Below are 100,875 nucleotides of genomic sequence, written 5' to 3'. Positions count from 1 at the left end.
TGTCATTCTCTGAAATAGGTTGACCGTTTTAAAGCCAAGAAAGAAATGCTAAAAACGGGAAAAAGGATCAATTCACGTCGTGAATTTTCAGAAGGATTCAAACGTAAATTGGTTGATGATTTTGAAAAGGGTGTGATGTCGGTACTCCAGATGGAGCGGCAGTACGGAATTTCAAACAAATCTATTTACAAGTGGATCTATAAGTATTCTACCTACAACGAGAAAAACATCTGTATCGTGGAGATGAAAGACAGCCAAACCCATCGGGTAAAAGAACTGGAAGAAAAGGTCAAGGAGTTGGAACGGGCCGTTGGCCAGAAGCAGATAATGATTGATTATCTGGAGAAGATGATTGATCTGGCAAAGGACACTTATTCCATCGATGTCAAAAAAAACTCCAACACCCCACACTCTGGTGGTTCCAATCCAACAGACAAGTCATGAGCTATTCCCTTAATGAACTCTACCGAACTGTAGGAGTAAGCAAACAGTCGGTTCAGCAGGCTAAAAATCGGCAGGAATCCTTTGACCGGGAGTTGTCTGAACTGATTGTATTGGCCAACCAGCTCAAAGCAGAGCATCCCGGGTGTGGGGTTGAAAAGATGTACTATGCGCTAAGACCGCACTTCATGGGAAGGGACAAGTTCTGTGAGCTTTTTCTGGAGCTGGGCTATGGGGTCAATCGGGTGAAGAATTACCATCGGACCACCTTCAGTGGAGCGCTATACTATCCTAATCTAATTGAAGGGATGTGTGTCACCAGGCCTTTTCAGGTGATCCAGAGTGATATCACTTACTTTCAACTTAAAGGCGATCATTATTACTTGGTGTTTATCATAGATGTGTACACTAGATTGATCGTCGGGTACGCCGTGAGCGATCACCTGCGCACAGAAGCGAATATCAGGGCATTGAAGAAGGCTTTGGGGATCATGAACTGTACTCCTTGGGATACTATCCATCATTCAGACCGGGGATCGCAGTATGGGAGTCATGCCTATACCCAGTTGTTGTCCGGCCAAAAGATTCATATCAGTATGGGATTAGTCGCTTGGGAAAACCCCTATGCAGAACGGATCAATGGCATTATCAAGAATGAATACCTGAAACGATGGGCAATCCGTGACTTCAAAGAGCTAAAGAGAAAAGTGGCCAAGGCGGTCAGCCATTACAACGAAAAACGGCTCCATCGGGCGTTTAATATGAACTACACCCCCATGGAGTTTTACCAAAAACTGATAGATTTACCTACCCAAGAAAGACCGACGGTGAATATTTATACCGAAGGAAGACAAAACTTCTTAGGGACATCGAGCCCCTTCGAAGTTTACCCAAGAGAAGAACCTCTGGCTCATAATTGTCCGATGGAATTAAATAAATGTTGAACCAAACGGTCAACCATATTTAGGGAAGTACAGACATCGGTCATCCGCCATCCAACACCGGTCATCCAACAACAGCTTCAGCGGACAACCCGACAACGCGCAGCAGACGACTACCAACCTCCCATCTCCCTTTACGATGCTTCATAGATACCTGCACGATACTCCCTAGATACTTGCATGATACCCGCATGATACCCCGTACATACCTGCATGATACTTGTATGAAACCTGCACTTTCGTCCCACGGATTCCGCAATTCCAGTTATACAATCTATGACTTCCTGAAGACAAGATGATGCCTGCCCCAACCCAACAACAGCTTCAGCGGACAACCTGACAACTGCTCAGTAGACAGTCAGCATCGGTCATCCAGCATCTAACAGCCCCGCACCACCAAAGCACCACCAAAGCAACACCAAAGCAGCATCAAAGTAGCATCAAAGCTACATATAGGCTAGGTTTTGGATCACTCCGGCATTCATGTCAAGTCCACAGAATCCATAGATTCCACAGAGTCCATAGAATCCACAGATTCCTTGAAATCCTCCTGTTGTCCTGCTTCCCTCGGCTCCTCGCCGTTTGCAATGTAGAGGTCCTATCATCCGATTTGCAATCTGACTCCCCGTCAACCCGACAACAGCTTTAAGTCAGTTTGCCGTCAACTTATTAGAGGACTGGACATACCAATCAAAAAAGCCCCAGTCACACGACCGGGGCTTTTCACGTCTTTGTTAAACCAACTTAGGTTTACCTCGGGATCGTTTACTTTTCCCACCAAACTTTTGTATTGATATCATCTCCACCCATCCGGGCCACTGCCGCGCTGTAATTCTCCGGATTGTTGATCTGCACGGAGACGGGATACTGATACCTCACGGGCATGATCTGGTTGTTTAGCATGCCCGCATTTTTGGGCAGTACCGGCAGACCTGTCCTCCGGTATTCAAACCATTGCTGGGTGTCATTGAAGTACAGCGCCACATACTTTTGGAGCATGATCCGCTCCAGCGTACCGTCAAAGGATGCGGCCGGATTGTCAAAATAGCCTCCGGAGATTTCCACGCCCCACTGTTCCATGGCGGCTTTTACCGCTTTCTCGTAGTGCTGCTTTGCGTCAGTGGCGATCACACCTCGTTGCGCCAGCTCAGCCTTGATAAATTCTACCTCAGCGTAGGTCAGGATCAGGGAGATCATCGGAGCCTGTACCAAGGCAATGTTATGATTGCTTGGGATAAACTTGAACTGATTCTCGTTGCCGTCAAATCCACTCGGGATGCCTTTGTAGCCAATGGTCGTGGTCCCATCCATCTCCCGCGCCTGAGTCATAAACTTGGGTCTTCGCGGGTCGTTCAGGGCATTCAGTTGGTCGGCAAAAAACTCCGAGATAGACCTGAAAGTCGTAAAGTCAATGGCCCTGCCCCAGGGAGAAAGATTTGGCGTCACGCCGGTAATCTGTAGGATTCCGGATTCCGCCGTGGTCGTAAAGACCGGATAGGTCGCCGGATCATTGACCATCGTGGCAAGCTTTTCAAAGGCATTCATCTCCTCGCGTTTTGACACTCTCAGCAACAATCGCATGTGGAGCGAATTGGTGAATTTTCTCCATTTCTTCACGTCGTTGTGGAACAGGATATCGTCACCGTAGATCATTGCCTGCGTATCGTCGTAGAGCGTATTTGCCCGCTCCAGATCGCTGAATATCTGAGTATAGACTTCTTCCTGGGTGTTAAAAGTCGGTTGGAAGATCCCGTCTTCACCCCGGCTGGCCTCATCCATGGGGATGTCTCCGAAGCTATCCGTCAGCTGGCTCAGTGTCCAGGCCCGTAGCGTCAGCGCGATCGCCTCGTAGTTCACATCAGCGTTTGCAATAGCAGAGGCTTCCATCTCCTTGATATTTACCAACCATTTGTAATGGTTGTTCCAAGTTGAATTGCCCGCGGACTCGGTAATGTCGTACCGGTGAATGCCCCCATTGGTGCTCGGAAACGGCAAGGCCACTTGCATGATCTGGAAGGTGAAAGCATCCGCTCGATCGGTGTTGAAACTGGCCACACCGTAGATGATCGGGTTCAACAGGGTGCCTGGGCTGATTTGGTCGATTCGGTTGGGGTCTGTGTTGATTTCTTCGAAGTCCTCTGTGCAGGAGGTGGAAGCCCAAACCAGCGATCCAATCAAAAGTGTTGCGATATATTTGTTCATAGTACTATTCTGATTAAAACTTGAGGGTAAGATTCACGCCCATGGTTCTCGTAGAAGGCAGTTGGCCCATCTCCACGCCCGGCAGCAAAGTGCCTCCATTGAGCGCAGCGGTCTCCGGATCATACATTGGGAAGTCCGTCCACATCGCCAGATCCCGGCCGTAGACTGCTATGGATGCCTGACTGATGCTCGTTTTCTGCAAGAGCTTCGCCGGAATTGCATACTCGATCCTCGCTTCCCGAAGCTTGATGAATGACGCGTCGAAGGAGTTGGATTCCACATTGGCCCTTCGGTAGTAGTCCGCGTAGTAGTCAGCAAGGTTTACCTGCTTGGTGTTGGGAGAGAAGGATCCGTCGCCATTGGCGATCACCCCTTCGCCTACGATGTAGCCATCTTCCCGTCCCTTAAGCGTATGTTCCAGTTTTCCCTGCTCGGACATCTTGTGGTGAGTCTGGGAATAGACAGTCCCGCCGTACTGGCCGTCAAACAGGACGCTTACGCGGAGATTTTTGTAAACGAACTCGTTCCTGAAGCCAGCTTTCCACTTCGCATAGGCATTGCCGATGTATTGGATCTCAGCAGGTCTGGCAGGAAGGCCATTGGCTCCATACACGACCTGCCCGTCTGGAGATCTCACAAATCCAAATCCGTAGATATCGCCGGTAGTTCCCCCGACTTTGGCAATGATGGACGCGTTGCCGCCGGTACCGATCACCTGACTTCCATCGACCTCATCGGGAAGGGAAAGCACTTCGTTGTTGTTCTTTGCCCAGGTGATAAAGGAATTCCACTGGAAGTCTTTTGACTTGATCGGGCTGCCGCTTAACACCAGCTCCACGCCTTGATTTTTGACCGTTCCGGCATTTAAGATTGCACTGGAAAATCCGGTCGTAATGTCCACCGGCACCTCAAGAATTTGGTTTTTGGTTTCGGAGATGTAGTAGTTCAAGTCAATGCCCAGGCGTCTTTGGAAAAAGATCAACTCGATGCCGCTCTCAAAGCTGCTCGTAATCTCCGGTTTGAAGTCCGTATTGTAAAGTGTCGAAGGAACGGATGCCGAGCCTGGGAATTCGCTTTGACCGTAGTATTTGGAGGTCCGGTAGGGCTCAGTGTCATTGCCCACCTGCGCTCCGGATACTCTGAGCTTCGCAAAAGAGATCTGGGAAGGAAGCGTAAATATGTCGCTCAACACAAAGCTGGTGCTGACCGAAGGGTAGAAGAAGCTGTTGTTTTGAATAGGCAAGGTGCTCGACCAATCATTTCTTCCGGTAATATCCACAAAGACCTTTTCATCAAAATCCACCGTCATCAAGCCATAGAGCGAATTGATCACCCGGTTGGAATTGCTGGTGGAAAGCACGGGATTGTTTACACCGTTTGCCAGCTTATACACCCCCGGAATCACCAATCCATCCACGTAGGCACTCATCATCCGGTATTTTCTGCTCATGTGGTTTCCTCCGACACTGGCTCTCAGAGAGATCTTCTCTGCGAGATTTCCTTTGTAGGTGAATAGGAAATCGGAGTTCTGCTCGTAGTTGGAGATGTACTGTTCCCGATAGTAGCCGCGTTGGAAATTGGCGGTACTGTAAGGCCTTTGCTGCGCTCTTTCCTCTTGACTCATCGCCAAACCTGTACGCAGCATGAGTTCAAAATGCTCGTTGAAGGCGTAGTTAGCCGAGATGTTGCCGAAGACCGAATTGTTGTTGACCGAGTTGGTCATCTCATAGGCAATCAGGTAAGGATTGTCTATAAACGAGCTGAACGGGTGAATTTGGTCGACATTCTCCTGGCCTGATTTCCAAATCGGTCTGTACCAATCCAGATCCACATTTGGGTTTTGAAAGATCATGAAATAGGCGATCGACTGGTTGTTGTAACCTGTCGCCGGTAGATTGTCCGAGTTCTTGTTGGTATAGTTGGCCTTCACGTTCAAACTCAGTTTTTTGCTGACCTGCTGAGATCCTGAAATGGCCGCTACCAGCCGGTCAAACCCCGTGTTGGGCATGATCCACTCGTTTTTGGTCTGGGTGATGGAAGCGCGGAGAGAACCCGTTTCACTGCTTCCATCCAGCGCAATTGCGTTGATCATGTTAAATCCGGTTTCCCAGAAGCCGGTCACATTGTCCTCGTAGGGTCTCCAGAGTTCACGCTCAGCAGAGGGACCTTCCAGCGTTGGATCGTATTGGAAATACGATTGACCGTTAAATTTGGGCCCGAAAGCACTGCTTGTACCGCCAGTGCTCGCTCCATCTTCGGAGGCGCCGTAGCTGTAGTACAGCTCCCCGTCTGCATTGAAGGCTCTGCCGGTACCCTGTCCGTATTCATATTGAAAGTCAGGCCATCTCAACACATTCTGGAGACTGAAGTTGGAGTTGATCGTGACTCCCAGTCCTTTGGTCTTCTTTGCACCGCTTTTGGTGGTGACAATCAATGCCCCGTTTGCCGCCCGGCTCCCGTAGAGCGCGGTGGCACTTGCACCCTTGAGCACGGTGATGTTTTCGATGTCATCCGGATTGAGATCCGCGATTCCATTGCCGAAATCCACCGGCACATCGTTTCCTGACCCTGCACCATAGGCGTTGCTTACTCCAGACGAGGTCAATCCAGAGTTCATCGGAACGCCATCTACGACGATTAGCGCGAAGTTACCGTTTGGATTCAGGGAATTGTCTCCTCTGAGGCTGATTTGGGAAGAGTTCATCGGGCCCGAACCTGCGGAAAGTACGTTGAGACCAGCCACTTTTCCCCTGAGCGCATCTGACCAGTTGTTGGATCTGGCGTCCAGCAGTTCTTCCGAGTCCACCTTTTGGGTGGCGTATCCCAAGGCTTTTTCCTCCCGCTTGATGCCCAAGGCAGTGACTACGACCTCGCTGAGGGAATCACTTTCCAGCTGCATCCGAACCGTTAGTTCAGTTTGGTTTTCGATCAGGATCTCCTGTCTGTCAAATCCTACATAGGAGAATACCAAAGTTTCTCCCGAATCGACAGTCAGTGAAAACCGGCCATCCAAGTCAGTCGTGGTGCCCTTGGTGGTGCCTTTGATGATGATGTTGACACCAGGGAGAGTCTCACCCGTCTCGGCATCCGTCACCGTGCCGGAGATCGCAACGCTGTTTGCAGTGGCTGCTTGAACAGGCACTTTTTGCTGGGTGCTTACAGCAATGGTCGAGTTGATTTGCTTAAACTTTAGGGAGGACTGGGCTGAAATCAGCTCAAGGATCGTCTGAAGATCAGATCGCTTGGACGAAAAACTCACCTTTTTGCTCAGATCCAGACCACTCTCATAGGAGAACCGGAAGTCGGACTGGTTTTCGATCTGTCTGAAGGAAGCTGAAAGGGATAGCTCTTCCGAAGAAAAGGAAATCAGAGTTTCCTCTAATTTCTGCGCGGAAAGTCCGCTGGCAAACACCATGGAGTGGAGCCAGCAGCTGAGAAGGCAAGCCGTAAATAGTCTCATAGCCAAGGTTTTTAAGGCTGGTGGTAACTTTTTTTTCATAGATTTGAAAGGTTCAAGTGTAAGAATGTCGAAAGCGTTTTGCCCTGGACAGAATGGATTCGTTGGCGCGGATCCATTCGCTTTTTAGGGGCAGTTTTTGAAATGGAGTGTTACATTTTTTCCGTTGAGTTCATAAGTGAAAGGGATCGAATACTGGATCAGCTGGAGGAGATTTTCCAGGCTTTGGTTTTCGTAACTGCCGGAGATTTCGCAGGTGATCTTTTTGGTAAGATTGTGGGTGATCTTGACGCCGTACCAGTCTTCCAGGATTTGGATCATTTCGGACATACCCGTCTTTTGAAAAGCCAAGACGTCTTCGGTCCATGCGAAAATCGGATCGCTGGAAGGCATCTCACTGACCGCTCCTGACTGCTTTTCGTAGTCAAGTCTGAAGTTGGGATGAAGCATAAAGTTGGCTTCCAATGAATCGGACACCTTGACCAAGCCGGTCTTTACCGCGACCACTTCCGGTTGGCCGGGCAGCGTTTTGATCAAGAAGGAGGTGCCGAGAACCTCGGTGGTCAGATGGGCGGATTCGACCCGGAACGGATGCAGACTGTCCCGTTTCACTTCGAAAAAGGCCTCGCCCTCTAGCTTGAGAAACCGCTGTTCTGTAAAATTCTCCGCAACCTGAATCGTTGTGCGGTGAAACAGCTGGACAGTTGAGCCATCCGGCAAGCGGATCTTTTTGATCATTCCGGTTCCGTTTTTAAAGGTCAGGAATGAGATCTCCTCCTTGCTCGGAAGATCATCCTGAAACAGACGCTGCCCAAACAGCACAAGTCCAATCACCAAGATCACCGAAGCGGCAACTTTCCATATCACTGATCCACGGGCATTGGAGTCAGGACGATCCCCTGCTTTTTTGTCAGATCTATGGTTTTGGATCTTTGAAAGCAGCTGCTCTTCGATCTGGGATCGTGTCCGGCCCTTATGATCTCTGATTTCCAGTTGTTCGCTGCCAGCTTCATCATACCACCCGTTGAAGAGGTCGATCTCGGATGGCGTAGCTTTGCCCCGGAGTATCTTGCTGATGACCCGAGAGAGGGTAGGGTGGATTCTCATTGGATTTGGCATTCACCTTATCAGTGGAAAAAATGCCAGCCGACTACCGCCCGATTCGATTAAGTATTTGTGAATGTTGTCCGGTCAAAAATAACCTCCGGGTAACAAGGACTGCCTGAGATCAGCTAGGCAGTTAGAAGCAAGGCAAGCACTGGTACCAGATGCTTTAATTCACCCCGCATGATTTTGAGGGATTTTGAAAGCTGATTGTGGACGGTTTGAGGGGAGATCTTTAGCTTTTCTGCGACCTCATCGACGCTATAGCCTTCCAGTCGGTTCATCCGGAAGATGAGACCGGCTCGGGGAGGCAGGGAATCTACTGCCAGCTCGATTTGGCTGTACAGCTCCTCAAATGCGAAAACATCCTCCTCGTAGTAGCCCGGCAAGTCGTCTGTGTTGAGGGTTCGGATCTTTGCCTGCTCGTCAAAATACTTCATCACCTGATACTTCACGGCAGTGAGCAGGTAGGCCTTGATTCCGCTTTTTATTTCGAGGATATGGCGTCTATTCCAGATATCTATGAAGATCTCCTGGATCAGATCTTCTACGACGGCTTGGTCTCCGATCTTCCGATAGGCGCTTTGGTACATCAGCTCCCAATGTTCCTTGAAGACTTGATCGAAAAAAGCAGGATTGGAGAAGACTTGCATAGACCTTGGCGGAGGTAGATCCAAAAATAGCCGCGTGATCAGGAAATCAGGAATCCGGGAGGTTATGCTTTTATTAACAGATTTTCGGGAGAGGCAATTGTTGGTTTACTCATGGCTATATATAGAATGGCTCTGGAGGCTACTCCGCTGATCACATTTCCATCACTTTTTTATAATGCAACATTGTTTCATAAATGTAGGGCTTTTATGTTTGCAACATAATTGCATTTAGATACCTATGGGCAAATTTTTACTTCTAATCTCGGGACTGTTTTTTTCAGAAGGGTTTTCTGAATCATTTGCCAGACCCAATGTCCCCTTAATTTCCCTCCAACTGGACTCTGTAAGGACATCAGCGGCATCGGACACTGTTCCGAAAGTTCAGGATCTGGAAGAGGTGGTGGTGATGGATCAGAAAGAGATAATCCAAAGGCAGGAATCCAACAGCGTTGAACTGGTCAGGCAGGACTTTATCCGGGAGAATCGGGGAGGGAGTCTCATGCAGTCTTTGGAGCGTGTGCCGGGTATTACGTTGATCAGTATAGGATCCGGCGCCTCTAAGCCACTGATTCGTGGATTGGGATTCAACCAGGTGATGGTGGTGGAGAATGGAATCAAGCATGAGGGGCAGCAGTGGGGTGCTGACCATGGCCTGGAGGTGGATCAATACGCCGCTGATCAGATCATGATCATCAAAGGTCCGGCGTCCTTCAAATATGGCTCTGATGCTATTGGCGGTGTGATAGATATCCGGGAAAAGCTGCCGCCGGCAGAAAACGGCATCGGAGGCTCTGTAGAATTTGGGTACCGGTCAAACAATGCCTGGTTCGGCGGCTCTGCCAATCTGTTTGCCAGAAAAAACAAGTGGTTTGGAGAAGGCAGGATCACAATGGCTGACTATGCGGATTTCAAAGTCCCGACAGATTCTGTGTTTGTGTATGATTTTGGAGTGGCACTTCACGATGGCCAGGTCAGGAATTCAGCAGGCAAAGAGCTGGATTTTTCTGGAAGAGTAGGGTATCTCGGGGAACATTTCCGAAATATCTTTTCACTGAGCAGCGTCAGTACCAAAGCTGGGTTTTTTGCCAATGCCCACGGCTTGGAACCCCGACAGGTGGACACGGAGCTGCATGACCGATCGAGTCGGGATATCCTGCTGCCTTTTCAGGAAGTCAGGCACACGAAATTGATCAATAAGGCCAGCTATGCTGCGGGGAATAATTTCCTGCAGCTGGACCTGGGCTATCAGCGGAATGACCGTGAAGAGTGGAGCCGATATGTCAATCATGGCTATATGCCGGCAACCTATCCGACTGAAATGCCTTATCCTTCCGACCTGGAGCGGGCATTTGATAAAGAGGTATTTTCTGTAAACCTGAAAGATGAGTTGTTTTTGGATCGGCACGAACTGGCTTTCGGAGCCAGCGGGGAATATCAGCATAATGATATCGGCGGCTGGGGGTTTCTTATCCCTGCGTTTCAGCAATATAGTTATGGGTTCTATGCACTGGATAAATTCAAACTCAATCCCGCTTGGCAGCTGACAGCCGGGCTGCGCTATGACCATAGCCAGATTCGTGCGGAGGAATACCGGGATTGGTTTCCCAGTGTGGAAGATGCTTCTCAGGCGACTGAGTCGGATTACCTGTACCGGGCAGAGGAATTCCGACGGGAATTCAACAGCGTGGTGTGGTCTGCCGGATTTAACTTTAATACCGCGGACCTGAGTCTGAAGGGGAATCTGGGAACCAGCTTCCGTATGCCGATCGCCAAGGAGTTGGCAGCCAATGGAGTCAATTACCATTACTTCAGATACGAGCGGGGGAATGCAGACCTTGATCCTGAGCAGTCTTTACAGCTTGATCTCGGAGTAGATCTGAAAAAAGAAAAGTGGCTGTTTTCTTTCAGCCCGTTTGTCAACTATTTCTCAAACTACATCTATCTCAATCCGACCGCAGAGTTGGATATTCTATACGGAGCGGGAAATCAGGTATTCATTTATACGCAGGCTGAGGTGCTGCGGTACGGTTTTGAGCTGAGTGCGATGCATCGAGTGACCGAGAATCTGAGCTTTGAGTTGATCGGGGAGTACGTCTACAGCGAGCAGATGTCCGGGGCCAAGAGAGGTTACACCTTGCCTTTTTCCCCGCCACCATCCGCCATACTCAATGCCACTTATAAGCCGCTGGCGAAAAGTGTTTTTACCGATCCTTATTTCGCAGTGGACTTTCGCTTGACAGCTGAGCAAAGCAACATCGTGCCTCCGGAGAAAGTGACACCGGGCTATCAGCTGCTGAATCTGCGTGCAGGTTCGGTGTTTTCAGTATTCCAGCAGCAACTGCAGGCGGACGTCCAGGTTCAAAACCTGTTCAACACTTATTACCTCAATCACACGAGTTTCTACAGGCTGATCAATCTGCCGGAGGCAGGCAGGAATATTACCCTTTCCCTGAGCTATCAATTTTAAACAAACCAACTAATACAATGAAAAGAGGATACTACTATCTACTAATCGCTTTTACTACCGGTTTTGCCTTCAGCTCCTGTGAAGAGGACCCAGATCCGGTATTGCCTACACCCACCATCGAGAATGTGGAGATAGGATCCGGCAATAACCACATCGGAGTCATTGGAAGAGACTTTCACCTGAATGCCGACATCGTAGCAGGGGATAAGATCGATTTCGTGCAGGTGAAGATCGAGCCTATTGCCGGTGAGACGTACGCAAGTGACTGGAGCTTTGAGCTGACTTGGGAGCAGTTTAAAGGAGCAAAAAACGCCAATGTGCATCAGCATTTTGACATTCCGGAAGATGCCGTGGCCGGAAAGTATGAGTTTATCATCATCGTCAGCGATGAGAATGGAACCACTTTAGAGGAAAAGGCTGAGATACAGATTGTCGATCCTTCTGATTTGGCAGTGGACCCGATACTTTATATCTGGATGATTACGACAGACCAGGGGGATTTTCACTATGTAAATGAGACGCTCGTCAACCCTGAGAACGTCGGGTTTTCCAAGGATGAAATCCTTCAATCTGATGCGACCATCAAGAATGTAAAAGGAGACGGCAAGATGTACCTGTTGCTGATCAGAAAAGATCTTAACCATCGGCCAGAATCGATGGATGCCATCGATTTTTCGAAGGTGATCGTGTACGATTCTTTCTCTCATGAAGATGAACAGGATGTGGATTCTTTTGGCAATGTGATCTATGATGGCAACGGGGGCTTTCTTCGTCCCGCTCCGGAGTTTAAGATCGGCTCGCCGGTAGATAATAATTTTCCTGCCGAAGATCTCATAAGTGGAGAAAATGCCTGGAAGTCTGGAGAATACCTCTTCGGGGTCGTTTATACCAATTCTACCTATGACATCAGCCTGCACCATTATTTTGAGCTGGATGTGACAGGATTTTGAATCCGTTTTTCCCAGTTGCCAAGTCCTGAATAGGAATCACATTAAATCCCATATGAAAAATTATATTTTAGTTATAGGCACTCTCTTTTTGCTCACAGCCTGCGGTGAAGACGAGCAGCCGGCAATCGATCTGGAATATCCTGAGATAGTCGTCACTGAGAATTCTTTTCCAGTCCAGTGCAGTGTATTGGAAAGAGGTTCGAAGATCCAGTTTAGGGCGTTGTTCACGGACAATATTGAGTTGGGTGGCTATAGCCTGGACATCCACCACAACTTTGACCATCATACCCATAGTACAGAGGTGAATGACTGTGAGTCGGATCCGGTCAAAGCTGCTGTTGATCCATTGTTATTTATCCAGACTTACACGATTCCTAACGGTCTGAGCAAATACGACGCAGAAGCTGAGATCGACATTCCCTTGGACATTGACCCCGGAGATTATCATCTTATGATCAGGGTTACAGACCAGGAAGGCTGGCAGACCATTCAGGGGCTGAGCATTAAAATCCATTGATTCTTTGGGGTAGTTTCCGGCCATATAAGGAATCATGGCGCCTAAATAAATATGTGCAACAATATTGCATATACCAACCCTGTTTTTGCAACAATGTTGTATTTTTAATCTTCAGATCTGAGTAAACCAAGTCAACAACTTTTAATTACCAGTAAATCAATTATGAAAAAGCTTAACAGAAAAATCTTACTGCCAGCACTTGTTGCAGGCTCATTTTTGACCTTTTCCTGCTCCGACGATCCGGAGCCGATAGTGCTCGAGGGGATTGAGAAATCAAGTTTGATCTTTACAGAAATCTCCGGGGAAGGGGATTTTGGGGCCCACGGAGACCATTTCCATGGGATCGCGACCGCGACCGAGGGGGAATCTTCTACGATAGAGTTTGATTCCGAAGGCAATGCCGTGTCAGGCGGACATCTGCACCTGCATGCCGATGGGGTCTATAAAATAGAACTGCAAGCTTGGGATTATCAGGGCAACCGGGTAGAAGGAGACTACTTGAAGGACAAGGCTACTGCCGATCTCTACAAAGCATTCTTGATCGGCGGAGACTTGGTATTGAACCCCTCCACAGCCGATGAGTCCGGCGCGGTGTTCCAACCACGTGAGCAGACTTATGGGGACGGCACCGCTGTAAGCGGACAATACGAAACCACCGGAATCTTGGGGTACTTCACGTTGGGTGAATCAAACGAAGGAGAAACCCTCATGATTTCTTATGTCCTTAGAGAATTCACCAGCCCGGAGACAAAGACAACCATTACCAGAACGGACTGGAATGCGAATGATTACGCCACAAGATTCCCGGGGAAAGATGTCCTGACACTGGATTTTGAGATCCATGCAGGGGATGATCATTAAAACGGGGTAGGTTTGCCTTCTTCCAAAAGCTGTCTGAGGATCTCAGGCGGCTTTTTCTTTTTTAAGCTTTCTGATATATTGAAAATGGGGGGCGGGGTGTAACTGAATTCCGGGACAAGATATCCCTGCATCCTCTGTGGGGCAAAGAGCTTCCGGTATGATGCGCACGATCTGAACACTCTTTTTGTTGATTTGGTTACTTTCAGGGATTCGTATCGGTGCCGGAAAATTTACCAATCAACCACATTCTCCGTACCTCGGCATCAAGATCCCTGTGTCATCGAAATTTCTGCGCCGGGGTTGAAACATCTGGTCCATTTTTCCCTGGGGTTAAATCCGAACTCGCTTCCGGAGGGGGACGATTATTCAGGGCATTCTCCCGATGAAAAATTGGGACAGGCTATCTGACCAATAAAATCAAACCATAAACACATGAAATCATGGTAAAACAAAGTTCATATATCAAACTCGATTTTACTCTCGATGTCAATAATCCGAAAGAGCGCAAGCTGGTCTGTATGGACAACAATCCCTGGAAAATCCAGACCTATGGGGCGGTACTTTCCCTCTATGTCAATCGATTGGTAAAGCTGGTAAATCAAAAAGGGAAGCTAAAAAGCAGTCTGATCTTCGATGAGTTTCCTACCAGCTATCTCAATGGAACAGACAGTTTAATTGCAACGGCAAGAAATAACCGGGTGGCAACAAGCCTTGGAATTCAGGGCTTGAGTCGAATTACTCACTGGGATTACAAGCAATTGTGAAAATTTTACGGGTTCATCTAATAAAAAAGCCTGTAAAACGATTGTTTACAGGCTTTTCCTTTCCACTGTCGTTAATTGGTTGAAATCCTGTAATCCACAGAAAATCAGTTAATTAGCCTAATTAAAGGGCTAAAAAAAAGGAGCTACCGATTTTTCAATCTCGTAACCCCTTGTTTTTCAGTGTATTAATGGCAGAGGGTGGGGGATTCGAACCCCCGGTACAGTTTAACCCGTACGGCAGTTTAGCAAACTGCTGGTTTCAGCCACTCACCCAACCCTCTATTCCCGGTTAGCTACTTGGCTAAAGTGATGCAAATATAATCCTTTTGAAAAGACTTAAACAAGCCCGAAAGCCGATTCAAGCATTCTTTCCACGAAAGTGGATTAATCTGCTGGAAATCAACTTCAATATTTTTTGGAGCAATTTGGAAATCGTCTTAATTTCCCATCATAAATTTAAAAAATACCCAGTACTGGGTATTTTTAGACAGGATTCTTACCCTATTTTTATAAAAAATTTATTTTAATATGATCCTCCAGACTTCTAAATGTGACTTTTTGATCGAAGATTGTGGTAAAAACGATGGCAGCGTGTTTGTCTATTCAGAGCAGCTGGACGAACTTCAACGGCTTTTTGGCTCCTCCGAAACCGAATATTCACCAAGGCCTGACTGGAAATTTAGAGTGTCGACCTGCAAGCAGGACTTGGTTCACAAATTAATTCTGATCGTGAAGGAGGTCAACTACAGGGACTTTAACCGGGTTAGATACCTGTCTGCCTGATCTGGTTCATCCTGCTTTAATTTTAGGAAATTATTACAATGCTTTTCATTCCGTTTCTGGGGCGAAAGGCATTTTTTGTTTAAGCATCTTCTTTTTAGTGTTTGTTAAGGAATTTTATGCTGATTATCGGTAAACGATGATATAAAATTTCAATATTAGCTGATTTTGTATAGTTAAATTTTTTTAGAACTTTGAGAAGTTCATCCCCCGATCACCCCCGCAGTTTTGATTAGTACTGAAAGTCTTGAAAATCTGATTCCAGATTTCCTTATGGAATCCAGCGATTTCTATCTCGTCATCCTAGACGTGGAGGGAAAGGTGTTGAAATTCAACAGATGTTTTGAAAAGATAAATCCAGCAACAAGCGATGCCCGTTTTTGCGATAATCTCTCTCCAAAATCAGAAGCTGAATTCAATTATTCTTTGGAGTTGATGCTTGGTGCCCCAAAAATCCGCAGGCATGTGATGCTCGACCATCCGGATGCGGCGCAGCAAAGCGGCGCGAGGGTGTGGTGGGAGTTTTCGGTAGTGACGACGCCTGATATGGATCTGTCAGGGATCATCGGTATCGGCGTGGGGATGCAATTCCTCGAGCAGGAGATGCCGTGGAACAACCTGGTGGACGTCTTGGGTTTTGGGAGGATTACCTTGGACAGGGATTTCAGGATCCAGAGCTGGGATGACAACATCTCGCAGTGGTTTGACGCGGAGGGGGAAGATTGGAGCGGATTGGCTTTGACCGATGCTCCCGCCCTTCGTGGGGTAGCCGCGCTTGATCAGGCCTTGGACGGCGTTTCTGGCGAATGCAAGCCCAAATGTTTTTTGGTTGAACTTCAACATTCAACCTCGCCGGTATTTGCTGCCCTAATTACAGCGAGCTCTGAGGGCTACCATCTTTTCTTGGTGCCAAAAGAAAATCCACCCCTTCCACAGCTCGAAAGGCAATTGATCGCGCCATATGTTCTTTCGACCTTGCCAGGGGCAGTTTATGTATTGGATAGGGCGGGTAAACTGACGCAGCAGAACGAGGCGGCGAGAAACCTCGGCCGTATATGGAAAGGAAGAGCCTATTCTGAGGGATTTTCACTGACTTTCCCGACTCAGACAAATCGCTTCTCAAAACTCCTGCGAGCTATTGACGATGCGAAAAAAGGAGTAAGTACAGACTTGGAGTTGAAGATGCTGATGCCGAATCAGGAGTTTGCGTTTTGGAACGCGTCATTGAGATCTATCCAGCCTGAGCTCGGAAACCCGGAAGGAGTTCTGATCCAGGTTTTTGATTTGACGCCCCTCAAATCCCAGCTTGTACAAATCACCCGCGAAAACGAGCGCCTGAGGGACTTGGCCTTGAGCCCTTCCCACGTTTTAAGAGGCCCACTTTCTTCCATAATTGGTCTGCTGGAGCTGATCGACGTCAAGCAATTGGATATGGAAAATCAGAAGTTGTTTAACTATCTGAAGCCACTGACAAAAGAATTGGATCACACGATCCGACAGCATGCAAAAAAAATGAGCACCTTCCACTGAGGTGCTCATCATCATTTGAGGATCTTCAGACCCACTGCCTCCAGTCCCGGAAGGCTTTCCTGTCGCATGTATTGGATAAAATACAGTTCCCCGCTTTGGTCAGAGACCTCAAAGGGCAATGTGTCGTAGGCGGTGAAAGAATTACCAAAACCGCTGCCTATCGGTTTTCCGGATTTGGAATCAAAAAGCGGCACATTGATCAGCTTATTGTCTAAGATAAGCCCAGTCGTGTCTCTGGTGATCACACGGATGTAGCAGTTGGAAAACGGGTATTCTTCGTTGTACCTGATGCCGATCAGCTTGGGGCCACTTTTGTCCGCGAGAGCTTTCAGATCAAATCTTGCGCTGTCCCTTTCGTTCCAGGCATTCGATTCAAAGGAATAAAATTCCTCGTAGACCCGATCGCCCGAGCAAGAAGAAGCCAGACCCATAGCCAACATGCCAATCCAAAACCTCCACTTATTCATTGCCGCCATTGTTAGGTCCCTGATTTTTCCTTGGGGGAAAACGTCGCTTACCTTCCTGTTTATTCTCTGTTGGCTTGTTCGTTTGATTCTCAGGTTTAGGCCTTTGCGATTGGTTTTCCGGTCTCTGTTCGGGAGAAGGATTTTGAGATGGTTTTGGCCTGTTTCTGTTTTTATTCCTTCTTTTCTTGGCGTCGTTTCCTTCTTTCGATTCAGGTCTTCCCGGCAATTGTCCTTCCTGAGCTTTGGGCTGGGGAGGATTAACGGAAGGCTGATTTTGACGGTTTTGAGGTCTTTGCCCCTGCGGTTTAGGTGCTTGTGGTCTTGAAGCCGGAGGTCTGGATGGCTGCGCCGTTCTTGGAGCCGTATCCGCAATTGGAGCTTCTCCCTGTGGCCTTGGCTTCGACTTTTTCTTCTTTTTCTTTTTAGCAAATTTCTTATCCAAAAGCTCCAATTCACGGGTAGACTGCGCTGCCAGGTCTTCGATATCGGTTGACTTGTCCACTTGGAGATTGAATACCTTGATCCCTTGCTCATTTAGAGCCTGGATCTCCCGCACACGATCGCAGGTAATGCTGTGCCAGTCGTTGTCATGGTTATAGCTGAACCACATCAACTTCCGGAAGATGTCCGTCTTCTGAAGTTTTGCCGGACCGGATTCGGTTTGCAGTGGCTTTTCTACCTGTGGAATATCCTTGATGGCGTCCATGTAGGTGTCCAGCTCATAGTTGAGACAGCACTTCAACCGACCGCATTGTCCGCTGAGTTTGCCGGGATTCAGCGAGAGATTTTGATACCTCGCGGCGGAGGTGGTTACGTTCTTGAAATCGACCAGCCAGGTAGAGCAACAAAGCTCACGGCCACAAACTCCAATGCCACCAAGCCTTCCGGCTTCCTGACGAAGGGAGATCTGCTTCATCTCCACGCGGATCTTAAACTCTCCCGCGAGAGCTTTGATCAATTCCCGAAAATCAACACGGTCCTCGGCAGAGTAGTAGAATGTTGCCTTGGAGTTGTCTGCCTGATATTCGACGTCGGACATCTTCATCTGAAGTCGGTATTCATCTACGATCTGCTTGCAGCGGTAGAGGGTAGGGATCTCCCGGTGTCGGGCTTCTTCCCACTTCTCCATGTCTTTTTGCGTAGCCAACCGGTAGATTCGGGTGATGTTGTCATCGTTGCGAACCTTACGCTTTTGCATCTGCAGACGAACCAGTTCGCCCTGAAGCGAGACGTAGCCGATGTGGTGCCCACTTGAGACATCCACCACGACCGGATCACCGGTGTGCAGCGTGAGGTATTCTACATTTCGAAAGTATTCTTTTCGGCCTCCTTTGAATTTGACCTCGACGATGTCAAAGTTGTCAACCTGGGGGATTCCCATGTGAGAAAGCCAGTCAAAGGAGTTCATTTTATTGCAATCGCTCGTGCCGCAGCTGCCGTTGCTTTGGCAGCCTCCGGTACCTCCTGAAGAGGTGGAGCAGGTAGTACATCCAGCCATAATTTATATACAGGGCTCTCGCCTCGGTTAGTTCTTTGGGTTTAATTATTCAGTTTCAGGATATCCTGTCCGATATCTCTTCGATAATAAGCCTTCTCCCAGCTTATCTTTTCTACGGCCGCGAAGGCATTTGTGACCGCTTCTCCCAATTCCTTGCCAAAGCCCGTCACAGCGATCACCCGACCGCCTTGGTTGACAATGTCGCCAGCTGGATCTTTGGCAGTGCCGGCATGGAAGATCACGGCGTTTTCCACGGTTTCAGGAAGTGAAATCGGGAATCCCTTTTCATACGATCCAGGATAGCCACCGCTGACCATGACGACTGTCGTGGCATATTCAGGGGAAATCTTCAATTCGTATTCTGAAAGTGTTCCTGTGGCGATGCCCTTGAGCAGGCCGAGGAAGTCACTTTGGATCCGTGGCAAAACGGCCTCTGTCTCAGGGTCGCCCATGCGGACGTTATATTCTATCACCGAAGGCTCTCCGTCCTTGTTCATCAATCCGATGAAGAGGAAGCCTTTGTAGTCAATATTATCTATCTCCAGACCGGCAATGGTAGGCTTCACGATCCGGTCTTCCACTTTTTTGATGAATGCTTCGTCAGCGAAGATCACCGGGCTCACAGCGCCCATTCCGCCGGTGTTCAAGCCTGTGTCGCCTTCGCCGATGCGTTTGTAATCTTTCGCCTCCGGCAAAATCTTATAGCTTTTACCGTCCGTAGCCACAAAAACCGAAAGCTCAATGCCGGTCAGGAACTCCTCAACGACAACTTTGGAAGAGGCATCGCCAAACTTGGCGTCAAGCAGCATCTCCTTCAGAGACGTCTTTGCTTCGTCGAGAGTCTGGCAGATCAAGACGCCTTTACCCGCGGCAAGGCCATCGGCTTTCAGGACGATCGGCAGACTTTGCTTTTCCAAATAAGCCAATCCCGCCTCAATTTGGTCAGCCGTGAAGGTTTCATAAGCTGCCGTCGGCACTCCATGGCGCTGCATAAAGCGCTTTGAAAAATCCTTACTCCCCTCCAGCGTCGCTCCCAATTGGGAAGGGCCTACGATGGGAAGAGTGGCGGTATCAGGCTGGGCCTGAAGATAATCCACTAAACCCTTGACAAGTGGTTCTTCGGGACCGACGATTACTATATCGATGGCTTGATCTAACACAAACTGCTGGATGCCAGGGAAATCTGTGATTGAAAGGGGGACGTTTTGAGCGATTTCGGCGGTGCCGGCATTTCCGGGTGCGACGTAAAGCCGGGAACATTCCGGACTTTGTATGATCTTCCAAGCAAAGGCATGCTCTCTGCCTCCGCTACCCAATAAGAGTATATTCATTGACTCGTTTCGTTTTTAATTGGCATGTTCGGAGATGAACTTGATCCGGTACACCCGCAGTTCGTCTTCTGCAAAGTCCTCGTCACCGAGCTCTTCCAATGCCGATTTGATATGATCGCTTTCTGCATTCATGAAATAGTCATGGAGAGTGTCTTCCCGCTCTTCATCCATGATGTGTTGAATGTAGTAATCGATATTTAGTTTAGTTCCGCTATAGATGATCTGCTCAATTTCCTGAAGCAGCTCACCCATTGAAATATTGAGATTTTCAGCAATCTCATCCAGGTCGATCTTGCGGTCAATCTGCTGGATAATCGAAATCTTCACCTTGGATCGGGCTCCTGCGGTTTTTACAACTACCTCGGTTGCAGTTTCGATTTCATTTTCCTCCACATAGGCGGTGATCAGCTTTAGGAATGGTGCCCCAAATTTGACAACTTTTCCCATACCCACACCATTTACCTGTGCAAGTTCTTCTTTGGTGGTGGGGTAGACCGTCGCCATTTCCTCCAAAGAAGGATCTTGGAAGATGATGTAGGGCGGGAGGTTTTTTGTTTTGGCTACGCGCTTCCGCTCAGCCTTAAGCAATTCAAAGAGCCGTTCATCGTAAGCCGGACCCGTACTGATCTGCACGTCAACTGTTTCCGCTTCGCTGAGTTTTTCGAAGTCATGATCCTTGTACAAAGCTACGGAATAAGGCGCATCCATGAAATCTGTACCTTTCTGGGTAAGCTTGAGGATGCCATAGTTTTCGATGTCTTTCTCCAGCAGGGCAGTGATCATCGACTGGCGGATCACCGATGTCCAGTGCTTATCAGATTCACTCTTTCCTTTGCCAAAGACGGGCAGGAGATCGTGCTTGTAGCTCTGGACATAGTCGTCCATCTCGCCACGAATCACCTTGACCAGGTGCTCCAGACTGAATCGCTCGCCAGTCTGATTGACGGCCTCCAGCGATATCAGCAGGTCGTCCATTCCCTCGAAGGTCTCCCGTTCGCGCTTGCAGTTGTCACAAAACCCGCAGTCCTCATTCAGAGTTTCTCCAAAATAATTGAGGATAAACTTCCTTCTGCAGACACCTGTTTCGGAGAATGCAGCCATTTCCTGAAGGAGGATCTTTGAATTTTCCCGCTCGGTGACTGGCTTGTCTTTGTTGAATTTTTCGAGCTTGACGATGTCTTCGTAGCGGTAAAACATCAGGCAATGCCCTTCCAGTCCGTCACGTCCAGCCCGACCGGTTTCCTGATAGTACCCTTCCAGTGACTTGGGCACGTCGTAGTGAATCACGTAGCGCACGTCCGGCTTGTCGATACCCATCCCAAACGCGATGGTGGCCACGATGACGTCCAGTTCTTCATTCAGGAAGTCGTCCTGGGTCTTGATCCGGACAGCTGAGTCCAAGCCGGCGTGATAGGGAGCTGCGTTGACCTGATTGACTCTCAGGAGTTCGGCGATTTCCTCGACCTTCTTCCTGCTCAGGCAGTAGATGATCCCGGATTTCCCTTTGTGTTGCTTGATGAACTTGATGAGTGACTTCTTCGATTCATTCTTGATCTTCGGACGAACCTCATAAAAGAGGTTGGTTCGGTTGAAGGACGATTTGAACAGGTCAGCCTCTTCCATCTGCAGGTTTCGCTGGATGTCCTGCTGCACCTTTGGTGTGGCAGTGGCTGTCAGCGCGATGATGGGCAGATTGGGCGCTATCTGGCCAACGATGGTCTTGATCTTTCGATACTCTGGACGGAAATCATGTCCCCATTCGGAGATACAGTGTGCCTCATCGATTGCTACAAAACTCAGGTGAGCCGACTTCAGGAAGGCGATATTCTCCTCCTTGGTCAGCGATTCTGGCGCTACATACAGCAGCTTGGTTTTTTTCTTCAATACCTCATTTTTCACCCGCGTCGCTTCAGACTTGGTGAGCGTGGAGTTGAGGAAATGGGCATTGACTCCCACGGCATTCAGTTGATCGACCTGATTTTTCATCAGTGCGATCAAGGGAGAAATGACGATTGCCGTACCTTCTGTCACCACTGCCGGCAGTTGGTAGCAAAGTGATTTGCCAGCCCCAGTCGGCATGATTACGAAGGTGTTTCGATGGTTGAGCAGGTTGTCTACGATGAGCTCCTGATTCCCACGGAATTGGCTAAATCCGAAGATTCTCTTAAGATCTGCTTTTACTTTTTCATCCACGGGGAGAGGCGGCTTAGTAGGGGATAGATGCCTGTAAACAGGAATGAACGATTAGTTTTATACCTTTGACCAAAATTAGTGATTAACGCAGGTAAAATTGAATTTAGCTAAAAATATTAAAAATACAGCCACGCGGGTTTTGCAAAATGAAGCAAACGCGGTCTTAAATCTGATCGATTGCATAGACGGTGATTTTGAGGCTTGCGTGGAGAAAATCCTAGCCTCAAACGGGCGGGTAGTTATCACCGGAGTGGGCAAAAGTGCCATCGTCGCCAATAAGATTGTAGCGACCTTGAACTCCACCGGCACGCCGTCACTTTTCATGCATGCAGCCGACGCGATCCATGGCGATCTGGGAATGATCCAGGAGAATGACATCGTCATCTGTATCTCAAAATCGGGCAATACACCCGAAATCAAGGTGCTGGTCCCTTTGCTGAAAAAGCTGGGGTCGGTCTTGGTCGCCTTGGTTTCCAACACCACGTCCTACCTCGCTGAGGAATCGGATTTTGTGTTGAATGCGACGATAGGGGAAGAGGCATGTCCTCACAATCTGGCTCCGACTACGAGTACGACTGCGCACATGGCGCTGGGCGATGCACTTGCGGTTTGTCTGCTGGAAGCCCGAGGGTTCACGTCCGACGATTTTGCCAAGTACCATCCCGGTGGCTCACTGGGCAAGCAACTCTATCTGAAAGTCGGCGACGTCCTGTCAAAAGGTATTATACCGGTAGTCAGTGAAGATGCAGGTATCAGCGAGGTGATCATCGAGATTTCCGGCAAACGACTTGGCGCGACGGCGGTAAACGACGCCAGAGGCAATCTCACCGGAATCATCACGGATGGGGACCTGCGAAGGATGCTGGAGAAGACCCTGGAAATCCAGACCCTTCAGGCAAAAGACATTATGACCGTACACCCAAAGACTATCTCAAAGGACGAATTTGCCATTCGTGCCCTGAATCTGATGCGCAATCATAATATCACCCAATTAGTGGCTCTGGATGGAGAGAAAATCGCTGGTTTTGTCCATATTCATGATTTGATGAAAGAAGGCATAGTCTGAAAGAACAATGCAAAATAGACCCTATGTTGTGATTATGGCGGGTGGAATCGGTTCCCGATTTTGGCCATATAGCAGAAATAACCGACCCAAACAATTTTTGGATGTTTTGGGCACAGGCCGCAGCCTACTCCAGATCACTTACGACCGATTTTTGGAAGTCGCCGAGCCCGAGCGTTTCTATGTTGTGACCAATCAGATTTACTTGGATCTGGTAAAAGAACAGTTACCCAACCTGAGTGACGAACAGATATTGACTGAGCCGCTGAGAAGAAATACGGCGGCATGCGCTGCCTACGCAGCTTATAAGATCCACGCGATAGATCCGGAAGCAACCTTGATCGTCACTCCCTCCGACCAGCTGATCCTTCAGGAGAATCGCTTCATTGCGACCATCCGAAAAGCCGTCGATGCAGCTCAGGTAAAGGGCAGGTTGATTACATTGGGGATTAGACCCAACCGCGCTGATACCGGCTATGGCTACATCCAATATCTTGAAAGTGAAGACGGCGACTCGGCGATGAAGGTCAAGACTTTCACCGAAAAACCAAATCTAAAACTGGCCAAGACATTCCTGGAAAGCGGTGACTTCGTCTGGAACTCCGGGATGTTTGTCTGGAAAGTGGCCAGCCTGCTGGATGCTTTCAGTGAAAATATGCCGGACGTCGCGGAGACTTTTGAAGAAGGCAAAAGCCATTTTGGGAAATCCACAGAGCAGGAGTTTATCAACAGAGCCTATTCCCTGGTCAAAAATGTATCGCTCGATCTCGGCATCATGGAAAAGTCTGACAAAGTCTTCGTCATCTTGGGAGACTATGGTTGGTCGGATCTGGGATCTTGGCACAGCCTTCATGCCCTACGCGAAAAAGATGAACACAACAACGTTGTGGATGCCAATGCGCTCCTCTATGAAACTGAAAATTGCTACGTCAAAGTAGACAGCGGTAAGCTCGTCGTGATCGAGGGCCTAAACAACTACCTCGTCAACGAATCCGAAAATGTCCTACTGATCTGCAAACTCGACGGGGATAAAAAATTCCGCGACTTCATGGCCAGCGCAAAAAAGAAAGGGGAGGACTTCGTCTGAAATCGAGCAGATTTCAGACTACACACGAAGTTGTATCTATCGACCGAGCGAAATTCCATGTGGCAATTAAAAAACAATTACAATCACATGAAATCCTCCCCCAACTATTCTTGATTCTTTGCTTCGACTCCGCTCAGCATGACAGGGACTCTTGATTCTAGAATCTTGATACTAATGTCTAGCTACTTGATACTTACTTCTTCCGCTGTCTGATCGCTTCATAGATCGCCACGCCCGCCGAAACTGACACGTTTAAACTTTCGATATTTCCCGCCATTGGGATCTTGACCCGATCATCGACGATACCCATGATTTCTTGTGAAATCCCGTCTTCCTCGGATCCCATCACCAAGGCAACCGGCGAAGTAAAGTCGGCTTCATACATCACCTTCTCCGTTTTTTCAGTAATCGCCACCAGCGTCAATCCCATCTTTTGCATGTCACGACAGGCGTAAAATAGGTTCCTCACCCGGGCTACCGGCAAGAAGTTCAAGGCGCCAACAGACGTTTTGATCGCGTCAGAGTTAATCTGCGCGCTGCCTTTTTCGGGGATTACAATTGCATCTACACCGGCACATTCTGCTGTTCTCGCGATTGCTCCGAAGTTCCGCACATCAGTGATATGATCCAGCACCAAGATCAGAGGTGATTTCCCAATCGCAAAGCAATTGTCAATCACATTGTCCAGCGAAGCGTATTCAATGGAGGACATCTGGGCGATGACTCCTTGGTGATTTTTTCTGGTGATGCGGTTCAGCTTGCCATCCGGCACTCTGACCACGGGAATCTTCTCTTCCCTGCACAGCTGGAGCAATTCCTTGATCAGGTCGTTGTTCAGCTCTTTTTGAACGAGTACTTTGTCGATATCCTTGCCCGCATTAATGGACTCCATCACTGCGCGGGTACCAAATATAAAATCTTTGTCGGTGGCTGCTTTTTCGATCAGAAAGCCATCTTTCCGCTTCTCCATTGGGAAATGTTTTTGAACCAAACAGGCTGGTAAGCCCGGGACCGGTTCAGGGTGTAGAAATGTGGGCTGAGTATTGTTTTAGCCCGCGCAAAGGTAAACCTAATTTTCGAGCTATCGTCCATTCCTCCGTAAGCCCAGACTTCTCTGTCGAGGTAAAAATTCACTTCCTGAGGCGGTCCCATCACGATGTAGACCATGCCTTTGTCGGTCTTCCATCCCTCCTTGAAGTCTGTGAAGAGGATATTAGCAAATTCCACCATCCGGAAATAGTTACGGATAAGCTCCTTGGAGATGTCCGGATTGCGGGTGAGCGAGATCCAATACTCATCCAGCGCTTTCTTCTTGTCTTCCGCCAGGAGCAAGCTTTCATGTTCCTTTCGCGTCGAGATGTAGGTCACCATCTGAACCATCTCTTCCCAATCCTTGACCTTGGGGAATGATTCATGCGTGATTTTCAATAGGAGTCCAGTAGACGCCGTCGTGTCTGTCTGGAAGAAATTGTACCCTTCTTCATTGAGTTGTTTGGGGACATCCGCTAGAAAATCACCCATCTGGATCACATTCAGTTCCTTGGGAATATCCGCTGGGCGGGTTTCCATGGGAGGGAAGGGCACATCGAAGACCATCGGATAGTGGTAAGCCTGGATCGAAGGCGCGTTGACAGTCTTGAAAATCAGATATTCTTCCTTGTTGATATAGTTTTGATCGAAGGGAACGTCATTGGCATAGTAAGCTCCGAAATCCGGATGATCAAGCACATACGAACTCTTCAAATCGATATGATAGACGTATTCGTCCCCCTGGCGCGTGTCGGTGATGGAAAGGAAAGCGATTGCCGTTTCCTGACTTTCGGGGACTTCGACTGTCTTTTCAAAAAGCCAGTGTCGGTCCGTATCCTTTTTCAGATCGTCCTCGGTAAGTAGAGTAGCTTGGTCGGAGCGAATCTCCTGATCATAAGCCGAGAGAATGGAATAGCTGAAGCTAAAATTGGAAAATGCCGGACTTTCCTCAATCTTCTCGATTACAAACTGAAGCTTGAAACTAGACTCGCTGGTCTTGATAGGGATGATTTTCAGCCCCAAACGGGAATAAAGGGAATAGCGAAGCGCTTGATCCGTCGAAGAAAGGGTTTTTTGGGAAAAGGAACTGTTAGAAACGGTGAGAAAGCAAAGCAGCAAAAAGATGTAAAGGGTGTTGATTCGATTCATTGGGTCTTCATCTCGGGTTTTAAAAATTAGACTTACTTTTGCCAAAATACTAAAATTTCGAATGGCTACCTATACAACGGAAATCGCCTCTGACAAGTTGATCAGCGACAATCCTATCCATCAACGACTTCTCAAAGCATACATTGCAGCGAAGCCTTGGATCTCGGGAGATTTGCTCGAGGTGGGATGCGGAGAGGGCAGAGGAGTGGAAGAATTGTTGCCTTTGGCGAAGAGCTATGTTGGTTTGGACAAGATCGGCGAAGTGATTTCCATGTTACAGGCCAAGTTTCCGGGTGTAGATTTCAGGCAGGCTGTGATTCCTCCCTTTGTCGGATTCGGGGACAATTCGGTTGATACGATCGTCAGTTTTCAGGTGATCGAGCACATCGCCGACGACCGACTTTTTCTTCAGGAAATCTATCGGATGCTGAAGCCGGGCGGAAAGGCGATTATTTCCACGCCAAATATTACCCACACACTTTCACGCAATCCCTGGCATGAGCGGGAGTACACCCCGCAGCAATTGGTAGATCTTGCTGCGTCGATCTTTGACAAGGTGGAAGCAAAAGGAGTCGGGGGAAACGACAAGGTCTGGGCCTATCACGAAGCCAATCGCAAGTCGGTACAGAAGATCATGCGCTTCGACATCTTTGATCTACAGTACAAGCTGCCCGCTTCACTACTCCGGATGCCCTACGAGATCCTCAACCGTCTCAACAGAAATAAACTGCACCAACAGCAGGGGGATTCGGTGATCGAGATCACCCATGAAGACTTTCCGCTGGTTGAAAATCCGATGGAAGGGCTGGATTTGTTTTATGTGCTTTGGAAGAAGTAACAGGACGAATCATCGGTTAATCGCAGGAAAACTCTAACGATTTTCTCTCAGGAATTTGCTCTCACCAATTAACAGCTGGGACTTGGTAGCAGCGTGCTTTTCAGGTATCGCGGGATTAGACGTGGTGAGCGTGAGAACGGGTGAGCCATCTTCATCTTTCAACAGGATCTTGATGCTGCTGAGATACCAGGTCCAGTCCAAATCCGGACTCTTTCTCACTTGTTGGTAAAATGAGACTACTTCTTCGTCATTGTTCCTCGCCAACAATCCTAAAATTTTGGGAACATATTCCAAGGAATCTTCCGGGTTAAAAAACTTCGTATGGTATTCCTGTCCCATTACTATAAGTTCCGGCATCGTAATACCAAGGCCATCTAAAGCATGTTGGCTCATATAGCAAACGCTGGAATCCCGGATGTCATGGACCACCATCACTGTTGATTTGTCTTTTTCTGAGGCTTTGAGTTCAGCGATCTTCAAGTCTATCCTTTCCTGTAGATTCATAGTTGAAAAGTTTAAGTGTCTGAAAATTTAATACTTAAACCCTGAATAATAAGGATGGTTGAGAAACTCTCAAACAAGAAAGGCGAGAAAATAAATTCTCGCCTTTCTTGTTTGTGCTGTTTTTGGGACTATCGTCTCTCCAGTCTTCCAGGTTCAGCGCTGTCAGCACCGATCAAGCTTTCCAGTCTCAGCTTGAGAGTCTGAGCTTCCTCCTGATAGCCTCTTTCTTCCAAAAGAGGGATGAAATAATTCACCATTTCGATGGAGATCATCATTTCACGGTCGTATCCTCTGTTTTCACGGGTGTAAAACTCGATCATGTCCAGTGATTTCTTGGAGATCTTGTCGACGATATCCAGAGCTTTTTCATCTTCTCCTACTTCGAAGAAAAGCGGTACAGATTGGCCACTGCTCAGATCATAAGGTATCGCAGCATTTGGCATGGTCTGCAGACCGTAGTTTAGCAAGGTTGCCGCCTGTTCCATCTTATTTTCATCCAAAAGCGCCATTACGATCGTATTCAACGAGCTTCTGTGATTGGAGGCAAATCTTCGGTATTCCTCGTCCAAGTACGCATCCGGATTGTCCATGCCTCGGAAGGCAAACTTCTCCATGTAATTTTGATAAGCGATGTCCGTGTTGACCAGTTCGTCACGGACGAAATCCGGCTTGCGAATCGGGAGCAGGCGATAGGTCATCCCCTCCATTACCACATGGTCTTGCACGTTGATGCCGATCGTGGACAGCGAGGTGTTGTTGAAGTAGATCGGTCGCTCCCAGTTGTTGCTGACGATCAAATCAATCAGCATCAGGGTGCCTTTAGTGACGTAGTTGCCTGTAAGCTGCAGGTTCATCTGCGGTGCAAAGTATTCCTTGAACTGAGTCGGAACGATCTCATCATTTGCTACGAAACTGCTATCTACTTCCAGGATCAGGTTTCGGGACGGCACCATGTTGACGACGCTTTTTCCGCCCGTCTTCATCTTAAGCAAGTCAGATCCAGAGTTCAATAGTTTCAGGTACTCCGCAGCTGAGATGGCATTCAGATTTTCCTGCTCAGCGACGTAGAGCACATCGTTGGTTCCCTTTTGGTAGCGCTCCGGAGCCAAAGAGAAAGGTAGTGCCTCGGATTCGTTAACCGGACGCGTCATCTGATTGACGTACCAGTCCGTGTCGAAATAGCTCAATACAATCACTCGAACGTCAGTTCGGAAGTTTTCCACTTCCTGCACGTACCAAAGCGGGAAGGTATCGTTGTCACCGCCCGTGAAAAGAATGGCATTCGGCGCGCAGGAGGCCAGGAAATTTCTTGCCGAATCCACGGAGAAGAAACGTCCTTTTCTGTTGTGATCATTCCAGTTTTGGGTGCCCATGAGCCCGGCCACAGGTAGGGTGATCAAGGTCGCGATGATCGCGCCGGTGCTAAGGTTTTTGGTGACTTTGCCTAGACCATGGGCAATCGCCAAAACGCCCAAGCCGGCCCAAATAGCAAAGGCATAAAAGCTACCGACATAGATGTAATCACGCTCCCTTGGCTCCACCGGAGGGGAGTTGAGGTAGAGTACCAGTACCACGCCCATCATCAGGAAGAGCATGAGGTTGACGTAGAAGTATTTGGGGTCTTTTTTGGCTTGGAAGAAAATCCCAATCAAACCCAAGATCAAAGGCAGCATCAGGTAGTTGTTGTGGCCTTTGTTCTCTGTGATATAATCCGGGTATTTGTCGCCAAAGGCATCTGTCAGCCCTATCCAAGGCGCATCAGTGAAATCACTTTCTCTCCCGGAAAAATTCCACATAAAATACCGCCAGTACATGTGCCCAAGCTGATGGCTGAACATGAAGTAAAGGTTGTCACCGAAGGTCGGTTCCTGACCTTCTTTGAGCCCCAACTTGGAGCGGTAGATTCGCTTGTGATTTTCCTGGGTGGAATAGATTCGCGGAAGGATCGTCGTCTTCGTTGGATCGTAGGTGTTTTTCAGCTCATAGTCGACGATCTCGTACTTGTCTTTGCCTTTCATGTAGACCGGAGCGCCTTCTTCCTGCTCGACGAGTTGAGCAGTAAAGTATTGTCCGTGTAGGAGGGGACGATAGCCGTATTGTTCACGCTTCAAATAAGAAACGTAGCTGATGATATCCGAAGGACCGTTTTCGTTGATGATTGGATCTTGGTTGGATCGGACAATGACCAAGGCATAACTTGCATATCCGATCAAGATGAAAGACAGGGAAAGCAAGATGGTGTTGAGGATGGCGTGCTCTTTTTGGATCGAATACCTGATGCCATAGATCAAGGCGCCGAGGAAAAAAATGCTGAAAACGATGATTCCCGATCCGAAGGGAAGGCCAATGCTGTTGACCATGAAGATCTCCATGGATGCTGCAATGCTCGGCAATCCGGGAATGATCAGGTTGTTGATGATAATTAAAGCAACGCCTCCGAGGAACATGGCGAAGATTGCTCCCTTTAGACTTGGCTTGTGATACTTTTTGAAATAGTAGATCAGGGCCAAAGCCGGCAATGTCACCAAGTTGAGCAAGTGGACGCCGATCGAAAGACCCACTAGGTAAGCGATGAAGAGCATCCAGCGGTTTTCCATCTTGGGATCCTGGATCACTTCCCACTTCAAAAACGCCCAAATCACAATCGCAGTGAAGAAGGATGACATCGCGTACACTTCCGCTTCCACGGCTGAAAACCAGAAACTGTCTGAGAAGGTGTAGATCAGCGAACCGACAATTGCCGAACCCATCAAGGCGATAACCTGGCCCTTAGTTTCCTGTCCTTCTTCGATAGCGAAGATTCTTTTTCCAAAAAGTGTAATCGACCAAAACAGGAAAAGAATGGTGAATCCTGAGAAGAGCGCACTACCGATATTCATCCAATAAGCGACCTCAAGACCGTCTCCCATCGCCAAGAAACTAAAGAACCGATAGACCAACAGCATGAATGGAGCTCCCGGAGGGTGAGGCACTTGTAGTTTATAGGAGACCGCGATGAATTCTCCGGGGTCCCAGAAACTGGCGGTTTGTTCGACAGTCAGGATATAGACCAGTGTGGCAACTGCAAAAATGACCCAGCCGGTGACGTTATTGATCTGCTTATAATTGAGCATTAAGAGGGTAAATTAGTCGGGGCGAAAATATAAAAATTTACTCCAAGTCCGGTTTTTTTAGCACTTTTTAAAACTCCTTCACATTCGCCTGATCAAATCCAGTGTGACAAAAATTACTGTTATATCTCCCAAGTGAGCTTACTTTTGTAGGGTAGAATCTAATCAAAGTCCGATGAGCACACAGCCAAAGTCATTTCAGGAACTGATCAATGGGGAGACTCCCGTACTGGTGGATTTCTTTGCCACCTGGTGTGGGCCCTGCAAGACCATGCAGCCGATCTTGGAGGATACCTCCAAGCAGATGGGTGCCAAAGTGAAAATACTCAAGGTAGATATTGACAAAAATCCACTCGCCGCCAGCAAGTTTCAAGTGCGGGGCGTACCGACGCTGATACTTTTCCAGAAGGGCAAAATCCTCTGGAGACAGTCCGGAGTGGTGCCGGTGCATCAACTGGTCCAGATCGTCAATTCTACCCTCCAGGCCAACGCCTGAACTCTTGTGTGACAAAAGTCCTTTAGACAGTGTCGCCAAGCGGCTAATTTTATCCAAGTTTTCGAAGAAATAAAAAAAACCGATTCATGAAATGTCCACGAAAAAGTCTTCCCGTACAGCTGGATGATTATTTTGGGCATTCCATATAGCCTCTGAAAAAAAAAATAAAATCATATGAAAATTGAACAAATCTACACGGGATGTCTTGCACAGGGAGCCTACTACATTGAGTCTGATGGGGAGGCCGCTGTGATCGATCCGCTTCGGGAGGTGCAGCCTTATATCGAAAAGGCCGATCGCCGAAACGCCAAAATCAAGTATGTCTTTGAAACTCATTTTCATGCCGACTTTGTATCCGGACATCAGGATCTGGCGGCTAAGACAGGAGCCCAGATCGTCTACGGGCCAACCGAGATGCATATGGGATTTGACGCGACGATTGCCAGGGACAATCAGGAATTCTCACTTGGGAAAACCAAGATCCGTGTGCTGCATACTCCGGGTCATACCATGGAGTCTGTCTGCTACCTGCTGATCAATGAGGAGGGAAAGGAAGAGGCAATCTTCACAGGAGACACGCTGTTTATCGGAGATGTGGGCCGTCCTGATTTGGCGCAGAAGGTCGTGGCAGACCTGACGCAGGAGAAACTCGCTGGGCACCTCTATGATTCGTTGAGAAACAAACTCATGCCATTGCCGGACGACCTGATCGTCTACCCGGCACATGGAGCAGGTTCTGCCTGCGGCAAAAACATGAGCAAGGAGACATCGGATACGCTTGGAAATCAGAAGAAGACCAATTATGCGCTTCAGGATATGAGCAAAGAGCAGTTTGTCAAAGAAGTGCTGACTGGACTGACACCGCCTCCTGCCTATTTCCCCCAAAATGTGATGATGAATATCCAGGGATACGACAGCATCGATGCGGTGATGGAAAGAGGTGAGCGCCCCCTGAGCCCGGAGGAATTTGAGGCCGCCGCCAACGAAACTGGCGCCTTGATCCTTGATACACGAGCAGCTCAGGCATTTGCCAAAGGCTTCGTGCCCAACTCCATCAATATCGGAATAGACGGAAGCTTTGCAGTGTGGGTAGGAGCGATGATTCCGGATCTCAAGCAAGAGATCTTGCTGGTCGCCGAGGAAGGCAGAGAAGAAGAAGTGATCACCCGACTGGCGCGTGTGGGCTACGACTTTGCGATTGGCTATCTCAAGGGCGGTTTCCAGGCCTGGCTCGAAAGTGGAAAGGAAATCGACTCGATCCAATCCATCTCAGTGGATGAACTCGCTGATATCAAGTCGGACCACCCGGAGATTCAAATTCTGGATGTGAGGAAGAATTCCGAATTCGTCTCCGAACACGTCGTGGGAGCAGAGAATGCGCCGTTGGATTTCATCAACGAAAGCATGCTGGAAGTAGACAAGGACAAAACCTACTACGTCCACTGCGCCGGCGGCTATCGATCCATGGTGTTCAATTCCATCCTGAGGGCCAGAGGCTATCACAATCTGGTCGACGTCAAGGGGGGGTTCAAGGACCTGAAGGAATCCGGCAAGTTTGAGGTGACGGCCTACGTCTGCCCGACGACGCTGCTGTAATAGGCAAAGTGCAAAAATAGTATTTGGTACCATTACAAAGTACAAAGTGTCGAGACGCCAGGATGATGGTCAATCTGTTTGACTATTGTTATGATACTTCATTTAACCAGCTAATTGCCTGGAGTCAATGAATCTTGTCTTGCCTCTTGTTTCTAAAATTTCACTCAAATTATTCTTATGAACCAATTCGTTGACTGGATGAGTCAGCCCTGGCCTTGGTATGTGGCGGGGCCGATGATCGGCCTTACGGTTCCCGCACTGTTGCTGTTGGGGAACAAAAGCTTTGGTATTTCATCCTCTCTGAGACACATCTGCGCTGCGTGCGTACCAGCCGGCATTCCTTTTTTCTCCTATAATTGGAAGAAGGAAACCTGGAATCTTCTCTTTGTCCTGGGAGTAGGGATCGGAGGATTCATTGCCGCAAATTTTCTCGCAAATCCTTCCGCAATTGTTATTTCGGAGGCAACTCAGGCGGATTTGACAGCACTCGGAGTCTCTGATTTCAAAGCCTTGATGCCCTTGGATATATTCTCTTGGGAAAATGTGTTCAATGCCAAAGGCTTTTTATTCTTCGTTGTCGGAGGGTTTTTGGTCGGGTTTGGTACCCGCTACGCCGGAGGATGTACGTCCGGACATGCGATCATGGGCATCAGCAATCTCCAGTGGCCTTCGCTGGTCGCAACGGTTTTCTTCATGCTGGGAGGTTTCTTGATGACCAACGTCCTGCTGGAGCCTCTGATGAAATGGGTAGGATTTTAAGATAGAACGAAGAAATGAAAACGACCGAAAATATTGAGGAGTTTGAGGTGACTCAAAACTGCGAAGCACCAAATCTTCAGGAAAAGGAAGAGAAAGGATTGGGGATGCTGAAGTACCTGATCTTGGGAACACTCTTTGGGATTGTCTTTGTCAAAGCCGAGATCGTTTCTTGGTTTAGGATTCAGGAGATGTTCCGGCTTCAGTCCTTCCACATGTATGGCGTGATTGGTTCGGCGGTGATTGTAGGGATCATTTCAATACAGCTTATCAAGCGTTTGAAAATCAAGACAATTCAGGGAGAGCAAGTTCGTATTCCAGACAAGGAATTTAAAAAAGGCCAGATCATCGGTGGCTTTATGTTTGGACTTGGGTGGGCGATTACGGGCGCATGTCCCGGGCCGTTGTTTGCGCAGATTGGCGCCGGTTATACAGTCGTCTTGGTGACGCTGATTTCAGCTTTGGCCGGTACTTGGGTTTACGGCAAGTTTGCAGATAAACTGCCCAATTGATTTGATTGTTTATTTCAGGACCTTTGCTTCGGGATATCCGAGGCAAAGGTCCTGATTGAAGTCGATAGGATCGAAGTCTTTCCTACTTTCGGTTTCCCTTATTTCAACTCTTAGTCAAATACCTTCCTGATGATAAGCCGAATCAACAAGATCGCGGCTACCACTACGACACCTACAATTACAAATTCCATCTCAGTTATTTTTGACAAAACTACGGTCTCCCGACAATAGTTTGGCCCTTCGCCGATTCTTTCCCGATTTGCCGGGCATTTTGGCTACCTTTGGGCACCTATTAAACCAACCTATTACGTCATGAATTACCTTTCTAAACGCCGTGTGGCTGTAGGATCGATGTTTTTTTTCGTCGGTCTTTGCTTCGCCACTTGGGCTTCCCGTATTCCCGATATCCAAACCAAGTTCGGTCTCTCTGAGGGCGAACTGGGGACTTTGCTGCTTTTTTTGCCGATAGGCTCTGTGATTGGACTGCCGATCGCTGGCTGGGCGGTGCATCGTTTTGGGAGTAGGGGAGTCAGTTTGTTTGGTGGAGTAGCTTATGCGCTGACCTTGCCATTGATCGGGTTGAGCACTTCTACTTGGATGCTGCTTCCTGTGCTGGTTTGCTACGGGATGCTGGGCAATGTGATGAACATCTCGCTGAATACACAGGGACTGAATCTCGAAGATCAGATGGGAAAAAGCATCTTGGCCTCATTTCACGGCCTTTGGAGTCTTGCCGGATTTACCGGAGCAGGATTAGGAGCGGCCTTGATTCTCCTGGATCTGACTCCCGCCCAGCATTTTGGAGTGGTGTCGGTCATTTCGATTGCCATTATATTGTCTGCCAAGAGCCTGATCGTCAAAGAAGAAAAGTCCTCGGAGGGGAGTGGGTTGGTCCTGAAGAAGCCAGACGCTCTGCTGCTACGGGTTAGCATGATTGCGTTTTTGGGGATGATGAGCGAGGGATGTATGTTCGACTGGAGTGGGGTTTATTTCAAAAAAGTGGTGTTGGCAGATCCTGCTCTCGTGGCTCTGGGATATGTGGCTTTCATGGGAGCAATGGCTTCCGGGCGGTTTTTCACGGACAAGCTTGCCGCCCGCTATACCAAGGTAGCAGTGATCCAGGTGAGTGGTCTGTTGATATTCATTGGCTTGCTTTTGTCGGTGTTTTTGCCCGTGGTTTGGGCAGCGACCTTGGGTTTTCTACTCGTTGGATTGGGAGTCGCATCGATCATCCCGCTTTCCTATGGAATCGCCGGGAGGTCCAAGCTCTATACTCCGAGTGTGGCGCTGGCTCTGGTATCGACGATCTCGTTTTTTGGATTTTTGTTAGGACCGCCTTTGATCGGATTTGTCGCTGAATTATTTGACTTAAAAATTTCTTTTGCTCTGGTTGCCATGTGTGGTTTGGGGATTTTGTTACTTTCGAGCTTTCGAAAGCAGGTGTTTTTGATACCGCCAAAATTCCCCAAGAAGGCCACTGCATGACATTACCCGAGAGTTTTCAGTTTTCCAAAGTATTTGAAGTAGGATCTTTTCAGGTTAATCCTGACGGAAAAATCAGCCTGACGTCCCTGGCGGATTTGTTTCAGGAGATTGCCTGGGCACATGCCGATTCAGCTGATTTTGGAAGAAATCTCTCAGAGATGAATCTGATGTGGGCTTTGGCTCGATTGGAAATCAACCTGCTGAAATTCCCCAAATGGGGAGAAACGATTCACCTGTTTACAGGTTCCAAAGGCGCTGACAAGCTTTTCGCTTTTCGGGATTTTATGGTTTGGGACGAGAGTGAACGTGTGTTGGCTCGGGGGATGTCTTCCTGGCTTTTGCTCAATTCCGGCACGAAACGCATTCATAAACCAGAAGCGATCCTGCCGCCGGCGCTTTTTGACCCCAACATGAAGCCAGACCGACAGCCGCACAAGTTGGTGGCGGCGGGAGATCTCATCGCGACGGAGGAGCTTAAGGTGCGCTTTTCTGATCTGGATCTGAACTATCATGTGAACAACACCAGCTACATCCGATGGGTGGAAAACTTCCTCGCAGATCAGGGGATCTATCCAAGCAACCTTTCTATCAATTATCTGGCTGAATGCCATAAAGATGACTTGGTAAAGCTGAAGCTATTTGATAATCGGGAAGTTAAATTTATTGAGGGGAGAGTTGGCGAAAAATTGGTTTTTATTGTTCGCTTCCAGAGTTAATCTCACCCACAAAAAGATGAGAATAGACCTTCCGGGTGTGTTTTTCTCAGACAGTGCGGTTTTATTTGGAGAAGACACTCAGTTTTTTTGATTCGGAAACTCCCGAGTTTGTACATTTCAGGGAGTATTTAGCCAAATGAAGCGCGATTTTCTTTCCTCGATTTCTGACCTCATCGGATTGTTGGCACTCTTGACTTTATCCGTCGGAGTGATTGGATTTGCAATCTTCCTATTCGAGAGCGGTGTGCATTTTTCCGATGAAGTAGTGCCCATAGACTCAGTCAAGGTGGAAGATAAATCGATCCTCGCGCTGAACCCTCTGGCCGACGCCGGAAGCATGTGGCAAGCTCCTGATTGGAGTACCGTGGATGCAGAAGCCAATGCCGCTGAGATCAAATACGGGAAAGAACTGATCGCGAATACCGCTGAATTTTTTGGTCCCGAAGGAACAGTCAAAGTAATGTCCAACGGGATGAATTGCCAAAATTGCCATTTGAAGGCGGGAACAGCTCCTCTGGGCAACAATTATAGCGCTGTGTTTTCAACCTATCCAAAGATGCGGGCGCGATCAGGCACTGTCGAAGACATCCAAAAACGGATCAATGATTGCTTTCAAAGAAGCCTCAACGGACAGCCCCTGGTACCTGAGTCCAGGGAGATGAAGGCGATGGCGGCTTATATCAATTGGCTGGGGAAGGATGTGGAGAAGGGAAAAGCTCCGGCTGGCGGGGGAATCTACGAATTGCCGCTACTGGATCGTGCCGCTGATCCGGCAAAGGGGAAGATCGTATATCAAAATCACTGTCAAAAATGCCACTCAGACGATGGGCAGGGGGAGCCCATTCCTGACGAGTCCGGTAAGAAATATCCGCCTCTCTGGGGGAAACAAAGCTATACCAATGCGGCAGGCTTGTTTAGACTTTCCCGCTTTGCAGGCTTCGTGAAGGCAAATATGCCGTTTGGAACCACTTTTGAAAAGCCGGTTTTGACTGACGAAGAGGCCTGGGATGTAGCTGCTTATGTAAACAGTCTCGAAAGACCTGAGAAGTATTTTGCTCAGGACTGGCCGGATATTTCCAAAAAACCGATAGATCATCCTTTTGGACCCTTCGCGGATGAATTTGATGAAAGTCAACACAAGTTGGGGCCTTTTAAACCTATCCAAGCAGCTAGAGCCGAACCGAAAAAATGAAAGACAATGACATCCAGTCGACGGTATCGTCTAAGTCGAATAAAGCTACAGCTTTTGGGTATTCAGATTTTTAAAAACCATGTCATTTCGCGGTTTTCCTCAAAAATGATCCATAGAAGAGGTTTTATTCTCCGGGAGACGACCAAACCATTCGGGCTGATTTCCCAATTAATTAGGAAAAGCAAATAGTTTTCCCCACCTTTGTCGCGTCGAAGAAATGTTTTCGATACTTGATATCAAGTTAGCATCGGTGAAACACCTGCATTAAGTAGCAAATCAAGAGTTCTCCATTCAAAAGGTTTTAATTCTTCTTCTTCTACTTTTTTGATTCTATAAATGGCCCTTGTCATTTTGAATTAAAATCGGCAGTTTTAAAAATCCTTTACGAGCACCCAAGATTTCTCTTACTTAAATCGCCTTATTATTAAGACTATTCGTTTCTCCGAATCAGAACTTTCTGATTTCTCAATAACTCTCAAGAGCAGAGTTAACAATTATTTCAAAGCCACCCAGAAATCCAAGTATGCCAATAGAGAGATGGTCATCAAGACTGTCGTCATGGTATCGCTTTATTTCACCCCCATCATTCTTATCGCAACGGGAGTAGCGAATCAAACTTGGCAACTCTTCGCCTGCTACATTCTGAGCGGGTTTGGCATGGCTGGAATCGGGATGGGCGTCATGCACGACGCCATTCACGGATCTTTTTCCAAAAACGCTATGGTCAACAAACTGTTAGGCTATACGCTTAATATGGTTGGCGCCAACGCTCAAGTCTGGAAAATCCAACACAATGTACTTCATCATTCCTACACGAATATTTCTGAAGGGGACGATGATATCAATGCACCGTTTTTCCTTAGATTTTCTCCAAATGCTGAGAAAAATGCACTTCATCCGTATCAACATTGGTATACATGGTTTTTCTATGGTTTGTCTACCGTATCGTGGGTGACTTCTAAAGACTTTGTACGCTTGACCCGATACTATAAAATGGGGTTGATGAAAGGTAAAAATGTATACAGAAACTCAGTATTGAAGATTATTGCCTGGAAGCTTGTTTATTTTGCATTCATCTTAGGTTTGCCTATTGCTTTTTCTCCTTTTGGTATAGGAGAGATTTTACTTGCTTATTTAATACTCCATTTTATTACGGGATTGAGTATTTCTCTGGTTTTCCAAACGGCGCACATCATGCCAAATGTGGATTTTCCAGAGGCAGATGAGCATGGAATCGTAGAAGGTGAGCGTATGCTTCACCAGTTGGTTACTACTTCTAATTATTCCGAAGGAAGCCGGGTTTTTGCCTGGATGATCGGAGGATTAAATCATCAAGTAGAGCATCACTTGTTTCCCGATATCTGTCACGTACACTATCGGAAAATTGCCCCGATTGTAAAAGCCACCGCGGCCGAATACAATATCCCTTATCATACAAAAAAGACATTTTTTGATGCTTTGAAGTCCCACTTTGAAATGCTCCGATACTTGGGCAATTCTGAAATGGTCCCCGTCAAGGCCTGATTAAATCCAATCATGAACAATACAAGAAAAAATAATTCACCTGCCGGCTCTCCCCGAGGTGGGAATGCAGACCGTAGGCAAGTGAAAAAGAAAAAAGAGTCCACGCTGGATCCAAAGCTATTTGTGAAAAAGGCCAAGCCAAGCGGACAGGCCGGTTTCCGGACAGAAAAAACCTTCGTGGATCTGAATCTCAACGAAAGACTGCTGGCAAACATCCTGGCCAAAGGCTACCAAACACTGACTACCATTCAGGAGCAATCTATCCTGCCTCTGTTGGACGGTCGGGATATGATGGCCATCTCCAAGACAGGTTCCGGAAAGACCGCTGCCTTTTTGATTCCGATCATCGAGCATGCACTTAAGGATCCAAGGAACTACACCGCATTGGTGGTGACTCCAACCCGCGAACTTGCACTGCAAATCGAGGAAGAGTTTAAGACTCTCACGACCGGATTACATCTGTACTCGGCCTCTTTTATCGGAGGTACGAATATAAACTCGGACTACAAGCAACTGGAGCGAAAGCTGCAGGTGGTGGTAGGCACCCCGGGTCGATTGCTGGATCTTTCTGACCGAAAATTGCTTAAATTGAATCAGGTCAACACCCTGGTTTTGGACGAATTTGACAGAATGCTCGATATGGGCTTTGTCAATGATGTGAAAAAACTGGTGAACCTGATCGGAAAGCGCGATCAAACCCTGCTTTTCTCCGCCACATTAGAGCCTGGACAAAAGCAACTGATCTCAACGCTGCTTCACAATCCGATCGAAGTCATCGTGGAGAACGCCGGAGGCACCAACGAAAATATCGAGCAGCAGACAGTCAAAGTGCCGGAAGGTGCCGAAAAGGTCGACATGCTCATCAGTATGTTGAAGAGCCCCGACATGGAGAAAGTCATTCTCTTCACTGAAACCAAACGTCTCGCCGACAGGTTAGCAAAGAAACTGGCTCAGGCTGGAATCACGGCCGGGCAGATTCACGGAGATAAATCCCAGAACTTCAGGGTCAGGATGATCGATGAGTTCAAGAACGGGACTATACGCGTACTGGTGGCTACGGATGTCGCTGCCAGAGGTATCGATGTAGCTGATGTGTCACACGTGATCAACTATCAGCTACCGATGACAATGGATGCTTACATCCATCGTATCGGCAGGACTGGCCGGGCCGGCAAGATCGGCCACGCCATCACTTTTGTAAATTAAAATCTGACCTATGTCTAAAAATCAAAACACATTCATTAAAAAACAAAAGGCAGAACTGAAGAAGCGGAAGCAAAAGGAAAAGCTTGAAAAGAAGCTGGAGCGTAAAGCACAGCCTAAGGATGGCAGCCTCGACAATATGATCGCTTACGTCGATGAGTTTGGAAACTTCTCTGACACTCCTCCGGAACCGCCAATCGTCAAAAAAACAAATTCAACACAAACAAATCAAAACCGAGTAAAAACAAATCAAAATTTCAGAAATCATGAATGAAGGAACAGTAAAATTCTTTAACACTACCAAAGGCTTTGGATTCATTACTCCAGATGACAACAGTGAAGATGTATTCGTACACCACAGCGGTCTGGTACACGAAATCCGTGAAAACGACAAAGTAAAGTACGACTTGGTACAAGGAAAGAAAGGCATCAATGCCGTAAACGTAAAGGTGGTCCGTTAATCGGAAACTTTACTGACCTAAATCCCCGCAGGCTTACCGGCGGGGATTTTTGCGTTTAAGAGGCTTTCACTTCATTAGCCAGCTCTTCGCCCTTTTCAAAAGCCGTGATGTTCTCCAGCGTGGTTTTGGAGATTTGCTCCAGAGCCTCCTTGGTTAGGAAAGCCTGATGGCCGGTTACCAGCACGTTGGGAAAAGTCATCAGTCGCGCAATCTGCTCGTCCTGCATGATTTCTTCGGAAAGATTTTTAAAGAAAATATTCTCCTCCTGCTCGTATACGTCAATCCCGAGATACCCGATTTTCTTGTTTTTCAACGCCTTGATCACGGCCTTCGTTTCGATCAAGGCACCGCGGCTGGTATTGATCAACGCGACACCGTCCCGCATCAGAGCGATACTTTTGGCGTTGATGAGATGGTGTGTCTCCGGAGTAAGTGGGCAGTGGAGCGAGATGATATGGCTGCTGGCTAGCACTTCGGCCAAAGGGAGATAAGTCACCCCCATTTGCTTCATTTCCTCATTTTCGATGACATCGTAGGCCACGATCTTGCAGCCAAAGCCATTCGCAATCCGACAGAACGCACGCCCAATTGCACCGGTCCCGATCACGCCGATCGTCTTGCCATGGATGTTTACCCCCGTCAGACCCTCAAGGGAGAAGTTGTTTTCCCGGACACGGTTATAGGCTTTGTGGGTTTTCCTGGACAAGGTCAGAATCAGAGCAAATGCATGCTCGGCCACTGCTTCGGGACTATAAGCCGGGACGCGGACGACTTTGATTCCATGCGCTGCAGCAGCTTTTAGGTCGATTTGATTGTATCCGGCACATCGGAGGGCAATCAGCTTGATGCCAAGATTATCCAGTTTTTTCATGACTGCCTCGTCGATGTGATCGTTGACAAAAGAACAGATCGCTTGGTGACCTTCTGCAAGGGAAACGGTGTGCAAGTCCAGTTTGACTTCGAAGTAACCGAAACTGTGCCGAGAATCAGTTAGTGCGCGGTCAAAGCTCTGACGGTCATAGGATTTGGTGCTGAAGCAGGCGACTTTCATTTAATTTTTCAGTTAATATTCTTCATTAAAATTCTTCACTTAGACTCAATACTTGGCTGATTAACGTTGATTTCTTTTTAGTTTCAAGAAAAAAATCACACTATGAAAAAACTCCTTTATCTCATCCCTATTGTTCTTTTCTGGTCTTGCGCCGAACCTAAGACAGTGGAAACCACCGAAGAAACCCCAATCGAAACACCCTCAACCCCCACAGAAGTAGCCATGACAGATTCCGTCCTCCGTCACGTTGTTCTTTTTGGATTCAAAGAAACCGCCTCTCCCGAGGAGGTACAAAAGATCATCGATGCTTTCAAAGCCCTTCCTTCGCAGATCTCCGAAATCAAAGGATTTGAATGGGGAACCAACAACAGTCCGGAGGGCCTGAACCAAGGCTTAACCCATGCGTTTACGCTGACTTTCCATTCCGAAGCTGATCGGGACGCATATCTGCCACATCCTTCTCATAAGGCTTTTGGCGACGTCATCGGATCTAGTCTGGACAAGGTTACCGTGGTTGATTATTGGACTAAGCCCTGATCAACGGTCCACGGGTAAGGTGCCTCCGTCTGTCTTGACAGATTCAGCGGCATTGATTACCTCTGTCACTACAAACTCACTGGTGCCTCTCCAAGGCAATATGCCATTGTATTCCCTATAGCGCAGTTCGAGGTGTTTGCCCGAATTGCGCTCTAATACGCTGGCTACCTCGGGGTCGATCACGCTAAACCGGAATTCGTTGCTTTGCAATGCTCCGGAGGTGGGACTTTGAAACCCTTCCTGAACCATCCGCCCTTCCCAGGTCTTGAAGATCACTCCCTTTTTTACAAAATAGTTGAGGCTGCCGGCCTTGACGCCTTCACCGAAGACAAAATAGAACTTCCACCAAAAAAAGATTCCGAGTACCAAGACGAGAACCAGACCGGTGATCCAGGCGAATTTTTTCATATTTCAAGAAAATGTTTGATTAAATATACTCAGTGAACTGATTTAATTTATCACACTCAAAAAAGTTGATCCAAAAAAAGAAGCGCCCGAGGACGCTTCTTTTTAGCTATAGCCAGTTTTTTTGGATGTTAGGGAGTTAAAAATCTGAGGGCGAGATCAATCTACCAGCCATACGTAATCTCCATAGCCCTTTGCTTCCATTTCGCCTTTTGGGATGAATTTCATAGCGGCAGAGTTCATGCAGTATCTCAGATTTGTCGGTTCCGGGCCGTCATAGAAAGAGTGGCCTAGGTGGCTCTTGCCGTATTTGCTCCGAATCTCCACTCGGGTCATTCCGTCTGTCTTGTCGATGGGTTTATCCAGCGCTCTGGCGTCGATAGGCTTGGTGAAGCTCGGCCAGCCAGATCCTGATTCGTATTTGTCTTTGGAACTGAACAGTGGTGCGCCGGATACAATGCAGACGTAGATTCCGGATTCGTGATTGTCATTGTATTCGTTTTTGAAGGAAAATTCTGTCGCATTCTCCATCGTGACCTGATACTGGAGCGGGGTGAGGGACTTTTTCAAATCGGCCTTCGATGCAGCCGGATATACTCCCTCGCTGATAGCAGGCCAGTTGGTCAGGATGCATTCCTGTCTGCCGCTTCCGATTTTGTAGGCTTTGTATTCTTCGGGATTCTTATCCGAGTAGTCTTGATGATAGTCCTCGGCCGCGTAGAAATTTGTGTATTTGATAATCGGGGTTGCAATCGGTTTCTTGAACTTGCCAGATTGGTCCAGACGCGCCTTGCTCTCTTCCGCTACTTTCTTCTGGCTGTCGTTGTGGAAGAAGATGGCCGACTCATACTGAGAGCCTCTGTCAAAGAAAGATCCGCCGACATCAGTAGGATCGAAGGTTTGCCAAAAGATGTCCACCAGTTCGGAGTAGGAGATGACTTCCGGATCGAAAGTGATCTGAATTGACTCCCTGTGAGAAGTCTTGCCCGAGGATACTTCTGCGTATGTCGGATTCTTTTCTTTGCCGCCTGAGTAGCCCGATACGACAGATATTACGCCGTCCACGTCCTCGAATGGGGCTTCTACGCACCAAAAACATCCGCCTGCAAAAGTCGCCAGTTGAGTTTTGGAGGAAAATACCTCTTTGTTTTCTGAATCGGCATTGACTTCGGCAGCACCTGCCGTTTCGGAGGGTGTATTTCCGCAGGCCATCAATAGGCCTACTATCAAACTCATCATAAGTGTCGCTGAGGTTTTTGAGTTTTGCATGATTAAAGCAATGTGTTGAACTTGTCTTTTTTGTTCTGACTACGGGGGAAACGCTTTAGAAGGCGTTTCAGTTTCGGATATGCTGTTAAATGGTGTTAGTACCATTCGGGCTAAAGTACGCAGGAAGCCGGGAATCGGATTTATATCGGCGACAAAAGTCGGTGTGACGGTAAAAGTCGGTTAGCGTTTTTATCGAATGAAAAGCTGAAAATATAAGATGAAAGAGCAGCAACGCCCACCTTAGACAAGGTGCTTTGAAAAGAACTCCTTCAGTCGCTTGGCTTCGCTGTCGTCGACCTTCTTGTCCTCCAGTACTTTATCGACGATTTCAAACATTTCATCAAAGGGAGACTGCGATCTCAGATGGCTGTTTTTTTCGAGCCATTGGTTGAGTTTATATATTTCGTAGGTGTTGATATCGCCACTTGCCAGTACGCCATGGAAGAGGCCTTTGAGAAAATGTAGATTGGAACTTTGGTCAGCTTCGCACGCGATCTCTTCCAGAAATGCAATCAGGAGCCGCTTGATCTGCTCCATTTCCTCAGAGTTGACTTTGCCTCCATCGATGATCGGCCTGATGTCCTCATACAATCTCTGAAACGCCTTGATCTTGCAGAGCGGCTCATAATCCCTGCACCAGTTTTTCAATACCTGAAATTCGTTCCAGTTGACCACTCCGTCCAAGGTGATGCCATAGATCAATCCTGAGAGCTCAAATGCTGCGTTTTTCGCTTCGGTGTCAATTGAATTTTCCATCTGGAAGTTTTTCCAGAATTTACAATCAATCCCGCTAAGATGCTCGAATTGAGGAGGTTTTTTTCAAAACAGAATGAAAACCCCTCCTGAAATCCTATCTAAAATTCAGCGAAAATATAGTGCGCTCATTTGGCACGGAAGTCACCTGAAGACTTCCCCGGTGCAGGTTCATGATCTGTCTGGAGATTGCCAGCCCGATACCTGATCCGGTTTTTTTGGTGGTATAGAATGGGACAAAAATCCGCTCCAGCGCTTCAGGGATAATTCCGGTGCCGTTATCCTCAACCTGAATCGTCGTACCCAAATCCCCCTGGCCCAATGCCCGAAGAATGATCAGGCGGTCTGCCTGATTTTGAATGGACTCCAGCGCATTTTTGACCAAATTGATCAGAATCATTGTGATCTGATCCGAGTCACAAAGCACTTCCAATTCCACGGGAACGATCTCGATTTGGACGTCGATGTGTTTGGATTTTAGCTCTTCTTTCATCAATCCGATCACATGTTCGAACAGTGTTCTGACCGCCACCAATTCCTTTTTGGGTTCAGGAATATTGGTGTAATCCCGATAGGCGTTCACAAACGTGACCAACCCTTTGCTTCGGTTGGCTATGGTGTCCAACCCTTCTTGGATGTCCTGAAAACCGTCCCGCTTGATCAGCATGCCTTCTTGCTGCACATAGCTGTCCTCGTCCAGGATGGTTCGGAGTGACTCTACCAGACTCGAGATCGGTGTGATCGAATTCATGATCTCATGCCGAAGTACCTTGGTCAGATTTTGCCAAGCTTCCAGCTCGTTGGACTGGAGTTCGGCGTTGATGTTTTGCAGGGAAAGCAGAGACCAGCTTTGGCCGCTCATCTTGAGCGAAGCGGATTGGATGATCAAGTGAAGGCTGTTGTTCACCCGAAAGGAGATCCGCTGTCCCGGCTTCATGTCGGTGACTTCTTTGAGAAGTTTGGGTGACAGCCTGCCCAGATCGGTGATGTCTCTGAACTGTGGGATCTGGAGCAGATGCTTTGCGGCGTTGTTGATCACGCCGATTTTTCCCTCTGCATTAAAGGAAATAATGCCCGTATTGATGTGTTGAATGATGATCTGGAGAAAGAGCATCTGCTCTTCCTTCTCAGCACGGGTCTGCTTGAAGACATCCATGACTTCATTGAAAGCCTTGTTCACCTCCCGAAATGAACCGCCCATCTTGCTGTCGGAGGTAAACGACGATGAAAAGTCTGTGAATCGGATCGAGTCTAGGAAGCGCGCCAGTTTGTGGTTGATCGAGTTGACGTAATAGATCATCTCACCGGTCAGAAAGGCGACGATCAGTGCCAGGATAGCAGGGGCAAGCCACAAATCCTGGACATAGAAAAGCCAGATACCTAAAAACAAACAGATGGTAATCAGGATGATCCGGATGGTGATTCCGATCGAAAATCTTTTATAGACCATATTTCTCCAGTCTTCGGTAAAGCGAGGATCGCGTCAACCCAAGCTCATCCGCCGCCCTGGTAATGTGACCGTTGTGCTTCTGAAGCGCTTTTCTGATCAATATCCGCTCTACGTCTTCGATATTTAAATGCTCCAGACTGACAGATTCCTCCTTTTGATCGGGTTGGGCCATCTTTTGCAAAAACAAATCTTCTGGCTGAAGCACGTTGTGATTGCTCATGATGACGGCACGCTCGATGCTGTGCTGGAGTTCACGGATATTCCCCGGCCAGTGGTACTTCATCATCCGCTTCACCAGCGGTTCGGATGCCTTGCGGATGTCTTTGTTGTACTTTTTGGAGTAAAAAGAAATGAAATGATCCGCCAAAAGTGGAATATCGTCGACCCGTTCCCGCAAGGGCGGAAGTTGGATCTCGATTGTGTTGATCCGATAAAGCAAATCCTGCCGGAAGGTGTTTTCATAGACCATGTTGTGCACCGGCAGATTGGTGGCAGAGATCAGACGGATGTTGACATCCACCGGACGGTTAGCGCCCACGCGAGTGACCTGTCTGTTTTGTAGGACTGCCAAAAGCTTCGCTTGCAGCGGCAGCGGTAGGTTTCCGATTTCATCGAGAAAAAGCGTCCCTTTGTGGGCTTGCTCAAACCTGCCGGCACGATCCTCTTTGGCGTCGGTAAAGGACCCTTTTTTGTGACCAAAGAGTTCTGATTCGAAGAGCGTCGAGGTGATCGATCCCAGATCTACGCCCACGAAGGCTTCCCGGTTCCTGCGTGAATGACGGTGAATCGCCCGAGCTATGAGTTCTTTTCCAGTTCCGTTTTCACCCAAGATCAGCACATTGGCGTCCGTGGCAGCGACCCGTTCGATCGTTTCAAAGACTTTTTGCATGGTGGCACTTTGGCCTATGATGTCTTTGAACTTGTTGTCGATGTCCTGCTGGAGCGTGTCCTTCTGGTCTTTCAGCAGGTTGACCTCCATTTTCTTCTGGCGAAGTTTCAATGCCGAATTCAGCGTAGCCAGTAGGCGCTCATTTTCCCAAGGCTTGAGGACAAAGTCAGTAGCACCTTCTTTGATCGCCCGCACCGCCAGATTGACATCTCCGTACGCGGTGATCAGGACGACGACCGCCGAGGGGTCTAGTTCCAGTATCCTGTCCAGCCAATAGAAACCTTCCTGTCCTGAGCTCACATCTTTGGTGAAATTCATGTCCAGGAGGATCACATCGTAGGATTCGTTGTGCGTTAAGATAGGAAGCAGGTCGGGGTTGCTCTCGGTGTCGACCTGAGCAAAATGCCTCTTTAGAAAAATCTTCGCTGCCTTTAGGAGGTCCTCGTTGTCATCTACGATGAGAATTTTACCGAATCGTTGGTCATTCATGAATAAAGGCGGTTATGTTTTTTGCTGTTTGTTGAAAAGTTGAAAGACGGCAGATCGGAGAACGAGGTGGCAAAACCCTACTCGAAGCTAGATCATCTTCTGTCTCCCTTCTTTCCAAAAGTTTGCCGCTTTTTTGTACTTGTAGAATTCGACCAAAAAGTGCCATTTTCGGACGATTTGAGCAGTTTTTGGCTTCAACTTTTCCTTGAAGAAGGTAGGAAGAAAAAACCGTCTTTGATTCACTTTTGTTCGGTGGCGGACGAAAATGTTCGAGAGTCGAAAACTGCATTTTCTGCAAATGCTGTTTTGGAGTGCCCTGAGGCAATTTTTTGCATGGCACAACCTTTGGCACATGGAGGACGAGCCGAGAATGGCATTTTCACACAATGGATAGAAAAATAGAAAAGAAAACCTGGACTCTCCGAAGAATCGCTGCCGTAGCCGGTGGCGCCGTTTTATTGGGGGGAATTATTTACCAGATCGGATTTGCAGACCACAGATCCACGATGAATGTTGATCAGGAACGATTGAGCATCGCAACAGTTTCCAAAGGGGAGTTTACCGATTACATCCTCGTGTCTGGACAGATCGAGCCCTCCCGAACCGTCTATCTGGACGCGATCGAAGGGGGAGTGGTAGACCAGGTCGTGCGTGAATCAGGAGCTCTGCTGAAAAAAGGAGACACCATCCTAGTTCTCAACAACTCCAACCTTCAACTGGACGTGATGCAGCGCGAGACGATGCTCTACGAACAAATCAACAACCTCAGACAGACCCGCCTTTTCTTGGATCAAAATGACTTGGTGCAGTTGGGTCAGCTGGCAGAGATAGATTATCAAATTAGCTTGCTCGAGCCTCAGTATAAAAGATTCAAAGAGCTTCACTCGAAGAAGTTGGTCTCTGACCGGGAATTTGAAGAAGTGAAGGAGCAATACGAGTACAACCTGAAAAGAAAGGAGTTGACCTATAAGTCCTATAAGAGTGATTCGATGGCAAGGTCCTATCAGCTGACGCAACTTCGCCAGTCTGAAGGCAGGATGAATGCTTCGCTGAACGGAGTTGGAAATATCCTGAATAACCTGGTCATCACAGCACCGATTGCGGGTCAGCTAGCCACTCCGGATCAACTTGAGATAGGGCAGGCGATCAACCCAGGTCAGCGCTATGGACAGATAGATATCCTGGATGAGTTTAAAGTCAGGGTGCCAATCGATGAACTTTATCTTCCGAGGATCAGCGTCGGACTACGAGGCAAGTTTACACTGAGTGGTAAGGATCACGAGTTGGAGATCAGCAAAAGCTATCCTACTATTACCAACAGCCGCTTTGAGGTAGACATGGTGTTCACCGGAGAGAGTCCTGAGGGAATCCGCCGCGGGCAGAGTGTCAGAATCCGTCTGGAACTGGGTCAAAAAGAAACCAGCCTTCTCCTGCCAACCGGTGGATTCTTCAAAGATACCGGAGGAAACTGGGTCTTTGTAGTTAATCCAACGACGGGTGTAGCAGAAAAGCGCAACATCCGCTTGGGTAGAAAGAATCCGGAATTCTATGAAGTTCTTGAAGGTCTGACTGAGGGTGAAAAAGTCATTGTCAGCGGCTACGAGAACTTTGGTACCAACGAAATTCTAGAGCTAAAATGATGGGCGCCAGATGCCAGATGCTGGGTGCTGGATGTGGGCTGAGAAGCTAATGGCTCGCTTTGATATTACAAATAGCTGCTAGAGATATGGAGGGAAAATACGAGCCGGAGTTTAAATTTGAGAAACTTCAGATATGGCAAAAGGCCATGGACTTTGGTGAGGACATATTCAAGACGAGTTCTTCTTTTCCTAAGGAAGAGCTATACAACCTTGTTTCTCAAATCAGAAGAGCGACAGATTCCATTGCATTAAACATTTCTGAAGGTTCTATCGAACAGTCGTCCTTGGAGTTTAAAAGGTTTTTGAATTATGCGATAAGATCTTTAGCCGAAGTAGTTACCTGCCTTCACAAGGCTAAAAGAAGGTTCTACATTGACGAATTACAATTTGAAAAATTATATAAAGAGGCATTCCACTTAATGAATATGATGCTCGCCTTTAAATCAAAAATAAACTAACAACTAACACTAATCAGAATTTGGAATTCCGGTTTCGGACATCCAACACCCATCATCAAACATCTAACAACTTATGCAAAACGTAATCAAAACCGTCGCCCTCAGAAAGATGTATGCTACTGAGGAAGTAGAAACCACCGCTTTGGATGGAATCCAAATTGAAATCAAGAAAGGCGAATTTGTCGCCATCATGGGCCCTTCAGGCTGTGGTAAATCCACCCTGCTGAATATCATCGGGCTCTTGGACAATCCGGATGGTGGAGAATATTTTTTCCTGGATCAGGAAGTTGCCAAGTTTTCGGAGCGCCAAAGATCTGCTTTGAGAAAGGGCAACATTGGCTTTGTGTTCCAATCATTCAACCTGATCGATGAGCTGACTGTGTTTGAAAACGTGGAGCTCCCGCTTCTTTACCTCAAGGTTCCTTCAGATGAGCGGAAGAAAAAAGTGGAAGAAGTACTGACCCGCATGAACATCATGCACCGAAGAAACCACTTCCCTCAGCAGCTGTCAGGTGGTCAGCAGCAGCGTGTGGCGATCGCCCGAGCAATCGTCGCCAAGCCTTCCGTGATCCTCGCCGATGAACCTACCGGTAACTTGGATTCAACTAACGGTGAAGAAGTGATGCGTCTCTTGGAAGAACTCAACAACGAAGGGACTACCATCGTGATGGTAACGCACTCTCCGCATGATGCAAACTACGCCCACCGAATCATCAACGTGTTCGATGGCAAAGTAGTGACGGAGAATATCCGGGAGCAGTTTCACGTTTAATGCGGGATGCTTGATGACCGATGTTGGATGATTCGATTGATCATGCGGCATCGGCCATTTTTTGTTTTTTCCCTTCCTCAACAATCCTTACCATCGCAGCTGCCCACTGGCCACTGCAACTGCCTACTAAAAAAAAAACCGCCCGCCAGCGAACAAACAGTCCCTTGGCGGACAGAGCCAAAAAACGAAAAAGGCCTGGGAGCGACTCTCAGACCTTTTTTTGTGTGCTGGCACTTTCTATGCAACCATTTGACCACAACACGCATCTCTCTGTTGAAATCTAAACCAACCTCTTTTTCCATCCGATTTTTATCCTGCCGACTATGCTGAAAAACCACCTCCTCATTGCATTAAGGAATCTTAAAAAACACAAATTCTACTCGCTGATCAATATCCTTGGTCTGTCGGTCGGGGTGGCGGTCTGCATGATCATCTCCCTTTTTGTGGTCAATGAGATTTCCTACGACCGGCATTTTGCTAATGCCGAGCGAATCTATCGTGTGCACAGTGACATCATCTTTGGTGGCAACCATTGGGATATGGTGCTAGCTCCCGCGCCGATGGCTGAGGTCCTTCCGGAGGATTTTCCCGAAGTGGAAGCTGCCGTTCATTTCCGGTCCCGTGGATCTTATCTGGTAAGAAAGCAAAACGAAAGCGATAACATCAAGGAAGACGGGGTCATCTGGGCTGGCAAGGATTTCTTCAAAGTCTTTGATATCCCCGTCGTGCAGGGAAGTGCAGACGGAGCCCTGACGGAACCCAACACCATGGCAATCAGCCGAAAAGCTGCTGACAAGTACTTTCCAGGGCAGGAGGCTGTTGGCAAATCGCTGATCCTTGATCACGACCAGGAGTTTCGCATCACGGCTGTATATGAAGACATCCCCGTAAACACTCACTTTCATTTTGACTTTTTACTTGCTGCGGCGGGATTGGATGAAGCCAAGCGGATCGTCTGGCTGAGTAATAATTTCCAGACCTATCTGCTGCTCAGGGAGGGTTCCACTGCGGCAGATCGGGAAGCAAAGTTTGCCAGTCTCATCAAAAAGCACATCGAGCCGGAAATCGCCCAGGTATTTGGTGAAGGTGCCGGTTTGGAAACACTCGCAAGCAGTGGGGGCAAATTGGAGCTTAGCCTGCAGCCACTCTTGGATATTCACCTGAAGAGTGACTTGCTCGGAGAGTTTGAGCCCAACTTTAACATCACTTACGTTTATCTTTTCGTGGCCATTGCGCTGTTTATCCTGGTGATCGCCTGTATCAATTTCATGAACCTGTCTACTGCCCGCTCCGCCAACAGAGCCAAAGAAGTAGGTATCCGAAAGGTGATGGGTTCCTTCAAGTTTCATCTGATCCGCCAGTTTTTGCTGGAGTCAATGGTGATCAGCAGCGTCGCATTTCTTCTGGCTATCCCAGCGGTCGCATTGGCTCTGCCGGTGTTCAACGACTTGGCAGACCGAAGCCTGAGCATCCCGTTTTCCCAGTGGACATTTTACGGGATTCTCCTTTTGGGAGCTGGAGTCACGGGTATCTTGGCGGGTATTTACCCGGCATTCTACCTCTCCGGATTCAAGCCGATTGAGATCTTGAAGGGGAAAGTGTCACTGGGAATGCGGAGCGGCATGATCCGAAGCTCGCTGGTGGTGTTTCAGTTCTCCGTGTCCATCATCCTGATCATCGCGACGATGATGGTGTTCAAGCAGCTGGACTACATCCAAAACAAGAAGATTGGATTTAATAAGGAGCAGATCATTACCGTGGATGATGTCTATGCATTGCAGGATAATAAACAGGCTTTCAAAGACGAGGTACTGAAAAATACGATGATGGAAAGTGGTACACTGACCGGTTTCCTACCGGTCTCCGGCACCTGGAGAAGCGACTCACCGTGGTGGGCTGAGGGCAAAGATCCCAAGCAGACCGAAAATTTGGTCAGCATGCAAAACTGGGAAGTGGACTACGACTACATCAAAACCCTCGGAATGAATGTCATCGATGGCAGGGATTTTTCCTTGGATTTCCCTTCCGATTCCAGTGGCGTCATCCTCAATGAAACTGCGGTTCGAAATCTGAACTTTGAAGGAAACCCAATTGGGCAAAAGATCTATACGCTTTCGGATGGAGAGAAATTAAACATGGAATCCACTGACTACCGGACAGTCGTCGGCGTCGTGGAGAATTTTCATTTTGAATCGCTGAAAGAAAACATCGGAGCGATGATGATCTTCTTGAGCGAAGAGCCGACTGGGATTGCTTCCTTCCGGTTTAATTCGCAGGACACCGAAGCTGTGATCGCACATCTCGAAACTACCTGGAACCGCTTTGCGCCCGGACAGCCATTCACTTATTCATTCTTGGATGACCGGTTTGGGAATATGTATGCCTCGGAGGTAAGGTTGGGAAAAGTCTTCGGGATTTTTGCCGGCTTTGCGATTCTGATCGCCTGTTTGGGACTTTTCGCTTTGGCAGCTTTCACAGCGGAGCAAAGAACCAAGGAAATCGGCATCCGAAAAGTGTTGGGCTCCAGCGTCGGAAACATTGTAGTGTTGCTCTCCAAAGAGTTTACCAAACTGGTGCTGATCGCTTTTGTGATCGCCACTCCTTTGGCTTGGTGGGCGGTCAGTAGCTGGCTTCAAGAATATGAGTTCCGAACCGAAATCGGCTGGGCTGTATTCGTAGCGGCTGGGCTTTTTGCCTTCGTGATCGCGCTTGCCACGATCAGCTTCCAGTCTGTGAAAGCAGCGACTTCTAATCCGGTCAATTCGCTGAAAAGTGAGTGAAAGGAGTACAAAGTATCGAGTACAAAGTACAAAGTATCTGTAAACGAGAGCCTAGAATCGAGACCGGAGACTTAAGTGTTTCGTCATCGGTAGGCACGAAGCAATCCGTTTCTGAAAAGTCCTGAAAGCGCTTTCCCACTTTAAGACCACATAGACAATTTTCCAGTTTTCATCTCCTAAGCCATGCTCAAAAACTATCTGAAAATCGCGCTTCGAGGCTTTGCCAAGCACAAACTCACCTTTTTCATCAACCTCTTTGGATTGACCTTGGGGCTTTGGGCTGCGATTCTGATCGGGCTTTGGGTGGATTCTGAGTTTACAGTGAACCGGGAATTTACGGACCTGGACCGGATCTATCGGGTGATGGAGCACCAGTCTTATGGTGCAGATATTTTCACTACCAACTCAACTCCGGGAATCCTGGCGGAGAGCATGAAGGAGACCCTCTCCGAGGTAGAATATGCCTCGACCTATACCTGGAACCAAACCCAACTTTTTGTCCAGGGTGATAAGCGAATCAGACTCGACGGGATCTATGCGATGCCAGATTTGCTGAAAATCTACCAATACGAAGCGCTTCAGGGCGATCGGGACCGCATGCTGACAGAGAATAACCATGTGGTGCTGACCGAAAAAGGAGCCATTTCTCTCTTTGGAAGGACAGATGTCGTCGGTGAAGATGTGGAGATCCGTCAAGGGACGGGTTCCAAAAACTTCATCGTCCAGGGCGTATTGAAGGACTTGCCCAAAAGCTCCTCGCTGAAGTTTGAATATATCTTGCCCTATTCGGTTTTCTATGCCGAAAATGACTGGCTCAGCGAATGGGGAAACAACGGTCCAAGCACGATCGTGAAGTTGCGTGAAGGAACCGACGGGGAAGCTTTCTCAAAAAGTATCGCCAAGTACATCGCTGAGCGAAATGAAGACTCCAACGTCGAATTGTTTGCCTATCCACTCGGCGATCTTTATCTGTATGGTCAGTGGAAAGACGGGCAGCCGGTCGAGGGCAGGATTAAGAATGTGAAGCTGTTTGCCATGATCGGGATATTCGTTTTGATCATCGCCTGTATCAACTTCATGAATCTCAGTACAGCCAAGTCGCAAAAGCGTGCGAAGGAAGTTGGAGTCCGAAAAGTGGCCGGAGCGGATAAGCAGTCGTTGGTGCTCCAGTTTCTCAGCGAGTCGATCTTGATTAGTTTGTTTGCGGCTTTTCTGGCAGTGATTCTGGTGGCAGTGACCTTGCCGGTCTTCAATACCCTCACGGGAAAGGAGATGTCGGTGCCGTTTTTATCCGGGATATTCTGGCTACAGCTGATGATCGTACTCCTGATCACAGGACTGGTGGCAGGGAGCTATCCGGCATTTTACCTCTCGGCGACCAAAGTCGTTTCGGTATTCCGCTCCTTTACCAAAGCCGGAAAGGGAGTCGTCATCGCGCGGAAGGCGCTGGTACTTTTTCAGTTTATCCTGGCGACCATCCTGATCGTTTCCACGCTGGTGGTCTATCAGCAGATCAGCTTTGCGATGAATCAGGATTTGGGCTACGCCAAAGATCAGCTGATCCAGATCACGCTGGAGGGCGAACTGATGGATCGGTTTGACGTCTTCAAGACTGAGCTGGAGCAAAATGAAGATATTCTTGCGGTGAGCCGGTCCTCCTTCGGTTTTGAGGGAAGAAATTCGAACACCGGCGGCGTATCCTGGGAAGGAAAAGACCCGGAAAATTCAGCCCTCTTTGAGGTGATTCGAGTGGACTATGACTTTTTGGAAGCTTCTGGGATCAAGCTGATGAAGGGGAGGGATTTTGACCGGGCCAACGGAGCCGATTCGATCACCGGAGCGATATTAAATGAGACGGCCTACCAACTGATGCAGCAGGATCATGAGGGAAGCGAGTTTTTCAACATGTGGGATGTGGAGCGCTCGATCACCGGGGTGGTCAAGGACTTTCATTTCGAGAGTTTCCGTCAGAACGTAGCGCCGGCGATTTTCCTATTGGATCCGGACAATACATATCAAGGGTATGTAAAAGTAAATACCGGTAAGATCCGCGAGACGGTCGCTTTCCTTGAATCCACCGCCCAGCGGCTAAATCCCGAGTTTCCGTTTGATTACAGCTTTATGGACGAAAACTACGCGAGGATGTATCAGGAAGATGTGCGTCTGAGAGATCTGGCGCAGTACTTCAGCATCCTGACGATTCTGATTTCCTGTCTCGGACTATTGGGGCTGTCGGCACATATTGCAGAGCAAAAGACCAAAGAAATCGGCATCCGCAAAGTCCTTGGCGCTTCCACCTTGTCCATACTTCAGGTGATCAACCGCGAGTTTATCCTGATTGTACTTCTGTCGGTGGTGATTGGGTCTGGGATAGCTTTCTGGTTGATGCAGGATTGGCTTTCGGGCTATGAATACAAGATCGGGTTCGAATGGTGGTTTATCCCGCTGTCGGCTGGACTGATCTTGGGGATTGCGCTGCTGACGGTTTGTTTGCAGTCATTAGGTGCTGCACGATCCAACCCCGTGCAGGCGATCAAGTCGGAGTGATTTTGTGTCAGAAGCTAGGTGTCCGATGTTGGGTGCTGGATGACGGAAGACGGAAGAGGTTCTTGATACTTCGGCTCCCTCTTGCGTCTTTGATCTTGATACTTACGTCTTGCTGCTCGATACTATTTCTGATGCAACTTTTAGTGAAGAATCTGCATCCAAGGGACAGAGGTTTGCATGCTGAGACTGCCGACTGAACACTGTCTTCGTCCGCTTACGGTCAAAACTGACTTTTCTCGGACAAAATCTTCTTCACTAAACCGCTTGAGACAATGGAAAGGGGAGTTTTTACCTTGGCACAATCTCTGGCATTAATAAATCTGGAAACTAACACACACCAAAACCCCATGAAATCGAGCATGACCCAAAACGTCAAATGAGAGATTTTTATCTATCAAGCGAGATTCCATGTGACCAATTCAAAAAAAAATACACATGAAAACATTTAAGATTTCCGCACTGTCTTTTGCCCTTTCCCTGATGGGTTTTGTAGCAATGGCCCAAAGGTCTGAAATCCGAACTCCCGGTACTTTCACGCAGATAGAAAGCGGTGGCAACTGGGATGTAGAGATCACCAAAGGCTCCAAGGATGAAGTCAGACTCGAAGCCAACAGCTTTGACCTGAGCAAAGTAATCACGGATCTGGACGGAGAAAGACTCGAGATCAAGCTGGAAAAAGGGAACTGGAAAAACGTGGATCTGAAAGTCTACATCACCGTGAGAGAACTTGAATCTGTCGGAACGAGTGGCTCCGGTAACATGAGGTTGAAATCTGACTTTGGAGCTAAAAATTTCACCATCGGACTTTCGGGGTCTGGTAGTCTGTCAACCCGAAATATCAATGCCGAAAAACTGGACATCGGTATGAGTGGATCTGGAAAGATCACCATCGAAGGCGGTCAAGCCGAAAGTGCGAGCATCGGACAGTCGGGATCCGGCAACCTGGAAGCGATCGATTTTGTGGCGGAAGCTGTCAAGATCGGTAAGTCGGGTTCAGGTACTACTTCGATCGGAGTCACGGATGTCTTGACTGTCGGAGCCTCCGGATCTGGAAATGTCTATTACCGCGGCGATCCCGAGAAGAAGAGCATTGGTGTTTCCGGTTCCGCGAAGGTGATCAAGGAGTAGCCTTAAATGATTGGTTGTCAAGTACTAAGTGTCAAGGATTAAATATTAAGAGGGAAGAATCAAGTAGCTAGAGGTTGGTCTTTAGATAAGGTAGGTAAGAGACGCGGGCCAAAGCGAGGGCGGGCGAGGTAGATGATTGGCCACTGCGTGGCAGTAAATTTTCCAATATTTCAATATTCCAATTTTGCAATTCTAGGAAATGTTCAAAAACTACCTGAAAATCGCCTACAGAAATCTTGTCAAAAACAAGGTTTACACCGCCATCAACATCTTCGGGCTGACCTTGGGCTTTGTTTGTTGCATCTTGATCATGCTTTTTGTCAGGGATGAACTGTCCTACGACCGATTTATTCCCAATAAGGAAAACATCTATCGGGTGGCTTTGGAGCGGATTTACCCTGATCATCACAGCTTCTATGCGATCATTCCGGACAGCTATTCTGAAGTGATTGCCGATGAAGTCAAGGGAGTGGAGGAATCCACGCGCCTTTTCGATTTGGGTGATGGATTCGTGATAGAAGTGGAGGATGTGAAGTTTGAGGAAAGGTCCGGAGCTGCTGCAGACTCTAATTTTTTCCAAGTCTTTGATTTTGAGATCCTCCAGGGAGCAAGCCAAGATGAAGCTTTGGCCAAGCCTAATACGGCCGTATTGTCGAAAACAGCCGCCACGAGGCTTTTCAAAGCTGAAAATCCAGTCGGCAAATCCTTCAGGATTTTTGATTTGGATTTTGAGGTTTCTGCAGTCATGGCAGATCTGCCGGAGCATTCCCACATGCAGTTGGATTTTCTTTTTTCTTCCGTTTCTTTTCCGGGACTTGAGCAGGAGAACTTTACCGGGTTTTCGGCTTTCACGTATCTGAAACTAGCCCAAGGTACCGATCCGATGAGGGTTGAAAGCCAATTGCCTGGGCTGGTGTCCAAGTATGCCGCCGGACAGATTGAACGGGATTTGGGAGTCTCTTTTGCGGATTATACCGCAGCTGGAAACGGCTACCGCTATTTTCTCCAGCCTGTGACATCGATCCACCTCCATTCCAATCTGGAAGGGGAGATGCGGCCCAACGGCAACTCACTTTACGTCTACATTTTTATTTCCATCGCAATTTTCATCCTGGCTTTGGCCTGCATCAATTTCATCAACCTGGCTACAGCCCGCTCAGCAGATCGAGCCCGTGAAGTCGGTGTGAGAAAAGCCATGGGGTCGGACCGCCGTCAGATTATCACCCAGTTTTTACTTGAGGCTTTGGTTTTGACTTTTGTGTCGCTTTTGCTGGGGATAGTGCTGGTGAATCTTGTTTTGCCTTTTTTCAATGACTTGGCAGAAAAGTCGCTGAAAATCGATTTAAGCTCCGTTCTTTTTGCCTTGCCAATTCTGCTGGGTTTTGGGGTTTTGGTTGGTCTTTTGGCTGGATATTATCCGGCATTTCATATTTCCAAACTGAATACCATCAGCATTCTCAAAGGGAAGCTGGAAGTGACAGGCGGAGGCAATTGGCTGCGAAATGGCTTGGTGGTTTTCCAATTTGGAATCGCAATCATGCTGATCGCAGGAACTCTGATTATCAACCGGCAGATCAATTTTATCCAGTCCACCAGTTTGGGTTTTGAAAAGGAAAACGTATTGGTTCTGGATCGATATGGCAACCAGGAGAAGCGGGAAGTATTGAAGGAAGAGATGGAAAAAATGCCAGGAGTGCTCTCCGTGGGAGTATCCAGCAGCTTGCCTGGCAAAGGCAGCGCGGGGGTTCAATTCACCAAACCAGGTGGAGGGGATGTATTGACTGCGAAAAGTTTTGCAGGAGATGATCATTTTTTCCAAACCATGGGAATTGATCCTTTGGAAGGGCGGGTTTTTGAAGAAAATTTCAACGATTCACTTTCCTTGATTCTCAATAAAGAGGCAGTCAAGGTGTTTTTTGGTGAACAAAATCCCATTGGCCAAAAGCTGAAAACCAGGACGGACATCAATGGTCAAACCCAGGAAGTTGAGCTCACCGTGATTGGAGTCGTCGCTAATTTCAATTTCGAATCTCTTCATACCCAAGTAACTCCGTTGGTGATGTTTCATGTGGATAATCTCCGTGGCAATGAAAATTTCTTAGTCATCAAATTTGCCTCAGGCCAACAGGAAGCCGTCGTCAAAGGACTGGAATCCCACTGGGCTGAGCTATCTGACGGTACATCTTTGTCGTATTTCTTTCTGGACAATGACCTGGCCCAGCTCTATCGCAGCGAGCAGGTTTCCGGAAAGATCTTGGGCGTATTTTCCATTTTGGCGATTTTGATTGCCTGTATCGGTTTGTTTGGTTTGGCGGCTTACACGGCCTTTTTGAGAACAAAAGAAATTGGAGTTAGAAAAGTACTGGGAGCCTCGGTAGGAAGTATTGTTTTTCTGCTGACGCTCAACTTCGCCAAACTGGTGGGAATTGCCTTCCTATTTGCTATTCCGATCGCGTGGTTTGCGATGGATTCCTGGCTGGAATCTTTCGCTTTCCGCACGCCACTGGATCCTTTGGTTTTTCTCCTGGCAGGAGGAATTACCTTACTTATCGCATTGCTGACGGTCAGCTACCAAGCAATTAGTGCGGCTATCATCAACCCGGTCAAAAGTCTGAAAAGCGAATAAAGTATCAAGACATTAGACATCAGTATCAAGAACCAAGAGTCAAGAATCGAGAATCAAGAATCCAACTGAACCATGTTTAAAAACTATTTCAAGATTGTCTTTCGCAATGCCAGAAAACATCCGATGTATGTGCTGATCAATCTGATCGGTCTGGCAATCGGGATGGCGGTGAGTATTGTCATTTTGCTCTACGTGCAGTTTGAGGTGAGCTATGACAAATACCATCCGGACGCAGATCGCATCTTTCGCGTGTCGCGGGCTTGGAACAACGCCGACGGACAGACGAGCTTGCATCTGGGCCATACCGCTCCTCCGTTTGGGCCCTTGATCAAGTCTGACTTTCCGGAGGATGTAGAGGTCTCTGCCCGCCTCTTCAATTTCGACCCGCTCATCAAGTCAGGGGGCGACGCGTTCGAGGAAGAACGGTTTTTCTTTGCCGATCCGGAGGCTTTTGATTTGTTTTCCTGGGAGATCTTGGAGGGAGAAGGGAAATCCGCACTCAATGAAGCAGATGGAATTGTGCTCTCCGAAAGTACTGCGAAGCGTTATTTCGGAGATGAGAATGCGGTGGGCAAAGAACTTTTGGCAGTACTGAACGGACAGGAAACGACTTTCCAAGTTCGCGGAGTGATGAAAGACATGCCTGAAAATTCCCATTTCCACGTCGACTTTTTGGCGTCGATGGTTCCGGTGGTCCAGTTTTACGGCGGTTTGGAGCCTTTCATGTCCAACTTTGGGTCGAATAACTTCTCCACCTTTATCAAGCTGAGAGCCGGATTGGATTACAAAGAATTCGAAGCCAAACTACCCGCGCTGATCGACCGGCACATGGGTGAAAACCAAGCCGGAATTCCCGTGTCTAAGGGCACTCAGCTGATTCTCTGGCCGATCGGCGATGTGCATCTCCACTCGAATCTCGACTCCGAGATCGAGCCAAACGGCAATATCGATTACGTGTACATCTACTTGGCAGTGGCGTTTTTCATCCTGCTGATCGCCTGTATCAATTTCATGAACCTGTCCACAGCGCGGTCTTCTCTACGCTCAATGGAAGTGGGGTTGAGGAAGGTGATGGGTGCCGATCGTGGATTGTTGATCAAACAGTTTTTGGGAGAGTCATTTGTCATGACCTTTTTCTCCATGGTCTTAGCCTTGATGTTGGTCTATCTATTCCTGCCCACATTCTCGGACTTCACCGAGCGGCCACTGAGCTTGAATTTCATTCAAAATCCGCAATATCTGCTGCTCATTTTTGGGATTATAGCATTCGTGGGCTTCATTTCGGGTAGTTATCCCGCCTTGTTTTTGTCGGGATTTGTCCCTGCCAAAGTGCTCAAGGGAGCTTTTAAAGCAGGAAAAGTCCACGAGCGCTTCCGTAGTGTCTTGGTGATCGGACAGTTTGCCATTTCGGTAATCTTGATCGTAGCCGTCTTGGTGGTGGTGAACCAGCTGAACTTCATGCAGAGCAAGGACCTGGGATTCAAAAAGGACGATATCGTCGTCCTGCCTACCAGTGCGCGGATTACAGAGAACTTTCGGATTTTCAAGGATCGCTTGGAAAATCACCCGGGGATTCAGTCTGTGACAGTGTCCACAAGAGTTCCCTCTGGACGACTTTTGGACTCGCAGGGAAGTACAGCCGAGGTTAATGGTGAAATGAGCCAGCTGAACATCCGGATTGCGGATATTCAGGTCGGACACAACTTTTTGGAGACCTATGGTATTCCCTTGGTTGCCGGACGTGACTTTGATTTCACACTGGCGAGCGACTCTACCGAGGCTTTTGTCCTCAACGAAACCGCGGTGCAACAAGTGGGGTGGAGCAGTCCAGAGGAGGCTATCGGCAAGCAGTTTCTCTATGGAGGCAGACGTGGCTTTGTGACCGGAGTGATGAAGGACTTTCACTTCGAAAGTCTCCATCAGCCGATCGTTCCAATTGTATTTTACATCCCCCAGAATCGGATGAATCAGGTGAGTGTAAAGATGGACGCAGACCAAAGAGACCAGGTGTTGGCCTATTTAAAAGACGAGTGGGCGGAAGCCAGACCTGATTTTCCTTTCGAGCCAAACTTCGTGGATGAAGGATTCAATCGCCAGTATGAGGCGGAAAATCGGGTCAAGACAATCTTCACCTTTTTCTCCGCCTTGACGATCTTTATTTCTGTTTTGGGGCTGTTGGGCTTGGTGACCTTTGCCACGGAGCAGCGCACACGGGAGATTGGCATCCGCAAAGTGATGGGAGCCGAGACTGGCAATATCCTGATGCTTTTGGGCAAGGATTTCCTGAAACTCGTCGCGTTTGGCTTTTTGATCGCCATCCCGATCTCTTGGTTTGGGATGAACAACTGGCTTGATGATTTCGCTTACAAGATCGGAGTCAGTTGGACGGTGTTTTTGTGGGCGGGGCTGCTGGCTGGAACGATCGCAGCGATCACGGTTACCTCCCAGACGCTCAAAGCAGCTTGGGCCAATCCTGTGAAGAGCATCAAGAATGAGTGATTCTATAGTATCGAGTATCAAGACGGGAGAAGTTAGAATCAAGAACCAAGAGACGAGAATCAAGAGCCGAATACTAAACCAATTTTCAAATTTTAAAATTTTGCATCTTTCAATTATAAGTCATGAAATCGAGCATGTTGCCAGCAACACATACCGGAATGATTATTCACCATGCGAGATTCCATATGGCCTTTAAAAATCAAATTATAATCATATGAAAAACTACTTTAAAATCGCCGCATTTGCCCTTTCAGCTTTTGCTTTGGCATCATGCGTACAAGCCCAACAAACTGAAACCAGAACCCCGGGCTCATTTACCAAAGTCCACTCCGGCGGTAGCTGGGACGTGATCTTGGTGGAGGGAGACAAAGAAGAGATTAAGATTGAAGCCAAGGGTGTTTCGCTGGAGGAAGTGAGAACAGAAATCGAAGGGGATGTACTCCAACTTGGACTCGTCAAAGGCAACTACAACAATGTGAGCCTGAAATTCTATGTTACTTACAAGACGCTGGAGGGAGTAAAATGCTCGGGATCTGGCAAGATGACGGTGAAATCCGATGTCACCGCAGATGAGTTCTATATCGGTCTCTCGGGTTCGGGAGACATCATCATGCAAGGTCTGCGAGCCGATGACCTGGAAGCATCCATTTCAGGATCTGCAAAGGTGACGATTGATTCGGGTTCCGTGGGAGATGCAGAGATTAAGCAATCTGGCTCGGGGGACTTTGAAGCCGAAAATCTCTCCATCGAGGAGCTGAATGTGTCCAAATCGGGCTCCGGCGGGACGTATGTGGGTGATCTGGGAATGGTTTCGTTACATGCTTCCGGCTCGGGAGACGTGGTTTATTCTGGTTCGCCGAGAATGGGAGAGATCAAAGTGTCAGGTTCCAGCAGCATCAGGAAAAGATAAGAACCGGGGGTTATCTGTCTGCTCAGACATACACTGACTATGCCCCAAGAACGGATTTATGACTAATCCACATACTAACGAAGCCCACCGTTTAAAAGGTGGGCTTTGTTATTTGTGACCCACTGTAGTCAATGGGTTTTTCATCTGGGCGATTGTGTTTATTCCAATTACTGAGAAATGTTTTTTCATGAAACCACACGCGCTGCCGCCTTTCGCCCGAAACCGAACAAAAATGTCCGTGCCGGACGGGTGATTTTTTGAAAAATGGCGATTAGAGCTTGGTTTGCCTGATTTGGTAATGGCACAATAGTAGGAATGGAGGTGGGTACTTAAACTGTCCAAAAAACCAGTTCCCATGAAACCTCTGAAAACAACCTTCGCTTTTGCCCTCCTTGCTTTGCTTTCCCTGCAGCTCACAGCTTTTGCTTCTGAGTTTCGCGCGAATCCCTACCTCACCAAAAAGTTCACACTCAGCGGTGCAGGCAATCTCAATGTAGAGACCTCCGGCTCGTCAGTCGCCGTCACCGGCGCTAACGGCAATGAAGTCGTCGTCGACATGTATGTGAAGCTCGACGGCCGGGAAATCGAAATGGAAGATGCGGCTGTAGAGAAAGAACTGGAAAACTATAACCTCGACATCAGTCAGAGCGGAAACACCATTAATCTGCTTGTGCGGAGAAAGATGAACAGCGGACGCAGCAAGATGAATTTGTCCTTTAAGATCAAAGTGCCGAAGGAGATGTCCTCCAAGTTTCAGTCCAGTGGGGGTTCGATCGCAATCGACGGATTAAACGGAAAGCAGGAAGTTGAGACCAGCGGTGGGAGTATTCAAGTGCTGAATAGCAGCGGATCGGTCAGAACCCAGAGCTCCGGCGGTTCATTCCGCGTGGAGAACTTCAAAGGAAACGTAGATGTGGAGACCAGCGGCGGATCAATCAAGATCAGTCAACTCACCGGAGATGTGCAGGTCGGTTCCTCAGGTGGAAGTGTAACCTTGGAGGAAATCAGCGGAAGCATTGACGCAAACACCAGTGGCGGATCTATCAGAGCGCAGCTTTCCGAGGTGGAAAAATCCCTGACAATGAAATCAAGCGGCGGTAGCATTACTGCAGTGGTACCGAGCGGAATGGGTTTGAATCTGGATCTCAGCGGCGGACGGGTGAATTCCTCACTTTCCAATTTTGACGGAGAGATCAAGAAAGACCGAATCCTCGGCAAGATCAACGGGGGAGGTGTTCCCGTCACGATGCAGAGCTCCGGCGGTAGCATCAATCTGGAGTTTAATTAATTGGTACAAAGTACCATGTACCAAGTACAAAGTAGGACGTCATTGGTAGTGAGGCACGAGCGAAGCAATCATTATTTAAGTAACTGGTATTTAGTATCAAGTATCTAGAACCAAGAAGGATTTACGATTTACGAAATGTGATTTGCGGGGCTTTAGAAGTGGGTCGGAATTTTCTACTTCCAACTTCCGCACTTCCAACTTCCAACCTTAATTTTCCAATTTTAGAATCTTTCAATTTTCCAATCCGAAGCCATGTTCCGAAACTACTTTAAACTTGCCTGGAGAAATCTGCTGAAAGCCAGAGGATTTACCTTCATCAATCTGGCTGGACTGAGTACCGGGATCGCAGCCTGTATTCTCATTACTGTTTACATAATCCATGAGACAGGCTATGACAAGTTTGTGCCGAATTCCGAGAACATTTACCGTGTCGTAGGACGATTTGATTTTGGGGATCGGGTTGAGGGGAGCATCCACTTTTCGGCAAATCTGGCGAGGACGATAGACTCGGACTTTGACGAAATCGAGCAGGCGGGAAGGATCATGGACAATGACCTCTTCTATGGTGCAGGAACCAATGAAATCCAGATCGACGATCAAGAGATGCAGCATCACGAGGAGGGCTTTGCCTACGCGGATCAGGCTATCCTGGATATCTTCAGCGTGCCGATGGTATTTGGAGACGCAAAAACGGCCTTGGCAGAACCCAAGACAATCGTGATTTCCCAATCCGTTTCCCAGAAATACTTCAAGGACGAAAATCCCGTCGGTCGGGTGATTTATCTAAACGGTAACCGCGATGATCCGCGAAGGATCACCGGAGTCATGCGTGATTTTCCGACAAACTCTCATCTCGACCACCAGTACTTTTTGACACTAAAGGGAGTGGAATTTGGTGAAGGTGAGCAGGATCGCTGGATTCAGAGCAACTACAAAAACTATGTCACGCTCCGACCGGGAACGGACGTGGCGGCTTTTGACAAAGTACTTGGATCCACTGTGATCCTTAAATACATCAAACCGGCGCTGGTTGCGGCAGGGTATGCCATGGCTGAGGGACTCGAAAACAAGGCGACGCTCTACCTCCAGCCGATGACCGATATCCATCTCTACTCCTCCGATATTGGCAATGAATCTGCCTTCCGAAATGATATCAAGATCGTCTGGATCTTTGGAACTGCGGCTCTTTTCATCCTGGTGCTAGCCTCGATTAACTTTGTAAACCTGTCCACGGCAAAGTCTGCCAACAGGGCGAAAGAAGTGGGTTTGAGGAAAGTAGTCGGCTCAAGCCGGTCTAACCTGATCTTCCAGTTCCTGGCAGAATCCATGCTCCTTACCCTGATCGCCTTTGTGATCGGAGTCGTACTGGCCCAGTCGCTCATGCCGATTTTTCAAACCATGACGGGGATTGAGCTGGCGATGCCTTGGGGTAATAAGCTTTTCATCCCGGTCTTATTTCTTTCTGCTGTGCTGGTCGGTGGACTGGCGGGATTTTACCCGTCTATTTATTTGTCGGCATTTTCTCCGATCAACGTCCTAAAAGGAAAGCTGCGACTCGGCAGCAAGTCCAGCGGCTTTCAAAACAGCCTGGTCGTCTTTCAGTTTACGATCTCCATCATCCTGCTCATCGGCACATTTATCATCAACGAGCAGCTGTCATTTATCCTGAACTCCAAGATCGGTTTTGACAAAGATCAGGTGATTCAACTCTACGGCACCAACATGCTGGGAGACAAAGACGAGGTATTCAAAGAAGAACTGGCTCGGCTGTCCGGTGTAGAATCGGTCACAATCAGCGACTATCTGCCGCTGGAAAATACCAAGAGAAACGGCAACAGCTTTACCAATGAAGGGCGGGAAAACATTGATGTAACCGTCGGCGGTCAGGTTTGGCAGGTCGATGAAGACTACCTCCAAACCCTGGGGATCGAGCTGGTCGCGGGACGGAACTTCGACAAATCAATCGCTTCCGATCAGCAGGCGACCATTGTGAATGAGCAGATGGTCAAAGAACTCGGATTGAAAGACCCGATCGGGAAGAAAGTATCCAGATCCGGTGAGCTGAATGAGATAATTGGTGTCGTCAAAGACTTCCGATACGACAACATGAAGCAACGGGTAGAGCCTTTGACTTTGTTCCTTGGAAAAAGTAACACCATCATCTCTCTCAAGGCAAACACCGCAGATATGCCGGGCTTGCTGAAAAGCATTGAGGGCAAATGGAATGAATTTGCGCCGAATCTGGCATTTCGCTACGCTTTTATGGATGATTCCTTTGCGCAGATGTACGACAATGTCCGCCGCATCAAGATCATCTTTACCAGCTTTGCGGTATTGGCGATCATGGTTGCTTGCTTGGGACTGTTTGCCCTGTCGGCATTCTTGGTAGAGCAGCGGAGCAAGGAGATGAGTATCCGCAAAGTGCTTGGAGCTTCCCTTCACGGCATCTTCGGCATGCTGACGCAAAACTTCCTTCTCTTGATCCTGATTTCTCTGGTCTTGGCGACTCCGATCGCTTATTATGCGATGGAGACTTGGCTGAAAGACTACGAATACAAGATCGAGATCGACTGGCAGGTTTTTGTCCTGTCCGGAGCGGTGGCCACGGCGATGGCCTTGCTCACGGTGAGCTACCATGCGCTGAAAGCCACCCGGGTCAATCCGGCAAGTAATCTGAAAGGAGAGTAGCAAGCAGCTGGTATTAAGATGTTAGAGACAAGATGGATTTATGATTTACGAATTACGATTTACGAGGTCCGAGAAGTGTCGTGGCCTTTGACCCTAGGAAACTTTAAAACCTTACCACTTTCCAAATCCAATTTCCCAACCTGCTACGGCGGACGAGTAATTTCAATTTAGACACGATGCTCAAGAACTATATAAAAATTGCCTGGAGAAACTTCACCAACCTCAAGTCCTTTGGCATAATCAACCTGATTGGACTGACTGCCGGCACGGTCTGCAGCTTGGCTATTCTTCTCTATGTTCAGTCTCAGTTTGGGTATGAGACGCAGTTTGACAAGCACGAGCAAATCTACAAGGTCACTACTTTCATCAACAATCGGGGAGAATTCCCGGATTCTCGACTGATCTCGGCGAGTCCTGCGATCGGCCCGGGATTGGTGGAGGATTTTGATGAAGTGGTGGGGCAGGCAAGAGTCGTCAGCATGGGCGGCGAGTTTCTCTTTAAGCCAGAGGGCTCTACTCAGTCTTTTTTTGAGTCCAACAGCTATCTGGTGGATTCTACTTTCTTCGACTTGTTTGATTTTACTTTGGTTGAAGGTGATCTGAAGACTGCCCTGAGGGAGCCGAGAAGTTTGGTGATTTCCTCCAAACTGGCGGAGAAGCTTTTCGGAAAAGGCAATTCTGCCCTTGGAAAGCAGATACAGCTGACCAACAGCGACGATGATCTGTCGGTGAAAGTGACGGCGGTTTTTGATGAAAAGGCTGGTAATTCCCACTTGCAGCCCAATTTTTTGCTCAGCATGTCGAGCACAGGTATGGGAAACTTTGTGTTGACTAACGACGGCTGGGCCGGGAATAATTTTGTCCATACCTACGTTGAACTTCGCCCACAAACAGACCCGGAAGTCCTCGTCAAAAAGCTTCCAGACTTTCTGCAACGTCACGGATCGGAGCAGCTAAAAGCCGGTAATATGGATAAGACTTTGGGCTTGTTTCCCATCAAAGACGTGAATTTGAGATCAGCCGAGTACAGTTTTCCACTGGGCAAAATCTCCGACATCAAGTACTTGTACATCTTGATCGCCATCGGGCTTTTTATCCAATTGATGGCCTGTGTCAATTACATTAACCTCACAACAGCTCAGGGTCTACGCCGTGCCAAAGAAATAGGCGTCAGAAAGGTCAATGGTGCTTCCAGCAAATCGCTGATGCTTCAGTTTGTGATCGAGTCCATCTTTTTTTCTTTACTGGCGGTCGCAGTTGCGATTCCGATCCTGATTCTAGCGCTTCCGTATTTGAACCAATTATTTGACAGCTCGCTGGTCAGCCAGGATGTATTGTCGCTAAACATGCTGATCTCGATCCTCGTGGTGGGCTTTACGACCGGGATCATTTCGGGTGCTTATCCAGCTTTTTACCTGGGTATGATCAATGTAAACAAAGTATTCAAGGTCAAAAGCCAGGCATCGAGAACCTCTTTTTCGCTTCGGAATGGGCTGGTTGTTTTCCAGTTTGCAATGGTGTTTCTCCTGATCTATGCGGTATCCGTAGTGTCCCAGCAGCTGGCTCACTTAAACGAGAAAGACGCGGGTTTCTCCAAGAATCAAAAGTTGGTTATTCCTCTAAAAACCGCTACCACGTCAGCTAATTACGCTGCGCTCAAAGCTGAATTTGAATCCCTGTCGCAGGTAAACTCCGTGACAGCCTGTGAATTCTATCCGTCTCAAAATATCTGGTACGACAATAAGATCTTTAAAAAAGGCACGTCCGTCAGTGAAGGAAAGGTGGTTCAACTGAACATGGCAAGGGAAAACTTCTTTGAAACCATGGGCATTGCGCTCCTCGAAGGGAGGACCATTGCTGAGACTGACAGCAACCAAATGGTGGTGAATGAGACGTTCTTGAAAACCTTTGGAATCGCGCAGGAGGAAGCTGTAGGAACTTTCTTTGACCAGTGGGATTCAAACGGAGATGTCAGACCTGCGTGGGAGATCGTCGGCGTGATACAAGACTACAACTATCTCTCGCTCAAACGGGAGATTCTCCCAGTGGCCACTTTCTACAACAGCCAACTGTCCAATGCGGTAGTGGACTTCAATGCCATGAACTCTATCGAAGTGTTAGAAGCGATCGAATCAAGTTGGCAGGCGATCAATCCAGGTGTGCCTTTTGAATATTCATTCTTGGATGAGGAGATGGCCAAGGTGTACGAAGGGGAGGTCCGACTTAAAAAAGTCGCGTCCACCTTCACTGGCTTGGCGATTTTGATCAGTCTGTTGGGTATTTGGGGTTTGGTCTCCTATAGCTTGGATCAGCGGACCAAGGAGATCGGAGTTCGCAAAGTATTGGGTGCTTCAGTGCCTGAATTGAGCCGGATGCTATCCAAAGAGTTCATCATTCTGGTGGCGATCTCAGTGTTGATAGGAGCACCCTTGGCTTACCTCGCGATGGACTCCTGGCTTTCTGGATTTGCCTATAAGATTGAGAATACCAATATTCTCCTGATTCTCTCGGCGATACTGACCCTGTTTGTCAGCATGATCACCGTCATCTATAAGACCATCAATGCAGCTAATGCGAACCCGATAGATAGTATCATGAAGGAGTAGCTAGAGCCTAGAACCAAGAACCAAGATTTGAGTATCAAGTAGCTGGTATCTGTCATGCTGAGCGGAGTCGAAGCAAAGACGCTAGAATCTCTGTCATGCTGAGCGGAGTCGAAGCAAAGAGACAACAAGGATTTATGATTTACGAAATACGATTTACGTGGTCTCGAGTAGTGTCTTGGCCTTTGAAACTAGGAAAGGACCTTACGATTTTACGAAGTTCCAATCTCAACTTTCCAATCTTCCAACTTTAAAATTTTTCAATCCAAATGCTCAAGAACTATATAAAGATCGCCTGGAGAACTCTCAGGAAGAACCGACTCTACACGCTTCTCAATGTATTTGGGCTGACACTCGGTATCAGCGGATTTTTGATGATCATGCTCTTCATCCAGGACGAGGTGACCTATGACCGGCATTTTCCGGGCACGGAGTCCATCTTTCGGATCAGTTCGCACTGGGGCAATTTTGATGCGGCGGGATATGCCACCGCTCCGCCTTCTCTGGGGCCAAGGATCCAGGAAGATATTCCAGAGGTGGAAGCGGTCACCCGCCTGCTCAAATGGAACGACTTTACGGTGCAGCCCGGATCAGGGCCGAATCAAGATCAGGTATTTCGCGAAGCAAACGTATTCTACGCCGAGCCGAGTTTTTTCTCCGTCTTTGATCTGAATCTGAAAGCAGGAAGCAAGGAATTGGCGCTATCCGATCCCAATCGAGTGGCTATCACCGAAAGCATGGCCAAGAAGTATTTTGGTGATATCCCTGCTAGGGAAGTAATTGGGAAAGTAGTGCTGGTCGGAAGCAACAACCCCAATCCCAGAGAGATCGCCGCCGTGATCGAGGATTTACCCAGCCAATCCCACCTGCATTTTGATATGCTGGTGTATGAGCCGGGGATGCACCAGGAGATATTCCTGATGGACAGTTGGTCTTGGTCGATCCTGTACACCTATGCCAAATTTCCGTCTGAAAAAGTCACCGCAGTAGCCGGGAAGCTGGATCAGATCGTGCAGGACTACGCCATCCCGTCTTTTACGGGCGAGGAGGGCGGATCAGACTACAATTTCAAGCTGATGCCGATCCGGGATATTCACCTAAACTCCCACTTGCTCCGAGAGCTGGAGGCGAACAGCTACCAGAGCTATGTGTACATCTTTTCGCTTGTCGCCATCTTTGTGCTGCTGCTGGCGTGCATCAATTTTATGAATTTGGCCACGGCCAAAGCAGGACTGCGTTCGATGGAAGTGGGGGTGAGGAAAGTGTTGGGTTCAGGTAAATCCCAGTTGGTAGCCCAATTTCTCACGGAGGCGTTTCTGTTGGTTCTGATTAGCGTCCTGCTATCGGTGGTGGTAGTGGAACTTTGCAACGGCGTATTTAACCAGATCTCGGGTAAAAATCTAGACTTCAACCTGCTACAAAATCCCTTGATTTTGGCGACAGCTCCGGTGTTGTTAGTTCTTCTCACTTTGCTTTCCGGCTTTTACCCTGCATTTTACCTTTCCTCGTTCCGGCCGATTTTGGTCATCAAGAAGCAGCTGACGGTTGGAAAGAATTCTCATGCCTTTCGGAATGGACTGGTTGTATTTCAGTTTGCCACTTCCCTCACACTGATCATCTGCACGCTGTTGGTTCAGCGGCAGCTGAGCTTTATCCAAAATTCCAATCCAGGCTTCGAGCGGGATCAACTGGTGATCATCCACAACGACGGGGAGATTCAAAACCATCAGCGTGAAGACTTCAAGGCCCGGTTTGCTGGCAGCACCAAGGTCCAGTCTGCGAGCTTTTCCACGGGGATTCCCATGTCGGATCAATTTCAGATGCGGTCTTTCAACCTGCCCACGACCAACGGAGAGCAGGGCATGAACTGGTATGAAGCGGATGCCGACTACCTGAATACCTACCATCTCGAGTTACTGGAGGGCAGGAACTTCGGGACCGTAGCTGGTGCAGACAGTGCGAAGGTGATCATTAATCAGGAGGCCGCGCGTCAGCTTGGCATATTGGGAAATGCAGTAGGGCAACTGATCGTAAGAAACAAAGGAGCGAATGATGAAGCCACGCTGGAGGTGGTGGGTCTGGTAAAAGACTTCAACTTTGAAACCTTTCGCCACGAGATCAAGCCGCTGGTGATCGAGTACCTGCACGACTATTACCTCAGGGACTACATCAGTGTGAGCATCCAGGGTGGATCGATGGAGGCCGGAATCGCCGAACTGGAAAGTGCCTGGAAGGCATATGAGCCACGGGTTCCGATGAACTACACGTTTTTGGATGAGGACTTTGCACGGGTCTATCAGGCGGATCTGAAGATGGGCAGTCTGCTGAAGGTCCTGACTCTTATCTCCATTCTGATTGCCTGTCTGGGATTGTTTGGCTTGACCTCCTACACGACTCATCTACGCACCAAGGAGATCGGCATCAGAAAGGTCTTTGGGGCGACGATGGCCGAGATTTTCCTGATGCTTTCTTCGTCCTACCTGAAGTTGCTGGGGATCTCGACGCTGATCGCCATCCCGCTTGCCGTGTATTTTATGGATCAATGGTTGGAGGAATTTGCCTTCAAAACAGGGATAGAGTTCTGGGTGATCGGTGTCGCGGCACTGACGTGTTTTGTACTGGCTATGGGTACGGTTTTCTTCCAGTCTTACAAAAGCATCAAAGCCAGTCCGGTGGATAGCTTGAAGAGCGAGTAGAGAGTATCTAGTATCAAGACGCAAGTATCAAGTAGGTGCTGAGAGACGATAGAGAAGAAGCAAAGATTTGAGTATCAAGTAGCCGGTATCTGTCATGCTGAGCGGAGTCAAAGCACAGAAGCGAGAGACAAGACCAAAGAAGCGAGATTACAGTCAAGAAAACGGTCAACCTAGACTACCATGAATCACAAAAGCCATGTGGAAAAACTACCTCAAAATTTCGTTTAGGAACCTGATCCGAAACAAGACCTCGACCTTTATCCATGTCTTGGGGCTGAGCATTGGGCTGGTTTCGACCTTGATGATCTTGTTTTATGTCAATTTTGAACGGAGCTATGAGGATATGCATGCCAATGCGAAAGACATCTATCGCATCACGATGGATTTATACAAGGGTAATGAATTTCTGCTCAATGACTCCGAAGTCTATCAGCTATTGGGCCAGGAGTTGGCAGATCAGATGCCTGAGGTCTTGGGCTATGTGCGGATGTTTTCGCTGGAACCCTTGGAGTTTAAGGCGATTTCTACTGACATCAAAAGCTACGAGTCCAGGGTCTACCTGGTAGACAGTACTATCCTGGACATCTTTTCCATCGACTTGATAGATGATCGGGCCATTGCCAAATTTAACGAGCCCTACAAGGTGATTCTTTCCGAATCTCTAGCCCAAAAATACTTTGGAAAGTCTGATGCGGTGGGTGAGACCCTGAGTTTTTCTTACACACAGACGCCGCTTGAGGTCGTGGCGGTGATGCGGGATTTACCCCAAAACACGCACATCAAATTTGAGCTGCTGATCTCCCATGTCACGCTGCCGATCATACAGCCTTGGTACCCTGACAATCTCTGGAGCGCCAACAACGAGTACACGTATCTGCTTATGAAGGAAGGGGTGGAGCTGGCAGAGTTCAATGAAAAATTGCTGAAATTCTCCAAAAACCATGTTCAGTTGAGCAAAGAGATCGTGATAGCTGAGCCCATCCAAGACATCCATCTCTATTCCAACAAAACCTACGAACCGGAGGTAAACGGCAGTGCGCAGACGGTCAACTTCATGCTGCTGATCGGAATCTTGGTCATGGTGCTGGCTTGGATCAACTACATCAACCTGTCCACTGCCAAAGCGATGGATCGGGCCAAAGAAGTGGGAATCCGCAAGACCATCGGATCGAGCAAGCTACAGTTGATCATGCAGTTTTACAGCGAGGCATTTCTGATCAATTTGGTTGCAGGAGCAGTTTCCGTGCTTCTCTTTTTCATGCTTTTGCCCTTGTTCAAAGATTTCACCGGACTGGATCTTTCGGTCAGTCAATTTGGGGAGCTCAAACTGCTGCTTCTCGTGTTGGGAGTTGTGGTTTTTGGTTCGTTGATTTCAGGATTTTATCCCGCGCTGGTTCTGTCGGGCTTCAAGCCCATGCTGGTATTGAAAGGAAAATTCAGCAATACAGGCAATGGAGTGGCCTTGAGAAAGGGCTTGGTGTATGTACAGTTTATTGCGTCGGTGGTGTTGCTCTGCGTGTCCTTTGCCATCTTCCGGCAGATGCAATTCTTAAACTCACAGGATTTGGGAGTCGCCATCGACAACACTTTGGTGGTGAGAACTCCCCAAGACATTGCCTCTGATTCCCTGAAGAAAGGGCTGATTAAGACTTTTGAGAGTCTTGCGCAGCAAAACAGTTGGGTAGACGCTGTGACCCTGGCTGGCTCAGTGCCAGGCTCGGAAGTGAAAGACCTGAATTCAACGGGTGGGATCAGAAGAGTCGGAGCGGATGAGAAAGAAGAAAGCTACACCTACTATCACTACGGCGTAAATGACAACTATTCGAAAGTGATGGAAATAGAGTTTTTGGCAGGAGCATCTTTTGAACCCGAGACCGCCCAAGACCAAGTGATAATCAGTGAAACTGCCATGCATTCCATTGGATTCAGCAGCCCTGAAGAGGCGGTAGGACAACGGATCACCTTTAACCTGACCAACAAGCCTTCCCAGATTCATGGAGTTTTTAAGGATTTTCACCAGCGATCTCCTAAGGAGGCCTACATGCCGTTGATCTTGTGGAAAAGTGAAGCCGAACAAAACTTCATCATCAAGCTCAATACCCAGGATTCGCAAGAGGCGGTGGCTGGACTGGAAGCTATCTGGAATCAGGTCTATCCGGATTTTAGCTACGACTACTATTTCCTTAACGACCTGTACAACGCCCAGTACCAGCAAGAGCAGCAGTTTGGGAAGACCGTTTTGCTGTTTACATTTTTGTCGATTGTGATCGCGGCTTTGGGCTTGTTTGGTCTGACGGCATTCATGGTGCAGATGCGGATCAAGGAGATCGGAGTACGGACCGTGCTGGGCGCATCCAAGCCTTCATTAGTCTGGATCTTGTCAAAGGGCTTTCTGGCGATTGTGGGACTGTCCGGCCTGATCGCGATTCCCATTTCCTACTATATCATCCAGACTTGGCTCGGCAACTACGCCAACCGGGTTGATCTCGGGTTAGGGCTATTTGCACTTCCTTCCATCTTGATATTGCTAATTGCAATGCTGACGGTGGGTGGACAAACCCTGAAATCTGCCTATGCCAATCCAGTCAACAGCTTGAAGAGTGAGTAGGGAGAGGCAAGAGGCGAGAAGCAAGATTTAAGTATCTAGTATCAAGACGTCAGTATAAAGTAAGAGCTAAGAGACGAGAGACAAGAAGCAAGACTTGAGTAGCTGGTATCAAGTCGGAAGGAGTGAGTGATAAGGTCTGTAAGTGGTTGCTGCCGCAAACGCTCAACTGTTTTCCTTCTCCGGAAGCCGGATTTATTGATGCCGGTGTGAGATGATCGAAGTGAAAAAAGATGACAAATCCCGAAAATAGAAGAGTAGGATTGCATATACAATCCGATCGAGCGACTCTAGACCCGAGAAAGAACCGTTTGTTAGATAGAAATTTAAGATTCCGTCTGTACTCTCAGAGAGTGTTCAATTAAGTGTGTCTGCTAAATTCACACAAAATGAAGAAGAGACAGACAATTGAGGATTTGTTAAATGATCCCAACATGAATGATCGGTTATAGGAGCGACTCTACAGCAAGAAAGGATTGCTGGGGAAAGAGAGCCCTTTTAGATTAGAGTAGGACAGGACTTGATTGTATACTGAATTAACTGAAAGTAGTCCTTAAGGTTATCCGATTCGATCTTTGGTCCGAGGTGAGCCGAGAAAGGATCGCTCCCGACTGCTGTATGGGATCCCACCCAGTCAGACGTTTCTACACCCAGTTGCGGAAATATCTGGTAACTTTAGATAAGTTAAGAGTTATGCATTCCGATTTAACATACCTTATGAAGCCTGAAATTATTCGTTCCATTAAATTTGGATATGAGAAATTTTACATGCCTAATTCTTATTGCGGCATTGATTGGTTGCGCAAAAAATAAAAACATAGATCAATCCATTTCAACAAATTATAAATTTGAAATGACTGATTCAATCAGAGTCAATCACCTAAAAGAATTGACATTAATTGACAGTGAAGACGGAATCTTCTTGGCAAAAGAAGAGGGGCTTTCATCCTACATTATTTTTGACAAGACCGGTAAAATCACATCTCATATTGAGCTCAAATCAGACGGACCAAATGCCATAAACATGGCCTATTCAGCGGGGTTTTTTGATGGGAAATTTACAATTATGGAATTACATAGAGGATTGATACAGTTTTCAAATGAAGGAGAGATAATCAATAATATCCCTATACCTGAGAATTATACCTATATGCATCCTTACAATAGACCCGCCATTAAACTGGGAAATAAATTAGCATACTACCGCCCTGAAAGAGATCTAAAAGATTGGGAAGACCAAGAGAAATTCTATCGAAAATATTACAATGAACCAATATTGGAGGTAATAGATACTATTACAAAGGAAGTAGCGCTGAAAATGGAAATCCCTGAAACTTCAATCTACAAAGATGGCGATTTCCATTTCTTACATCATCCTAAGATCATAAAGAAAGGTGAATTTTGGTATTTATTCCTAATGGCTGAAATGAAGTTCTATGTCTATGAAGAAAAGGAAGAAGATCTGATTTTTAAAGAAAGTGTCAGTCTAAATGTGAAAGACCAAATCCCTTTTCCACAAGTCAGTTTACAAAACACAGATGAATTGTTTTCCAAACTAGAAATGGTAGTCCCATCCGTGATAGAGCAACTGTATGTGCTTGAAGACAAAATAGTTCTTATTTACAAAAAGGGAGCTGGGGAAAATATTGTAAAGAATTACGACAGGCAGAATCAAGTTGAGTGGATGGATTTCTTTGAATCCTTACCAAAATTTGCTGCAGTTTATGATTCAGATTATAAATTGCTCCAAGACGATATTGAATTGCCATCAGGAATAATTTCAACCCCTATTGTAAACAAAGATGGACAAATTTTTGTCCAAAAAAATCAAAGGATTCTTGGAGAAGAAGACTGGAATACATACTATCTGTTAAAGCTAAGGGAAGTACAGTAAAGCGGGTAAAGACTCCAGAAACATACAGGGAGCAGTGCCGCTATCCTGCTTCTCCAGAAGCTGGATTGATTGGATTCCGGCAGAAGATGATTGAGTGTAAAAGGGGATTACAAATCCCGAGATAATGCTTCGAGGTTGCAAACCCCGGAGAGCACCGGTTTTGGTTTCGGTCTGTGGGACACAGACCGAGGCGGAGTGGGATACAAATAGTGTTCAGCCGAATGTCCCACAGGGACAACTGCTCGGTAGCATATCGGAATTTTAAACCCGCCCCAAATACACCGAATCCGATAGGATATATTTCTTCTTCTTGAAATTGATCTGGCTGAACGCAAGGTAGACATGCCAAGATATAGTCGATTTGACCGTGTCCAATTCGATTGTTGCCTGACCAGAATTCCTTCGGAATTTGATTTCCGGCCAAATGTATTTGGCTTCTTCGGGGCAATAGCATAGAATAAAGGCTTCGTCGGTTGGCCGGGCTTTCCCCTCGGTGGAGTTGTCCGACCAGGTGATTCCAATCGAATTTCCGTTTCTATGGACCTTGGGATTCTCAGGCCCCAGCAGGCTGCCCTTGCTGATGCGCAGGAAGGCGGGATCAATTTTTGGGCTTTTAGTGTGGTTATATCCTTTGGTATTGATTTCCGAATAGGCCCAGTGCATTCCTTTTTTGCTATCGGTCAAAAACTCCTGATAGCCAAAGTTCAAAGCCTGCTTGATGGGTTTGAGAAAGGCATTGATGCCGATGAGTTGTTCCCGCTGGATAAGCTGCAGCGGGCTGGGATTGTACTTGTTTTTATGGTTTTGAGAAGGCTTGCTACGCACCACCGTCTTGCCGTCGAGCGTGTAGAAAACCAGGTTTCCGATCGTGCCCTTGGGCAGGATGATGTTGGAGTTGGGTAAAGTCGCCATCGTTTGAAAATTTGAAGGTTGAACAAATCAAGAATTAAACTAAGAAAAACTTTCATAAAAGCAAAATTCCAGAGAGCGTAAATATAAGAATTACAGATATTTAGTTTATACTATGTATAGGGTATTATGCTATCCTAATCTTATCAAAAAGCTAATCTAAGGCTATACAAACCCTAAATAAACCTTGCCCATTTTGGTTCACTTTTCGGGATTCTTGGGTGCGGGGATATGTTCGGAGATCCAGTTCCAAAGTAACTCGAAAAAGAAAAGTCGGACAGAAGGATCCTCACCTTCCCTATGCTCGCTTAAGTAGCAAACCCATCCCTTATGCATTTCCCAAAGGTACTTTTGGATCGTTTCGGGATCGTGCAGTTCGAAAAGTTCTTTTCCTGGAATATAGGTCAACCGATTCATAGCTATCGAGATTTAAGATTTTCTGCAACTGTGACTTCAAGTTTTTTGGATTCTTCAATCAGTCGTATGACATGATCAAGACACTGTTCCTCCGATTCCCATTCTTTGGATATTGCGGCGACGAGTTTTCTGTTCATTTCAAGAGCCTGAAGCAAAAGCTCGATATAACTCCCAGAATCAGTCCCGTAGGTGACACTTACGCTGCCTCCCGAAGAGATGACTGAGTTATTGACATTAGAGATGTGTAATAAATTCATGGTTTCCTTTGGTTTTGTTCCACGGAAATTTGGCTGAACCCAGATGTCTATCCTATGCTGGAACAGGATGAAATAGTAGCCGGTACGAATAAAATATCCCCACTCGCTGGTCGAATTCCTGTGCCGGGCGTACCTAAAAACGAACCGTGTCATTTCTTGTCCGAAAAAGCCGTTGAATTTCCAGTGTTCCTTGGCAGAGTCGGGGAATTGGAATAATTTAGTTTTACGGGCAAGGGAAAAAATCCGTAATTTTCAATACGCAATCCTTCAGAGACTATGAACGAAAAGATTCACCACGGCAGAAACATCAAGCGATTCCGGGAGATGATGGGCATCAAGCAGGAGGCACTGGCTTTCGAACTGGGTTCTGACTGGTCACAGAAGAAGATCAGCCTGCTGGAGCAAAAGGAAGAAGTGGAAGAGGAGCTATTGCGGCAGGTGGCGGAGATACTGAATGTTCCTGCGGAGGCGATAAAGAAATTTGATGAGGAAAGTGCTGTAAACATCATTTCCAATACATTCACAACTCACGATAGTGCAACGGGATTTGTTTACAATCAAAACCCCAACTTTAACCCAATTGATAAAGTTGTGCAGCTTTTTGAAGAAAAAGTTGCTTTGATGGAACGTCTCTTGGAATCCGAGCGTGAGAAGGTGGAGTTGCTGAAAAAGATGCTGGAGAAATAAGAAGCCACTAATCTTGTCGATAGAGACTTTCTTTAAAAGTGGGTGGCGTCATTCCTAGTGAGGTACGAGCGAAGCAATCTGCCCGCTGTCCTGCTTCTCCGGAAGCTGGTTTTGCTGGATTCCTTTAGGAACTGATCGAAGTGGGAAAGGGATTACAAATCCCAAAAAATAGGAGGGTGGAATTGCAAATCCCACCCATCGTCACTCTGAACTTCAAAACAGAAAAGGTGTAGACTACGCCGAGAAGGGGGTGCAAATTTATACAGTCGTTGTTTCTATCTCTGAAATTGATAATCTTCGTTTATAAGAATGCAATATTTCAAAAATTAAATACTCGAAATATGAATTTAGTTCATCTAGCAGAACTAAATACATGTTCACTCTATCTCCTTCTTGATGAATCACTCGATAATTATGGACTAAATTATTACGATGCTTGTAAATCAAAGACGATAATTTATTTGATACTGAATCGCCATCCGACTCCGGTAAATTGACCCTAATTTCACTAAAAAAATGGTTTATTTTTTCAATCATAACCGTATCGAAACCGATTGTATGCTTACAATATGAGTTAATAAGAAGTTTGATCCGATATCCTTCCGTCGCAAGCATTGAGAATGTCTCCTTTATTTTTTGTCCTGAGACTTCATTGTCTAAATTATTAAAGGTTAACATTATCTCGTTTTTCAGAACGTCTGAAATTAGCAATTCTATTACTTGATAGAGAATATGAAACTTTGAAAGAAAATAGTGTTTTTCCGAAATAAGCCTCTTGATGAGAACAGACGGATAAACTTCACTTCTCAAAGTTTTAGATGCGCCAATTATCTTCCAAGAATATCGGCCATTGTATAACGACTCTTTAATTGATTCAAAATTTTCTTTAACAAATGGAATTGGATTATAGTTCGTAGTTGTTAAGACGTCCTCTACATAAATAAACCCATGTGTATAGAAAAGATATAAATAATCATCAAAAGAAAAGTCTATAACATCAACAACCAATTGATCGCAAATGGCCGTAATTACCAAATCGTCATTGTAGAAATCACTGATTTTATAAATGTCAGATTGTGTTGTTGGAATAATTTCTTTGAAAGGATTTATTCCCGTGATGAGCTTCAGATACGTAAGGTAAACATAGGGTATCGTATGCTTATTGAAATTACTATTCTCCCTGTCTACTAACGCGCTTAATAAATATATGTATCCAATACGACCTGACTCAGCTACTTTCTCGTGCAGACGTAATTCAATTAAATCACTTTGAGAATAATAAATGTTTCTGAAAGCAAATAATGAGACCGTATAATCGAGGGGAATTTTATCAATTGAAAATGGAAATTCAATTCTAATTTGTTCTCCAGAACCATCATCATTATTAAGAACGAAATAATTGCTGCCATTTTGCTCAAAATGGGAAAATGAAAATTCGGAGAAATCCGAGCTTCCTTCAATAGGAACTTTTAGAGGCATTATTACTTATTTTGGAAGCTTTTCTGAACGCGTTTTATTAAAAGCGGACTCAACCGCCTGATCAAAAATCAGATGGCTTTCACTGTTCGGATCGAAAAGAAACTCAAATACATGTCTAAAAAAGAATCTTTGATCATTACCTATCTTTTTTGATTTGTCTCTTATAATATCCAAATATTTCAATATCAGCTTAAATCCGTAATCAAAATCTCCTCCTTTTTCATTAAGCGAGTCCATCATCTTATTAAAATCGTCAATAGTTAATTCTCGATTTACCTTTAAATACCCTACAGCCGCCCCAAACCCGGTTAGGGCTTGAGAACGTTTAAAAATTTCCACAATAGATTTCCCAAAGGGTAACGCTTTTATTGCCAGTTCAGAAATATTAAAATCTTCTGGATTATACTTCCAATCTTGTGAATATGTGACAAATGCATCGAGAAGCTTTTTATATGTAATCATAAACTCCTTAAACAAGTCCTTCTTATACTCCTCTTTTGCAAGTGTATTTAATGTTTTGATATTATCTAGTATTTCAGTCCTCTCAAAAAGATTCTCATCCTTTTCTAGATACGAATTAAACCCGTCCAACGCATCTTTAAAATTGAACTCATTTGTATTTGCTTGAATAACATCGCCCTGTTTATCTGTAACAAACTTTATGTCATCGATGCCAGTTTGCCGATAGTCAAAATACAATATCTCCATTAAATGTCTCGTTGACATCGTTGTTTGACCAGTATTTAAGGTAATCATTCTATATAGAATACCTAACCTGTCTAATCCAACGTAAATCTCTGCTCTAATTTTTTGCTCAAGAAATTTTTCAAAAACTTCAGATTTTTTCCCATGCAGCTTTTCCTCACGTTGTAATTCCTCTTCAATACCCAACATCACGTAGGTTCTTTGTAAGCCGTCTATAATCAATAAGGTTTTTTCTTCAAATGCTTTTAGAATATGATCTATGTCGGTTGCGCTAAATGTTTTGTAGTTGAAATCCTCTCCGAGACTGTCAGTTTTAATTGATAGAACAATTGGCGGAATAGAGCAGCCTTTTAACAAATCTTCTCTTAGAATTTCTTTAATTTTCGATTTAATAACCTTTCTTCTTTGGAATTCATTGTTATCTGTTATGTCGCTTGCGACTGCCAGGTATTCTTTAATCGTTAGATCCACGAGAACATTTGCTGCGCCAATTCTCTCATCCAATAGTATTGATTGTATTTTCATTGCTGCAATTTTAATTTATAAAAGACGTTTTTCAGTCTGTTCTGAAAGCGTAAAGTTAAATGTTTTCATAATCCAGTGACCATTTGAAGATAGATGCTCATTTGAGGGTTTCCAGTAACTCCTATATCTTCCCCATTTTCGGATTAGCGATTGGCTTGGCTAGATAACAGCCAAATCTTCGCCGTTTTCCTTCCCCTTAAAGATATAAGTTAGTTTCATATTCAAAAGCCTATTTGGATGTATAAACTGAAGTTTTTTCATTCCGGATCCGAGACCTTCGTGGGGTTCTGGTTTTCCTAAAATCAATTAATGTCGATCAGGTCGCCACGCTCCTGCGTCGTTACCAATGACGGCACAACCGCTTTGCCCACTGGCGGACAAAACTGTCCGATAGAATTTCTGTAAAAAGTGCTCTTTCTGTCACACTGAACTCATTTGCCGCGTTTGCGCTGGCATAATAGTGGAAATGAAACGGTTGACTACTTGCATTTCGGGACATTCGGTCGCAATGGCAATCTTTCAATTTTCCAATCAATTAAACCATGTGGAAAAACTACATCAAAATCGCCTGGCGGTCCCTGCTCAAAAACAAGGTTTTTTCTGTCATCAATATCCTTGGTCTAGCAATAGGCATGGCGGCCTGCCTGGTAATTTTTCAGTATGTCAGTTTTGAGAAAAGCCACGATCTGTTTCATGAGAATTCCGACAGGATTTTTAGAGTTGACCTGACCCAATACAAGAACGGAGAACTCGAAACGAGTCTCGCTACAACTTTCCCGGTAGTGGGTAGAACATTGAAAGAAAGCTTTCCTGAATCAGTCGAAACCTTTGCAAGGTTGATGCCCCAGCCCGGAGTTTTTTCTGTTCAGAGAGGAGAGGAGAAGCTGGTTTTTGAAGAGAAGAAAGTCTTCTACACAGACAATGCCTTCTTTGAAGTCTTTACGTTCCCTTTGGTTTTGGGAAATTCTTCAGATGCGCTTGTTGCTCCCAATTCAGCCGTGATTTCGGAAACAACCGCTGAAAAGTATTTCGGAGAAGAATGGAGATCTGTCAATCCGGTTGGAAAAACTATCCAGTGCAAAACCTACTTTGGTACCACAGATCTTCAGATTACAGGAGTGGCAGCTGATCCGCCCGAAAATTCCCATTTGAATTTTGATTTTTTGGTTTCTTACCCAACCATGTACAATTGGGACGACGGGCAAACTGACTACCGCGATGAAACAGAAAATGCGTGGTTCTGGGAAAACTTCTACACCTACATACTTCTAAAACCAGAAGTCGATGCCAGCCAACTTGCGGCTTCATTTCAACCCATTGTAGATCTCAATACTGCTGATCGAAGAGAGCAAGGCTTTGCTTATCAGATGAGCTTCCAGCCAGTACCTGACATTCATTTGAATTCGAATTTGAAAAATGAGTTGGAGGTGAATGGGAATGCGCAAACCGTTTACAGTCTTTCTATAGTAGCAATCTGCATCTTGGTATTGGCTTGGGTGAATTTTGTGAACCTGTCGACTGTCAGGTCTATGGAGCGAGCCAAAGAATCCGGACTGAGGAAAACCATCGGCGCCTCTCGGATTCAACTGATTTTACAACACATGATGGAGGCATTTCTATACAATGCCTTTGGATTGGGTTTGGCGATTTTTCTATTCTATCTGAGTATGCCCGTTTTTTCGACTTTGATTGATATTCCTTTTGAGAATTCAATCTTGGTCGAGCCAAAAGTGATCCTGGGGATTGTTTCGATTTTCATTGCAGGAACTCTTTTGAGCGGATTGTATCCCGCCGTTATCCTATCAGGGTACCAACCGATTGCTGTTTTGAAAGGTAATCTTTCCAGTTCAGAACAGGGACAATGGATGAAAAAAGGCCTTGTTGTATTTCAGTTTACGGTAGCAGCCATATTTATGATGGTGGTTTTCACGGTCAACAGGCAACTTTCCTTTATGAGAAACTATGACTTGGGAGTCGATATCGACCAGAAACTGGTGATCGAAGGAGCAAGATTTGCCAACAGTATCCCGGAGTTTCAGACGAAAATGACTGCATACAAAGCTTCCCTGAAAAGCTTCAATACGATTGAAAATGTCACCTTTTCGCGAAACGTACCTTCGACTGAGATTCGCGGGAATAATTTCGTAAGGAGACTCGATCAACCTGAAAATGCCAAGTTTTTTCATGTCATGGGAGTGGATTATGAGTACACTTCCACTTTTGGGATGGAACTGGCAGCAGGTAGATTTCTTGACGAAGACCAGCCGATAAGTGGAGGAGAAATCTTGAAATCAAATGAGACGGCTCCGGATTTCGGTACCAAAGATCATGCGATCTTAATCAACGAAACTGCCGCCAAACGCCTTGGTTATGAAAAACCCAGTGACGCGATTCACCAGCAGATCGCAGTATTTGGTGGAGTAAAAGAAATAGTGGGAGTGTTGAAGGATTATCATCATAAATCGTTGAAGAATGATTTTGAGCCTATAATATTCTATCTCCAACCCAACTACAGTGAATTCATTACCCTGAATCTTAGCAGGGCAGGAGAAGCTCCGAAGAATCTGGAAGCGGTCATTGATTTTGCTGAGTCTGAATGGAAAAAGATCTATCCGGAAGAACCTTTCAAGTACTTCTTCCTGGATGATTTCTTCAACAGGCAATACAAAGCTGACCAGCAGTTTTATATGATTTTCAACTTCTTCACCGGCTTGGCCATTTTCATAGCTTGTTTGGGATTGTTTGGTCTGTCTTCTTATGAATCCGTCAGAAGGACAAAGGAAATTGGCATCCGGAAAATCAACGGAGCTTCTGAACCGCAGATTTTAAATCTTCTTACAAAGGACTTCCTAAAACCTGTCTTGTTGGGTTTTCTGATCGCAGTTCCAATAGCCTGGTATTTCATGGAATTTTGGATTCGGGATTTTGCGTTTAGGATTTCATTGGAGTGGTGGATGTTTGCTGTGTCAGGCGGAGCAGGATTGCTGATCGCTCTGTTGACGGTCAGTTTTCAATCCATCAAAACTGCCCGATTGAACCCGGTAAAAAATCTGAGGAGCGAGTGAAGAGTTTGGTATCAAGTATAAAGACGCTAGTATCAAGATAGGAGAGTCAAGAGACGAGAAGCAAGAGACAAGAAGGTACGATGTACAATGTACCAAGTACAAAGTATGTTCATCTAACTTGGATGAGATAAAGGTTATAGCATATCGTTTTTCAGCACTTTACCCCCTTACAACCTCACAACGTTCTTACTTTACCACTTTCCAACATTGACTATAAATTCTATGAAAAGTTATTTTGGGACGCTGCTTATATTCTTGTTCCTGTCTACTTCCTGCGATGCTCAGGAGAAGACCGTTGGTAAACCCCCCGGCATCTTAGACGCTCCTGTTAATTGGGGAAAAGAAACAATCTCTCTGCCACCGACTTTTGCTTCTTCAATCAAATTCAACGGAGTCGAAGAGGTGCGATTTGCTCCCGGATGGGATGATATATCCAACGCTGAGTTCTGGACCTATTCTTTTGTCTGGTATTTTGACGGCCAAGCTGAAATGACAGAGAAGCGTCTTGAGGAGTTGATGACGGATTATTTCACAGGTTTAACAGCTGAAGTAGGGAAAAATAATGGAATCGCTCTCGAAAAGATCACAAAGTCTGTCGCATCATTTTCTTCAAAAAATAAGTCATCAAACCAGCGATTTTATGAGGGATCAATTGATCTTTTTGATGTCTTTTTCACCCAAAAGCAAATCCGGCTACATGTAAAAGTAAAAGAGTTCTATTGCCCTGATTTAGATAAGCACCTGATGGTCTTTTCATTTTCCCCCAAAAGTTTTAACGATAAAGTATGGAACATATTTCGGGATGTGTCGACTCCAGAAGATTGCAGCCAACTTGAAGAAACCTTCGAAAATTCATTTACATCCCACAAAACCGATGACTATGAATTGATCATCCCAAAAAGAAAATCAAATGGGGTTCTAGTTTTATTCCCAGGTTTCCCAGAAAATCCAGATATCATCAAAAGAGAATTTGAGATCTTGGAACCTGCTGTGGAGAATGGGATAACAGTAGCGTTGATGACCTTTAATCGGAGAATTTGGCTAGAGGATCACGAAAAAAAGAAGCTCTTTGGCGTGCTTGCTGGGATGTTCGCGAAATACAATCTTGAAACTGGCAATGTGTTTATCGGCGGATTTTCAAGTGGAGGAAACGTCAGTCTGTTGATGGGGAACTATTTAAAGCAGTCGCAAAGCCAAATCCAACCTATAGGCGTTTTCGCAATAGATTCCCCTGTTGACCTTCTGGGGCTTTATGAAAATGCAAAAAGAAATATTAACAGGAATTTTTCGGCTGCCTCTGTCCAGGAGAGTCAGATGCTCATCGACTTACTTGAATCTGGAATCGGCAAACCTGAAAGTGGCCTTGCCAACTTTGAGGAAAAATCAGTCTATACCAAGAGGACAAACAATGCACACAACCTGTCCGAGTTAGAAGACGTAAAAATCAGGCTTTATACAGAACCTGATACGGTGTGGTGGAAAGAAAACAGAATGAACGATTATGAAGATATGAACGCCTATTTTTTGAAAGACCTTTCCGAAGATCTCAGCAAGAAGTTTGGTAATAAGGTTGAATTTATCCCCACAGAAAATAAAGGTTATAGATCAAATGGACAAAGACATCCACACTCATGGTCGATTGTAGATGTTGATGATTTGATAAAGTGGATCGCAGATAAATAGATTGCAAGGGATTTGCCCGAGAGCGAACAAAAGCGTCCGAGCTTAAAAAATCCTATTATTCAAATTATGCCTTTTTGAGTACTTGAGCAAAGATTTTACAGTGGCATAAAAGTGGAATTACTTTATTGAGAATTTAAAGGTTGACTTGAAACCATAGATATCAGGCCGAGCCCATAATCTTTAAATTTTCCAATATTTCAATTTTCCAATCGAGACCATGATCAAAACCTACTTTAAAATCGCCTGGAGAAGCCTGAAGAAGAATAGGTTGGTGTCTTTCATCAACATTCTTGGACTTTCCCTAGGCATTGCCACCTGTCTCGTTATCAGTCTTTACGTGGCGGAGGAGTTAAGCTATGATCGGTTTTTTGCGAATTCTGATCGTATTTACAGAGTAACCTTGGATGCTAAAATAGGAGATCAGACACTCAGTGAGGCCAGTGTCATGGCTCCTGTCGCAGAGACGTTTAAGGAAGAAATTCCGGAAGTGGAAATAGGTACCAGAGTCCTGAATCTGCATTCCAATACCAAAGTGAGAATTGGGGAAAAGGTAACTCGAAAGGGAAATACAGCTTTGGTAGACTCTAATTTCTTTGAAGTTTTTGATCTTCCATTTATCAGCGGAAATCCCGCAACGGCACTTATAAATCCCAACTCAATCGTACTGACCGAGGATCAGGCGAATGCTCTTTTTGGGAAGGAAAATCCGATCAATCAGGTTATCGCACTGGAAGGACTAGGCTATTACTCCAGCCAATATTTCGATTTATCGGGGGACTACACAGTCACCGGTGTGATTGAAAACATCCCGGAGAATTCCCATTTCGATTTTGGCATGCTTGCATCTATGTTGGGTAATCCGGATGCCAAAAATCAAAGTTGGCTTTCCGGCAACTACGTGACCTATTTGCTGCTGAACAACGGCGCCACGGCTGAACAAGTGGAATCTAAAATTCCTGCACTTACCAGAAAGTACATGGAGGATCAAATGAAGCAAGGTTTGGGGATGGGTTTCGAAGAGTTTTTTGAAAAAGGAAACCACGTTTTTCTTAAACTTCAAGCTCTTACTGACATTCATCTCAACAATCAGTTTGCGGGTAAAGGTGATTTTGAGGCGGGAGGAGATATGCAAACCGTCCTGATTTATTGTGCTATAGCGGCTTTTATGTTGCTGATTGCATGCATCAATTTCATGAATCTCTCTACGGCTGGAGCTTCTCAGCGGGCCAAAGAAATTGCAGTGAGAAAAGTAATGGGCTCGGGAAAGCAAGATTTGGTATTTCAGTTTTTGTCAGAATCACTTATTGCGGTGTCAATTGCGATGGTTTTGGGGATTGTCGCGGCAAAGTTGGCACTTCCGTTTTTCAATGATTTCGCCGACAAATCCCTCTCACTCGGATTTTTGTTCCAGCCGTTGGTTGTCCTGGCTCTTTTAGCTCTTATTTTATTGGTCACACTGATGGCAGGCGGATATCCGGCATTTTTCCTTTCGGCATTTCAGCCGATTGAATCTTTGAAAAAGAAAATCACCAGAAGCAATAGAAGTGGGTTCAGAAGTAGCTTGGTGGTCTTCCAATTTGCGGTTTCGGTCGTCCTGATTATTGGTACCCTTGTGGTATCCCAGCAGATGAACTACATCCAAAATAAGGATCTGGGATATGACAAAGAGCAGCTGATTGTCTTACGTGACGCGGGACTCTTGGGCGAGCATCTGGATGTATTTAGAGACAGATTGAAATCAGATCCACGGGTTCAAAGCGTGACAAAATCAGCCTATATCCCATCTGGTCCAACCGATACAAACAGCCAAAATCTGGTATTGGATGAATCTACTTCCGGCTCGTTGAGGATGATTCAATACGGGATCGATGAAGAGTACATCCCAACATTGGGAATGGAAATAGTGGATGGGAGAAACTTTTCTCTGGATCTGGGTTCGGAAGAAAACAACATCATCATCAATCAGACTGCCGCCCGGGAGTTGGGAATCGCCGAGGATCCCATTGGGAAAGTCTTTGAAAAGAGGACTGACAATCAGGGTGGCAGGGAAGAAGTGAAAGTAGTGGGCGTAGTAAAAGATTTTGTAGCAAAATCGCTCAGGGAACCTATCAAGCCTTTGATGATGGTTTACAATCCTTACTACAGCCTGATTTTGAAAGTAGAAAAGTCGGAGCTTCAGCCTTTGCTCGCTGATATGGAGAAAACATGGAATGGATTCAACACAGGGGAGGCTTTTCAATACGCGTTTTTGGATGAGTTATACAACGAGACTTACATACAAGAAGCCAAGATGGGCTCTTTTTTAACGGTGCTTTCCTTGATGACCATCTTCGTGGCCTGCCTTGGTTTGTTTGGGTTGGTGACTTTTACAGCCGAGCAGCGGATCAAGGAGATCGGAATCCGAAAAGTGTTGGGTTCTACTGTGAACCAAATCGTAGGGATGCTTGCCAGAGACTTTATCAAGTTGATTGGAATTTCCCTGATCATAGCCTTTCCGGCGGGCTATTTCTTTATGGATATGTGGCTTGAGAATTTTGCCTATCACATCGACATTGCATGGTGGATCTATGGGATGGTTGCGGTAATTACACTTGTCATAGCATTTGGTACAATCTGCCTGAGAAGTATAAAAGCGGCATTGATGAATCCTGTGGATAGCTTGAAGAACGAGTAGGGAGTACGAAGTACCATGTACAAAGTACTAAGTAGGAGGCTAGATTTGGGTATCGAGTATCAAGACGCTAGTAACAAGAAGGGAGCGGTGGCCGACTCCCCCTTTATTTCTGGACAGCATTTTGGAATGCAAATCATAGACAAAGGGGGTAGGGGGATTTTAGAAGAAGCAGGAGCCGAAAAGCAAGAGACAAAGTCATAAGCTGCTTTCAATTACGGGGAGGCTGCTATCTGTCATGCCGAGCGTTGGTTGGTGAGAGGAGTCGAAACAAGTCGCGGCAAATAGCCTGCGCGAGGCAACCTTCAATGATTTTCAGTTTCAGGATCCAACGCCCGATTGCGAACGTTTTTGTTCGCATGCATTCAGCCAGTGCTTCAGAAACGCGGTTTTTCTTGGGGAAAAGTGACTTTTTGTTGGCATGGAAATCGATTTTCAAAGCCTGTGTGTAGCGCTGTCTTCTGGGCTTCGACCCCGCTTACTCAGCCTGACATTTGCCTACGCATACCCTGTGTTTTGACCACCGCCACGGCGGACAAGTAATTTTAATTTTCTATCCTCCTAAAAATGCTCAAAAACTACTTCAAAATCGCCTGGAGAAACATCATCAGAAGTAAAGGATACGCTTTTATCAACATTGGTGGGCTGGGTATAGGGATGGCTTCTGCTATCCTAATCCTGCTGTGGATCCAAAATGAAACGAGCATGGACCGGGATCATCCCAAGTCGGATCGGATCTACAGGATGTACAACCGAGATACCTTCAGTGGCGAATTTTGGGTGTGGGGGACGACTCCCAAGATCATGGCGCCTACTCTTGAAAAGGACTATCCAGAGGTAGAGCAGGCGGTCCGCGTGACCGATATGGGCTTCCTCCTCACGGTGGGAGACAAGAAAATGAACGAGTCGGGTGCTTTTGTCGATCCGGAGTTTTTTGACATGTTGGATTTTCCGATGCTGCAGGGCAACGGTACTACAGCATTGTCAGATCCATACAATATGGTGGTGACCGAGGACTTTGCCAAGAAGCTGTTTGGTACGGCGGATGCCTTGGGACAAAGCGTAAAGGTCGATAGCACGGACATATTTACCATCACCGCGGTATTGAAGAATCTGCCAAACAACACCCGCTTCCAGGCGGATTATTTTTTCTCCTGGGCTTACATGAAAAAGCTGGGCTGGGACGACGAGTATTGGGGTAACAACTCCATTGAGACGTATGTGTTGCTGGCGGAAAATGCCTCTCATGCCGGATTTAACGAGAAAGTCAAAAACATCACCAAGGATCATAGCAATGACGGAACTGTCACGGAAGTTTTCAGCTATCCGCTCTCGCAAGTGCATCTCTATGGGAAAAGTGAAAACGGCGAGCTCGTCGGAGGTAAAGTCGTTACGGTACGCATGTTTGCGTTCATCGCAGCGTTTATCTTGGTTATCGCCTGTATCAACTTCATGAATCTGAGTACCGCCCGAAGTGAGAAGAGAGCCAAAGAAGTCGGGTTGAGAAAAGTGGTGGGCGCCAGGAAAACCTCGCTTATCCTACAGTTCATCTCGGAGAGTACGCTGATCGCTATGGTCGCGGGTATTGTTGCGCTTTTGACGGTTCAGTTGGCACTCCCTTCCTTCAATACCCTGGTCGGGAAGCAACTCTTTTTACCCTACACAGACGTTCTTTTCTGGATACAGCTGATAGGATTTATCCTGTTTACGGGCCTGTTGGCAGGGAGCTATCCCGCATTCTTTCTGTCCTCATTCAGTCCGGTGAAGGTGTTGAAGGGCACCTTCCGTTCTGCGACCTCAGCGGTCAATCCCCGAAAGATATTGGTGGTGCTCCAGTTTAGCTTTGCGATAGTACTTATTGTCTCCACGATCATCATCCAGCGGCAGATCAGTCATGCACAAAACAGAGATCTCGGTTATAACAAGGAAAATCTCATCTACGTGTTTCTACAGGGAGATGTCGAAAAACATTACAATGCAATCAAACAGTCGCTTTTGGGCAGCGGATCAGTTCAGGCAATCACCAAATCCATGAGTCCGATTACCCAACGATACAGCGACGGCTGGGGCTATTCCTGGCCTGGAAGCACGCCGGAAGATGATAAGCTCGACTTCATCAGATTCAGTTCGGATGCGGATTTTATGAAAGTCATGGGGACAAAACTGGTAGAAGGCCGCGACATCGATGTGTATCAGTTTCCGACCGATTCAACAGCCATTCTTCTGAATGAGACTGCCGTGAGAAAGATGCGACTGGAGAATCCGCTTGGCCAGATCGTAACTGATGGAGAACAGAATTTCACCGTCGTGGGGATTATTGAGGATTTCATCTTTGAATCGCCCTACGATCCGGTCAATCCACTGATGGTATTTGGACCATCCTCCTGGTATAATGTGATGCACATGCGCCTCAATCCAGACCGTCCGATGGCCGAAAACATCGCAGCGATTCAGGGGATTTTTGAAGAATTCAACCCGAATTTCCCTTTCGAATACAATTTTGCGGATGAGCAATACGCCAAAAAATTTGATGATACCACACGCACCGCTAAGCTGTCCATCGTCTTTACGGTTCTGACCATTGTGATTTCCTGTCTGGGATTGTTTGGCCTTTCCACTTACATGGCTGCAAATCGTCTGAAGGAAATCGGAGTGAGAAAGGTCTTGGGAGCGAGCGTCGCCGGTATTTCAGTTCTGCTTTCCAAGGACTTTCTAAAGTTGGTCGGTATCGCCTTCCTCATTTCAATTCCCGTCGCTTGGTACATTATGGATGAATGGCTGAAGGATTATGACTACAGTGTCGGGATAGAATGGTGGGTGTTTGCGGCTACAGGTGCAGTCACAATGCTGATCGCGGTGTCGACGGTGGCTTTTCAATCCATCAAAGCTGCCCTGACCAATCCGGCAAGAACGCTGAAGAGCGAGTAAGATGTATCAAGTGACATGTACCAAGTACAAAGTAGTGAGACACTCGTATCCGTCATGCTGAGCGGAGTGGAAGCAAAGTCATAGCGAGATTTGAATATCAAGTATCAAGACATAAGAAGTCACGATAGGGAAGCGGGAAAGCAAGGGGCTTGGAAGTGGGGGGTCAAGAGCTAATTGACCTCCAACTTCCAGCTTTCAAACCCTCTACTTCCGGCCTATAATTCTACAATCCGCCACGGCGGACAAGTTCCTTCATTTTAAAATCATTCAGTCTAATGTGGATCAACTACTTTAAAATCGCCTACCGGAACCTGTTGAGAAACAAGATGTTTTCGCTTACCAATCTGGTCGGCCTTTCTCTGGGTTGTACCTGCACCATATTTATACTGCTGTGGGTGTACGATGAACTTACCTACGATAAGTTTCATCAGAACTATGAGGACATCTATCAGGTGATGGCCAATCGGGATTACAACGATCAGATTTTTACCGATAAAAACATGGTGTTTCCACTTTCTCAGGCTCTTGAACAGGAGCTTCCGGAGGTTGAAAAAGCAGTAATGACCACTTATGCTGAATCACATATTCTTGCTTTTGGAGATGTCAAGCTGCGCAAAGATGGGATGACCGTCAGCGAAAATTACTTTGACGTGTTTTCCTGGCAGTTTCTCCAGGGTAATGCCCAAACAGCACTTCCCGATCCCAGTTCCATTATTTTGACAGAATCAGCAGCCAAGTCATTTTTCGGAGATGCCGATCCTATGCACAAAACGCTGAAGATCGATAATGACAGGGAAGTAACCGTCACCGCGATTCTAAAGGATTCGCCGGGGAATTCTTCATTTAAGTTTGACTACGTTCATCTGTTCAATTACTCAGACGAGGGTTTGACGCGGGCGATGACCAACTGGACCAATTCGTCCTGGAATGTCTTCCTTCAGGTACAGCCCGGAACCAATCCGGATGAACTGTCCAAAAAAATCACCGACCTAAAAATCAAAAACAATCCACCTGACAAAGAGATCAGCACCTATTTTGCTTTCCCGATGAGCAAGTGGAGACTCTATAGCGAGTTTAAGGATGGAATCAATACGGGGGGCATGATTACTTATGTCCGGCTTTTTTCGATAGTCGCGGTGATCATCCTGCTGATTGCCTGTGTCAACTTTATGAACTTGTCTACCGCCCGCTCGGAGCGCAGGGCAAAGGAGGTTGGAATCCGCAAGACCTTGGGTTCAGGCAAAAAACAGTTGATGATTCAGTTCTTTTTTGAATCCATGACTCTGACATTATTGGCCTTTTTCATCTCGGTGGTTTCCGTTTTCCTGTTGATGCCGGCATTCAATCAATTGGCCGGAAAGACGCGGTCTTTGGATCTCAGCTCTCCGGTTTTTTGGATCATTTCATTGGCTGTGGTGACTTTCACCGGCTTGATCGCCGGAAGCTATCCAGCTATCTACCTTTCTTCTTTCAACCCGATCAAGATCCTGAAAGGCACTTTCCTTGCTGGCGAGAAGGCTGTGCTGCCAAGAAATATCCTGGTCGTTGGGCAGTTTGTCATCTCGATCCTGCTGATTTCGGGTACGCTGATCGTTTACCAGCAGATCCAGCACATCAAAAACCGGGATATCGGCTACAATCCAGATAACCTCATCATGATCTCCTCCACCGAGGACATTCAGCAAAACTTCGCCATAATCAAAGACGAATTGCTCAAAACCGGAATGGTCCATGCGGCCACCCGGACATTTTCCCCCATTACGAGTATTTGGTGGAGATCTCCTTCACCGAGCTGGGAAGGAAAGCCCACCGATATGAATCTGTTGATGTCAGGATTGTATTCAGATGTGGATTTCTCAGAGACCATGGGAGTCAAGATGTTGGAAGGAACAGATTTTACAGGAATGCCGAGCGATTCCTCAGCTTTGATCCTAAACCTAGCAGCGGTGGAGGCCATGGGTTTGGAGGAACCAGTTGGCATGCCAATGAGATATGGAAACACGGACTACACCGTAATCGGGGTGATGGATAACGTCATTATGGATTCCCCATTCAACCCGGTAGATCCGCTGATGATTTATTTTGACCCGACAAGGACCTACTCGATCAGTGTTCGGTTTACTGAAGGAACCCCTATACAGGCTGGACTGGATGCTGTAGAGGGTGTTTTCAGAAAGTACAATCCGGCAGTCCCTTTTGAATATCAGTTTGTAGATCAGGAGTTTGGGAGAAAGTTTTTGTCAGAAGAGCTAATCAGCAAAATCATCACGATTTTCTCGGCGATTGCGATCTTCATTTGCTGCATCGGATTGGCTGGATTGGCTTCTTTTACCATAGAAAAACGCTTCCGGGAGATCGGCATCCGAAAAGTGCTGGGCGCTTCCGTCCCTCAGGTTTTGTTGTTGATTTCCAAGGATTTTCTCAAGCTGGTGTTGATCGCGTTTTGTCTGGCGGTGCCTTTCGCCTATTGGAGAATGAATGCATGGCTAGAGACTTACACGTATCACATTGACATTAATTTCTGGCTATTTGTCGGAGTAGGAGTGGTGGTATTGGCGCTTTCTCTGGTGGTGGTCAGTATGAATACGCTGCGAGCTGCTTTGGCCAATCCGGTGGACAGCTTGAAAAGCGAGTGATTTTTGAGTATCAAGTATTTAGAATCAAGACATAAGACGCAAGAGTCAAGAACCAAGAGACAAGAAGTACCATGGACAAAGTACCAAGTCCAACCTACTACAACAATGACAACCATTAGAATCACGACAACCTATTACCCCCAAGATCGCTTCGTATCGTGCCTCCCTCGCGATGACGAAAACCAAACCCTTCTATCCCATTTCGACAAGCTCAATGACCGAGCTCAGGGTGACACCTTACAACTTTACCACCTCTTGTGCTGAGCCTATCCAAGGATATCACTTTCAAACCTTCGAACTCCTAATTTTCCAATTTTCCAATATTTCAATTTTCCAATCTAAAGACCATGTGGAAAAACTACCTGAAGATCGCCTGGAGAAACTTACTCAGAAGTAAGGCATTTTCTCTGATCAATATCGGTGGGCTTGCCTTGGGCTTGGCGTGCTGCATGCTGATCCTGCTATATCACCGACGAAGCGAGTTTCGACCGCTTTCAGCAGCGGGGAGCGGAGCTCTACCGGATCAAGGTGACGTTTTCATCCGATCAGGATACTTCGACGATAGCAAGTACCAATGCGATTCACGGACCGACCTTCAAGATGGAGATCCCTGAGATCAAAGAAGCGATCCGAACCCAATCCACTGCCACTGTCTTCCGGAAGGGAGACGAACTGCTCAATTCCCAAGTGTTGTTTGCAGATCCGGATTTTTTCAAGGTCTTCAGTTTCCCCTTGCTCAGCGGCGACGCAGGGACAGTCCTCTCAGACATTGGGTCCATCGTACTTACGGAGGATATGGCGATGTCTTATTTCGGATCTACCGACGTCGTCGGCAAAATCATTGAGATCAAACTTGGGGATGATTTTGAGCCCTTTACGGTTTCTGGCGTAGTCAAGTCCATCCCACAAAACTCCTCTATTCAGTTTGACAGCATGATTTCCTTTCAATTTCAGGAATCAAAGGGCTGGACTGATTCTGCTTGGATGGGTTTTTACATGAATACGTTTATCCTCCTCGATCCCCGGGCCGACTATCGGGAAGTTGGGTCAAAGATGGATCGGGTGTTTGCGGCCCATATTAAGGAAGGCGACTCTCCGGGGGAAGGGCAGCGTGTTGGCTTCAGTCTTCAGCCGTTTTTGGACATCCACTTGGATGCGGAGGCTGCCGGGGACCGCAACGGGCTGGCCCGCAGCAGCAATCCCGTCTACTCCTACATCCTGGGGGCAATAGGCATCTTTATCCTTGCGATCGCATGTATTAATTTCATCAATCTGGCAGTTGCAAGGTCGCTCAAGCGCGCCAAGGAAGTGGGAATCCGCAAGGTGGTGGGAGGAAAGCGCAAACAGCTGATATTTCAGTTTCTGACCGAGTCATTTCTGCTGACGTTTATCGCCTTCGTATTGGCTTTTCTGTTGCTGCAGATGGTTTTGCCGACATTCAGTGCTTTAGTCAATAAGCACTTGGCTATTTCCTACCTGTTTGACAAAGGGCTCGTTTTGTTGTTTGGCGCTTTGTTCCTGGTTACGGGATTGGTGGCGGGATTTTATCCTGCGGTGGTGCTTTCGGGTTTCAGTCCTTCGAGCAGCCTCTACAAGCGGGGAAAGCTTTTGCAGCAAAACTACCTGACCAGAGGTCTGGTCGTGTTTCAGTTTACCCTTTCGATTTGTCTCGTGGTCGGCACGATCGCGATCTTCTCCCAGTTCAACTACCTCACTACGATTGATCTGGGGTACAACGATGAGCAACTTGTGAAGCTTGACGGATTCCGTGGTGTGAAGGATTTGAGTATAGTGAAAAGCGAGATGGAAGCGCTTCCGGGAGTAGCTTCAGTGGCCGCTTTCAACGGCAATTACAATGGCACCGGAGCCAAGGTCGGAGAGCAGGCGGTAGACTTTGGATACATCGGGGTCGATGACCAATTTTTGTCCACGCTTGAGATTCCATTAGTGGAAGGCCGTAATTTTTCTTCAGAATTTGCCACCGATCCGACCGAGTCCATCTTGGTCAATGAAGCCTTCTTGCGGGAAGTTGGATGGACGGAAGCGGTGGGTCAAGAGGTCAACTTTGAATGGAAAAATAAGAAGATGACGATAGTGGGAGTGATCAAGGATTATCACTTTGCATCGCTCAAGGAGAAGATCGCTCCGCTGGTGCTCACGCAGGATCCGGGATACCGCTTGCAGACGCTTTTCCTAAAGTTACAGCCGGATAACACGGCCGAAACGCTCAAATCGATTGAGGCGGTATTTCGGAAACACGTGCCGTTGATGCCGTTCGATTACAGCTTTGAAGAAATGAACAACCTGAAGCGCTACGAACAGGAGGCCCGCTGGAAACAGATGATCACGGCAGGTGCGGTGCTTTCGATCTTCGTTTCCTGCATCGGATTGTTTGGTTTGGCCGCCTTCAATACCGAATCCCGGATCAAAGAAATCGGAGTGCGCAAAGTAATCGGAGCATCTGTCTTCGGGATTGTGACTTTGCTTTCAAAGGATTTCATCAAGATGGTAATGATTGCGATTCTCCTCGCCTTTCCGATCAGCTATTACGGCGTTCAGATTTGGCTGAAAGAGTTTGCCTATCAGATCGAGATTCAGTGGTGGTTCTTTGCCTTGACGGCTGTGTTGGGAATTGGTGTAGCGATGCTGACCGTGGGCATAGAAGCACTTCGGGCCGCACGGATGAATCCAGTAAAGAGCTTGAAGAGCGAGTGATTTTTTGAGTATCAAGTAGTTGGTATCAAGTAGCTAGAACCAAGAGTCAAGAACCAAGAGCTGAGAGTCAAGAAACGAGAGCCCAGAGTATAGAGATTAGATGCCGGTTCGCTGCCGGGAATGCGGACTTCGTTACTTGGTTCTCAAGGTATTGAATGGTTTTGGCTGATCACTGAACACTGAGACTTGCAACTGATCACTGGTTCCTGTAACCTTTTGGGATTGATTTGAATCTAAGGGGTATGCTCAAGAACTACGTCATCATCGCCTGGAGGAACCTCATCCGCAACAAATCTTTTAGCCTGATCAACATTCTCGGACTCGCTGTCAGCATGTCCGTCTGCCTGCTCATCATCATGATCGGGATCGATCAGTACAGTTACGATACCTATCATTCCAAAAAGGATCGGATTTATCGGGTTCATACGACGCGCTACCAGGAAAACAACGGGGAGACTGCAAGTTCTGCTTTGCCTCTGGCTGAAAAGCTGAAAACCGAATATCCCATCATCGAAGCGGCGGCGGGGATCAACAGCGAAATCGGAGGAGACGTGGTCTATGAGGATAAATTCGCTACCGGCGGTGGTTACTTTGCCGACGGTAATCTGTTTCAGATTCTTGACTTCGATTTTAAAGAAGGTGATCCCAATACCGCTCTAAGTGAGCCTTATTCCCTCGTGATCACTGCAGATATGGCTGAAATTCTTTTTGGAGGCGAATCGGCACTGGGCAAGTCGGTGGCTTTCCATGACAAAGACATGAGGGCCGTGGATATTGAGGAGGGAAATTCAGAGACGGATTTCGGCTACTTTACGATCACTGGCGTGCTGAATCCCAATCCGGGAAAGACGCACCTGCCGTTTAAGTTTCTCGCTTCGCTGAGTACCATGAAATCTTTACCCGAAGGGGTAGTCATGAGCAATCAAGACAATAACTGGGATAATGTTTGGACTAACTATACCTATGTCCTGTTGAAAGAAGGGCAAAGCAAAGCGGACCTTCAGGCGAATCTGGATAAGATTTCCGAGGAAATCTACAGCCCGAAATACGACAACAAACACTCGTTTAAGGCTATGGCTTTGAATGATCTCTCACCGGCGGACTTTATCAGCAATACGACACATGTCTCAATTCCGAAGGTTGTGTTGTGGATTTTGGGTGTCTTGTGCCTGATTGTGATGTTTTCGGCATGTCTGAATTACACCAATATGGCTGTGGCCAGATCACTGACCCGACTGAAAGAAGTGGGAGTCAGAAAAGTGTCGGGAGCCAATAAAACACAGATTTTTGTGCAGTTTATCACCGAAGCGATCGTGATTTCTCTTTGCTCGCTATTCTTTGCGTTTCTGATGCTTCAGATCCTCGAGCAGGGTGTAGACGGACTGACCTTCAACCAATACCTGAAGATCTCCTTCAGCCAAAGTCTTCCCGCAATTTTGATTTTTCTTGCCTTTAGCATCTTGGTTGGGGTCGTAGCAGGGGTGCTTCCGGCGATCTATGTGGCCAAGCTAAACCCGGTCAATCTTTTTAATAAGCTGAGCGGGGTGAGGGTTTTCAAAAGCATGGGAATCCGGAATATCCTCCTGGTGATCCAGTTTTCCATCTCATTGATCTTCATCGTTTCGGTCGTTTTGATCCAATCTCAAGCGAGGCATATGCTCAACTTTGACTATGGGTTTGACAAGGATAACATCGTGAGAGTCAAGCTTTATAATCCTGACAATTACCAGCGCTTTGCGCAGGCGGTAGAATCCAATCCCGCGGTATCCGGGGTTGGAGCGACGTCTTTGATCCCTGGTGGGGGCATGAATTTTGGTTTGGAAGCGATCAATCCGGACTTTCCTCTGGACACATTGCAGAGCAATTTTTTTGACATCAGCAGCCACACGGTCGATGTGCTGGATCTGAATATTGTAGCTGGGAAGAACCTCCCGATTGAAGGCAGTGAAAACCTGATTCTCGTCAATGAGCTATCGGTCAAGAACTTTAATTTGGGAAGCAATGAGCAAGCCATCGGGAAGCAATTGACTTTGAACGACGGAGGAGAGTTCCATAATGTGCAGATCGCTGGAGTGGTGAAGGATTTCCAGTTTCTCTCCCCAGACCGAGCAATGGAAAGTCTCGTGCTGCGCAACCGGAGCGAGGCTATGGACTTTGCCTTGGTGAAAGTCTCCGGCCAAAATCCCACACAAACCTTGGCATCTCTGGAAGCTGCCTGGAAGGAAGTCAATCCCGATTCGAAGTTTTCTTACAAATACTTGGATCAGGAGCTGCTTTTTGTCCATCAGGTGCTGGGCGAGGTGACGGCGGTGATCGGCTTGATTTCGTTTTTGGCGATCTTTGTATCCTGTCTGGGATTGTTGGGAATGGCGATGTACACAGCCCAAACCCGCGTTAAAGAGATTGGAATCCGGAAAACGCTGGGTTCAAGTATTCCGCAGATCATCTACCTGCTCTCAAAGGGATTTATGAAACTGCTGGGTGTGGCCGTTATCGTGTCGGTTCCGGCGGCTTATTTCATCAACAACCTATGGCTGAATTTCTTTGCCTCAAGGGTAACTATCGGAGTGGTTTCAATTGGGATCGGAGTGGGCTCAATCTTGTTGATCAGTTTGGGGATAATTCTGTCTCAATCCTACCGGGCCGCGGTGGTCAATCCGATTGAGAGCTTGAAAAGTGAGTAGCATTTGGGATTCGGCATCGTCATTGCGAGGAGGAGGCACGACGACGAAGCAATCTCATTGTTAAGAATCAAGAGACGAGATCCAAGAATCAAGAATGCAGACATTGGAAAGATGTCCGGTGACTGCTACTACAATAGCTGGAAGATAGCCCTGCAACTTCCCCACTGTAGAAGCTTCCAACTTCCCATCCTCCAACGTTCCCGCCTTTTGCCCACTAACGGACAGTAATGTCCGAAGGGAAATGGCTATTTGCCAGTATTTATGGCATTTTGGTGCCCTTTGCGCCATTTGGACTGGCATGGAAGTAGAAGGTCGGAGGGCATACACAGCAACCCGATTAGACCTCAGCATTTTCCATCTCTTAATTTTTCAACATTTCAATTTCCCAATTCCAAAACCATGTGGAAAAACTACCTCAAAATAGCCTATAGAAATCTTCTGAAGAAGAAGGTCTATTCTTTCATCAACATCCTCGGACTGGGAGTGGGCATGGCGTGCTGCCTGCTCATCTTCATGTTTGTGCAGGATGAATTGTCCTATGACAACTACCACGAGAACGGCGACCGGATCTACCAGGTGACACATGGCTCAAGATCTCCGGAGGGCGTGACCGAAGGAGCAGAAGCCCAGCCGTTTTGGGTGTGGGGTAATGCACCTGTA

At 47.0% G+C, this 100,875-nt stretch carries 73 protein-coding genes and 1 tRNA gene (1 of these 74 cut by a window edge); 50 read left to right on the top strand and 24 right to left on the bottom strand.

Features of this window, described 5'->3' with window-relative positions; all coding sequences use genetic code 11:
- Window positions 1-45 precede the first annotated feature (45 nt).
- The gene (locus G459_RS0110210) at window positions 46-444 is read left to right on the top strand and encodes a transposase (RefSeq protein ID WP_026967570.1); all 399 of its coding nucleotides are present in this window, start codon (window positions 46-48) and stop codon (window positions 442-444) included.
- Window positions 441-1,385, top strand: coding sequence for an IS3 family transposase (locus G459_RS27200; RefSeq protein WP_084454453.1), 945 nt, complete (start codon window positions 441-443; stop codon window positions 1,383-1,385). The genes G459_RS0110210 and G459_RS27200 overlap by 4 nt, the downstream gene beginning before the upstream one ends.
- A 762-nt stretch (window positions 1,386-2,147) precedes the next feature.
- Here the strand turns inward: G459_RS27200 and G459_RS0110200 are convergent.
- The 4 genes from G459_RS0110200 to G459_RS0110185 all read right to left on the bottom strand — a co-directional run bounded on the left by G459_RS0110200 (window position 2,148) and on the right by G459_RS0110185 (window position 8,798).
- Window positions 2,148-3,584, bottom strand: coding sequence for a SusD/RagB family nutrient-binding outer membrane lipoprotein (locus tag G459_RS0110200; RefSeq protein ID WP_026967569.1), 1,437 nt, complete (start codon window positions 3,582-3,584; stop codon window positions 2,148-2,150).
- A gap of 13 nt (window positions 3,585-3,597) precedes the next feature.
- Window positions 3,598-7,044: a SusC/RagA family TonB-linked outer membrane protein gene (locus tag G459_RS0110195; RefSeq protein WP_245588160.1), complete on the bottom strand. Its 3,447-nt coding sequence runs from the start codon at window positions 7,042-7,044 to the stop codon at window positions 3,598-3,600.
- A gap of 123 nt (window positions 7,045-7,167) precedes the next feature.
- Window positions 7,168-8,148 carry a FecR family protein gene (locus tag G459_RS0110190; RefSeq protein WP_026967567.1) on the bottom strand — a complete coding sequence of 327 codons (981 nt, stop codon included), beginning with the start codon at window positions 8,146-8,148 and terminating at the stop codon, window positions 7,168-7,170.
- A 125-nt stretch (window positions 8,149-8,273) separates the two neighbouring features.
- Entirely contained in the window at window positions 8,274-8,798 is a 525-nt protein-coding gene (locus tag G459_RS0110185) for a sigma-70 family RNA polymerase sigma factor (protein WP_026967566.1), read from the bottom strand.
- A gap of 238 nt (window positions 8,799-9,036) precedes the next feature.
- On the opposite strand from G459_RS0110185, the gene G459_RS0110180 reads away from it, so the two are divergent.
- From G459_RS0110180 to G459_RS0110155, 5 genes are all read left to right on the top strand, one after another.
- Window positions 9,037-11,265 (top strand): TonB-dependent receptor, encoded by a 2,229-nt coding sequence (locus G459_RS0110180; protein ID WP_035455591.1) that lies wholly within the window; start codon window positions 9,037-9,039, stop codon window positions 11,263-11,265.
- A 17-nt stretch (window positions 11,266-11,282) separates the two neighbouring features.
- On the top strand, window positions 11,283-12,215 hold the full coding sequence (locus G459_RS0110175; RefSeq protein ID WP_026967564.1) for a DUF4625 domain-containing protein: 933 nt from the start codon (window positions 11,283-11,285) through the stop codon (window positions 12,213-12,215).
- Between the two features lie 52 nt (window positions 12,216-12,267).
- Entirely contained in the window at window positions 12,268-12,732 is a 465-nt protein-coding gene (locus G459_RS0110170) for a DUF4625 domain-containing protein (protein WP_026967563.1), read from the top strand.
- Window positions 12,733-12,894: 162 nt separating this feature from the next.
- A complete protein-coding gene (locus tag G459_RS0110165; RefSeq protein ID WP_026967562.1) occupies window positions 12,895-13,593 on the top strand; it encodes a hypothetical protein in 699 nt (232 codons plus the stop codon).
- A gap of 440 nt (window positions 13,594-14,033) precedes the next feature.
- Window positions 14,034-14,357, top strand: coding sequence for a hypothetical protein (locus tag G459_RS0110155; protein WP_026967561.1), 324 nt, complete (start codon window positions 14,034-14,036; stop codon window positions 14,355-14,357).
- A gap of 189 nt (window positions 14,358-14,546) precedes the next feature.
- On the opposite strand, the gene G459_RS0110150 is transcribed toward G459_RS0110155, so the two are convergent.
- Window positions 14,547-14,638 (bottom strand) — tRNA-Ser (locus tag G459_RS0110150).
- Window positions 14,639-14,885: 247 nt separating this feature from the next.
- Between G459_RS0110150 and G459_RS0110145 the strand changes: the two genes are divergently transcribed.
- Window positions 14,886-15,140, top strand: coding sequence for a hypothetical protein (locus G459_RS0110145; RefSeq protein ID WP_026967560.1), 255 nt, complete (start codon window positions 14,886-14,888; stop codon window positions 15,138-15,140).
- Window positions 15,141-15,410: 270 nt separating this feature from the next.
- Window positions 15,411-16,667: a sensor histidine kinase gene (locus tag G459_RS0110140; protein ID WP_157373308.1), complete on the top strand. Its 1,257-nt coding sequence runs from the start codon at window positions 15,411-15,413 to the stop codon at window positions 16,665-16,667.
- Between the two features lie 11 nt (window positions 16,668-16,678).
- On the opposite strand, the gene G459_RS0110135 is transcribed toward G459_RS0110140, so the two are convergent.
- The 4 genes from G459_RS0110135 to recQ form a co-directional block, all read right to left on the bottom strand.
- Window positions 16,679-17,134 carry a gliding motility lipoprotein GldH gene (locus G459_RS0110135; RefSeq protein ID WP_169725017.1) on the bottom strand — a complete coding sequence of 152 codons (456 nt, stop codon included), beginning with the start codon at window positions 17,132-17,134 and terminating at the stop codon, window positions 16,679-16,681.
- Window positions 17,127-18,542 carry a PSP1 domain-containing protein gene (locus G459_RS0110130; protein WP_035455582.1) on the bottom strand — a complete coding sequence of 472 codons (1,416 nt, stop codon included), beginning with the start codon at window positions 18,540-18,542 and terminating at the stop codon, window positions 17,127-17,129. The genes G459_RS0110135 and G459_RS0110130 overlap by 8 nt, the downstream gene beginning before the upstream one ends.
- Before the next feature lie 131 nt (window positions 18,543-18,673).
- On the bottom strand, window positions 18,674-19,963 hold the full coding sequence (gene purD, locus G459_RS0110125) for a phosphoribosylamine--glycine ligase (RefSeq protein ID WP_026967556.1): 1,290 nt from the start codon (window positions 19,961-19,963) through the stop codon (window positions 18,674-18,676).
- A gap of 15 nt (window positions 19,964-19,978) precedes the next feature.
- Window positions 19,979-22,156, bottom strand: a complete 2,178-nt coding sequence (gene recQ / locus G459_RS0110120) for a DNA helicase RecQ (protein ID WP_026967555.1) — start codon at window positions 22,154-22,156, stop codon at window positions 19,979-19,981.
- A 97-nt stretch (window positions 22,157-22,253) separates the two neighbouring features.
- Here recQ and G459_RS0110115 point away from each other — a divergent pair, with 97 nt between their 5' ends.
- Both G459_RS0110115 and G459_RS0110110 read left to right on the top strand, forming a co-directional pair.
- The gene (locus G459_RS0110115; protein ID WP_026967554.1) at window positions 22,254-23,222 is read left to right on the top strand and encodes a KpsF/GutQ family sugar-phosphate isomerase; all 969 of its coding nucleotides are present in this window, start codon (window positions 22,254-22,256) and stop codon (window positions 23,220-23,222) included.
- A 7-nt stretch (window positions 23,223-23,229) separates the two neighbouring features.
- The gene (locus tag G459_RS0110110; RefSeq protein ID WP_026967553.1) at window positions 23,230-24,306 is read left to right on the top strand and encodes a mannose-1-phosphate guanylyltransferase; all 1,077 of its coding nucleotides are present in this window, start codon (window positions 23,230-23,232) and stop codon (window positions 24,304-24,306) included.
- Window positions 24,307-24,499: 193 nt separating this feature from the next.
- On the opposite strand, the gene rlmB is transcribed toward G459_RS0110110, so the two are convergent.
- Both rlmB and G459_RS0110100 read right to left on the bottom strand, forming a co-directional pair.
- A complete protein-coding gene (gene rlmB / locus G459_RS0110105) occupies window positions 24,500-25,276 on the bottom strand; it encodes a 23S rRNA (guanosine(2251)-2'-O)-methyltransferase RlmB (RefSeq protein WP_026967552.1) in 777 nt (258 codons plus the stop codon).
- On the bottom strand, window positions 25,249-26,484 hold the full coding sequence (locus G459_RS0110100) for a GWxTD domain-containing protein (RefSeq protein ID WP_026967551.1): 1,236 nt from the start codon (window positions 26,482-26,484) through the stop codon (window positions 25,249-25,251). The genes rlmB and G459_RS0110100 overlap by 28 nt, the downstream gene beginning before the upstream one ends.
- Before the next feature lie 61 nt (window positions 26,485-26,545).
- Between G459_RS0110100 and G459_RS0110095 the strand changes: the two genes are divergently transcribed.
- The gene (locus G459_RS0110095) at window positions 26,546-27,322 is read left to right on the top strand and encodes a class I SAM-dependent methyltransferase (RefSeq protein ID WP_026967550.1); all 777 of its coding nucleotides are present in this window, start codon (window positions 26,546-26,548) and stop codon (window positions 27,320-27,322) included.
- 33 nt (window positions 27,323-27,355) lie between these two features.
- Here the strand turns inward: G459_RS0110095 and G459_RS27190 are convergent, their stop codons facing one another.
- Both G459_RS27190 and G459_RS0110085 read right to left on the bottom strand, forming a co-directional pair.
- Complete coding sequence (locus G459_RS27190) at window positions 27,356-27,826, bottom strand: hypothetical protein (protein WP_051315161.1); 471 nt, start codon at window positions 27,824-27,826, stop codon at window positions 27,356-27,358.
- Window positions 27,827-27,954: 128 nt separating this feature from the next.
- Entirely contained in the window at window positions 27,955-30,939 is a 2,985-nt protein-coding gene (locus G459_RS0110085) for a glycosyltransferase family 117 protein (RefSeq protein WP_026967549.1), read from the bottom strand.
- A gap of 172 nt (window positions 30,940-31,111) precedes the next feature.
- Between G459_RS0110085 and trxA the strand changes: the two genes are divergently transcribed.
- The 11 genes from trxA to G459_RS0110020 all read left to right on the top strand — a co-directional run bounded on the left by trxA (window position 31,112) and on the right by G459_RS0110020 (window position 40,877).
- Window positions 31,112-31,432 (top strand): thioredoxin, encoded by a 321-nt coding sequence (gene trxA, locus G459_RS0110080; RefSeq protein WP_026967548.1) that lies wholly within the window; start codon window positions 31,112-31,114, stop codon window positions 31,430-31,432.
- Window positions 31,433-31,606: 174 nt separating this feature from the next.
- Window positions 31,607-33,028 (top strand): MBL fold metallo-hydrolase, encoded by a 1,422-nt coding sequence (locus G459_RS0110070; protein ID WP_026967547.1) that lies wholly within the window; start codon window positions 31,607-31,609, stop codon window positions 33,026-33,028.
- A gap of 177 nt (window positions 33,029-33,205) precedes the next feature.
- Window positions 33,206-33,787, top strand: a complete 582-nt coding sequence (locus G459_RS0110065; protein ID WP_026967546.1) for a YeeE/YedE family protein — start codon at window positions 33,206-33,208, stop codon at window positions 33,785-33,787.
- 14 nt (window positions 33,788-33,801) lie between these two features.
- Window positions 33,802-34,296, top strand: coding sequence for a DUF6691 family protein (locus tag G459_RS0110060; protein WP_026967545.1), 495 nt, complete (start codon window positions 33,802-33,804; stop codon window positions 34,294-34,296).
- Window positions 34,297-34,608: 312 nt separating this feature from the next.
- Window positions 34,609-35,781, top strand: coding sequence for an MFS transporter (locus G459_RS0110055; protein ID WP_026967544.1), 1,173 nt, complete (start codon window positions 34,609-34,611; stop codon window positions 35,779-35,781).
- Window positions 35,778-36,497, top strand: a complete 720-nt coding sequence (locus tag G459_RS0110050; protein WP_026967543.1) for an acyl-[acyl-carrier-protein] thioesterase — start codon at window positions 35,778-35,780, stop codon at window positions 36,495-36,497. Before G459_RS0110055 ends, G459_RS0110050 begins: the two co-directional genes overlap by 4 nt.
- A gap of 136 nt (window positions 36,498-36,633) precedes the next feature.
- On the top strand, window positions 36,634-37,689 hold the full coding sequence (locus G459_RS0110045; RefSeq protein WP_026967542.1) for a c-type cytochrome: 1,056 nt from the start codon (window positions 36,634-36,636) through the stop codon (window positions 37,687-37,689).
- 537 nt (window positions 37,690-38,226) lie between these two features.
- The gene (locus G459_RS0110035; RefSeq protein ID WP_051315160.1) at window positions 38,227-39,213 is read left to right on the top strand and encodes a fatty acid desaturase family protein; all 987 of its coding nucleotides are present in this window, start codon (window positions 38,227-38,229) and stop codon (window positions 39,211-39,213) included.
- Window positions 39,214-39,225: 12 nt separating this feature from the next.
- The gene (locus tag G459_RS0110030; RefSeq protein ID WP_026967540.1) at window positions 39,226-40,419 is read left to right on the top strand and encodes a DEAD/DEAH box helicase; all 1,194 of its coding nucleotides are present in this window, start codon (window positions 39,226-39,228) and stop codon (window positions 40,417-40,419) included.
- A gap of 10 nt (window positions 40,420-40,429) precedes the next feature.
- Window positions 40,430-40,690, top strand: coding sequence for a hypothetical protein (locus G459_RS0110025; protein WP_026967539.1), 261 nt, complete (start codon window positions 40,430-40,432; stop codon window positions 40,688-40,690).
- Complete coding sequence (locus G459_RS0110020; protein WP_026967538.1) at window positions 40,683-40,877, top strand: cold-shock protein; 195 nt, start codon at window positions 40,683-40,685, stop codon at window positions 40,875-40,877. Before G459_RS0110025 ends, G459_RS0110020 begins: the two co-directional genes overlap by 8 nt.
- 55 nt (window positions 40,878-40,932) lie before the next feature.
- On the opposite strand, the gene G459_RS0110015 is transcribed toward G459_RS0110020, so the two are convergent.
- The gene (locus tag G459_RS0110015; protein WP_026967537.1) at window positions 40,933-41,928 is read right to left on the bottom strand and encodes a 2-hydroxyacid dehydrogenase; all 996 of its coding nucleotides are present in this window, start codon (window positions 41,926-41,928) and stop codon (window positions 40,933-40,935) included.
- Between the two features lie 102 nt (window positions 41,929-42,030).
- Between G459_RS0110015 and G459_RS0110010 the strand changes: the two genes are divergently transcribed.
- A complete protein-coding gene (locus G459_RS0110010; protein ID WP_026967536.1) occupies window positions 42,031-42,465 on the top strand; it encodes a Dabb family protein in 435 nt (144 codons plus the stop codon).
- Here the strand turns inward: G459_RS0110010 and G459_RS0110005 are convergent, their stop codons facing one another.
- The 5 genes from G459_RS0110005 to G459_RS0109985 all read right to left on the bottom strand — a co-directional run bounded on the left by G459_RS0110005 (window position 42,466) and on the right by G459_RS0109985 (window position 47,720).
- A complete protein-coding gene (locus G459_RS0110005) occupies window positions 42,466-42,873 on the bottom strand; it encodes a hypothetical protein (protein ID WP_026967535.1) in 408 nt (135 codons plus the stop codon).
- Between the two features lie 156 nt (window positions 42,874-43,029).
- Window positions 43,030-44,139 carry a peptide-methionine (S)-S-oxide reductase MsrA gene (gene msrA / locus G459_RS0110000; protein ID WP_026967534.1) on the bottom strand — a complete coding sequence of 370 codons (1,110 nt, stop codon included), beginning with the start codon at window positions 44,137-44,139 and terminating at the stop codon, window positions 43,030-43,032.
- 240 nt (window positions 44,140-44,379) lie between these two features.
- A complete protein-coding gene (locus tag G459_RS0109995) occupies window positions 44,380-44,895 on the bottom strand; it encodes a hypothetical protein (protein ID WP_026967533.1) in 516 nt (171 codons plus the stop codon).
- Between the two features lie 94 nt (window positions 44,896-44,989).
- Complete coding sequence (locus G459_RS0109990) at window positions 44,990-46,342, bottom strand: sensor histidine kinase (RefSeq protein WP_026967532.1); 1,353 nt, start codon at window positions 46,340-46,342, stop codon at window positions 44,990-44,992.
- Window positions 46,332-47,720, bottom strand: coding sequence for a sigma-54-dependent transcriptional regulator (locus G459_RS0109985; protein ID WP_026967531.1), 1,389 nt, complete (start codon window positions 47,718-47,720; stop codon window positions 46,332-46,334). Before G459_RS0109985 ends, G459_RS0109990 begins: the two co-directional genes overlap by 11 nt.
- Window positions 47,721-47,786: 66 nt before the next feature.
- Here G459_RS0109985 and G459_RS29835 point away from each other — a divergent pair, with 66 nt between their 5' ends.
- The 16 genes from G459_RS29835 to G459_RS0109895 all read left to right on the top strand — a co-directional run bounded on the left by G459_RS29835 (window position 47,787) and on the right by G459_RS0109895 (window position 76,854).
- Window positions 47,787-48,122, top strand: a complete 336-nt coding sequence (locus G459_RS29835; RefSeq protein ID WP_157373307.1) for a hypothetical protein — start codon at window positions 47,787-47,789, stop codon at window positions 48,120-48,122.
- A complete protein-coding gene (locus tag G459_RS0109970) occupies window positions 48,107-49,360 on the top strand; it encodes an efflux RND transporter periplasmic adaptor subunit (protein WP_026967530.1) in 1,254 nt (417 codons plus the stop codon). Before G459_RS29835 ends, G459_RS0109970 begins: the two co-directional genes overlap by 16 nt.
- An 86-nt stretch (window positions 49,361-49,446) precedes the next feature.
- Window positions 49,447-49,818 carry a four helix bundle protein gene (locus G459_RS0109965; protein ID WP_026967529.1) on the top strand — a complete coding sequence of 124 codons (372 nt, stop codon included), beginning with the start codon at window positions 49,447-49,449 and terminating at the stop codon, window positions 49,816-49,818.
- Between the two features lie 73 nt (window positions 49,819-49,891).
- Complete coding sequence (locus G459_RS0109960) at window positions 49,892-50,590, top strand: ABC transporter ATP-binding protein (RefSeq protein WP_026967528.1); 699 nt, start codon at window positions 49,892-49,894, stop codon at window positions 50,588-50,590.
- Window positions 50,591-50,913: 323 nt separating this feature from the next.
- Window positions 50,914-53,370, top strand: coding sequence for an ABC transporter permease (locus tag G459_RS0109950; RefSeq protein ID WP_026967526.1), 2,457 nt, complete (start codon window positions 50,914-50,916; stop codon window positions 53,368-53,370).
- Window positions 53,371-53,553: 183 nt separating this feature from the next.
- Window positions 53,554-55,917, top strand: a complete 2,364-nt coding sequence (locus G459_RS0109945) for an ABC transporter permease (RefSeq protein WP_026967525.1) — start codon at window positions 53,554-53,556, stop codon at window positions 55,915-55,917.
- Window positions 55,918-56,352: 435 nt separating this feature from the next.
- Complete coding sequence (locus tag G459_RS28935) at window positions 56,353-57,045, top strand: head GIN domain-containing protein (RefSeq protein WP_051315159.1); 693 nt, start codon at window positions 56,353-56,355, stop codon at window positions 57,043-57,045.
- Window positions 57,046-57,244: 199 nt separating this feature from the next.
- Entirely contained in the window at window positions 57,245-59,671 is a 2,427-nt protein-coding gene (locus G459_RS0109935) for an ABC transporter permease (RefSeq protein ID WP_026967524.1), read from the top strand.
- A 72-nt stretch (window positions 59,672-59,743) separates the two neighbouring features.
- Entirely contained in the window at window positions 59,744-62,170 is a 2,427-nt protein-coding gene (locus tag G459_RS0109930) for an ABC transporter permease (RefSeq protein ID WP_026967523.1), read from the top strand.
- Between the two features lie 214 nt (window positions 62,171-62,384).
- A complete protein-coding gene (locus G459_RS0109925) occupies window positions 62,385-63,080 on the top strand; it encodes a head GIN domain-containing protein (protein WP_026967522.1) in 696 nt (231 codons plus the stop codon).
- A gap of 355 nt (window positions 63,081-63,435) precedes the next feature.
- On the top strand, window positions 63,436-64,368 hold the full coding sequence (locus G459_RS0109920) for a DUF4097 family beta strand repeat-containing protein (protein WP_026967521.1): 933 nt from the start codon (window positions 63,436-63,438) through the stop codon (window positions 64,366-64,368).
- A 252-nt stretch (window positions 64,369-64,620) separates the two neighbouring features.
- On the top strand, window positions 64,621-67,056 hold the full coding sequence (locus G459_RS0109915) for an ABC transporter permease (RefSeq protein ID WP_026967520.1): 2,436 nt from the start codon (window positions 64,621-64,623) through the stop codon (window positions 67,054-67,056).
- 176 nt (window positions 67,057-67,232) lie between these two features.
- Complete coding sequence (locus tag G459_RS0109910) at window positions 67,233-69,662, top strand: ABC transporter permease (RefSeq protein WP_026967519.1); 2,430 nt, start codon at window positions 67,233-67,235, stop codon at window positions 69,660-69,662.
- A gap of 266 nt (window positions 69,663-69,928) precedes the next feature.
- Window positions 69,929-72,355: an ABC transporter permease gene (locus G459_RS0109905; RefSeq protein WP_026967518.1), complete on the top strand. Its 2,427-nt coding sequence runs from the start codon at window positions 69,929-69,931 to the stop codon at window positions 72,353-72,355.
- A gap of 196 nt (window positions 72,356-72,551) precedes the next feature.
- Window positions 72,552-74,963 (top strand): ABC transporter permease, encoded by a 2,412-nt coding sequence (locus tag G459_RS0109900; RefSeq protein ID WP_026967517.1) that lies wholly within the window; start codon window positions 72,552-72,554, stop codon window positions 74,961-74,963.
- A gap of 751 nt (window positions 74,964-75,714) precedes the next feature.
- Window positions 75,715-76,854 carry a hypothetical protein gene (locus G459_RS0109895; RefSeq protein ID WP_026967516.1) on the top strand — a complete coding sequence of 380 codons (1,140 nt, stop codon included), beginning with the start codon at window positions 75,715-75,717 and terminating at the stop codon, window positions 76,852-76,854.
- A gap of 261 nt (window positions 76,855-77,115) precedes the next feature.
- Here the strand turns inward: G459_RS0109895 and G459_RS0109890 are convergent, their stop codons facing one another.
- The 3 genes from G459_RS0109890 to G459_RS29830 form a co-directional block, all read right to left on the bottom strand.
- The gene (locus G459_RS0109890) at window positions 77,116-77,766 is read right to left on the bottom strand and encodes a DUF6266 family protein (RefSeq protein ID WP_026967515.1); all 651 of its coding nucleotides are present in this window, start codon (window positions 77,764-77,766) and stop codon (window positions 77,116-77,118) included.
- A 198-nt stretch (window positions 77,767-77,964) separates the two neighbouring features.
- A complete protein-coding gene (locus tag G459_RS0109885) occupies window positions 77,965-78,180 on the bottom strand; it encodes a hypothetical protein (protein ID WP_026967514.1) in 216 nt (71 codons plus the stop codon).
- Between the two features lie 2 nt (window positions 78,181-78,182).
- Window positions 78,183-78,437 carry a hypothetical protein gene (locus G459_RS29830; RefSeq protein ID WP_157373306.1) on the bottom strand — a complete coding sequence of 85 codons (255 nt, stop codon included), beginning with the start codon at window positions 78,435-78,437 and terminating at the stop codon, window positions 78,183-78,185.
- A gap of 276 nt (window positions 78,438-78,713) precedes the next feature.
- Here G459_RS29830 and G459_RS0109875 point away from each other — a divergent pair, with 276 nt between their 5' ends.
- The gene (locus G459_RS0109875) at window positions 78,714-79,124 is read left to right on the top strand and encodes a helix-turn-helix domain-containing protein (RefSeq protein ID WP_026967512.1); all 411 of its coding nucleotides are present in this window, start codon (window positions 78,714-78,716) and stop codon (window positions 79,122-79,124) included.
- Between the two features lie 258 nt (window positions 79,125-79,382).
- On the opposite strand, the gene G459_RS0109865 is transcribed toward G459_RS0109875, so the two are convergent.
- Both G459_RS0109865 and G459_RS0109860 read right to left on the bottom strand, forming a co-directional pair.
- Window positions 79,383-80,603, bottom strand: coding sequence for a hypothetical protein (locus G459_RS0109865; RefSeq protein WP_026967511.1), 1,221 nt, complete (start codon window positions 80,601-80,603; stop codon window positions 79,383-79,385).
- Between the two features lie 6 nt (window positions 80,604-80,609).
- The gene (locus tag G459_RS0109860) at window positions 80,610-81,833 is read right to left on the bottom strand and encodes a ligand-gated ion channel (protein WP_026967510.1); all 1,224 of its coding nucleotides are present in this window, start codon (window positions 81,831-81,833) and stop codon (window positions 80,610-80,612) included.
- Between the two features lie 542 nt (window positions 81,834-82,375).
- Between G459_RS0109860 and G459_RS0109855 the strand changes: the two genes are divergently transcribed.
- The 9 genes from G459_RS0109855 to G459_RS0109810 form a co-directional block, all read left to right on the top strand.
- Window positions 82,376-84,898, top strand: a complete 2,523-nt coding sequence (locus tag G459_RS0109855; RefSeq protein WP_026967509.1) for an ABC transporter permease — start codon at window positions 82,376-82,378, stop codon at window positions 84,896-84,898.
- Window positions 84,899-85,120: 222 nt separating this feature from the next.
- A complete protein-coding gene (locus tag G459_RS28930) occupies window positions 85,121-86,581 on the top strand; it encodes an alpha/beta hydrolase (RefSeq protein ID WP_051315158.1) in 1,461 nt (486 codons plus the stop codon).
- 217 nt (window positions 86,582-86,798) lie between these two features.
- Window positions 86,799-89,255: an ABC transporter permease gene (locus G459_RS0109845; RefSeq protein ID WP_026967507.1), complete on the top strand. Its 2,457-nt coding sequence runs from the start codon at window positions 86,799-86,801 to the stop codon at window positions 89,253-89,255.
- Between the two features lie 564 nt (window positions 89,256-89,819).
- The gene (locus G459_RS0109830; protein WP_026967505.1) at window positions 89,820-92,180 is read left to right on the top strand and encodes an ABC transporter permease; all 2,361 of its coding nucleotides are present in this window, start codon (window positions 89,820-89,822) and stop codon (window positions 92,178-92,180) included.
- 275 nt (window positions 92,181-92,455) lie between these two features.
- Window positions 92,456-94,816 (top strand): ABC transporter permease, encoded by a 2,361-nt coding sequence (locus G459_RS0109825; RefSeq protein ID WP_026967504.1) that lies wholly within the window; start codon window positions 92,456-92,458, stop codon window positions 94,814-94,816.
- Window positions 94,817-95,163: 347 nt separating this feature from the next.
- A complete protein-coding gene (locus tag G459_RS30395) occupies window positions 95,164-95,430 on the top strand; it encodes an ABC transporter permease (protein ID WP_245588159.1) in 267 nt (88 codons plus the stop codon).
- Entirely contained in the window at window positions 95,345-97,531 is a 2,187-nt protein-coding gene (locus tag G459_RS27180) for an ABC transporter permease (RefSeq protein ID WP_245588158.1), read from the top strand. The genes G459_RS30395 and G459_RS27180 overlap by 86 nt, the downstream gene beginning before the upstream one ends.
- Before the next feature lie 242 nt (window positions 97,532-97,773).
- On the top strand, window positions 97,774-100,215 hold the full coding sequence (locus G459_RS0109815; protein ID WP_026967503.1) for an ABC transporter permease: 2,442 nt from the start codon (window positions 97,774-97,776) through the stop codon (window positions 100,213-100,215).
- A 399-nt stretch (window positions 100,216-100,614) separates the two neighbouring features.
- A protein-coding gene (locus tag G459_RS0109810; protein ID WP_026967502.1) for an ABC transporter permease crosses the window boundary here: on the top strand, window positions 100,615-100,875 show its 5' portion. The gene runs 2,163 nt beyond the window's last position; the window shows 261 of its 2,424 coding nt (coding positions 1-261); its start codon is at window positions 100,615-100,617; its stop codon lies beyond the right edge, outside the window.

Source organism: Algoriphagus terrigena DSM 22685 (assembly GCF_000429445.1).
GTDB lineage: Bacteria > Bacteroidota > Bacteroidia > Cytophagales > Cyclobacteriaceae > Algoriphagus > Algoriphagus terrigena.
This window is presented reverse-complemented; position numbering and strand designations above follow the sequence as displayed.

Coding starts and splice junctions, on each gene's coding strand:
- G459_RS0110135 (WP_169725017.1), bottom strand. CDS start 17,134: ATGAATAAGTGGAGGTTTTGGATTGGCATGTTGGCTATGGGTCTGGCT.
- G459_RS0110190 (WP_026967567.1), bottom strand. CDS start 8,148: ATGAGAATCCACCCTACCCTCTCTCGGGTCATCAGCAAGATACTCCGG.
- G459_RS0109920 (WP_026967521.1), top strand. CDS start 63,436: ATGAAACCTCTGAAAACAACCTTCGCTTTTGCCCTCCTTGCTTTGCTT.
- G459_RS0109830 (WP_026967505.1), top strand. CDS start 89,820: ATGCTCAAAAACTACTTCAAAATCGCCTGGAGAAACATCATCAGAAGT.
- G459_RS0109945 (WP_026967525.1), top strand. CDS start 53,554: ATGCTCAAAAACTATCTGAAAATCGCGCTTCGAGGCTTTGCCAAGCAC.
- G459_RS0109855 (WP_026967509.1), top strand. CDS start 82,376: ATGTGGAAAAACTACATCAAAATCGCCTGGCGGTCCCTGCTCAAAAAC.
- G459_RS0109815 (WP_026967503.1), top strand. CDS start 97,774: ATGCTCAAGAACTACGTCATCATCGCCTGGAGGAACCTCATCCGCAAC.
- G459_RS29830 (WP_157373306.1), bottom strand. CDS start 78,437: ATGAATTTATTACACATCTCTAATGTCAATAACTCAGTCATCTCTTCG.
- G459_RS0110185 (WP_026967566.1), bottom strand. CDS start 8,798: ATGCAAGTCTTCTCCAATCCTGCTTTTTTCGATCAAGTCTTCAAGGAA.
- G459_RS0110010 (WP_026967536.1), top strand. CDS start 42,031: ATGAAAAAACTCCTTTATCTCATCCCTATTGTTCTTTTCTGGTCTTGC.
- G459_RS28930 (WP_051315158.1), top strand. CDS start 85,121: ATGAAAAGTTATTTTGGGACGCTGCTTATATTCTTGTTCCTGTCTACT.
- G459_RS0109845 (WP_026967507.1), top strand. CDS start 86,799: ATGATCAAAACCTACTTTAAAATCGCCTGGAGAAGCCTGAAGAAGAAT.
- G459_RS30395 (WP_245588159.1), top strand. CDS start 95,164: ATGTGGAAAAACTACCTGAAGATCGCCTGGAGAAACTTACTCAGAAGT.
- G459_RS0109910 (WP_026967519.1), top strand. CDS start 67,233: ATGCTCAAGAACTATATAAAAATTGCCTGGAGAAACTTCACCAACCTC.
- G459_RS0109990 (WP_026967532.1), bottom strand. CDS start 46,342: ATGGTCTATAAAAGATTTTCGATCGGAATCACCATCCGGATCATCCTG.
- G459_RS0109985 (WP_026967531.1), bottom strand. CDS start 47,720: ATGAATGACCAACGATTCGGTAAAATTCTCATCGTAGATGACAACGAG.
- G459_RS0110195 (WP_245588160.1), bottom strand. CDS start 7,044: ATGAGACTATTTACGGCTTGCCTTCTCAGCTGCTGGCTCCACTCCATG.
- G459_RS0109965 (WP_026967529.1), top strand. CDS start 49,447: ATGGAGGGAAAATACGAGCCGGAGTTTAAATTTGAGAAACTTCAGATA.
- G459_RS0109930 (WP_026967523.1), top strand. CDS start 59,744: ATGTTTAAAAACTATTTCAAGATTGTCTTTCGCAATGCCAGAAAACAT.
- G459_RS0109875 (WP_026967512.1), top strand. CDS start 78,714: ATGAACGAAAAGATTCACCACGGCAGAAACATCAAGCGATTCCGGGAG.
- G459_RS0110085 (WP_026967549.1), bottom strand. CDS start 30,939: ATGCTCAATTATAAGCAGATCAATAACGTCACCGGCTGGGTCATTTTT.
- G459_RS27200 (WP_084454453.1), top strand. CDS start 441: ATGAGCTATTCCCTTAATGAACTCTACCGAACTGTAGGAGTAAGCAAA.
- G459_RS0110170 (WP_026967563.1), top strand. CDS start 12,268: ATGAAAAATTATATTTTAGTTATAGGCACTCTCTTTTTGCTCACAGCC.
- G459_RS0110130 (WP_035455582.1), bottom strand. CDS start 18,542: ATGAACTCCTTTGACTGGCTTTCTCACATGGGAATCCCCCAGGTTGAC.
- purD (WP_026967556.1), bottom strand. CDS start 19,963: ATGAATATACTCTTATTGGGTAGCGGAGGCAGAGAGCATGCCTTTGCT.
- G459_RS0110180 (WP_035455591.1), top strand. CDS start 9,037: ATGGGCAAATTTTTACTTCTAATCTCGGGACTGTTTTTTTCAGAAGGG.
- G459_RS0110100 (WP_026967551.1), bottom strand. CDS start 26,484: ATGAATCGAATCAACACCCTTTACATCTTTTTGCTGCTTTGCTTTCTC.
- G459_RS0110110 (WP_026967553.1), top strand. CDS start 23,230: ATGCAAAATAGACCCTATGTTGTGATTATGGCGGGTGGAATCGGTTCC.
- G459_RS0109895 (WP_026967516.1), top strand. CDS start 75,715: ATGAGAAATTTTACATGCCTAATTCTTATTGCGGCATTGATTGGTTGC.
- G459_RS0110060 (WP_026967545.1), top strand. CDS start 33,802: ATGAAAACGACCGAAAATATTGAGGAGTTTGAGGTGACTCAAAACTGC.
- G459_RS0109825 (WP_026967504.1), top strand. CDS start 92,456: ATGTGGATCAACTACTTTAAAATCGCCTACCGGAACCTGTTGAGAAAC.
- G459_RS0109995 (WP_026967533.1), bottom strand. CDS start 44,895: ATGGAAAATTCAATTGACACCGAAGCGAAAAACGCAGCATTTGAGCTC.
- G459_RS0109885 (WP_026967514.1), bottom strand. CDS start 78,180: ATGAATCGGTTGACCTATATTCCAGGAAAAGAACTTTTCGAACTGCAC.
- G459_RS0110065 (WP_026967546.1), top strand. CDS start 33,206: ATGAACCAATTCGTTGACTGGATGAGTCAGCCCTGGCCTTGGTATGTG.
- G459_RS0109890 (WP_026967515.1), bottom strand. CDS start 77,766: ATGGCGACTTTACCCAACTCCAACATCATCCTGCCCAAGGGCACGATC.
- G459_RS0110055 (WP_026967544.1), top strand. CDS start 34,609: ATGAATTACCTTTCTAAACGCCGTGTGGCTGTAGGATCGATGTTTTTT.
- G459_RS0110005 (WP_026967535.1), bottom strand. CDS start 42,873: ATGAAAAAATTCGCCTGGATCACCGGTCTGGTTCTCGTCTTGGTACTC.
- G459_RS0110070 (WP_026967547.1), top strand. CDS start 31,607: ATGAAAATTGAACAAATCTACACGGGATGTCTTGCACAGGGAGCCTAC.
- msrA (WP_026967534.1), bottom strand. CDS start 44,139: ATGCAAAACTCAAAAACCTCAGCGACACTTATGATGAGTTTGATAGTA.
- G459_RS0109950 (WP_026967526.1), top strand. CDS start 50,914: ATGCTGAAAAACCACCTCCTCATTGCATTAAGGAATCTTAAAAAACAC.
- trxA (WP_026967548.1), top strand. CDS start 31,112: ATGAGCACACAGCCAAAGTCATTTCAGGAACTGATCAATGGGGAGACT.
- G459_RS0110015 (WP_026967537.1), bottom strand. CDS start 41,928: ATGAAAGTCGCCTGCTTCAGCACCAAATCCTATGACCGTCAGAGCTTT.
- G459_RS0109960 (WP_026967528.1), top strand. CDS start 49,892: ATGCAAAACGTAATCAAAACCGTCGCCCTCAGAAAGATGTATGCTACT.
- G459_RS0109925 (WP_026967522.1), top strand. CDS start 62,385: ATGAAAAACTACTTTAAAATCGCCGCATTTGCCCTTTCAGCTTTTGCT.
- G459_RS0110030 (WP_026967540.1), top strand. CDS start 39,226: ATGAACAATACAAGAAAAAATAATTCACCTGCCGGCTCTCCCCGAGGT.
- G459_RS28935 (WP_051315159.1), top strand. CDS start 56,353: ATGAAAACATTTAAGATTTCCGCACTGTCTTTTGCCCTTTCCCTGATG.
- G459_RS0109905 (WP_026967518.1), top strand. CDS start 69,929: ATGCTCAAGAACTATATAAAGATCGCCTGGAGAACTCTCAGGAAGAAC.
- G459_RS0110210 (WP_026967570.1), top strand. CDS start 46: ATGCTAAAAACGGGAAAAAGGATCAATTCACGTCGTGAATTTTCAGAA.
- G459_RS27190 (WP_051315161.1), bottom strand. CDS start 27,826: ATGAATCTACAGGAAAGGATAGACTTGAAGATCGCTGAACTCAAAGCC.
- G459_RS0110020 (WP_026967538.1), top strand. CDS start 40,683: ATGAATGAAGGAACAGTAAAATTCTTTAACACTACCAAAGGCTTTGGA.
- G459_RS0110155 (WP_026967561.1), top strand. CDS start 14,034: ATGGTAAAACAAAGTTCATATATCAAACTCGATTTTACTCTCGATGTC.
- G459_RS0110145 (WP_026967560.1), top strand. CDS start 14,886: ATGATCCTCCAGACTTCTAAATGTGACTTTTTGATCGAAGATTGTGGT.
- G459_RS0110200 (WP_026967569.1), bottom strand. CDS start 3,584: ATGAACAAATATATCGCAACACTTTTGATTGGATCGCTGGTTTGGGCT.
- G459_RS0109915 (WP_026967520.1), top strand. CDS start 64,621: ATGTTCCGAAACTACTTTAAACTTGCCTGGAGAAATCTGCTGAAAGCC.
- G459_RS0110165 (WP_026967562.1), top strand. CDS start 12,895: ATGAAAAAGCTTAACAGAAAAATCTTACTGCCAGCACTTGTTGCAGGC.
- rlmB (WP_026967552.1), bottom strand. CDS start 25,276: ATGGAGAAGCGGAAAGATGGCTTTCTGATCGAAAAAGCAGCCACCGAC.
- G459_RS0110140 (WP_157373308.1), top strand. CDS start 15,411: ATGGAATCCAGCGATTTCTATCTCGTCATCCTAGACGTGGAGGGAAAG.
- G459_RS0109970 (WP_026967530.1), top strand. CDS start 48,107: ATGGATAGAAAAATAGAAAAGAAAACCTGGACTCTCCGAAGAATCGCT.
- G459_RS0110175 (WP_026967564.1), top strand. CDS start 11,283: ATGAAAAGAGGATACTACTATCTACTAATCGCTTTTACTACCGGTTTT.
- G459_RS0109900 (WP_026967517.1), top strand. CDS start 72,552: ATGTGGAAAAACTACCTCAAAATTTCGTTTAGGAACCTGATCCGAAAC.
- G459_RS0109935 (WP_026967524.1), top strand. CDS start 57,245: ATGTTCAAAAACTACCTGAAAATCGCCTACAGAAATCTTGTCAAAAAC.
- G459_RS0110050 (WP_026967543.1), top strand. CDS start 35,778: ATGACATTACCCGAGAGTTTTCAGTTTTCCAAAGTATTTGAAGTAGGA.
- G459_RS0110095 (WP_026967550.1), top strand. CDS start 26,546: ATGGCTACCTATACAACGGAAATCGCCTCTGACAAGTTGATCAGCGAC.
- G459_RS0109865 (WP_026967511.1), bottom strand. CDS start 80,603: ATGCCTCTAAAAGTTCCTATTGAAGGAAGCTCGGATTTCTCCGAATTT.
- G459_RS0110045 (WP_026967542.1), top strand. CDS start 36,634: ATGAAGCGCGATTTTCTTTCCTCGATTTCTGACCTCATCGGATTGTTG.
- G459_RS0110025 (WP_026967539.1), top strand. CDS start 40,430: ATGTCTAAAAATCAAAACACATTCATTAAAAAACAAAAGGCAGAACTG.
- G459_RS0110035 (WP_051315160.1), top strand. CDS start 38,227: ATGGTCATCAAGACTGTCGTCATGGTATCGCTTTATTTCACCCCCATC.
- G459_RS0109860 (WP_026967510.1), bottom strand. CDS start 81,833: ATGAAAATACAATCAATACTATTGGATGAGAGAATTGGCGCAGCAAAT.